Annotated in this window: 104 protein-coding genes (2 of these 104 running past the window's edge); 54 read left to right on the top strand and 50 right to left on the bottom strand. The window is 65.1% G+C overall.

Translation table 11 applies throughout. The features are described from left to right. The 3 genes from QA649_RS42100 to QA649_RS42090 form a co-directional block, all read left to right on the top strand. A protein-coding gene (locus tag QA649_RS42100; RefSeq protein WP_283022291.1) for an efflux RND transporter periplasmic adaptor subunit crosses the window boundary here: on the top strand, positions 1-663 show its 3' portion. It extends 543 nt beyond the left edge of the window; only the last 663 of its 1,206 coding nucleotides appear in the window; the start codon falls outside the window, past its left edge; its stop codon occupies positions 661-663. After that, entirely contained in the window at positions 660-3,824 is a 3,165-nt protein-coding gene (locus QA649_RS42095) for a multidrug efflux RND transporter permease subunit (protein ID WP_283022290.1), read from the top strand. The genes QA649_RS42100 and QA649_RS42095 overlap by 4 nt, the downstream gene beginning before the upstream one ends. A gap of 263 nt (positions 3,825-4,087) precedes the next feature. Continuing rightward, positions 4,088-5,281: an ABC transporter substrate-binding protein gene (locus QA649_RS42090; protein ID WP_283022289.1), complete on the top strand. Its 1,194-nt coding sequence runs from the start codon at positions 4,088-4,090 to the stop codon at positions 5,279-5,281. Between the two features lie 176 nt (positions 5,282-5,457). Here the strand turns inward: QA649_RS42090 and QA649_RS42085 are convergent, their stop codons facing one another. The 4 genes from QA649_RS42085 to QA649_RS42070 form a co-directional block, all read right to left on the bottom strand. Then, positions 5,458-5,844, bottom strand: coding sequence for an MAPEG family protein (locus QA649_RS42085; protein WP_283022288.1), 387 nt, complete (start codon positions 5,842-5,844; stop codon positions 5,458-5,460). Positions 5,845-5,930: 86 nt separating this feature from the next. Further along, positions 5,931-7,013 carry a lipocalin-like domain-containing protein gene (locus tag QA649_RS42080; protein WP_283022287.1) on the bottom strand — a complete coding sequence of 361 codons (1,083 nt, stop codon included), beginning with the start codon at positions 7,011-7,013 and terminating at the stop codon, positions 5,931-5,933. Next, the gene (locus QA649_RS42075; protein ID WP_283022286.1) at positions 7,003-9,465 is read right to left on the bottom strand and encodes an ABC transporter permease; all 2,463 of its coding nucleotides are present in this window, start codon (positions 9,463-9,465) and stop codon (positions 7,003-7,005) included. The genes QA649_RS42080 and QA649_RS42075 overlap by 11 nt, the downstream gene beginning before the upstream one ends. Continuing rightward, the gene (locus tag QA649_RS42070) at positions 9,462-10,115 is read right to left on the bottom strand and encodes an ABC transporter ATP-binding protein (protein WP_283022285.1); all 654 of its coding nucleotides are present in this window, start codon (positions 10,113-10,115) and stop codon (positions 9,462-9,464) included. Before QA649_RS42070 ends, QA649_RS42075 begins: the two co-directional genes overlap by 4 nt. Before the next feature lie 148 nt (positions 10,116-10,263). Between QA649_RS42070 and QA649_RS42065 the strand changes: the two genes are divergently transcribed. Beyond that, complete coding sequence (locus tag QA649_RS42065; protein WP_283022284.1) at positions 10,264-11,610, top strand: MFS transporter; 1,347 nt, start codon at positions 10,264-10,266, stop codon at positions 11,608-11,610. 190 nt (positions 11,611-11,800) lie between these two features. Here QA649_RS42065 and QA649_RS42060 read toward each other — a convergent pair whose 3' ends face one another. From QA649_RS42060 to soxX, 11 genes are all read right to left on the bottom strand, one after another. Continuing rightward, positions 11,801-13,516, bottom strand: a complete 1,716-nt coding sequence (locus QA649_RS42060) for an amidohydrolase family protein (RefSeq protein ID WP_283022283.1) — start codon at positions 13,514-13,516, stop codon at positions 11,801-11,803. Positions 13,517-13,617: 101 nt separating this feature from the next. Then, the gene (locus QA649_RS42055; protein WP_283022282.1) at positions 13,618-14,823 is read right to left on the bottom strand and encodes an MFS transporter; all 1,206 of its coding nucleotides are present in this window, start codon (positions 14,821-14,823) and stop codon (positions 13,618-13,620) included. A 279-nt stretch (positions 14,824-15,102) separates the two neighbouring features. Further along, positions 15,103-15,273, bottom strand: a complete 171-nt coding sequence (locus QA649_RS42050) for a hypothetical protein (protein WP_035666839.1) — start codon at positions 15,271-15,273, stop codon at positions 15,103-15,105. A gap of 88 nt (positions 15,274-15,361) precedes the next feature. Next, complete coding sequence (locus tag QA649_RS42045) at positions 15,362-16,399, bottom strand: MBL fold metallo-hydrolase (RefSeq protein ID WP_283022281.1); 1,038 nt, start codon at positions 16,397-16,399, stop codon at positions 15,362-15,364. 209 nt (positions 16,400-16,608) lie between these two features. Then, positions 16,609-17,064: a hypothetical protein gene (locus QA649_RS42040; RefSeq protein WP_283022280.1), complete on the bottom strand. Its 456-nt coding sequence runs from the start codon at positions 17,062-17,064 to the stop codon at positions 16,609-16,611. Positions 17,065-17,069: 5 nt separating this feature from the next. Then, complete coding sequence (gene soxB, locus QA649_RS42035) at positions 17,070-18,815, bottom strand: thiosulfohydrolase SoxB (RefSeq protein ID WP_283022279.1); 1,746 nt, start codon at positions 18,813-18,815, stop codon at positions 17,070-17,072. Between the two features lie 61 nt (positions 18,816-18,876). Beyond that, the gene (locus tag QA649_RS42030) at positions 18,877-19,182 is read right to left on the bottom strand and encodes a hypothetical protein (RefSeq protein ID WP_018644433.1); all 306 of its coding nucleotides are present in this window, start codon (positions 19,180-19,182) and stop codon (positions 18,877-18,879) included. Next, positions 19,179-20,042 carry a sulfur oxidation c-type cytochrome SoxA gene (soxA, locus tag QA649_RS42025; RefSeq protein WP_283022278.1) on the bottom strand — a complete coding sequence of 288 codons (864 nt, stop codon included), beginning with the start codon at positions 20,040-20,042 and terminating at the stop codon, positions 19,179-19,181. Before soxA ends, QA649_RS42030 begins: the two co-directional genes overlap by 4 nt. Then, entirely contained in the window at positions 20,042-20,353 is a 312-nt protein-coding gene (gene soxZ / locus QA649_RS42020; protein WP_018644435.1) for a thiosulfate oxidation carrier complex protein SoxZ, read from the bottom strand. The genes soxA and soxZ overlap by 1 nt, the downstream gene beginning before the upstream one ends. Before the next feature lie 15 nt (positions 20,354-20,368). Further along, on the bottom strand, positions 20,369-20,860 hold the full coding sequence (gene soxY / locus QA649_RS42015; RefSeq protein ID WP_283022277.1) for a thiosulfate oxidation carrier protein SoxY: 492 nt from the start codon (positions 20,858-20,860) through the stop codon (positions 20,369-20,371). Positions 20,861-20,885: 25 nt separating this feature from the next. Further along, positions 20,886-21,239 carry a sulfur oxidation c-type cytochrome SoxX gene (gene soxX, locus QA649_RS42010; RefSeq protein ID WP_018644437.1) on the bottom strand — a complete coding sequence of 118 codons (354 nt, stop codon included), beginning with the start codon at positions 21,237-21,239 and terminating at the stop codon, positions 20,886-20,888. 271 nt (positions 21,240-21,510) lie between these two features. On the opposite strand from soxX, the gene QA649_RS42005 reads away from it, so the two are divergent. Further along, complete coding sequence (locus QA649_RS42005) at positions 21,511-22,185, top strand: DUF938 domain-containing protein (protein ID WP_283022276.1); 675 nt, start codon at positions 21,511-21,513, stop codon at positions 22,183-22,185. A gap of 125 nt (positions 22,186-22,310) precedes the next feature. Here the strand turns inward: QA649_RS42005 and QA649_RS42000 are convergent, their stop codons facing one another. Continuing rightward, complete coding sequence (locus QA649_RS42000) at positions 22,311-23,132, bottom strand: alpha/beta hydrolase (protein ID WP_283022275.1); 822 nt, start codon at positions 23,130-23,132, stop codon at positions 22,311-22,313. 10 nt (positions 23,133-23,142) lie between these two features. Then, complete coding sequence (locus tag QA649_RS41995; protein ID WP_283022274.1) at positions 23,143-25,212, bottom strand: prolyl oligopeptidase family serine peptidase; 2,070 nt, start codon at positions 25,210-25,212, stop codon at positions 23,143-23,145. Positions 25,213-25,418: 206 nt separating this feature from the next. Here QA649_RS41995 and QA649_RS41990 point away from each other — a divergent pair, with 206 nt between their 5' ends. Then, positions 25,419-26,666 (top strand): MFS transporter, encoded by a 1,248-nt coding sequence (locus QA649_RS41990; RefSeq protein ID WP_283022273.1) that lies wholly within the window; start codon positions 25,419-25,421, stop codon positions 26,664-26,666. Between the two features lie 195 nt (positions 26,667-26,861). After that, complete coding sequence (locus tag QA649_RS41985) at positions 26,862-28,100, top strand: MFS transporter (RefSeq protein WP_283022272.1); 1,239 nt, start codon at positions 26,862-26,864, stop codon at positions 28,098-28,100. A gap of 221 nt (positions 28,101-28,321) precedes the next feature. Here the strand turns inward: QA649_RS41985 and QA649_RS41980 are convergent, their stop codons facing one another. Continuing rightward, the gene (locus QA649_RS41980; protein ID WP_283022271.1) at positions 28,322-28,816 is read right to left on the bottom strand and encodes a VOC family protein; all 495 of its coding nucleotides are present in this window, start codon (positions 28,814-28,816) and stop codon (positions 28,322-28,324) included. A 90-nt stretch (positions 28,817-28,906) separates the two neighbouring features. After that, positions 28,907-29,452 carry a carboxymuconolactone decarboxylase family protein gene (locus tag QA649_RS41975; protein WP_283022270.1) on the bottom strand — a complete coding sequence of 182 codons (546 nt, stop codon included), beginning with the start codon at positions 29,450-29,452 and terminating at the stop codon, positions 28,907-28,909. Between the two features lie 137 nt (positions 29,453-29,589). Here QA649_RS41975 and QA649_RS41970 point away from each other — a divergent pair, with 137 nt between their 5' ends. Then, positions 29,590-30,804 carry an acyl-CoA dehydrogenase family protein gene (locus QA649_RS41970; protein ID WP_283022269.1) on the top strand — a complete coding sequence of 405 codons (1,215 nt, stop codon included), beginning with the start codon at positions 29,590-29,592 and terminating at the stop codon, positions 30,802-30,804. 125 nt (positions 30,805-30,929) lie between these two features. Further along, a complete protein-coding gene (locus QA649_RS41965) occupies positions 30,930-32,069 on the top strand; it encodes an acyl-CoA dehydrogenase family protein (protein WP_283022268.1) in 1,140 nt (379 codons plus the stop codon). Positions 32,070-32,459: 390 nt separating this feature from the next. Here QA649_RS41965 and QA649_RS41960 read toward each other — a convergent pair whose 3' ends face one another. The 10 genes from QA649_RS41960 to QA649_RS41915 form a co-directional block, all read right to left on the bottom strand. After that, on the bottom strand, positions 32,460-33,497 hold the full coding sequence (locus QA649_RS41960) for an amino acid ABC transporter substrate-binding protein (protein WP_283022267.1): 1,038 nt from the start codon (positions 33,495-33,497) through the stop codon (positions 32,460-32,462). Between the two features lie 87 nt (positions 33,498-33,584). Beyond that, complete coding sequence (locus QA649_RS41955) at positions 33,585-34,178, bottom strand: L,D-transpeptidase (RefSeq protein ID WP_283022266.1); 594 nt, start codon at positions 34,176-34,178, stop codon at positions 33,585-33,587. A 389-nt stretch (positions 34,179-34,567) separates the two neighbouring features. Continuing rightward, positions 34,568-35,542: a hypothetical protein gene (locus QA649_RS41950; RefSeq protein ID WP_283022265.1), complete on the bottom strand. Its 975-nt coding sequence runs from the start codon at positions 35,540-35,542 to the stop codon at positions 34,568-34,570. 102 nt (positions 35,543-35,644) lie between these two features. Beyond that, positions 35,645-36,208, bottom strand: a complete 564-nt coding sequence (locus QA649_RS41945) for a thioredoxin family protein (RefSeq protein ID WP_283022264.1) — start codon at positions 36,206-36,208, stop codon at positions 35,645-35,647. A gap of 31 nt (positions 36,209-36,239) precedes the next feature. Further along, complete coding sequence (locus QA649_RS41940; protein ID WP_283022263.1) at positions 36,240-36,938, bottom strand: cytochrome c biogenesis CcdA family protein; 699 nt, start codon at positions 36,936-36,938, stop codon at positions 36,240-36,242. Between the two features lie 519 nt (positions 36,939-37,457). After that, positions 37,458-38,069, bottom strand: coding sequence for a sigma-70 family RNA polymerase sigma factor (locus QA649_RS41935; protein ID WP_018644455.1), 612 nt, complete (start codon positions 38,067-38,069; stop codon positions 37,458-37,460). Between the two features lie 414 nt (positions 38,070-38,483). After that, positions 38,484-39,218 carry a response regulator gene (locus tag QA649_RS41930; protein WP_018644456.1) on the bottom strand — a complete coding sequence of 245 codons (735 nt, stop codon included), beginning with the start codon at positions 39,216-39,218 and terminating at the stop codon, positions 38,484-38,486. Between the two features lie 10 nt (positions 39,219-39,228). Continuing rightward, positions 39,229-40,974 (bottom strand): DUF3369 domain-containing protein, encoded by a 1,746-nt coding sequence (locus QA649_RS41925; RefSeq protein WP_283022262.1) that lies wholly within the window; start codon positions 40,972-40,974, stop codon positions 39,229-39,231. Further along, positions 40,944-42,974: an ATP-binding protein gene (locus tag QA649_RS41920; RefSeq protein WP_283026220.1), complete on the bottom strand. Its 2,031-nt coding sequence runs from the start codon at positions 42,972-42,974 to the stop codon at positions 40,944-40,946. Before QA649_RS41920 ends, QA649_RS41925 begins: the two co-directional genes overlap by 31 nt. A gap of 54 nt (positions 42,975-43,028) precedes the next feature. After that, complete coding sequence (locus QA649_RS41915) at positions 43,029-44,024, bottom strand: TRAP transporter substrate-binding protein (protein WP_283022261.1); 996 nt, start codon at positions 44,022-44,024, stop codon at positions 43,029-43,031. Positions 44,025-44,247: 223 nt separating this feature from the next. Here QA649_RS41915 and ugpB point away from each other — a divergent pair, with 223 nt between their 5' ends. From ugpB to QA649_RS41860, 11 genes are all read left to right on the top strand, one after another. Then, entirely contained in the window at positions 44,248-45,552 is a 1,305-nt protein-coding gene (ugpB, locus tag QA649_RS41910) for a sn-glycerol-3-phosphate ABC transporter substrate-binding protein UgpB (RefSeq protein ID WP_283026219.1), read from the top strand. Positions 45,553-45,776: 224 nt separating this feature from the next. After that, entirely contained in the window at positions 45,777-46,736 is a 960-nt protein-coding gene (locus QA649_RS41905; RefSeq protein WP_283022260.1) for a phosphotransferase, read from the top strand. A 351-nt stretch (positions 46,737-47,087) separates the two neighbouring features. Further along, entirely contained in the window at positions 47,088-48,710 is a 1,623-nt protein-coding gene (locus QA649_RS41900) for an ABC transporter substrate-binding protein (RefSeq protein WP_283022259.1), read from the top strand. A 404-nt stretch (positions 48,711-49,114) separates the two neighbouring features. Further along, positions 49,115-50,128, top strand: coding sequence for an ABC transporter permease (locus QA649_RS41895; protein ID WP_283022258.1), 1,014 nt, complete (start codon positions 49,115-49,117; stop codon positions 50,126-50,128). 9 nt (positions 50,129-50,137) lie between these two features. Then, positions 50,138-51,037: an ABC transporter permease gene (locus tag QA649_RS41890; RefSeq protein ID WP_283022257.1), complete on the top strand. Its 900-nt coding sequence runs from the start codon at positions 50,138-50,140 to the stop codon at positions 51,035-51,037. 289 nt (positions 51,038-51,326) lie between these two features. Further along, the gene (locus tag QA649_RS41885) at positions 51,327-53,063 is read left to right on the top strand and encodes an ABC transporter ATP-binding protein (protein ID WP_283022256.1); all 1,737 of its coding nucleotides are present in this window, start codon (positions 51,327-51,329) and stop codon (positions 53,061-53,063) included. Between the two features lie 26 nt (positions 53,064-53,089). Continuing rightward, positions 53,090-53,269 (top strand): DUF4089 domain-containing protein, encoded by a 180-nt coding sequence (locus tag QA649_RS41880; protein WP_018644466.1) that lies wholly within the window; start codon positions 53,090-53,092, stop codon positions 53,267-53,269. 7 nt (positions 53,270-53,276) lie between these two features. Further along, positions 53,277-54,671 (top strand): AtzE family amidohydrolase, encoded by a 1,395-nt coding sequence (locus QA649_RS41875; protein ID WP_283022255.1) that lies wholly within the window; start codon positions 53,277-53,279, stop codon positions 54,669-54,671. A 1-nt stretch (position 54,672) separates the two neighbouring features. Beyond that, the gene (gene hpxZ / locus QA649_RS41870; protein ID WP_018644468.1) at positions 54,673-55,065 is read left to right on the top strand and encodes an oxalurate catabolism protein HpxZ; all 393 of its coding nucleotides are present in this window, start codon (positions 54,673-54,675) and stop codon (positions 55,063-55,065) included. A 4-nt stretch (positions 55,066-55,069) separates the two neighbouring features. Then, positions 55,070-55,792, top strand: a complete 723-nt coding sequence (locus tag QA649_RS41865) for a GntR family transcriptional regulator (RefSeq protein WP_283022254.1) — start codon at positions 55,070-55,072, stop codon at positions 55,790-55,792. Between the two features lie 197 nt (positions 55,793-55,989). Further along, a complete protein-coding gene (locus QA649_RS41860) occupies positions 55,990-56,205 on the top strand; it encodes a hypothetical protein (RefSeq protein ID WP_200496651.1) in 216 nt (71 codons plus the stop codon). Positions 56,206-56,220: 15 nt separating this feature from the next. Here QA649_RS41860 and atzF read toward each other — a convergent pair whose 3' ends face one another. Both atzF and QA649_RS41850 read right to left on the bottom strand, forming a co-directional pair. After that, positions 56,221-58,026 carry an allophanate hydrolase gene (atzF, locus tag QA649_RS41855; protein ID WP_283022253.1) on the bottom strand — a complete coding sequence of 602 codons (1,806 nt, stop codon included), beginning with the start codon at positions 58,024-58,026 and terminating at the stop codon, positions 56,221-56,223. A 193-nt stretch (positions 58,027-58,219) separates the two neighbouring features. Next, positions 58,220-58,714, bottom strand: coding sequence for a MarR family winged helix-turn-helix transcriptional regulator (locus tag QA649_RS41850; protein ID WP_283022252.1), 495 nt, complete (start codon positions 58,712-58,714; stop codon positions 58,220-58,222). Positions 58,715-58,864: 150 nt separating this feature from the next. On the opposite strand from QA649_RS41850, the gene QA649_RS41845 reads away from it, so the two are divergent. Beyond that, the gene (locus QA649_RS41845) at positions 58,865-60,715 is read left to right on the top strand and encodes a feruloyl-CoA synthase (RefSeq protein ID WP_283022251.1); all 1,851 of its coding nucleotides are present in this window, start codon (positions 58,865-58,867) and stop codon (positions 60,713-60,715) included. 429 nt (positions 60,716-61,144) lie between these two features. Here QA649_RS41845 and QA649_RS41840 read toward each other — a convergent pair whose 3' ends face one another. Then, positions 61,145-61,651, bottom strand: a complete 507-nt coding sequence (locus QA649_RS41840; RefSeq protein WP_283022250.1) for a MarR family winged helix-turn-helix transcriptional regulator — start codon at positions 61,649-61,651, stop codon at positions 61,145-61,147. Positions 61,652-61,734: 83 nt separating this feature from the next. Here QA649_RS41840 and QA649_RS41835 point away from each other — a divergent pair, with 83 nt between their 5' ends. The 3 genes from QA649_RS41835 to QA649_RS41825 are packed head-to-tail and all read left to right on the top strand — an operon-like array spanning position 61,735 to position 64,541. Further along, entirely contained in the window at positions 61,735-62,943 is a 1,209-nt protein-coding gene (locus QA649_RS41835; protein WP_283022249.1) for a cytochrome P450, read from the top strand. A 12-nt stretch (positions 62,944-62,955) separates the two neighbouring features. Then, a complete protein-coding gene (locus tag QA649_RS41830) occupies positions 62,956-63,279 on the top strand; it encodes a 2Fe-2S iron-sulfur cluster-binding protein (protein ID WP_283022248.1) in 324 nt (107 codons plus the stop codon). Positions 63,280-63,329: 50 nt separating this feature from the next. After that, positions 63,330-64,541 carry an ABC transporter substrate-binding protein gene (locus tag QA649_RS41825; protein ID WP_283022247.1) on the top strand — a complete coding sequence of 404 codons (1,212 nt, stop codon included), beginning with the start codon at positions 63,330-63,332 and terminating at the stop codon, positions 64,539-64,541. Between the two features lie 174 nt (positions 64,542-64,715). On the opposite strand, the gene QA649_RS41820 is transcribed toward QA649_RS41825, so the two are convergent. Further along, entirely contained in the window at positions 64,716-65,978 is a 1,263-nt protein-coding gene (locus QA649_RS41820) for an NAD(P)/FAD-dependent oxidoreductase (protein ID WP_283022246.1), read from the bottom strand. Between the two features lie 310 nt (positions 65,979-66,288). Between QA649_RS41820 and QA649_RS41815 the strand changes: the two genes are divergently transcribed. Next, positions 66,289-67,461, top strand: coding sequence for an ABC transporter substrate-binding protein (locus QA649_RS41815; protein WP_283022245.1), 1,173 nt, complete (start codon positions 66,289-66,291; stop codon positions 67,459-67,461). A gap of 207 nt (positions 67,462-67,668) precedes the next feature. On the opposite strand, the gene QA649_RS41810 is transcribed toward QA649_RS41815, so the two are convergent. From QA649_RS41810 to QA649_RS41770, 9 genes are all read right to left on the bottom strand, one after another. Further along, positions 67,669-69,540 (bottom strand): sugar phosphate isomerase/epimerase and 4-hydroxyphenylpyruvate domain-containing protein, encoded by a 1,872-nt coding sequence (locus QA649_RS41810; RefSeq protein WP_283022244.1) that lies wholly within the window; start codon positions 69,538-69,540, stop codon positions 67,669-67,671. Further along, complete coding sequence (locus QA649_RS41805; RefSeq protein ID WP_283022243.1) at positions 69,537-70,274, bottom strand: ABC transporter ATP-binding protein; 738 nt, start codon at positions 70,272-70,274, stop codon at positions 69,537-69,539. The genes QA649_RS41810 and QA649_RS41805 overlap by 4 nt, the downstream gene beginning before the upstream one ends. 10 nt (positions 70,275-70,284) lie before the next feature. Continuing rightward, a complete protein-coding gene (locus QA649_RS41800; RefSeq protein WP_018644482.1) occupies positions 70,285-71,028 on the bottom strand; it encodes an ABC transporter ATP-binding protein in 744 nt (247 codons plus the stop codon). After that, positions 71,025-72,023 carry a branched-chain amino acid ABC transporter permease gene (locus QA649_RS41795; RefSeq protein WP_283022242.1) on the bottom strand — a complete coding sequence of 333 codons (999 nt, stop codon included), beginning with the start codon at positions 72,021-72,023 and terminating at the stop codon, positions 71,025-71,027. Before QA649_RS41795 ends, QA649_RS41800 begins: the two co-directional genes overlap by 4 nt. Beyond that, positions 72,020-72,895 carry a branched-chain amino acid ABC transporter permease gene (locus QA649_RS41790; protein WP_080133568.1) on the bottom strand — a complete coding sequence of 292 codons (876 nt, stop codon included), beginning with the start codon at positions 72,893-72,895 and terminating at the stop codon, positions 72,020-72,022. Before QA649_RS41790 ends, QA649_RS41795 begins: the two co-directional genes overlap by 4 nt. Before the next feature lie 177 nt (positions 72,896-73,072). Further along, positions 73,073-74,203, bottom strand: a complete 1,131-nt coding sequence (locus QA649_RS41785) for an ABC transporter substrate-binding protein (RefSeq protein ID WP_283022241.1) — start codon at positions 74,201-74,203, stop codon at positions 73,073-73,075. A 57-nt stretch (positions 74,204-74,260) separates the two neighbouring features. Beyond that, entirely contained in the window at positions 74,261-75,139 is an 879-nt protein-coding gene (locus QA649_RS41780) for a shikimate dehydrogenase (RefSeq protein WP_283022240.1), read from the bottom strand. A 143-nt stretch (positions 75,140-75,282) separates the two neighbouring features. Beyond that, positions 75,283-76,221, bottom strand: a complete 939-nt coding sequence (locus QA649_RS41775) for a LysR family transcriptional regulator (RefSeq protein ID WP_260387052.1) — start codon at positions 76,219-76,221, stop codon at positions 75,283-75,285. Positions 76,222-76,586: 365 nt separating this feature from the next. Next, on the bottom strand, positions 76,587-76,763 hold the full coding sequence (locus tag QA649_RS41770) for a hypothetical protein (RefSeq protein ID WP_260387051.1): 177 nt from the start codon (positions 76,761-76,763) through the stop codon (positions 76,587-76,589). Positions 76,764-76,930: 167 nt separating this feature from the next. On the opposite strand from QA649_RS41770, the gene QA649_RS41765 reads away from it, so the two are divergent. The 7 genes from QA649_RS41765 (at position 76,931) to QA649_RS41735 (ending at position 82,248) form a co-directional block, all read left to right on the top strand. After that, complete coding sequence (locus QA649_RS41765) at positions 76,931-77,659, top strand: LuxR family transcriptional regulator (protein WP_260387050.1); 729 nt, start codon at positions 76,931-76,933, stop codon at positions 77,657-77,659. An 83-nt stretch (positions 77,660-77,742) separates the two neighbouring features. Continuing rightward, positions 77,743-78,402 carry an acyl-homoserine-lactone synthase gene (locus QA649_RS41760; protein WP_283022239.1) on the top strand — a complete coding sequence of 220 codons (660 nt, stop codon included), beginning with the start codon at positions 77,743-77,745 and terminating at the stop codon, positions 78,400-78,402. 1 nt (position 78,403) lies between these two features. Further along, positions 78,404-78,622: a hypothetical protein gene (locus QA649_RS41755; RefSeq protein ID WP_018644490.1), complete on the top strand. Its 219-nt coding sequence runs from the start codon at positions 78,404-78,406 to the stop codon at positions 78,620-78,622. Positions 78,623-78,923: 301 nt separating this feature from the next. Next, positions 78,924-79,841 (top strand): branched-chain amino acid ABC transporter permease, encoded by a 918-nt coding sequence (locus QA649_RS41750; RefSeq protein WP_018644491.1) that lies wholly within the window; start codon positions 78,924-78,926, stop codon positions 79,839-79,841. Further along, positions 79,838-80,782, top strand: coding sequence for a branched-chain amino acid ABC transporter permease (locus QA649_RS41745; RefSeq protein WP_283022238.1), 945 nt, complete (start codon positions 79,838-79,840; stop codon positions 80,780-80,782). Before QA649_RS41750 ends, QA649_RS41745 begins: the two co-directional genes overlap by 4 nt. Beyond that, positions 80,775-81,542 carry an ABC transporter ATP-binding protein gene (locus QA649_RS41740; protein WP_026312222.1) on the top strand — a complete coding sequence of 256 codons (768 nt, stop codon included), beginning with the start codon at positions 80,775-80,777 and terminating at the stop codon, positions 81,540-81,542. The genes QA649_RS41745 and QA649_RS41740 overlap by 8 nt, the downstream gene beginning before the upstream one ends. Further along, complete coding sequence (locus tag QA649_RS41735; RefSeq protein ID WP_283022237.1) at positions 81,535-82,248, top strand: ABC transporter ATP-binding protein; 714 nt, start codon at positions 81,535-81,537, stop codon at positions 82,246-82,248. The genes QA649_RS41740 and QA649_RS41735 overlap by 8 nt, the downstream gene beginning before the upstream one ends. Positions 82,249-82,366: 118 nt before the next feature. Here QA649_RS41735 and QA649_RS41730 read toward each other — a convergent pair whose 3' ends face one another. Further along, positions 82,367-82,723, bottom strand: coding sequence for a hypothetical protein (locus QA649_RS41730; RefSeq protein ID WP_283022236.1), 357 nt, complete (start codon positions 82,721-82,723; stop codon positions 82,367-82,369). A 460-nt stretch (positions 82,724-83,183) separates the two neighbouring features. Here QA649_RS41730 and QA649_RS41725 point away from each other — a divergent pair, with 460 nt between their 5' ends. Both QA649_RS41725 and QA649_RS41720 read left to right on the top strand, forming a co-directional pair. Beyond that, on the top strand, positions 83,184-83,726 hold the full coding sequence (locus QA649_RS41725) for a hypothetical protein (RefSeq protein ID WP_283022235.1): 543 nt from the start codon (positions 83,184-83,186) through the stop codon (positions 83,724-83,726). Between the two features lie 111 nt (positions 83,727-83,837). After that, positions 83,838-85,169 carry a hypothetical protein gene (locus QA649_RS41720; protein ID WP_283022234.1) on the top strand — a complete coding sequence of 444 codons (1,332 nt, stop codon included), beginning with the start codon at positions 83,838-83,840 and terminating at the stop codon, positions 85,167-85,169. A gap of 18 nt (positions 85,170-85,187) precedes the next feature. Here QA649_RS41720 and QA649_RS41715 read toward each other — a convergent pair whose 3' ends face one another. Next, entirely contained in the window at positions 85,188-86,624 is a 1,437-nt protein-coding gene (locus QA649_RS41715) for a glutamine synthetase family protein (protein WP_283022233.1), read from the bottom strand. A 145-nt stretch (positions 86,625-86,769) separates the two neighbouring features. Then, on the bottom strand, positions 86,770-88,128 hold the full coding sequence (locus QA649_RS41710; protein WP_283022232.1) for an aromatic ring-hydroxylating dioxygenase subunit alpha: 1,359 nt from the start codon (positions 88,126-88,128) through the stop codon (positions 86,770-86,772). A 113-nt stretch (positions 88,129-88,241) separates the two neighbouring features. Here QA649_RS41710 and QA649_RS41705 point away from each other — a divergent pair, with 113 nt between their 5' ends. Together QA649_RS41705 and QA649_RS41700 are read left to right on the top strand one after the other, a co-directional pair. Beyond that, complete coding sequence (locus QA649_RS41705) at positions 88,242-89,027, top strand: IclR family transcriptional regulator C-terminal domain-containing protein (protein WP_283022231.1); 786 nt, start codon at positions 88,242-88,244, stop codon at positions 89,025-89,027. Positions 89,028-89,157: 130 nt separating this feature from the next. Then, complete coding sequence (locus QA649_RS41700) at positions 89,158-89,490, top strand: PRC-barrel domain-containing protein (RefSeq protein ID WP_283022230.1); 333 nt, start codon at positions 89,158-89,160, stop codon at positions 89,488-89,490. A gap of 104 nt (positions 89,491-89,594) precedes the next feature. On the opposite strand, the gene QA649_RS41695 is transcribed toward QA649_RS41700, so the two are convergent. Continuing rightward, positions 89,595-89,987: a group II truncated hemoglobin gene (locus QA649_RS41695; RefSeq protein ID WP_283022229.1), complete on the bottom strand. Its 393-nt coding sequence runs from the start codon at positions 89,985-89,987 to the stop codon at positions 89,595-89,597. 185 nt (positions 89,988-90,172) lie between these two features. Then, positions 90,173-91,081: a helix-turn-helix transcriptional regulator gene (locus QA649_RS41690; protein WP_283022228.1), complete on the bottom strand. Its 909-nt coding sequence runs from the start codon at positions 91,079-91,081 to the stop codon at positions 90,173-90,175. Positions 91,082-91,218: 137 nt separating this feature from the next. Here QA649_RS41690 and QA649_RS41685 point away from each other — a divergent pair, with 137 nt between their 5' ends. The 5 genes from QA649_RS41685 to boxB all read left to right on the top strand — a co-directional run bounded on the left by QA649_RS41685 (position 91,219) and on the right by boxB (position 97,655). Next, the gene (locus QA649_RS41685; RefSeq protein WP_283022227.1) at positions 91,219-92,760 is read left to right on the top strand and encodes a benzoate-CoA ligase family protein; all 1,542 of its coding nucleotides are present in this window, start codon (positions 91,219-91,221) and stop codon (positions 92,758-92,760) included. Positions 92,761-93,019: 259 nt separating this feature from the next. Then, positions 93,020-93,838 (top strand): alpha/beta hydrolase, encoded by an 819-nt coding sequence (locus tag QA649_RS41680; protein WP_283022226.1) that lies wholly within the window; start codon positions 93,020-93,022, stop codon positions 93,836-93,838. Positions 93,839-93,856: 18 nt separating this feature from the next. After that, positions 93,857-94,381, top strand: a complete 525-nt coding sequence (locus tag QA649_RS41675; protein ID WP_349254057.1) for a DUF309 domain-containing protein — start codon at positions 93,857-93,859, stop codon at positions 94,379-94,381. 120 nt (positions 94,382-94,501) lie between these two features. Continuing rightward, positions 94,502-96,190, top strand: coding sequence for a 2,3-epoxybenzoyl-CoA dihydrolase (gene boxC / locus QA649_RS41670; RefSeq protein WP_283022224.1), 1,689 nt, complete (start codon positions 94,502-94,504; stop codon positions 96,188-96,190). 13 nt (positions 96,191-96,203) lie between these two features. After that, a complete protein-coding gene (gene boxB, locus QA649_RS41665) occupies positions 96,204-97,655 on the top strand; it encodes a benzoyl-CoA 2,3-epoxidase subunit BoxB (RefSeq protein ID WP_028172728.1) in 1,452 nt (483 codons plus the stop codon). Between the two features lie 164 nt (positions 97,656-97,819). On the opposite strand, the gene QA649_RS41660 is transcribed toward boxB, so the two are convergent. After that, positions 97,820-98,620, bottom strand: coding sequence for an SDR family NAD(P)-dependent oxidoreductase (locus tag QA649_RS41660; protein WP_283022223.1), 801 nt, complete (start codon positions 98,618-98,620; stop codon positions 97,820-97,822). A 123-nt stretch (positions 98,621-98,743) separates the two neighbouring features. Continuing rightward, entirely contained in the window at positions 98,744-99,802 is a 1,059-nt protein-coding gene (locus tag QA649_RS41655; protein ID WP_283022222.1) for a polysaccharide deacetylase family protein, read from the bottom strand. 166 nt (positions 99,803-99,968) lie between these two features. Here QA649_RS41655 and QA649_RS41650 point away from each other — a divergent pair, with 166 nt between their 5' ends. From QA649_RS41650 to phoB, 12 genes are all read left to right on the top strand, one after another. Beyond that, the gene (locus tag QA649_RS41650; protein WP_283022221.1) at positions 99,969-101,363 is read left to right on the top strand and encodes an OmpA family protein; all 1,395 of its coding nucleotides are present in this window, start codon (positions 99,969-99,971) and stop codon (positions 101,361-101,363) included. 2 nt (positions 101,364-101,365) lie between these two features. After that, on the top strand, positions 101,366-101,662 hold the full coding sequence (locus QA649_RS41645; RefSeq protein WP_283022220.1) for a hypothetical protein: 297 nt from the start codon (positions 101,366-101,368) through the stop codon (positions 101,660-101,662). Positions 101,663-101,779: 117 nt separating this feature from the next. Continuing rightward, positions 101,780-102,370, top strand: a complete 591-nt coding sequence (locus tag QA649_RS41640; RefSeq protein WP_283022219.1) for a TetR/AcrR family transcriptional regulator — start codon at positions 101,780-101,782, stop codon at positions 102,368-102,370. Then, positions 102,367-103,299 carry a haloalkane dehalogenase gene (locus QA649_RS41635; protein WP_283022218.1) on the top strand — a complete coding sequence of 311 codons (933 nt, stop codon included), beginning with the start codon at positions 102,367-102,369 and terminating at the stop codon, positions 103,297-103,299. The genes QA649_RS41640 and QA649_RS41635 overlap by 4 nt, the downstream gene beginning before the upstream one ends. Positions 103,300-103,905: 606 nt before the next feature. Beyond that, entirely contained in the window at positions 103,906-104,961 is a 1,056-nt protein-coding gene (locus QA649_RS41630) for a lysylphosphatidylglycerol synthase domain-containing protein (RefSeq protein ID WP_283022217.1), read from the top strand. 74 nt (positions 104,962-105,035) lie between these two features. Beyond that, positions 105,036-106,334, top strand: a complete 1,299-nt coding sequence (locus QA649_RS41625; protein WP_283022216.1) for an ATP-binding protein — start codon at positions 105,036-105,038, stop codon at positions 106,332-106,334. 144 nt (positions 106,335-106,478) lie between these two features. Further along, entirely contained in the window at positions 106,479-107,492 is a 1,014-nt protein-coding gene (pstS, locus tag QA649_RS41620) for a phosphate ABC transporter substrate-binding protein PstS (protein ID WP_026312226.1), read from the top strand. Positions 107,493-107,628: 136 nt separating this feature from the next. Then, the gene (gene pstC, locus QA649_RS41615; RefSeq protein ID WP_026312227.1) at positions 107,629-108,618 is read left to right on the top strand and encodes a phosphate ABC transporter permease subunit PstC; all 990 of its coding nucleotides are present in this window, start codon (positions 107,629-107,631) and stop codon (positions 108,616-108,618) included. A 1-nt stretch (position 108,619) separates the two neighbouring features. Beyond that, a complete protein-coding gene (pstA, locus tag QA649_RS41610) occupies positions 108,620-109,465 on the top strand; it encodes a phosphate ABC transporter permease PstA (protein WP_283022215.1) in 846 nt (281 codons plus the stop codon). Beyond that, positions 109,462-110,280 carry a phosphate ABC transporter ATP-binding protein PstB gene (gene pstB, locus QA649_RS41605; protein ID WP_283022214.1) on the top strand — a complete coding sequence of 273 codons (819 nt, stop codon included), beginning with the start codon at positions 109,462-109,464 and terminating at the stop codon, positions 110,278-110,280. The genes pstA and pstB overlap by 4 nt, the downstream gene beginning before the upstream one ends. 11 nt (positions 110,281-110,291) lie before the next feature. Next, positions 110,292-111,008 carry a phosphate signaling complex protein PhoU gene (gene phoU / locus QA649_RS41600; protein ID WP_283022213.1) on the top strand — a complete coding sequence of 239 codons (717 nt, stop codon included), beginning with the start codon at positions 110,292-110,294 and terminating at the stop codon, positions 111,006-111,008. Positions 111,009-111,030: 22 nt separating this feature from the next. Beyond that, positions 111,031-111,738 (top strand): phosphate regulon transcriptional regulator PhoB, encoded by a 708-nt coding sequence (gene phoB / locus QA649_RS41595; protein ID WP_008143479.1) that lies wholly within the window; start codon positions 111,031-111,033, stop codon positions 111,736-111,738. 249 nt (positions 111,739-111,987) lie between these two features. On the opposite strand, the gene QA649_RS41590 is transcribed toward phoB, so the two are convergent. Continuing rightward, entirely contained in the window at positions 111,988-112,500 is a 513-nt protein-coding gene (locus QA649_RS41590; protein ID WP_018644522.1) for a GcrA family cell cycle regulator, read from the bottom strand. A 454-nt stretch (positions 112,501-112,954) separates the two neighbouring features. On the opposite strand from QA649_RS41590, the gene QA649_RS41585 reads away from it, so the two are divergent. After that, positions 112,955-113,491: the 5' end (the start) of an aspartate aminotransferase family protein gene (locus QA649_RS41585; RefSeq protein ID WP_283022212.1), read on the top strand. Its footprint extends 672 nt past the window's final position; 537 of the gene's 1,209 nt are visible here — the first part of the coding sequence; the start codon lies at positions 112,955-112,957; its stop codon lies beyond the right edge, outside the window.

Below are 113,491 nucleotides of genomic sequence, written 5' to 3'. Positions count from 1 at the left end.
AACATCGAATTCACCCATGTGACCGCGCCGCTCACCGGGCGCGTCAGCCGCCATCTCGTCAGCCCGGGCAATCTCGTGCAGGGTAGCGATACCGGCACCTCGACGCTGCTCACCTCGATCGTTGCGCTCGATCCGATCTACGTCTATTTCGACATGGATGAGGCGACCTTCATCAAATACAGCAAGCTGTGGTTCGAAGGTAAGCGTCCGAGCTCGCGCGATACGGCAAACCCGGTGCAGGTGTCGCTCGCCGGCGAGACCAAGCCGTCGCATGAAGGTACCATCAACTTCCTCGACAACCGCCTCGACGTCTCCACCGGCACGCTGCGCAGCCGTGCCGTCATCAAGAACACCGATCTGTCGATCCTGCCCGGCCAGTTCGGTCGCGTCCGCCTGATCGGCAGCGCGCCCTACGAGGCGCTGCTGATCCCGGACGTCGCCGTTGCGACCGACCAGTCCCGCAAGATCGTGTTCGTGGTCAAGCCTGATGACACGGTCGAGGCGCGCCCGGTCGTGCTCGGGCCGCTCGACGAAGGCCTGCGCGTGATCCGCGAAGGCCTGAAGGCCGACGACCGCGTCATCGTCAACGGCATCCAGCGTGCCCGCGTCGGCGCCAAGGTCGCTCCGCAGACCGCGCAAGCCCCGGCTGGTGGCAAGTCATGAATCTCGGCCGTCTCTCCATCAACCAGCCCATCCTGGCGATGGTGCTGTCGATCGTGCTCTTGATCGTCGGCGCGCTCGCCTACACCACGCTGCCGGTCTCCGAATATCCGCAAGTGGTGCCGCCCACCGTGGTGGTCACCACGCAATATCCCGGCGCCTCCGCGCAGACCGTGTCCGACACGGTCGCAGCTCCGATCGAGCAGGAGATCAACGGCGTCGAGGACATGCTGTATCTCTACAGCCAGGCGACCTCGAACGGCCAGCTCACCATCACCGTCACCTTCAAGCTCGGCACCGATCTCGACAAGGCCCAGGTGCTGGTGCAGAACCGCGTCGCGATCGCGCAGCCGCGACTGCCCGAAGAAGTCCAGCGCAACGGCGTCACCACGCGCAAGAACTCGCCCGACATCCTGATGGTCGTGTTCATGCTGTCGCCCGACGACACGTTCGACCAGCTCTACATCTCGAACTACGCGCTGCTGCAGGTTCGCGACCAGCTCTTGCGCATCGACGGCGTCGGCGACATCCAGATCTTCGGCGCCCGCGACTATTCGATGCGGCTGTGGCTCGATCCCGACCGCATCGCCAATCTCGGCCTGACCTCCACCGAGGTGCTGGCCGCGATCCGTGCCCAGAACGTGCAGATCGCGGGCGGCCAGATCGCCGAGCCGCCGATCGCCGACCGCGCCTTCCAGCCGAACCTGACATTCACGGGGCGGCTCAAGGACCAGAAGCAGTTCGAGGACATCCTGATCAAGGCCGGCGCCGACGGCCGCACGGTGCGGCTGCGCGACGTTGCCCGCATCGAGCTCGGCGCGCTCGCCTATTCCACCAACAGCTTCCTGCTGCGCAAATCGGCGGTCGCCATGCTGGTGACGCAGCGGCCCGGGTCGAACGCGCTCGCGACCGCGAAGCACATCTCCGACACCATGGCGAAGCTGAAGGAGAGTTTTCCGAAAGGCCTCGACTACAATATCGGCTACAACCCGACCGAGTTCATCGCCCAGTCGGTTCACGAGCTGATCAAGACGATCTACGAGGCGATGCTGCTCGTGGTCATCGTCGTGCTGGTGTTCCTGCAGGGATGGCGGCCCGCGATCATTCCGATCATCGCGATCCCGGTCTCGCTGGTCGGCACTTTTGCGGTAATGGCGGCGCTCGGCTTCTCCATCAACAATCTCACCTTGTTCGGCCTCGTGCTTGCAGTCGGTATCGTCGTCGACGACGCCATCGTCGTGGTCGAGAACGTCGAACGCCATCTCGAGCACGGCCTGAGCCGGCGCGATGCCGCGCTCAAGACCATGGAGGAGGTCGGCGGCGCGCTGGTTTCGATTGCGCTGGTGCTGTGCGCGGTGTTCGTGCCGACCGCATTCCTCGGCGGCATCTCCGGGCAGTTCTTCCAGCAATTCGCCGTCACCATTGCGGTCGCGACCGCGATCTCCTGTTTCTGCTCGCTGACGCTGTCGCCGGCACTGGCCTCGCAAATCCTCACGCCGCACGAGGAGAAACGGCCGCCGGCGAGCTGGAATGTCATCGCGCGCGGCTGGAATGCCTTCACCGGCGTGTTCAACCGCACATTCGACCGTCTCGCCCATGGCTATGCCGGCCTTGCCAATTTCGTGATCCGGCATTCGGTGGTGATGATCCTGATCTATGTCGTGCTGATCGGCAGCGCCGGCTGGCTGATCGTGACGACGCCGCAGGGCTTCATCCCCGCGCAGGATCGCGGCTACGTCATCATCTCAGTGCAATTGCCCGGCGCGGCCTCGCTGGCGCGTACCACCGAGGTCGTGCGCGAGATCGAACGTATATCGCTGGATACGCCGGGCATCGTCCGCGTCGCGGCCTTCGCCGGCTTCTCGGGCGCGACGCGCACGCAGGCCGGCAACGCGGCAGCGCTATTCCCGGTGTTCGATGAGCCCGAGGTTCGGATCAAGAAGGGATTGACCGCCAACGCCATCACAGTCGAGCTGCGCAAGCGCCTGTCTGCGATCCAGGGCGCCTTCATCATCGTGATTCCGCCGCCGGCCGTGCCGGGCATCGGCACCGGCGGCGGGTTCACCATCCGCATCCAGGACCGTCAGGGCCGCGGGCCTGAGCTGCTCGCCGCGGCCACCGACGAGCTTGTCGCCGCGGCGCGCAAATCGCCCTTGCTGCTCGGCCCCACGGTGTTCTCGCCGTTCTCGGCTAACACGCCGCAGCTCTTCGTCGACATCGACCGCACCAAGGCGCAGAAGCTCGGTGTGCCCATCGCCAACATCAACGACACGATTCAGACCTATTTCGGATCGACCTATGTCAACGACTTCAACCTGTTCGGCCGCACCTATCACGTCACCGCGCAGGCGGATTTCCCGTTCCGGAAAGAGCCGAGCGACCTCTCGCGCCTGCGCACCCGCAACGCTTCCGGCGACATGGTGATGCTCGGCAGCGTGGTCGAGTTCAAGGACGTCTCGGGCCCGGACCGCGTCGCGCGCTACAATCTCTATGCGGCGTCCGAGCTGCAGGGCGAGCCGGCGCCGGGCACCAGCTCGACCACCGCGCTCAACACCATCAAGAAGCTCGCGGACGACACCCTGCCGAGCGGCTTCACCTTCGAATGGACGGATCTGTCCTATCAGCAGATCACCGGCGGCAATGCCGGCCTGCTCGTGTTCCCGATCTGCGTGCTGTTCGTCTATCTCGTGCTCGCCGCGCAATACGGAAGCTGGACGCTGCCGTTCGCGGTGATCCTGATCGTGCCGATGTGCCTGCTCGCGGCCACCATCGGCGTCCGCATCATGGGGCAGGACGTCAACATCCTCACCCAGATCGGCTTCGTCGTGCTGGTGGGACTGGCGGCGAAGAACGCGATCCTGATCGTCGAGTTCGCGCGCGATATCGAGAACGAAGGCAAGCCGCGGCTGGAGGCGGTGATCGAAGCCTGCCGCCTGCGCCTGCGGCCGATCCTGATGACCTCCTTCGCTTTCATCCTCGGCGTGCTGCCGCTGGTGATCTCGACCGGCTCCGGCTCCGAGATGCGCCAGGCCGTCGGCGTCGCTGTCTTCTTCGGCATGATCGGCGTCACCCTGTTCGGGCTTCTGTTCACCCCGATCTTCTATGTGGTGGTGCGGAACCTCGCCGAGGGGCGGCGGGACAAGAAGCCGGAGGTCGCGACGTAGCGTTTCCCCAACGTCGTCCTGGCGAAAGCCAGGACCCATTACCCCAGGGAGAAGTTGTAGGGCGAGCAGGTTGTGACCGGTCTTCGCCAAACTCCTCGTTGGGGTAATGGGTCCTGGATCGACGCTGCGCTCGTCCAGGACGACGGCAATTTACAGAGCACGCCCTTCATACTAACGACCAACATGCAATGGGTGGGCACGCGCGGGGTTCTTCCCTAATATCCGCGCGATTTCAAAACAGAACACTGCTGGGAGCTAACAGAATGAAATCACCCCTTTTGGCCGCCGTCGCAACCTCGGCCCTGCTGCTGGCAGCGCCGGCCTCCGCGCAAGGCGTCAAGATCGGCATCCTCAACGACCAGTCCGGCGTCTACGCCGATTACGGCGGCAAATGGTCGGTCGAAGCGGCCAAGATGGCGATCGAGGATTTTGGCGGCGAGGTGCTTGGCCAGAAGATCGAGCTCGTCACCGCCGACCACCAGAACAAGCCTGACCTCGCAAGCTCGATCGCGCGGCGCTGGTACGACGTCGAGAACGTCGACATGATCACGGAGCTGACGACCTCATCGGTCGCGCTCGCGATCCACGAGCTCTCCAAGGAAAAGAAGAAGATCGACATCGTCGTTGGCGCGGCAACCTCGCGACTCACCGGCGATGCCTGCCAGCCCTACGGCTTCCACTGGGCCTATGACACCCGCGCGCTCGGCGTCGGAACCGGCGGCGCGCTGACCAAGGCCGGCGGCGACACCTGGTTCTTCCTCACCGCCGACTACGCCTTCGGCTACGCGCTGGAGAAGGACACCAGCGAGATCGTCACCGCCAATGGCGGCAAGGTGGTCGGCTCGGTGCGCGTGCCGCTCAATTCCTCGGACTTCTCCTCCTTCCTGCTGCAGGCGCAGAGCTCGAAGGCGAAGATCGTCGGCCTCGCCAATGCAGGCCTCGACACCACCAACTCGATCAAGCAGGCGTCCGAATTCGGCATCGTCGCCAGTGGTCAGAAACTCGCCGGCCTCCTGATGACGCTCGCCGAGGTGAACGGCCTCGGCCTGCAGGCCGCGCAGGGCCTAGTGCTGACCGAGGGCTATTACTGGGATCTCAACGACAAGACCCGCAATCTCGGCGAACGCTTCCTCAAGCGCACCGGCCGGATGCCGAGCATGATCCACGCCGGCACCTATTCGGCGACGCTGAGCTATCTCAAGGCCGTCAAGGCCGCCGGCACGAAGGATCCGGAGGCCGTCGCCAAGAAGCTGAAGGAGCTCCCGGTCAACGACGACTTCGCGCAGGGCGGCAAGGTGCTCGAGAACGGCCGCATGGTCCACGACATGTATCTGTTCGAAGTCAAGAAGCCCTCGGAATCGAAGAAGCCCTGGGACTATTACAAGCTGCTCGCCACCGTCCCCGGCGACAAGGCCTTCTTCACCGCCAAGGAAAGCGGCTGTCCGCTGACGAAGTGAAGGGCGAGGGCAGTTCAACAAGGACAATCTCGTCCTGGCGAAAGCCAGGACCCATTACCCCGACTGGATGTTGTTGAAACAAGCCGAGGCTACCATCGTGCCCATAACCACGCCCTGTGGTTATGGGTCCTGGCTTTCGCCAGGACGACACTGAGTGTGTGGCGGCGCAGCCCGCCTCACACCAACCGCAACACCACCGCGCCCAGCGCCCCCGCCCACAGCGCAATCGCGGCCAGCGCCTGGATCGCAAATCCGGGGCCTCGTTTTGCTGCGGCCTGCGAATAGCCGATGAAATAGACGATGCGGCCGACGATCCACACCGCGCCGATCGCCGCTGCGATGGCATCGCTGATGTAGATCGCAAACAGCCAGAGCGCCGGCAGGACAATTGGCATCCATTCCAGCGTGTTCATCTGGATACGGAAGGCGCGCTCGAAATCCGGATGGCCCGACATCGCCGGCACCTTGACGCCGGTCTTGTCGCGCGAGCGTGACACGTTGATGCAGGTGAAGAAGTAGAATGCGATCGCCAGCAGCGTGACGAGGGCGGTGAGATGATACATCGCGAATTTCCCCAGAGCGTTTTCCAGCGAAGTGGATACCGGTTCGCGTAAAGAAAACGCGTCAAAACTAGAATCCAGTCCGCGCTTCAATACCCGGTCAGCTCGAGATAGCCAACGCCGTCATGCGTGCCGGCAAAGCTGATCGGCCCTTCCCAATAGGAGAAGCCGGTCCCCATCCAGGCGTTTGGATTGAGCGGCTTGCACACAATCGAGAACGAGCGCGAGGGAATCGCGATCTGCCACTCCACCGGCAGCTTGCGCCCCGCAACCTCCGCTGTTGCCTTAGGCATCATCCGGATATCGCCACCCGCAATCATCTGCGTCTCGCCCGTGGCGCTGATCCAGTTGCCGAACGGATAGTCCTTGCCGTCCTTCTGTCGCAGCCGGTACAGCATCAGCTTGTCGCCGGATGCAAGATGCAGCGACAGCCAGTCCCAGCCGGTCTGGTCGGCGTCGAGCGGCTGGCTGCTCCATTCGCGGTCCATCCAGGCCTGGCCTGTCACGTCCACCGGGTTGTCGTCGATGCTGAGCGTACCGCGCGCGCGGTAGAACGGCTGGCTGTAATAGTACGACGCCTGCCCGCGCTCGGACTTGCGGCTGAAGCCGCGATCGCCCTGCAGCACCACCGGACGATCGGCCTCCAGCGTCAGCGCGTAGCCGAAGTCCGTGCCTGAGGCTTTCAGCGTCAGCGGTGCCAGCGTGCGATCGTCGGTGCGCTCAATGCCCTTCATCTCCCAATCGTCGATCCAGGCTGCAAACGGCTTTGCCGTGACGCCGGCCTGCCCGATGCCGCCGCGCGAAAACACTTCGCTGAAGCGATGGGTGCCGGCGCGCGTCACCGCGGCATGCGCCATCCAGATCTGTTGATTGGCCCAGCCCTCGCCCTGCGGACCAGGCTGAGTCGCCTGGCGGAACAGCGTCCATTGCAGGCCGCAGGCCGCGCCGCTGCTGTCTGTGAGGTTCGCCGTGAGATACCACCACTCGATGCGAAACTCCGGATGCGGCCCGTGATCCCCGGGAAAGGTGAATGTCTTTCCCGGCGTAACCCTGGCAAAGCCGTCGGCGGTCTCGCCGAGCCCGGCATAGCCTTGCGCGCCGGCGCGGCGTGCCACAGCGAGTGCGGCGATGCCGCCGGCAAAAGCGCGCCGCGAGATCTTGTCAGCGCTCATTGGCAAACACCTTGACGAGGTTCGCCGGCTGCATCCGCGCCAGCCGCAGCATCGGCAGCAGCGCCGCAAGCAGCGAGGCGAGCAGCGCGACCGCGACCAGCTCGATCAGCTGCAGCGGAAACACATGGAACGGCAGCCGCCAGCCGAACGCTTTCACGTTCACGATGGCGATCAGGCACCACGCCACCAGCAGTCCAAGCGGCACGGCCAGCAGCGCCGTGAACAGCGCGACCGACAGCGTCTTGGTCAATTCGATCGCGGCAAGGCGCGGCCGCGTCAGGCCGATCGCCCACAGCGGCGCAAGCTGCGGCAGCCGGGAATTCGCCAGCGTCAACAGGCTGGTGAGCAGCGCGATGCCGGCGACGCCGAGCGTGAACGCATTGAGTGCCGAGGTCACCGCAAAGGTGCGGTTGAAGATGCGGATCGATTCAGCCTTCACAGTCGCCTGGTCCGCGACGCTGCGGTCGTCGAGCGAAAACTGCCTCTGCAAGGCCGCGATCAGGCCGGGGATCTTGTCGCGCGCGACGATCAGGCCGATCCGTGTCTGCGGCGTTTGCGGAAAATGCCGGATCAGCGCCGCGACGTTGACGGCGAGCTGGCCCTTTGGGTTGCCGTAATCGGCATAGATGCCGACGATGTCGAGCTCCCAGGTCCCGCCCGGCGCCGGCACCTCGATCACGTCTCCGACGCGGACGTTGAGGCGGCGGCTCAATTGCTCGCTGATGAAGGCGGCATTGCCCGGTACGAGCTGGGTCCAGCCGCGCGGCGCGGTCTCCAATAGCGGCCAGCGCTCGCGATAGAGCGCGTGATCGGGCAGGCCGAGCAGCTCCACCGGCTGGCCCTGAACTTGAGTCTCAGCGCGTCCGCCCGACAGGATAGCCTGCACCTCGCTGCGCTCTTTGAGCCAGTTGCGGATCGCGACGCCTTGCGCATTGTCGGAGGCGCTGATGTAGACGTCCGCCGCGAGCCGCTCGTTGAGCCAGCCGATGAAGGTGCGGCTGAAGGTTTCCACCATGGTGGACACGCCGACATTGACCGCGAGCGCCAGCAGCAGCGCCATCAGTGCCAGCGACAGGCCGGAGAGCTGCTGCCGGCTGTCCGCCCAGAACCACAGCGCGATCGGCCCGCGCGCGCTGCGCTGGCCGATGAGCAGGATGATGTCTAGGAACGCCGGCAGCAATAGCGCCGCGCCGAGCATCAGTGCGGCCAGCACGCCAAAGCCTGCGATCAGCGATTGACCGTAGTGAAGCAACAGCAGCGCGACCGCGAACACGGCGCAGGCCGCACAGCTCTGCAGCACCAGCCAGCGGCGCTGCCGCTGCTGCCAGGCGTGCGGCTGGGCCGTGGCCAGCACCGGCATCCTGACCGCCTTGATCAGGCTCGTCGCCGCTGCCACGAGCGCGCCGGCAACGCTGATGCCGATGCCGGCGAGCCACCATTCAGGCCGCAAGCTGAGTTGCCCCGGGATTTGCGCGCCATAAAGCCCGCGCAGCGAGGCCGCGACATCGGGCAGCAGTGCCGCCGCGATGAAATAGCCGCAGACGAGCCCGATCAGGCCTGCGACCAGCGCCAGCGCCACGAGCTCGATCACCAGCACCGTGTTGACCAGCCGCGCCGAGGCACCGCAGGCCCGCAAGGTGCGCAGCATCGGCAGCCGCTGCTCGAAGGCGAGGCCGACGGCCGAATTGACGATGAAGAGGCCGACGAAGAACGAGAGCAGGCCGAACGCCGTGAGGTTGAGATGAAAACTGTCGGTGAGGCGCTCCAGCTCCGTCTCCGCGTTCGGCTCGACCCGCTGCAGCTGCTCGCCGACGACGCTTGCGAGCGAGGCCGGCTTGCCCTTCGGCTTGCCGATCAGCAGCCGCGACACCTGGTCCGGCTTGTTCAGCAGCCGCTGCGCCACGCCGATATCGACCACCAGCACATCAGGCACCAGCTGCGGCAGCACGTGCAGCGGCGGCAGTTTTGCGCCGCTGCTGATCGGCGGCGCTGTGCCTTCCGTTTCCTGCAGATCGGTCAGCGTCTCCCTCGCCACCAATGTCTGGCCCGGTGGAGCGACAAAGCTGCTGAGATCCGAGGCACCAAGGCGCGGCGCATTGCCGACATCGACCGGCAGCGTCACCGGCTCGATGCCGAGCAGCCGCACCGAGCGTCCGTTGATCTGCACGCGTCCCTCCAGCACCGGCGACACCGGCCAGCCGGCGCGACGCAGCTTGACGAACAGCTCCTGCGGAAACGTCGCTGCGTTGGGCGCAACCAGCATCGCCGTGCGCACGCCGCCAAAGGTCGGCGCGGCGCGGTCATAGGCGTTGCGGGCCTGCTGGTTGATGGCCTGCACGCCGCTCCACAGCGCGGTCGCCGCGATCAGCCCGATCAGGAGCGTCGCGAACTGCATGCCGTGGCGCCGCCAATGGCTCAGGAGTACCGCGAGCACCCAGAGCGCGCGTCTCATGCGATTCGTCCTGCGTGCAAGGTGAGGTGCCGGTCGAGCGTGCCGGCCAGATGCAGGCTGTGCGTCACCATCAGGAAGCCGCAGCCGGTGCGCGCGACGAGGTCGCGGGTCAGCGCCAGCACGTCCTCGGCGGTGTCCTCATCGAGATTGCCGGTCGGCTCGTCCGCGAGCAGCAGCGACGGCTTCGTCGCCAGCGCCCGGCCGATCGCGACCCGCTGCTGCTGTCCGCCTGACAATTGCTCTGGATAACGCTTCAGCAGGCCGCCGAGCCCGAGCCGCTCGGCCAGCTCCTTGCTCCAGGCCGCATCGTGCCGGCCGGCGATCCGCGCCTGGAAGGCCAGATTGTCGGCGACCGACAGGCTCGGGATCAGGTTGAACTGCTGGAAAACCAGGCCGATCCGGTCGCGCCGGAGTTCTGCGCGTCCCGCGTCCGACAGCTTGGTGACCTCGACGTCCTCCAGCCGGATCGAGCCGCCATCGGCAACATCGAGCCCGGCGATCAGGTGCAGCAGCGTGCTCTTGCCGCTGCCGGATTCCCCGGTCAGCGCGACGCGCTCGCCGGCCCTGAGGTCGAGGTCGACGCCACGCAGCACATGGACCGGCTCGCCGGCCGAGGAGAAGGTCTTTGAGAGGTTTCGGATGCTCAGCAAGATCAATGCGCCGGACGGAATTTAACTCAATGCTGCGTAGCACACCTGCCGTGGAAATGCCGGGGTTGCGTTGGCTTTCAAGCCGTTGTTAGCTCCCAAGACGGCCAAATCAAAAAAGTGCCGACAATAAAGACATATGGGGAGAATGATGAGCGCTCAGGGAACGCCCGAAATGGGCAGGACGGCGGGGGACTCCAAGGGGTTGGCAAAGCAAACGCCAAAGGGCGCCTGGACCGTTACATTTCTCCTCTTTCTCTTCATGGTGGTGAACTTCGCGGACAAGATCGTCGTCGGTCTTGCCGGTGTGCCGATCATGACCGACATGAAGCTCAGCGCCGAGCAATTCGGCCTGCTCGGGTCGTCGTTCTTTTTCCTGTTCTCGATCTCGGCCATCGTGGTCGGCTTCATCGTCAACAAGGTGCCGACGCGCTGGGTGCTGTTGACGCTGGCGGTGATCTGGGCGCTGGCGCAGTTCCCGATGGTCGGCACCGTCTCCTTCACTACGCTCCTGATCTGCCGCATCGTGCTGGGCGCCGGCGAAGGTCCGGCCTTCTCAGTTGCCGCGCACGCGATCTACAAATGGTTCCCCGACGAGAAGCGCACGCTGCCGACCGCGATCCTGTCGCAGGGCTCGGCCTTCGGCGTCATCCTGGCAGTGCCGGCGCTGAACTGGGTCATCGTCAACCACTCCTGGCACTACGCCTTCGGCGCGCTCGGCGTCGTCGGCCTGATCTGGGTCGCGGCCTGGCTCGCGCTCGGCAAGGAAGGCCCGCTGGAGGACACCCAGGCCCTCGCCGTCACCGAGCCGAAGATTCCCTATGTGCAGCTTCTGACCTCGCGCACCTTCCTCGGCTGCGTCATCGCGACCTTCGGCGCCTATTGGGCGCTGTCGCTCGGCCTCACCTGGTTCACGCCCTTCATCGTCAAGGGGCTCGGCTTCTCGCAGAGCCAGGCCGGCTTCATCTCGATTCTGCCCTGGGTGTTCGGCGCCACCATCGTCATCCTCACCGGCTGGATCTCGCAGGTGATGATGGCGCGCGGTTACACCACGCGCATCTCGCGCGGCGTGCTCGGCTCGGTGCCGCTGATCATCGGCGGCCTGATCCTCGCCATGATGGGGCATGTCGAGGGCGCGGGCCTGCAGATCGCATCGCTCGTCGTCGGCTCCGGCCTGTGCGGCGCGATCTATGTCGTCTGCCCGCCGATGCTCGGCGAGTTCACCCCGGCCTCGCAGCGGGGCGCGGTGATCGCCATCTATGGCGCGCTCTACACGCTCTCGGGCATCATCGCGCCCAGCGTGATGGGCACCGTGATCCAGCGCGCCGGCAGCATGCTCGACGGCTACCTGACCGGCTTCACCATCAACGCGGTGGTGATGGTCGGCTCCGGCGTCATCGGCCTGCTGCTGCTCTGGCCGAACACGGAAAAGGCGAGGTTGACGCGTGGTGCGGCCGCGCAGACCGCGCCGTTGAAGAGCGCGGTGTCGCCGACGTAAGGGGGCTGGTCTCACCCTCCCCTGGAGGGGGAGGGTCGATCGCGCGAAGCGCGAGCGGGTGGGGTGATCCCTCCGCTCGGGCACTGTTGGATGGGGAGAAACCGTCACCCCACCCCGTCTCACATTCCGCTTGCGCTCCATGTGAGCCGACCCTCCCCCTCCAGGGGAGGGTAAGCAAGCAACTCCTCGCCTAATTCACCCCCTGCGCACCCCGAATCAACTTCCCAGGCCGCCGTCCCGTCGCCGCGCCGTGCCGCCGCGTCACGACGCCCGACACGATCGTCGCCTCATAGCCGTCGACATCCTGCAGCAACCTGCGACCACCGACCGGCAGGTCGTAATGCACCTTCGGCGGATGCAGGTGCAGCCGGTCGTAGTCGATCACGTTGACGTCGGCCTTGTAGCCGGGCGCGATCAGCCCGCGGTCGACGAGGCCAACCGAGAGCGCGGTCTTGCGCGACTGCGCCGCGACGACGAACGGGATCGACAGCTTCTCGCCGCGCGTGCGGTCGCGCGTCCAGTGCGTCAGCAGATAGGTCGGGAAGCTCGCATCGCAGATGATGCCGCAATGCGCGCCGCCGTCGGACAGGCCCGGCACCGATTGCGGATCGAGCAGCATCTCGCGCGTCGCATCGAGATTGCCGTCGGAATAGTTGAGGAAGGGCACGTAGAGCATGCCGCGGCCCTCGTCGGACAGCATCGCGTCGTAAGCGATCTCCTCCGGCTGCCGGCCCTGCCTGCGCGCTTGCGGGCCCAGCGCGTTCTCCGGCGGCTGCTCATAGTCAGGGGGATCGCCGAGCAAAAACATCTTGTCGTAGTTGGGCCGGAAGAACAGCGGATCGTCGGTCGCGGTCGCCGTTTCCCTGAGGATCGCCTTACGCACCTCCGGCTGGTGCAGCCGTGCCAGCCGCTCCTGCAGCGGCAGATGCGCGATCGCCTTGTAGCTCGGATGGGTCTGGAACGGGTTGCGCGACAGCTCGAGCCCGAGCAGCAGGCCGACGGGCCGTGCCGCAATCTGCGCCGTAATGGAGAGGCCGCGCTGTGCGGCCGCGTTGATCTCGTCCAGCGTCTGGCGCCAGCGGTTTGGCGATCTATCGTTCTGCGTGATCGAGAACGAGATCGGGCATTTCGTTGAGTCCGCGACCCGCAGCATCATCGGCAAATCTTCGTGAATGGTGGAGAGGTCGAGCACGAATTGCAGCACGCTGCGGCCCTGCCGATGCATCGCGCCGGCGATCGCGGTGAGCTCGTCCTCGCCCGCCTTCAAGGTCGGCGTGAAATCGCCGGTCGAGGTGCGATGGTTGAGCGTGCGCGAGGTCGAGAAGCCGAGTGCACCGGAGCGCACCGCTTCGCCCGCGAGCTTGGCCATCGCCGCGTTGTCCTCGGCGGTCGAGGGATCGCGGCGCGCGCCGCGCTCGCCCATGACATAAACCCGTAGCGCCGCATGCGGCAGCTGCGCACCGACGTCGATGTCGAAATCGCGCCTGGAGAGCCAGTCCATGTAATCGGGAAAGCTCTCCCAGGCCCAGGGAATGCCGGCGCTCAAGACCGGCTCGGGAATGTCCTCGACGCCTTCCATCAGCTGGATCAGGCGGGTGTGGTCGGCCGGCTTGCACGGCGCAAAGCCGACGCCGCAATTGCCCATGATCGCCGTGGTGACGCCGTTCTGCGAGGACGGCGTGATGTCCTGGCTCCAGGTGACCTGGCCGTCATAGTGCGTGTGCACGTCGACGAAACCCGGTGTCACCAGTTTGCCGCGCGCGTCGATCTCTTCTTGTCCCTTCGCAGAGATTTTTCCGATGTCACTGATCCTGCCACCGGTGATGGCGACGTCAGCCTCGAACAGCTCGCCGCCACCGCCGTCCGCAACAGTGCCGCCGCGGATCACGAGATCAGGATTGCTCATAGTGTTTCTTCCCGTTTTGTTGTTGTTTCTCGTCGTCCCGGCCTAGTGCGCAATTGCGCACGGGGGCCGGGACGACGATTGAGTTTGAGGCGCGACCTTCGTCAAGCCTTCGCCGCCCGCCGCTCCGTGAACGGCGACAGCACCACCGTTGCCAGCATGAAGATCACGGACGCCCCGAACACCCAATGCGGCGCGCTCTGGTCCATGATCCAGCCGAACAGCAGCGGTGAGACGATGCCGCCGAGATTGAAGCCGGTCGAGACGATGCCGAAGGCGCGCCCCGCTGCACCCGCAGGCGCGGCATTGCGCACCAGCATGTCCCGCGACGGCGCGATCACGCCGGAGAGGAAGCCTGCCGTCGCCATCGCGGCGGTCAGCGCCCAGCCGGGCAACGCGAAGAGCGCGATCAGCAGCACGAGTGCCGCGTTCACGGCAAAGCAGGCGGCGGCGACATAGCCATGGCGCTCGGTGTGGTCGGCGAGGAAGCCGCCGGCGAGCACGCCCGCGGCGCTGCAGCCGAGGAACGCCGTCAGCATGACGTTGGCCGAGGAATAGGAGGCGCCATAGCCGCTCATCAGCGCGACGACGCCGAAATTGTTGATGCCGGCGACCGATAGGCTGAGCAGCATGAACAGCACGGTCAGCATCATCAGCGCCGGCGTGATCACGGCCTGCTTCGGTGCGTTCTCCGCGCCGGGCTTCTTCTTGTGCGCGCCGGCATCGGGGATGTTCATGGCGATCAGCAGCAACGCCACCAGCACGCCGATCGCCCCCGACGCGATCAGCGCGCCGGTGCCGCCTGATATCGTGACGAGCGCTGCGACGATCGCCGGTGCCACCGCGCCGCCGAGAAAGCCCGCAAAGGTATGGACCGAGAAGGCGCGGCCCATCCGCGCCTCGTCCATGTGCTCGGCCAGGATCGCGTAATCGGCGGGGTGATAGACGCTGTTGGCGAGCCCCAGCAGCACCGCGCACGCGATCAGCGAGGCGTAACTCAGATGCAGGCCGAGCAGGATCAGCGCAAAGCCGCCAAGCGCGAGCCCGGCCAGCAGGATCTTCCGCGCGCCAAAATGGTCGACGAGATAGCCCGTCGGCGCCTGCGTCAGGCCCGAGACGACGGCGAACGTGGTCAGCGAGAAGCCGAGCTCGATATAGCCGACGCCGAGCTTGTCCTTCAGGAACGGGAACAGCATCGGCAGGACCAGCAGATGGAAATGGCTGACCCAATGCGCGATCGAGATCCCCGTCAGCGTGCGCAGCGCACTGTCCGCCTTGCCTTGCTGCGGTGCGGCGAGAACGTCGACCATTGCAGTTCCGTTTCACTCCCGATGGACGGGCAAACTATCGGGCAGGGCGGTTATTTGTCCATGAACGCAGGCGCATGGCAGATAGCGCGGGTGGGCGCGGTGCCTCCCGATACTCGCTCAACGGTCCAGCCGGGCACACCGCGCTCCCTCCCCCTTGCGGGGGAAGGGCGGGGGAGAGGGGTACCCAGGAAAAGTTGAGTCCGCGCGCGGCACCCCTCTCCCTAACCCTTCCCCGCAAGGGGGGAGGGAACGCACCATTTGTGAGGCAAGTTTACGCGCTCACAACGGCTCGTCATCCGCCCCATACCGATCCCGCTTCGGCGTTGCGATGTCGCCGTCCTCGTAATCGTCGTCGTCGATGGCGCGCGGCGGCGGTGGCTTCTTCGCCTTGTCATCCGCTGATTTGGGCGGTTCGCCCGGCTTGGCGGTCTTGTTGGCGGTCTTGGCCATGGCTGGTCCCGGATGGTGATGCTGCATCCGAATCTACCCGCACAATATGTGCGGTTCCTGACTTATCTCAAGGGACGCGACGAGACCGTCAATGCATGATCGGCCCGCCGGCCTTCTTCCAGGCATCGATGCCGCCGGCGATATGGGCGGTGTTGAGCAGGCCTGCGTCCTTTGCAGCCGCAACCGCCATCGCCGAGCGTTCGCCGAAGGCGCAGAAGAACACGACGCGGCGGCCCGTCGCGGCCGCGACCTCGCGCAGCATGCCGCCGGGCTTCAGGCTTTCTTCGACCGAGGGATAGGGCGTGTGCAGCGCGCCCTCGAGCATGCCGTGCTTCATCCGCTCATTGGTCTCGCGCAAGTCCACCAGCAGGATGTCGGGTCGGTGGAGCGAGCGGATCGCCTCGACCGCGCTGAGCGCGCGGCCTTCTTTCTCCAGCTCCTCCTGATGCAGGCCGACCCGCATGTTGGCGGGCACGGCCACGTCCATCATCTTCGGGTTGGGCAGCTTCAGATTGGCCATCAGCTCGATATATTCGTCGACCGAGCGCACCTGGAGCCGCGGGTTGTAGCGCTTCTCCTCGCCGATGGTGGAGACGGTGTCGCCCTTGTAGTCATGCGCCGGAAACACCATCGTCTCGTCGGGTAGCTTGAGCAGGCGATTGAAGATCGACTCGTACTGCGCACGCGACGAGCCGTTCTGGAAATCGGTGCGGCCGGTGCCGCGGATCAGCAGCGTGTCGCCGGTGAAGACGCGGTCGCCCATCAAATAGGAATAGGAATCATCGGTGTGGCCCGGCGTGTACATCACGTCGAGCGACAGGCCCTCGATCGTCACCTTGTCGCCGTCGGCGACCCGCATCGCCACCACGTCGGCCTTGGTCTGGTCGCCCATCACGGTCATGCAATGAGTGCGGTCGCGCAACTCGCCGAGCCCGGTGACGTGGTCGGCATGCAGATGCGTGTCGACCGCCTTGACCAGCTTGAGGTCGAGCTCGCGCAGCAGCTGGCAATAGCGATCGACCTTTTCCAGCACCGGATCGAGGATCAGCGCCTCGCCGCCGGGACGGCTGGCGAGGACATAGCTGTAGGTGCCCGAAACGCTGTCGAAGAGCTGGCGGAAGATCATGGCAGGACCCGGCTTGGAACTGATTTCGAGGATTCTACTACGTTGCAGGCCGGAAAGAGAAGTAATTCACTGTGAATGAAAGGTATTTTGGAAGATTTTTATTCAGTGGGCCCTGCTCGTCATTCCGGGGCGATGCGCAGCATCGAACCCGGAATCTCGAGATTCCGGGTTCGGCTCTGCGAGCCGCCCCGGAATGACTGTGGAGTCCCCTACGGCCTTACCAATGTGTACCCGTTCTCCGCCAAAAACAGGATCTGCCCGACCCCCACCTGCACCGGCGTTGTGCCCGGGATGAACTCCGGCCGCTTGCCGGTCTCGCGCTCGAGCGTGTCCACCGTGTTGAGGCAGATGTCGAAGCGGACGCCCTGCGCGATCAGGCTTTCGACCTGCTTGCGGCGCTCGCTGCCGGCGAGCAGCAGGTCGATGCCGGGACCGAACGCCACCACCTCGATCGCGACCTTGTCGGGATCGTAGGCCTTCAGCAGATTGTTGGCGACGCTCAGCACCAGCGCCTGCTTCTTCGCATCGCCATCGGAGAGCTGGAGCACGATCTTGTGCTCGGCGAACGGCTTGTCCTGGAGCGGCACCTGCTGCGCAAAAGCCTGTGGCATCGCCGCCCAGGCCAGCAGCGCCAACAGCATCGCGCGAAACACCTGCAACCGCATCGTCCTTATCCCGCAATGCCCGGGTTGCCGTCGACGCCTTTCAGCGCGATGCCGGAGCCGAGCCGCTCCGGAAGCATCCGGCCCGAGCGCAGATATTTGCCGACGACGTCCCACACCGGTGCGCCCTGCCGGCCGTTGACCGAGGCCCAGCCTGCCACCTTGTAGCGGTGGCTGGCGCTGATCGCCTTGCCATTACCGAGCTGCAGCTCCGAGATACGGCTGCCGATCGCATCCGTCGGCGTGCAGGTGTAGCTGAGCCCGCCGGCGCGCACCATGTCGCCGCCCTGCTGGTAGTAGGGATCGGCGTTGAAGAGATTGTCACAGACATCTTCCAGCACGGTCTTGATCTCGGCGCCGGTCATCTCCTGCACGTAGGTCTCGGGATAGGTGATCGCGGTTTCCGCGAGCAGGTCCTCCATGGTCAGCGCCTGGCCCGACAGCGCGGTGACGCCCCAGCGGAAGCCCGGCGACAGCGCGATCTCGGCATCGAGCTCGGTGCGCAGCGCGGTGCAGATCAGTTCGTCCATGGGACCGGTGAAATTGCCGCGGCGATAGAGCAGGCGGTCGGGGGTCGCGATCTTCTCCGACCAGTCGGAGACATGCGGCGCGCGAACCCGCCCGATCAGCTCGGCCATCGCGGGATCGGGCTTCAGGAGCTCCGAATAGACCGGCAACAGGCGATACCTGACGTCGCTGACCTTGCCCTTGTCGAGCGCGAGATCGAGCACGCCCAAAAATTTTCCGTTCGAGCCGGCATTGGTGACGAGCGTGGTGCCGCCCGCGTTCTTCACCGCAATCGGCTGCGGCACGGCATCATGGGTGTGACCGCCGAGGATGACGTCGATGCCGCTGATGCGGCTGGCGAGCTTGAGGTCGACGTCCATGCCGTTGTGCGACAGCAGGATGACGGCATCGACCTTGTCGGTGCCGCGCAAGGCGTCGACATGCTTCTGCAGCTCCTCCTCGCGGATGCCGAAGGTCCAGTCCGGCGTGAAGCGTTTTGGATGCGCGATCGGCACGTAGGGGAAGGCCTGGCCGACGATCGCGACGCGGTGACCGCCGAGCTCCTTGATGAAAGAGGGCTTGAACACGCGCCCGGTCGCGGGGTCGAAGGCGCGGGCGTCGTTGAACGCGGCTTCCTCGGTCAGGAACACGTTCTGCGCCAGAAACTCGCCCTTGAAGCGCTCGAGATTGTCGCGCAGCACCTGCTCGCCATAGGTGAATTCCCAATGCCCGGTCATCGCCTCGATGCCGAGCAGATTGGCGACCTCGACCATGTCGCGGCCCTGCATGACGTTGGCAAGCCCGGTGCCCTGCCAGAGGTCGCCGCCGTCGACGAGCACGGAATCCTTCTCGCCGACATCGCCGCGCAGGCGGTCGACCAGGGTCTTCAGATGGGCAAAGCCGCCGAGCTTGCCGAAGCGGCCCGCGGACTTCTCGAACTCGAAGCAGGTGAAGGCATAGGCATCGGCGCTGTCGGGCCTGATGCCGAACCGTTCCAGGAAGGCGCGTCCGACCAGATGCGGCGGCCGTCCCGCCATCTCGCCGATGCCGATATTGACGCTCGGCTCGCGGAAATAGACCGGGTTGAGCTGCGCATGCGCGTCGGTGATGTGCAGGATCCGCGCATTGCCGAACCGTTCGAGCTCGTAAATGCTTGCGGTCTCAGTGCCGCGCGCAAGCCGGGGCAGGCTGAGCGATGCGGCGGCAAGACCTGCCCCCTTCAGGAAATCGCGGCGGCGGATGGCCATCTCGAATCTCTAATTCTCCGCGCCCCTTCAACGACGGTCCGACAGCTTCAACAGGCCCAGTCTAGCGGATTTCCATCGCCTTCCAGGCTTCTTTTTCGGACGTCGCCTGGAAGATCGACGCCTTCGCCAGCGCTTCGGCTTCCTTGGCTGCGGCCAGCGCGCGGTCGAAATCGCCGCCGTCGGCCGCCTTCTTGGCGGCTGCCAGCGCAGATACGGTCACGGTCCACTGGTTGCGCATGCCGGCTGCCTCCTTGGAGGCGGCCTCGGCGGCGGCATAGGCCGCCTTGTAGTCCGCCTCATTTGCCGCGCGCGCGGATGGCGCAAGGCTCAGGGCGAGCAGCATGGCGAGGGGAAGTGACAGCTTCATGGCCGCGCTCCCGGTCCCGAAATCGGCAGACCATTGGCGACGTAGGACAGGAAATATTCGACGTCGCGATATTCATCCGCCTGCGGCTCCAGCGGAACCGCGCGGGTCTGGCTGTTGCAGGTGACGAAGCGGCGGCTGGTCGTGCCCATGCCGCTCCATTCGGAGCGGTAGATCGGCATCGCGTTCAAAATGCCGAGCGCCGGCGCCAGGATCTCGGCGCGGATGCGCTCGCCCGGGCTCTGCACATGGCAGCTCGCGCAGGAGAAATTCATCTGGCCGCGGCGTGTGTAGAAATAGCGCTTGCCGTTCTCGAACGCCGCGAGCGCACGGGGATCATCGGGGATCTTGATGTCCATCAGCTTGCCGCGCGAGGTGTAGGCCATGTAGGCGGTCAGTGAGGCCATCTCGTCCTTGACGTAGGAGTAGGGCGCTTCGCCATTGGCCTCGCGGCAGCGGTTGAGCGCGAGCTCCAGCGTGACGACCTTGCCTTCCTTCTCGTCGAAATAGGGATAGTTCTGGCGGATGCCGATGCCGCCGTTCGGGAAGCAGTCGGCATAGGTCTTGCCGTTCTTGAACGGGGTCGAGAACATCTCCTTGCCGGCATCGAGTGCGAACTCGTAAGGCGGGAATTCCTCCTTCTCCTGCCACTGCCGCTTCATGTCCTCGTTCATGGAATAAGGACCGTTGACGAAATCCTCGTGCTTCACGTTCGGAAACTTCTGGAAAAAGAAGTTCTGGAACGCCTTGGCATCGGCAACAGGATCGACCTTGTCGGCCGCAAATACGCCTGGAGAAGTCAGCACGAACGCGACCAGCGCGGCGCTGAGCGAGCCAAGCAGGAGGGGGATGCGGGCCTTCATCACGCGATCTTCGCGGTGGTCGTGTCCGAGCCACCCTTGTTGTCGGTCCAGGAGATCTTGAGCTCGTCGCCCTTCTTCGCGCCCTTGAAGCTGAACTTGACATAGGGGTCCTTGGAGACCGCGGTGCCCCAATCGGCGACGAACACGTCCTTGCCGTTACATTCGAACTTCAGCTGCTGGATGAAATGCGCAGGGATCACCTCGCCCTTGGAATCCTTGACGAGGCCGGTGTCCATGGGGTGCTGGATCAGCGCCTGCACCTCGGTGATGTCGCCGTTGGATGTTGCGCGCACGCGAATGCTGGATGCCATGTCGAACTGCCTCGCTTAACCGCCGCAACCGCCGACGGTGACCTTCACTTCCTTGGTCGCGCTGTAGAGCTTGCCGTCGGCTTCCACGATCGCGGTCACATTGGTGGTCTTGGCCATCTTCAGCCGGTTGGCAACGCTCGGCAACGTGCCGTCGGGAATCTTGTAGGAAGCGGCCAGCGCGAACGGGTTCTCGGCGACGAAGAACGAGATCGAGGACACCTTGTCGAGCGTCGTCGTCACCGAGATCGGCACCACGCCGCCGTTCTCGGCAATCTCGGGCGCGTCGAGCTTGACCTTGTCCGAGGGCTCGGCGGTCTTGCCGTAGAGTGCCTTGATCGCGTCCGCCTCGTTCTTCAGCTTGAACGCCTCGTCCGGATATTTGTCGTTGGCTGCGGCGTGCGCGGGTGCGGCGCCGAACGGCAGATTGCCGAGGCCGAGCAGCGCGACGGAGGCCGCACCTTGAAGGATCAGGCGCCGCGTCGGATGAGGGCCGGTGGTCGTGGTCATCTCGGGTCTCCTGGGCCGCCGGCCGTTACAGGGTCTGCAGGAAATCAACGATCGCGCTGATCTCCTGTTCGGTCAAAATCCGGTTCCGGCCGAACGGCGGCATCATGGTCTGGGGATTGCGCTTGGTCTCGTCGAAGATGATCGCCACCAGCTCGTTGCGATCAGGGTATTTTGATTTGATGTCCTTCAGCTCGGGGCCGATCGTTCCCGGCAGGTCGCCGCCCTTGATGACGTGGCAGGTCAGGCAATTTCCCTTGCCGCGGTCGAAGGCAAGCTTTTGGCCCTCAGTCACGGCGGATTGCGCCCGCGCCGGGCTAGCGAGGCCGGCGGCGATGGCCAGCAGGATGAACAGGACGGGCGTCCGGACAAGAGCGGTCAAGGCGTCATTCCGAGGCTTTATGGCGATGATCTCGATCGCGGAAATAGGAGCGTTCCAAAGCACAAAGGGCCGCCCCTGACAATCAAGACTATGCACGCGGCAAAATGGAGTTAATATCTTCCGCATTGCAACTGAAGAGATTATTTGTTCGGTCGATTTGGCCCCAGGAGTCCCCAGGCGTTAAAGATCGTGGGTGCGGGCCGGCTGTTTCGTGGCGTTTGGGCGCTCATCCTGTTTTCATCGCGTTCTCGTTTTTTCAAGGGGACCTCACTTGGCTGAATATGTCGTCGAATTTGGCAGGGACGGCGGACGGGTCGAGCCCGACGGCCGGCTCGATGCGCCGGCCTTCCATCGCAATCACGAGCCGATCTGGGCGGCGCTGGAGAAGCATCTGGCTGGGCTGACCGGCAATGTGGTCGAGGTCGGCAGCGGAACCGGCCAGCACGTGGTCCATTTCGCCGGGCATACGCCCGGCCTGATCTGGTGGCCCAGCGACCTCAACCAGCGGCACGTGAAGAGCATCGAGGCCTGGCGCGTCCATTCGGCCCTGCCGAACATCCGCTCGCCGTTGCGGATCGACCTCACCGATCCCGACTGGTGTCCGGAGATGAAGAGCGGGCAGGGGCCGAGCAGCCTTGCCGCCGTGTTCTGCGCCAATGTTATCCACATCGCGCCCTGGACCGTGGCCGAAGGCCTGTTCGCCGGCGCCGGCCGCTACTTGCGCGCTGACGGCAAGCTGTTCCTCTATGGCCCGTTCAAGCGCGACGGCAAGCACACCGCGCTCAGCAACGCCGTGTTCGACACGTCGTTGCGCGAAGGCAATCCCGACTGGGGCGTGCGCGACGTCGTCGATGTCGAGAAGCTGGCGAAGGCGGTAGGCCTTCGCCTCGTCGATACGATCGAGATGCCCGCGAACAATCTGACGCTGGTGTTTGCGCGGGGGTGAGGCGCTGCCAGACTTGGGTCTGGGTGCACGCCATAACAGCGGTGCGCTCCCTCCCCCCTTGCGGGGGGGAATGAGAGAGCGGTACCCGCCTCACGTCGTGATGGTGAGAGCGCGAAGCGGTAGCGCTATCGCGCCTCGCCTGCTCCCGCATGTCGTGCGACGAATTCGGAAATGAGAGCCGTAACCTCCGCCGGCCGCTCCAGGCTCGGGAGATGCGCCACGCCCGGCATTTCATGCCTCTCCGCACCCGGCACGACCGCCGCGACGTGGCGGCAACGATCCTGAACATAGGGGAAGTCGAGGTCGCCCCAAGCTACGAGTGTCGGCACCGCGACATCGCCGAGCCGGTCGAAGAAGGGACGAATGTCGACGTCCGTTCCGAACGGCGGCGAGCGGAGTGCGATGCCGTTCATGTCGAGGAACAGATCGCGCGTAGGCCCGGTGACGCGACCTTCGGGCGCCAGCGCTCCATCCAGCAGGAGGCGCGCTTTCAACGCGTTCAACCGATCGACATCGCCGGACACCTCCGCCTCTTTCGACTGCGCCATCAGCCTGGCGATGTCGGGCGTGTAGGTCGGATCGGGCGCGCCGGCGACATTGGGCGCGATCAGGACGAGCGCACGAACGCGCGACTTGTGACGGATGGCGGCATCGAGCGCGATGCGGCCGCCGAGGGAGCAGCCAACGAGAATTGCGGGCTTGCCGCCTGCGGTCGCCTCCAGCACTGCCATCAGGTCCGACAGGGCGGAAAAGTCCTCCGGCTCGGCGCGCGTTTCGCCGAAGCCGCGCCGGTCATAGGCGACCGCCTTGTGGGTGGTGCCGATTGCATCCATCTGGTCGCGCCACATGCGCCGGTCGCACACATTGGCATGAAGAAAGACAATTGCGGTGCCGTCGCCCACGATTTCGGTCGCGAGCCTGGCGCGGCCGGACGCAATGAATTGCATGTTCGCCCCTTCAGCCTTCGCCATCCTTCCAGCCGATCTTCTCCTTCAAGAACCGGAAGCCGAGCACCTCGAAGCCGGCGCGCTCCTTGTTGTCCTTGCCGTAGCCATGGCCGCCTGCGGCCGGCTCGTAGAACCAGGCCTCATAGCCCATCGCCTGGAGCTTGGCCGCCATCTTGCGGGCATGGCCGGGGTGGACGCGGTCGTCACGCCGCGTCGTCGCGATCAGGATCGGTGGATAGGACTGGCCAGTTTTCACGTTGTGATAGGCGGAGTAGGTCTTCAGCCATTCCCACTCCTCCACCTTGTCAGGATCGCCATATTCCGCGATCCAGCTCGCGCCGGCGAGCAGCTTTGTGTAGCGGCGCATGTCGATCAGCGGGATGGTGCAGAACAGCGCGCCGAAGCGCTCGGGATAGCGCACCAGCATGTTGGTGATGAGAATGCCGCCGTTCGAGCCGCCTTGTGCTGCAATCCGCTTCGCGCTCGTCACGCCGCGGCGGACGAGGTCGGCGGCCACGGCCGCGAAATCGTCATGCGACAGCTTCTTGCCGGCGAGGCGCCCGGCATCGTGCCAGCGCGTGCCGAACTCGCCGCCGCCGCGCAAATTCGCCTCCACCGTGGTGCCGCCGCGCTCCAGCCACAGCTTGCCGAGCGAGGCGTTGTAGTACGGCTTCACGGCGACGGCGAAGCCGCCATAGGCGCTCATGAAGACCGGCGCATCGCCGGTCTCCTTGGCGGGGCCGGTCTGCACATAGGGAATGCGCTCGCCGTCAACAGAGATCGCCTCGTGCTGCGTCACCACGAGGCCGTCGGCGGTGAACGTCTTCGGCGCCTGCTTCAGCACGGTCGGACTTGCGACGCCGCGCGCGATCAGCAGCATCGAGGGCGGCGTGAGCGGGTCCTGCACATTGGCGAGGAGATCGCCGTTGCTTTCGGACGGATGCCGATCGAGCGCCCAGACGTCGACGACGCCGATCTGCGGCAGGCCGGGAAGCGTCTCGCGGCTCCAGCCCGTAGCGGCTGGCGTCCAGATCTCGAATTGCGGTTTGAGCTCGTCGAGAATCGACAGCACCAGCTTTCCTGCGACCCAGAAAAGCCCTTGCAAGGCGCGCCGCGGTGCAGGCTCGAACAGGACGACAAAATCGCGGCTGCCGGCGAGGAAGGCGGAGAGCGAGATGCCGAGCACTGTGTCGGTGGCATAGGCGCGGCCTCCGGCCGTCCAGTCCTTGCGCAGCTTGATCGCGAACCAGTCGCCATGCGCCTGCATCCAGACGCCGGTCGGCAGGTCAAGCTTCGTCATCGTGCCGGCGGCATCGCGCAGCCAGATGGCGTGATTGAAGAAGTCGATCTGGTCGATGATCCAGGTGCGCGGCGCAGGTCCCGTGTCATCGACGCCGCCGTAGATCACCATGTGATCTTCCGTGGTCTCCGCGACCGACTCGGCCTGGTCGACAGGCTGGCCGCGCCGCCACAGGCGAACCGTTCGCGCATAGCCCGATGTCGTCGCCATGCCCTCGCCATGGGCGCTCGACAGCAGCAGCGTGTCGGCATCGAGCCAGTCCACGCCGCCCTTGGCCTCCGGCAGCGTAAAGCCGTCCGCAACGAAGCTCCTGGTGGCGAGGTCGAACTCGCGCAGGGTGACGGCGTCGCTGCCGCCGCGCGACAGGCTCAGGATGGCGCGCGAGCTTCCCGGCATCGTGGCGATCCCGCTGAGGAGCCAGTCCTCGCCTTCCTTTGCCGCGAGCTGGTCGATATCCAGCATGGTCTCCCACACCGGTGCGGCTTTGCGAAATTCCGCCAGCGTCGTTCGCCGCCACAGGCCGCGCGGATTGCCGGCGTCCTTCCAGAGGTTATGCAGGTCGGTGCCGCGGCGGCTGACATAGGGAATGTTGTCGGGACGATCATAGATCGCCGCGAGGGTATCGCGATCGCGCGCGAAGGCCGCGCCGCCGAACGCTTGAAGCGTCAGCTCATTCTGCCGCTCGACGAAGTCGAGCGCCTGCCGCCCTTCGATCTCCTCCAGCCACAGCCAGGGATCGTCGTCGGGAGCGCTGAGCGTGGGCCTGTCGTCGACGGACATGAACGAAACTCCGTAAAATTCGCGACGGATAGGATTTGATCGAGCGCAAGCCGTCAAGGCCGCGCGCCGCTATCATCCAACCGATTGCGTCAGAGGCATGGCCCGCGCCCGTTTGCGTCGGTTGCCCGTCCTTCCGCGCCCCTCCATAGTGCCGGGAATCAACAAGGCCCTCGAAAGCCTCAAATGCCCTTGGGGCGGAAGTGCCGATGCTGGACGTGACTGCAGCCAATGAGATCGCCGCCGATGCCCGCGTGCGTGCCAATGTGGTGCGCCTTGCCGCCGCGCAGGCGCTGACCGGCGCCAATTCGGCGGTCATTTTCGCCACCGGCGCGATCGTCGGCGCCACGCTCGCGCCCGACATGTCGTTCGCGACCGTGCCGATCTCGATGTATGTGGTCGGGCTCGCCGCCGGCACGCTACCGACCGGCGCGATCTCGCGCCGCTTCGGCCGCCGCGCCGCTTTCATCACCGGCACGGGTCTCGGCACGCTCACCGGTCTGCTCGGCTCGTTCGCGATCCTGCACGGCTCGTTCGCGCTGTTTTGTCTGGCGACCTTCCTCGGCGGCCTCTACGGCGCGGTGGCGCAATCCTATCGCTTCGCGGCGGCCGATGGCGCCAGCGCGGCGTATCGCCCGAAGGCGGTGTCCTGGGTGATGGCCGGCGGCGTGTTCGCCGGCGTGCTCGGTCCGCAACTCGTGCAATGGACCATGGATGTCTGGCAGCCTTATCTGTTCGCCTTCAGCTTCCTGGTGCAGGCCGCCGTAGCCTTGGTCGCGATGGGCATCGTCGCCGGCGTCGATATGCCGAGGCCCGCTCCGGCCGATCTGCACGGCGGGCGGCCGCTGCTCACGATCGTCAGCCAGCCGCGCTTCATCGCGGCGGCGCTGTGCGGCGTGATCGCCTATCCCATGATGAATCTGGTGATGACCTCGGCGCCGCTCGCCATGAAGATGTGCGGCCTCAGCCTCAGCGATTCCAATTTCGGCATTCAGTGGCACATCGTCGCGATGTACGGTCCGAGCTTCTTCACGGGGACTCTGATCGCGCGCTTCGGCGCTCCGAAAATCGTGGCCGCCGGCCTCCTGCTGGAAGCGGGCGCCGCCACCATCGGCCTCTCCGGCATCACGGCGATGCATTTCTGGGCCACGCTGATCGTGCTCGGCGTCGGCTGGAATTTCTCCTTCATCGGCGCCTCCGCGCTGGTGCTGGAGACGCACCGCCCGCAGGAGCGCAACAAGGTGCAGGCCTTCAACGATTTCCTGGTGTTCGGCATGATGGCGATCGGCTCGTTCTCCTCCGGGCAACTGCTCGCCAATTACGGCTGGTCGGCGGTGAACATGGTGGTGTTCCCGCCGGTCATGCTCGGCCTTGCCGTGCTCTCGCTGGTCTCCTGGGCGAAGCGCCGCAAGGCGCGGCTCGAGGCGGCGATGGGTGAGTTCCCGGACGCGGTGTGACGCATGATCCGGAAAAGTGCGAAGCGGTTTTTCGAAAAGGCTCATGCTCGAAAGGATGGCGGGAGGCTGTCAGCAGCGTTGACACTTCGATCCAGATCGAAGTGATTTTCGGGAGGCCGATTGTTACATGATGCTCGTCATCAACAGACGGGCGTGACGCAAGGCGCCCGCGGGGGATGCGAAGGAGAAGCGCAAATGCTCGACAACCCCCGCCATACGGTTCCCATCGACGAGTCCTCGCTTCGCTACGAAGGCTGGCGCATCGTCGCCGTCTGCTTCCTGCTCGCCACCTTCGGCTGGGGGCTCGGCTTCTACGGCCAGAGCGTCTATGTCGCCGAGCTGCAGCGCGCGCGGGGCTGGCCGGCCTCGCTGATCTCCTCCGGCACGACGTTCTTCTATCTGTTCGGCGCGCTGCTGGTCGTCTTCGTCGGCGAAGCCGTGCGAAAATACGGTCCGCGGCTCAGCCTGATCGCCGGCACGCTGGCGATGGCGGCCGCCGCGGTCGCGATCGGCGCGGTGCGCGAGCCCTGGCAGCTCTATCTCGCCGACGCCGTGCTCGCCTTCGGCTGGGCCGGTACCAGCCTTGCCATGATCACCAACACGATCAGCCTGTGGTTCGACCAAAAGCGCGGCATGGCGATCAGCCTCGCGCTCAACGGCGCCAGCTTCGGCGGCATCGTCGGTGTGCCGCTGCTGGTGACGCTGATCGGCCATGTCGGCTTCGCCAGCGCGATGTACGCCGCCGCCGGCGCCATGCTGGTGCTGCTCGTGCCGGTGATCCTGGTTCTCGTCGGCCGCCCGCCCGATCTTCACGGCTGGCAGGCTGCGACGAAAGCAAAGCCGCAATCGTCGACGCAGATCCGCGCCTGGGCGCTGCGCGACCTCGGCTTCCTCACGGTGACCATTGCATTCGCCCTAGTGCTGTTCGCGCAGGTCGGCTTCATCGTGCACCTGATCTCGTTCCTCGATCCCGTGATCGGCCGCGAGCGCGCCGCGGTTGCCGTCGCAGTGCTGACTGCGATGGCGGTGGTCGGCCGCGTGCTGTTCTCGCTGGTGATCGACCGCCTCAACCAGCGGCTGGCCTCCGCAATCTCGTTCCTGAGCCAGGCTGCCGCGCTCCTCGTCGTCATCAACCTGCACAACGATTATGTGCTGATCGCGGCCTGCGCGGTGTTCGGCTTCTCGGTCGGCAACCTCATCACGCTGCCGTCGCTGATCGTGCAGCAGGAGTTCGACAGCTCCGCGTTCGGCGTGCTGATCAGTCTGAATACCGCGATCAACCAGGTGACCTATGCGTTCGGGCCCGGCGTTGTCGGGGGCCTCCGCGATTGGTCCGGCGGCTATGCGCTACCGTTCTATCTCTGCATCGCGCTGGAGGTGGCCGCCGCGGCGTTGATCATGGTGCGCGGGAAGCCCAAAGCGAAGCTCTCGTAGGGTGGGAAGGCGCAAAGCGCCGTGCCCACCACCTGTTTCTACATCGCGAGATTTGGTGGGCACGCTCCGCTTTGTCCACCCTACGGCATCACGCTTGGGCTATCGCAACGGCGCCTTAACACACTCCGTCATTGCGAGCGCAGAGAAGCAATCCAGGCTGTCTCGGCGGAAAGATTCTGGATTGCTTCGCTGCGCTCGCAATGACGAGGAGAGGGCGGAGTTCACCTCTCGCGCTGCCTCAGCAACGCCTCCACATCCAGCCGCTTGGTGAACATCGCGAGCTTCCCGTCCGGCCCGAACGGCCATTGCTCCCGCGGCTTGTCCCAATACAGCTCCACGCCGTTCTCGTCGGGATCGCGCAAGTACAGCGCCTCGCTGACGCCGTGGTCGCTCGCGCCGTCCAGCGCAATGCCGGCCGAGAGCACCCGGTGCAGCGCATCCGCCAGCGCAGGGCGCGTCGGATAGAGGATCGCGGTGTGGAACAGCCCCGTCGTGCCCGGCGGCGGCGGCGAGCCGCCCTTGCTCTCCCAGGTGTTGAGCCCGATGTGGTGATGATAGCCGCCGGCCGAGATGAAGGCCGCGCCCGAGCCCATGCGCTGCATCAGCTCGAAGCCGAGCACGCCGCAATAAAAGCCGAGCGCGCGATCGAGGTCGGCGACCTTGAGGTGGACGTGGCCGATTCGGGTGCCGGCGGCGACGGCCTGGGTTTGCGACATGGGAATGCTCCGTTGAAACCATGCACATAAGGCCGGCCCCGGGATCGCGCTACGGGCTGATCCCGAAACCCATCGTTTCCGGACGGGAAACTAAGCGAGCTCCGACACCTCGCCCTCGGGCAGGCCGAATTCGAACGTGTTCAGCGTCATCGACACCAGCGTGTAATAGCCGCACAGCCCGATCACCTCGACGACACCGCGTTCGCCGAGCAGCTTCACCGCCTCATCATAGAGCCCCTTCTCGACGCCGTGTCCCTCATGCAGCGACTTCGCGACGTCGTAGATCATCTTCCCCTTGGCATCGTCGAACTCAGGCGTGCGGCGATCGCGGATCGCGTCGATGATCTCCGGCTTCATGCCGCCGGCAAGCGCCAGGCGCTTATGCGCATACCATTCGTAATGCGCGGTCCAGTGCCGCGCCGTCACCAGGATCGCGATCTCCGAGAGTTTTGCCGGGAAGATCGTGTCGAAGCGCAGCACTTCGCCGAGCCGCGTCGCATGCCGCGCCATCTCCGGGCTGCCCAGCCAGGCCATCATCGGAGCCGGCGGCTTGCCGCGCTTGCCGGCAATCGACTCGTCATAGGTCTGCCGCTGGCTCTCGTTCATTTCGCCAGGCGAAAGAAGTTTCAGGCGCATTGTCGTTTCCTCTTTGTTTTCAAGCACCGCCGTGGCGGCGACTATAACGGAATGCGGCCGCGGAAGTGGTTGAATTCCACGGGGCGATGGCCCAGAGTCGCCGCCAACAAGTCGATTTTGAGTGATGGAAACGACCAATGACTGACTCTCAAACCAGCGATTCTGAAACCGCCGATCTCGAAACATTCCGCGTTGAGACGCGCGCCTGGCTCGAAGCCAATTGCCCGCCGGAGATGCGCAAGCCCGCAACCTCCGACGCCGACGTGTTCTGGGGCGGACGCAACGCAAAATTCTCGTCCGAGCCGCAGCGCATCTGGTTCGAGCGCATGCGCGACAAGGGCTGGACCGTGCCGGATTGGCCGAAGCAATATGGCGGCGGTGGCCTCAGCGCCGCCGAGCACAAGGTGCTGCGCGCGGAGATGGCCAAAATGGGCGCGCGTCCGCCGCTGTCGAGCTTCGGCATCTGGATGCTCGGGCCGGCGCTTTTGAAATACGGCAACGACGCCCAGAAGAAGGAGCACCTGCCGAAAATCGCGGCGGGCCTGATCCGCTGGTGCCAGGGCTATTCCGAGCCGAACGCCGGCTCCGATCTTGCCTCGCTGCAGACCCGCGCCGAGAGCGACGGCGACGACTTCGTCATCACGGGCTCGAAGATCTGGACGTCCTACGCCAACTACGCCGACTGGATCTTCTGCCTCGTCCGCACCGATCCCGTTGCGAAGAAGCACGACGGCATCAGCTTCATCCTGTTCGACATGACCTCGAAGGGCGTCTCGACCAAGCCGATCCTGCTGATCTCCGGCTACTCGCCGTTCTGCGAGACCTTCTTCGACGGTGTCCGCGTGCCGAAGTCGCATGTGGTCGGTACCGTCAACCGTGGCTGGGACGTCGCGAAATATCTGCTCCAGCACGAGCGCGCGATGATCTCGGGGATGGGCGAGCGCGGCGTCGGCCGTCCGCTCGGCCAGATCGCGGCGGATTCCGTCGGCTCCGATACGCTGGGGCGGCTCGATGATGCCATGCTGCGCGGCCAGATCGCGAGCTTCGACGTCGACGAGGCCGCGCTCGCGGCCTGCGCCGAGCGCGCGGTCGATCTCGCCAAGGCGGGGCAGGCGCATCCGGCGTTCTCCTCGGCGATGAAATATTACGGCACCGAGCTCAACAAGCGCCGCTACGAGATCCTGATGTCGGCCGGCGGCGTCGATGCGCTGGAATGGGAGAGCGAGCGCTCCAGGCAGGGCGCCCGCCCGCGCGCCTGGCTGCGCACCAAGGCCAACTCGATCGAGGGCGGCACGTCCGAGGTCATGCTCGGCATTGTCGCCAAGCGCATCCTGGATCTGCCGGGGGCTTAACCGTCGTTCCGGGGCGGTCCGCAGGACCGAACCCGGAACCTCGAGATTCCGGGTTCGATGCGGCGCATCGCCCCGGAATGACAGCAACAAATACGCATTCCGCCAGACGTTAGAGACTTTGCACCATGGCCCTCGTCCTCACCGAAGAACAATCGATGCTCCGCGACTCAGCGCGCGGGCTGATCAGCGACAAGGCGCCGGTGTCGCACCTGCGCCATCTGCGCGACTCCAAGGATCCCACCGGCTTCTCCAAGGAGCTGTGGCAATCCTTTGCCGAGATGGGCTTTGCCGGCCTGCTCGTGCCGGAAGAGTTCGGCGGCAGCGGCCTCGGCTTCATGGAAGCCGGTGTGCTCATGGAGGAGATCGGCCGCACCTTGATGCCCTCGCCCTTCCTCGCCACCAGCGTGGTCGCGGCCTCCGCGCTGAATCGCGGCGGCAATGCCGCGCAGAAGTCGGAATATCTGCCGAAGCTCGCGAGCGGCTCGCTGCTCGCAACGCTCGCGATCGACGAGGGGGCCAAGCATCGCCCGCTGCAGACCAGCCTGCAGGCCGTGCGCGCCGGCAACGGTTTCAAGCTTTCCGGCGCCAAGGCACTTGTCGTCGACGGTCATGTCGCCGATCTCTTCATCGTTGCCGCGCGCACTTCTGGCTCGGCCGGCGAGCGTGAAGGGCTGACGTTGTTCCTGGCGAACCCCAAGGCCAAGGGCGTTTCGGTCGAGCGCACCATCATGGTCGACGCGCACAATGCGGCGCGGATCGAGCTTGCCAATGTCGAGGTGACCGCCGACAGCGTGCTCGGCGAGGTCGATCAGGGCGCCGCGCTGCTTGACGGCGTGCTCGATATCGGACGTGGCGCGGTCGCCGCCGAAATGGTCGGCCTCAGCGACGAGGTCTTTGGCCGCACCGTCGAGTATCTCAAGAACAGAAAACAGTTCGGCAAGCTGATCGGCGAATTCCAGGCGCTGCAGCACCGCGCCGCCGAGCTCTATGTCGACATCGAGATCACCCGCGCCGCCACCATGAAGGCGCTGCAGGCGCTGGATACCGATGTCGCCAAGGCCGCCTCAGCCGTGGCCGTGGCCAAGGCGCGCGCCGGCACCACCGCCACCCGCGCGGTGCAGGAAGGCGTGCAGATGCACGGCGGCATGGGCATGACCGACCAGTTCGACATCGGCTTCTTCATGAAGCGCGCGCGGGTGTGCGAGGAATTGTTCGGCGATGCGAACTACCACACCCAGCAGCTGGCGCTGGCGCGGGGGTATTGATCTCGTAGCCCGGATGGAGCGGAGCGAAATCCGGGATTCTCTCCGAGCGGTGAGACGGCCCCGGATTGCGCTGCGCTCCATCCGGGCTACGGACTGGAGCGCTGCCATCGTGCCACACAATAGGTGTCGTCGCCCGGCTCGACCGGGCGACCCAGTACGCCGCGGCCTTTCCATATACGTTTGACGTCTCTGGAATACTGGATCGCCCGCTTTCGCGGGCGATGACAGTTGAGAGTGTGGAGAGCGCTCCGCCCCAAGCTCGTCATTGCGAGGAGCCCGCGACAAAATTGCGAAGCAATTTTGCGCTGGTGCGACGAAGCAATCCAGACTGTCGCCGTGGAAAGATTCTGGATTGCTACGCTTCGTTCGCAATGACGGTGGTTGGAGCCCCTACCGCATCGGCGGCGCGTACTGCACGCCACCGGCATTCCACAGCTGGTTCATCCCGCGCGGGATCTTCAGCTTGGACTTCTCGCCGATGTTGCGCTCGTACATCTCGCCGTAATTGCCGACGCTGCGGATGATGCGGACGACCCAGTCCTTGGTGAGGCCGAGCTGCTCGCCGTAATTGCCCTCGTTGCCGACGAGGCGCATCACTTCAGGCTTCTTCGACTTCAGGGCCTCGTCGATGTTCTCCGAGGAGACGCCAAGCTCTTCGGCGTTGATCATGGCGTAGAGCGTCCACTTCACGATCATCATCCAGTCGTCGTCGCGCTGGCGCACGACGGGGGCGAGCGGCTCCTTGGAGATCATGTCCGGCAGGATCATGTGGTCGCCGGGCTTCGACAGGTTCAGCCTGAGCGCATAGAGCTGCGAGACGTCGGCGGAGAGCGTATCGCACTTGCCGGAATCGTAGGCCTTCACCACGTCGTCGAGCTTGTCGAACTTCACCTCTTCATACTTCATGTTGTTGGCACGGAAGTAGTCGGAGACGTTGAGCGCCGTCGTGGTGCCGGTCTGCACGCAGACCTTGCTGCCGGTCAGGTCCAGCGACGTCTCCTTGTTGCGGGCGCGCGGCAGCATGAAGCCTGCGCCGTCGTAATAGGCGACCGCGGGGAAATAGAGGTCGTAGTCGAGCTCGCGCGCCATGCTCCAGGTCGAGTTGCGCGAGAGGATGTCGACTTTCCGGCTCTGCAGCTCCTTGAAGCGCTCGCTGGCGTCGAGCGCGACGAACTTCGCCTTGTTCGGGTCGTTGAAGATCGCAGCGGCCACCGCGCGGCAGAAATCGACGTCGAAGCCGGTCCAGTTGCCCTTGTCGTCGGGGATCGAGAAGCCCGGCAGGCCCTTGTTGACGCCGCACAGCACCTCACCGCGGCGAACCGTGCGCTTCAGCGTGCGGGTGTCGTAAAACTCGTAGATGACGGCGAGGACGCCGACCAGTACGGCGACCGCGAGCCCGATCAGCAGGCCGCCTCGAAAACTGCGCATGATGTCTCTCTCTCGAAATAATCGGGAAAAGGAAATGGGAGGAGGGGGCAGAGCATGATCGGTGCGATCATGCTCGAACCATGGCCCTTAGAGTTCGGGCTTCTGCCGGATGACCACCTTGGTCCCGACAGGGACGCGATCGTAGAGATCGGCGACGTCGTTGTTGACGAGACGGAAGCAGCCCGAGGACACCTTGGTGCCGATCGTATCCGGCCGGTTGGTGCCGTGGATGCGGTAGACGGTGGTGCCCAGATACATGGCGCGGGCGCCCAGCGGATTGCCGGGGCCGCCGGCCATGAAGCGCGGCAGGTAGGGCTGGCGCTGGATCATCTCCGGCGGCGGCGTCCAGTCCGGCCACTCCTTCTTGTTGGTGATGTTCACCAGACCCTGCCACTGAAAACCGTCGCGGCCGACGCCGATGCCGTAGCGGATCGCGCGCCCGCCCGGCTGCACCAGATAGAGGTGCCGCTCGGCGGTCGAGATGATGATGGTGCCAGGCGTTTCGGTGGTGCGGAAGTACACGACCTGCTTCTGCCATTCCGGCTCGAGCTGGTAGCCGTCGTCGGCGATCAGGCCCGGCTCGTCGCCGCGGTCCGGCTGCTGGGCGGAGGCGTATGAGGTGGTCAGAACCAGGCTCAGGGCCGTGATGAACGCCCCGGTCAGGCGACGATAATCCGTCATTCTAAGTTCTCCCCGCTGCCACAGCGCAAATCATTCGGAACCATCAAATCTCAGGGGCATGTTCATGGCAAGTTGATGGCGCGCTGCCCTGATATGTCACGAGAATGCTTTGGTTTTTTGACGGGGCCGGGGCAATGCCACAAACAGGGGATGGCGCGAAAAGCATAGAATGCTGCCGCGGTGGTAGTGGGCTCCCTCTCCCGCTTGCGGGCGAGGGTTGGGGAGAGGGTGCTTCCGCAATGGGACACTCCCCAAGAGGAAAGAACCCTCACCCGCCGCGCGGGACGATGCTTCGCATCGCCCGGTCGCGGCGACCTCTCCCGCAAGCGGGAGAGGCTCAGACCGGACTCGGCGTGACATGAACTTCGACAATTGGCGCTGTGCGCCGGCTAGATCTTGTTGCTCTCCGGCGCGATCCCGAGCCGCCGCACGATTTCGGTCCCGACGGCGCGGGCCTCGAGCCGCGAGCCGATCCGGGGGCTGCGAAACCGCCGTCCCGAGCGCAGGCGGATCGTGACGATGCAGTGCTCGTCTTCCGACCGGCCGCGGCGGTCGACGGTGATCGTCTTCACCTCGTGCCCCTCGATGCTGTCCGTGCGTGGCGTGCCGTCGCCCCACAGCCGTTCGACGCGGATATCGCCCTGCCGGATGACCCAGAACGCGCCGGTCGCGAGGTTGGCGTATCTGTAGACCGCGAACGCCGCGAGCGCGCCGAGCGGCAGCAGCAGGATATCGACATGGCTGGGCGGCCATCCGCGCCAGAGCTTGTAGGCATAGGGCACGGCGGACAACGCGACGGCGATCAACGCGACGATCCTTATGTCTCGCGCGGAAAACGCCTCGAGCGGCTCGCCGAGATGCATCTCGGGATTGCTGGCATCGAGCGGATTGACGGGCTCCTCGACATTGGGAACGTCGAATTGCTTGGCGATCCGCGCCACGGTGTCGCGCACATGCGTGACATCCGAGATCGGCGGCGACGTCAGGCGCTCGCCCGAGACAAGCGTGAAGACGAGCTGAAAGCGGGCTTTCACCCGCTTGCTGCCGGGAACCTGCAACGCTGTGATGTCGTCTTTCGCGACGATCCGTATGCGCAGCTTTCCGAACGGGCTTTGCCGCCCGATCAGGATCTCGTCAGGCGTGATGATCCACACCACCGCCGGCGCCATCATGATGCCGACGACGAACCCGGCTCCCGCCAGCAGCGCCACCACCGAGATGACGATCTCCAGGGTGTCGTGCGTGAACAGGCCCGGCGTGAAGCACAGCGCAACGGCGGCCGCGAAGCCGGCCATGACCAGCCGCTGCGCGATCGAAGAGCCTTCACGAAGGCGGATGTCGGTGCTGGTGTTCGCGTCGGCCATTGCGGGCGGCTGATTCCGATGGCGCGAAACTCCACGGACGCGTCCGTGGAGTCAAGCAACAAGGGTGTCAGGCGAAACCAGCCGCGTGATGCCCGCCCGGCACTAGCTGCTGGCGTTCAGCAGCCTTGCCACGGTGCGGTCGATCTCGTCGTAGCGGCCTTCGCCGGCGTGCTGGAACACGATCTTGCCGCTCTGGTCGATGATGTATTGCGCTGGCCAATACTGGTTCTGGTAAGCGTTCCAGGTCCTGGAATCGTTATCCTGCGCCACCGGATAGGTGATGCCGTGGCGCTTGAGCGCGGCCTGCACGTTGGAGGCCGAGCGCTCGAACGGGAATTCCGGCGTGTGCACGCCGACCACGACGAGACCCCGGTCCTTGTACTTGGCATAGAGGTCGGTGACGTGCGGCAGCGTGTTGACGCAGTTGACGCAGCCATAGGTCCAGAAGTCGACCAGCACGACCTTGCCGCGGAGATCAGCGAGGCTCAGCGGCTTCGAGTTGAACCAGTTGGTGATGCCGGTGAAATCAGGCGCGGTCTGCTGGCTCGCGGCGGCGACGGTGATCGGCGTCGCGCGCGCGGCCTCGTCGCAGATGCCGGGGATCACGGCGCCGGTGACGGTGATGCCGATCAGTGCAGCAGACATTGCGAGCAGTTTGAGAGTCATGGAAGCGTCCTCCGGTGAAGTTTTGGGATGATCACAGGCCGATCTGGCCGGTGGGATAGAAGCCGGTGAGCCACGCCACGATCAGCGTGTCGTACTGGAAATAGGCGGCGACCGCGAAGGCGATCACGACGACGCCAAAGCCCTGCTGCAGCCGCGGCGAGATGCGCGCGAGGCTGCGCACGCGCGTGGTCGCGGCCTGTCCGCCATAGGCTATTCCCAGCATCGGGATCGCCGCGCCGATGGCGTAGGCGACCAGCAGCGTGCCGGCCCAGGCGAGGTTCTTCGACGTCGCCACCAGCGTCAGGATCGAGCCGAGCACGGGGCCTGCGCAGGGCGTCCAGACCAGGCCCAGCGTGGTGCCGAGCACGAGTCCGCCGAGCGCACCCTCGCGCTGCGTGGCGCTCGAACTGCCGAGGTCGAGCCAGCCATTGAGCCGGATCGACAGCCACTCGAACGGCGCCGGCCACAGCATCAACAGGCCGAAGCCGAGCAGCAGGATCGCCGCTGCCTCGCGCAGCACGTTCGGGTCGAAATCGAACAGGTGCGTGAGCGCACCTAACAGCAGCGCGACCGCGGAGAAGGAGACGACGAAGCCGAGCGCGATCATGGCGGGTCGCAAGTGCCCCGCGCGCCCGATCGAGGCGCCGAGCAGGATCGGCAGCATCGGCAGCGTGCAGGGCGCGGCGATGGTGAGGATGCCGGCCAGGACGGCGAAGAGAAGCTCGAGCATGGCGCACTCGTGATGGAGGTCACGAGGCAGTTCGTGTGCGATGGGGCGGTCGTTACGCGACGTCACGCCTTCGTGACGGGGGCTTGTTTGGTGAGAGGGCTTTGCGAGGCAACCCTGTTCGCCGCAGCGGCAGTGCGCTCCCTCCCCTTGCGGGGAGGGCGGGGGAGAGGGGTAGCCCAGCAAATGGTCCACCCCTCTGCGCTCGTGCCGCCCGCTCATATCGAGAGAGTCCCCGTGTGGACCCCTCTCCCTGCCCCTCCCCCGCAAGGGGGGAGGGAATGAGATAGCCGGGCCGCCTCACTCGCGCGACACCCCCCAAATACAAAACGACCCGGACGGGGGCATCGTCCGGGTCGCTGGAGGTCTTGGGAGGTTTAACGAAACCGTATGGGAGCTTTATAGGGGGGAAGTTTTTCCGCCTGATGTTGTCGTTTGTTTCAATTGTTTCATCGGCGGTAACGCTTCCGTGTCCGGGGACAGGGCCCAAATTGAGGTCCTATCCCTTTGAAATCATTGTCCTTATGCGGCGAAACGGTCGACACCGGCGCCCTTAAGCAAATCGGCGAGTTGCTTGCGGGCATAGAACATCCGGGTCTTCACCGTGCTCTGCGGGATGCCGATGATCTGCCCGACCTCCTCCACCGACTTCTCGTGGTAGTAGACGAGGTTGATGATCTCGCGATGTGCGGGCGACAGCTTGGCCACGCAGGCGCGCAGGATGGCGCTGGTGTCGCTGCGGTCGAGCGAGGTCTCCGGCGTATCGCAATCATCGGGAATCTGGCGCACGTCTTCCTGGTCGATGTCCTCGAAGCGGCGCTGGCGCATCGCGGTCAGCGCCTTGAAGCGGGCGATCGAGAGCAGCCAGGTCGAGACCTGCGAGCGGCCCTGGAATTGGCCGGCGGTCCGCCACACATCGAGGAACACCTGGCTGACCAGATCTTCCGCCGTGGTGGCGTCGCGCACGATGCGCAGGATGAAACGGTAGACCCGCACATTGTGCCGGCAATACAGGATGTGCATCGCGGTCCGGTTGCCGTCGGCAATGCTTTCGAGAAGCATGTCGTCCGAAGTCGCCTGAGCGGCAATGATGCTCTGGCTGGCCTGGGCGTTGATGGCGATGACGTTCGGCATGGACTTGGCTCCCCGTAGCGCCGCAACCGAGCGGCGTTTCCTTGGACCAAAGTGTTAATCAGCCACCGTTTCGGGACGTCTGCGCGAAAAGCGGAAAATGGTTTCGTGCGCCGCCAAATTGTTTCGTCGGAGAGGGCGCGACGAAACATTCGGGGCAAAAAGTCGTGGAATTTCAATATACGGAAAATACGGGGTGGGGGATTTTGACGCGGACGGAGCCGAGGGGAACGTATTTCGGGCCCTTGCGTTTGGCGGCGCCCCACCCATCGCCGTCGTCCTGGATCGATGCCCAGGCGGGACAATCGCAGGGTGGGCAAAGGCGCGGAGCGCCGTGCCCACGTTCTTTCTATAACTGAGAGTGGTGGGCACGCTTCGCTTTGCCCACCCTACGGCACCTGGCGTGCCGCCGCGCCCTTACGCCTTCTCGCCCCCCGGCGAGAACAGATAGCCGCCGCCGCGGATGGTGCGAATCACGGCGGGCTTGGCCGGATCGGGCTCGATCTTGCGGCGGATGCGCATGATGCGCAGATCAACCGCGCGGTCGAAGGCTTCGGCGTCGCGCGCATTGGCGAGCTCCAACAGGCGCTCGCGCGACAGCACGCGCTTGGGATTGGCCGCGAACACCTTGAGCAGCCCGAATTCGGATGCGGTCAGCGGATGCTCGTTGCCCTCGTCGTCGCGCAGCGCCTGCGCTTCGAGGTCGAGCCATTTGGTGCCGAAGCGCACCAGCTGGTCCTTGTCGGATTTCGCCGCTGCCTCTGCCGCGGCGGCCTTCACCGGCGTGCTCCGCCGCAGCACCGAGCGGATGCGCGCCATCAATTCGCGCAGCTCGCAGGGCTTTGCGACGTAGTCGTCGGCGCCGAGCTCGAGGCCGACGACGCGGTCGATCGGGCTCGCGGTCGCCGTCAGCATGATCACGGGCACGTTGATGCGGCTCTTGAGGTCGCGGATGATCGAGAGCCCGTCTTCCTCGGGCATGTTGAGATCGAGCACCACGAGATCGGGCATGCCGCCCTGGATCGCGGCGCGCAAGCTCTTGCCGCCGTCGCACAGCGTCACGGTGAAGCCGTGCATCTTGAGGTAATCGCCGACCATCTCGCGGGCCGGGGCCTCGTCGTCGACGATCATGATGTGCTGGCTTTGGGTCATGGTCTCTAGGTCACGGCATCTCGTTCGCAGGGAGGGTGATGGTGAAGGTCGAGCCCTTGCCGGGGCCGTCGCTGTCGGCGGTCACCTCGCCGCCGTGCATGTCGATGATACGCTTGACGATGGATAACCCAAGCCCCGTCGAGCTCTCGCCGGCGGTCGGCTTGGCGGATAGTCGCTGGAACCGGCCGAACAGGCGGCCGAGATCCTCCGGCGACAGGCCGGCGCCCTCGTCGCTGACGCGGACGATGGTGTCGCTGCCCTCATGGGTGACGGCGACGCCGATCTTGCCGCCGATTGGCGAGTATTTGATGGCGTTGCTGATGAGATTGTCGATCGCCTCGCGGATGCGGTCGGTGTCGCACATGGTGACGATGTTGGGCGGCGCGGTGACGCTGATCGCCTGCTGCTTGTTGACGGCGAGCGGCTGGTTGGCCTCGGCGACCTCCTTCACCAGCGCCGCGACGTCGACCGGCTCGCGGCGGATGGTGATGTCGAAGGCATCCGCCATCGCATCCGAGATCAGGTGGTCGACCATCGTGGTCAGGCGCTTGGTGGCGTCGCGGATGTGATCGACCTGGGCGACCACGCCGCTTGCCGACGCGCCGGTCGAGATCAGCTCCTTCAGCATCTCGGTGCGGCCGAGGATGACGCCGAGCGGGTTCTTCAGGTCGTGCGCGACGGTGCCCAGGATCTCGTTCTTGAAGCCGTTGGCGCGCTGCAGCCGCAGCCATTGCGCCGACAGGCGGCGGTTGGCCTGCATCAGGGCGCGGGTGCGCTGGGCGACGCGGTCTTCCAGCTGGGTGTTGGCGTCCTGCAGCTGCTGATAGAGGATGACGTTGTCGAAGGCGATCGAGAGCCTTGAGGAGAAGATCTCGACCAGCGAGCGGTCGGTCTCCGACAGCTCGCGCTCGGCCTGCAGCAGCACCACCACCTCGCGGCCGGAGCCGGTGCGCAAGTAGATCACGCTGCGATGGTCGGCGAATTCGTTCTTGCGGCGCTGGAACGCGGCCTCCACCATCTCGCGCAGCTCGGGGTCGAGCGCCTTCGACGACGTGGTGCCGATGAAGCGGCTGTAGCAGCCGCTGCCGGCGAGCACCGAAAGCTCGGGGTCGATGCCGCCATTGTCGCGCAGGACCAGTATACCGGCGCAGTCGACATTGAGCAGCGAGGCGAGCTGGGTCAGCACGCCCTCGGCGAGCCGCTGCATCGACTTGAAATCGTACAGCGTGGACGCCGCGTCGATGATGATCTCGAGCCCGCGCCGCGTCTGCACCATGCGCTCGAGCTGCTGATAGGAGCGCAGCGCCGCGGTCAGTGAGGTGAACAGCTTGTCGGCGGTGAGCTCGGTCTTGGCCTTGTAGTCGTTGATGTCGTACTGCACGATCACGCGCCGCTCGGGCGCCTGGCCAGGCTGGCCGGTGCGCAGGATGATGCGCACGGTTTCGTTCCTGATCTCGTTGCGGATGAACTCGACCAGCTCGAGGCCGGCCACATCCGTCTCCATGATGACGTCGAGCAGCACCGCGGCGATGTCGCTGTGCGCGGCCATCAGCTTGCGGCCTTCGGCGGCGGAATAGGCCGAGAGGATCTCCAGGCTCTGGCCGTTGAGGCTGTAGTCGGACAGCGCAAAACGGGTGCCGTCATGCACGGCCGGATCGTCGTCGATGACGGCGATCTTCCATTTCCGTGCGTTCTGGTCCTCCGACGCGGTACCGGTGTCGTCGATCAGGTGGAGGACATCGTCCTGTTCGGCCATTGAGAAGTCCCGTCAATCTCTGTGCTTTGCGCGCCGCCCTTGGCGACCCGGGGCATGATAATGCGAAAAGTGGTGCCTTGTCCCAGCTTGGATTCCAGCATCATGCGACCGCCGAGCTGCTGGGTGACGAGGTTATAGACGATATGAAGCCCGAGTCCCGTGCCACCTTCATTGCGCCGGGTGGTAAAGAATGGGTCAAAGGCCTGGCGCTGCACGTCCGGGGTCATGCCGGCCCCGTCGTCGGTGAAGATGATCTCGATGTCGTCGGCCCCGCGCGGCCGCGCCGAGATCGTGATGGTGCCGGCGCGCCCGTCGGCGAAGGCGTGGTTGGCGGCGTTGAGGAAGAGGTTGGTCAGGATCTGGCCGTAGGAGCCGGGATAGCCGTCCAGCAGCAGCCCCTCGGGCACGTCGACCTCGAGCGTGATCGGCGAGCGCTTCAGTACCGGCCGCAGGCTCGCGATGATCTGGTCGGTGGCTTCGCTGAGTGAGAACTGCCGCCGCTCGGCATGGGAGCGGTCGACCGCGACCTGCTTGAACGACTGGATCAGCTCGCCGGCGCGGGTGAGGTTGGCGACGAGCTGCTGCGAGGCGTCGCGCGAGGACTGTACGAACTCCTCCAGCTGCGAGCGGCGCAGGCCGCCGTCGCCCCTGAGCTGGGCCTCGAAGATCTCGCTACGCCGGGCGAAGCTGGAGGCGACCGTCAGGCTGATGCCGATGGGGTTGTTGACCTCGTGGGCAACGCCGGCGACGAGACCGCCGAGCGCGGCGAGCCGCTCGGCGTCGATCAGGTTCTGCTGTGCGGTATTGAGCTCGAGCAGCGCGCTCTCGGCCTTCTCCTTGGAGGCGCGCAGCTCGTCCTCGGTCTCGCGCTTGGCGATCGCGTTCTCGCGAAACACCTCCACCGCGCGTGCCATGGCGCCGACCTCGTCACGTGCCTTGGTGCCCTGCACCTCGCGGTCGAGATTGCCGAGCGTGATCGCGCGCATCGCCGCCATGATCTGCTGCAGCGGCAGCCGGATCGACAGCGCGATCAGCACGCCGGCGGTGAGGATGATGCCGAGGAAGATCACCGCGATCGACAGCACCCGCCGCGAGATATCCGCCAGCGTGCGGTCGAAAGTCTCCTGCGCCTTCTGCTCGCGCTGGCGCATCTTGGTGGAGAGATCGTCGATGGCGCCGATCGCCTCGGCCTGGCTGGCGTCGATGGAGTTGCGCAAGAGCTCGGTGCGGCTCGTCAGCTGCTCGGAGAGTTTTGCGAAGCCCTCGCGTAAGGACGCGGTGCGGGCCCCCAGCCGTTGCAGCGCCATGCGCTGGAGATCGTTGTCGGCGAGATCGATCATCACGGGAATGGTCTTCTCGATCGTCTCGGTGTGGCGGCGCGCATCGTCGGCGGCGCCCGCCGACTGCGACAGATAGTAGGAGTTGGCCGCGACCAGCATCGCGGTGAAGGCCTCGCGCGACTTGCCGAGCGAGGGCCAGATCAACGCGTCGCGATGGCCGGTGGCGCCCTCGATGATGGAATAGAGCCCCGCCATGTCCCTGGCCGGGCCCTGCACCTGGTCCTCATAGGTCTTCGCGATCGTGGCCTGCACGCTGCGCAGCTCGCCGAAGCCGTTGAGGAAGCGCTCGGTGGTGCGTTCCAGCTCCTCGACCGAGCCCGACAGCATCGGGTCCTTGGCGGCGCGGTTGCTCAGCGTGCCCAGCACCGCCTCGCGCAGCAACAGGATCTCGGCGAACAGGTCCGGGCTCGGCTGGTTGATGTAGCGGTGGATCAGATTGTGCAGCCGTCCGGTCTCGCTCTCGAGCAGCGCCAGGATGCGGTCGGATTCGCGCACCTGGCGCACGTCGTCCCAGGCCGAGCCCAGTACCAGCGAGCCGTTCCAGATCAGCGCCACCAGCACCACCACGACCGCGGAGTTCAGCGCCGCGATCGACAGGATGCGCCAGCGGATCGGGACGGCCCGGAGCGCGCCGACGAGCCGCGCGCGCAGCCGCCCGATCGGGCCGGGCGGTCTGTCTGCGTTCTCGCTGTGTCCAAGCGCGGGCAACAGGCCTCACTCCACCTTGCGAATGCGTTCGAGCAATGCCGCCGCGGCGGGGTCCCGGGCGGCCCTGGTGTAGATCGCGGCCATGGCATCCTCGAACGGCTTGCGGTCGATATCCCTGACGATGCTGACGCCGGCAGCTTGCGCCTTGCGCTGCGACTGCTCCTCGAGGTCGCGCCACTTCTCGCGCATGAACCGGCTGGAGCGCTGCGCGGCCTCCCTGAAGATGGTCTGGTCCTCCGCCGAGAGGCTCCGCCAGGCCTTCAGCGAGATCACCAGCACCTCGGGGCTCATCGTGTGCTCGGTCAGCGTGTAGTGCCCGGCATGTTTGTAATGGTCGGTCGTCACGAAGGATGGCCAGTTGTTCTCGGCGCCGTCGATCAGGTGGTTGGCAAGCCCGGTGAGCACCTGCCCGTAGGGCATCTCGACCGGTTCGGCGCCGAGCGAGCGGATCATCTGGCTCATCAACTCCGACTGCTGCACCCGGATCCGCAGGCCCCGGAGGTCTTCGATGCTCCTGATAGGGCGGACACCGTTGTAGATCGACCGCGCCCCGGAATCGTAGAAGCAGAGCCCGACGAAGCCGTAGGGCTCGAAACTGTTCAGGATCTCGCCGCCGATCGGCCCGTCCAGCACCTTCTGCATGTGCTCGATGGACCGGAACAGGAACGGCATGGCGAGCACGTTCATGGCCGGAACGAAATTGCCGATCAGGGCGACATTGGTCCGGTTGAGGTCGATCGCGCCGGCCCGGGTCTGCTCGATGGTCTCCTTCTCCTCGCCGAGCTGGCGGGAGTGGAACACCTTGACCTCGTGCCGGCCGCCGGTGCGCTCGGCGATCAGGGCGCCCATGTAGCGCAGCGCCTGCACGGTCGGGTAATCCTCGGTCTGGGTGTCGGCGGCGCGGAATTCGCGCGCAATGGCGTCCGTCGCGCAGAGCGCGAGCAAAAGCGCGACGAAAACCACCCCGGTCCGCGAGAGTTCGGCACGGCTCAACACTGGCACACTCAGCCCCTTAGTGGTGGAGTCTATGGCGGGAGCAAAAGGTTCAACGCAATCTAGCAGATGGTTAAGGGAAGGCCATCCCGCGCCGGGCCCGCGGGCTGATTGTGCGGCGCGGCCGCCTCTCATTCCCGGTTGAAACCGCAAATGCCGCGCCTTAAGCAGGAGCAGCCGCCTTTCGTCGTGCGACACGGGAAGAGCCATCGTGACGTCAGCATCGCGCCTTTTGCAGATCCTCGCCGTCTTCGCTTCTGTCGCGCTGGCCGCGCCCGCGCGCGCCGCCACCGACATCGCGCTGTGGCACGCCATGTCCGGCGAGCTCGGCCGGCAACTGGACAAGCTCGCCGCCGACTTCAACGCCTCGCAGCCGGATTACCGCATCGTGCCGGCTTACAAGGGCAGCTACACCGAGACGGTGACGGCCGCGATCTTCGCCTTCCGCTCGCGCAGCCAGCCCGCCATCGTCCAGGTCAACGAGGTGGCCACCGCCACCATGACCGCGGCGAAGGGCGCCATCTATCCGGTGTTCAGCCTGATGCGGGACCAGGGCGAGCCGTTCTCGCTCAACGACTACCTTCCCGCGGTCTCCGGCTACTACACCGACGCGGCCGGCAATCTCTTGTCGTTCCCGTTCAATTCCTCGACGCCGATCCTGTACTACAACAAGACCATGTTCCGCGACGCCGGCCTCGATCCGGAGGCGCCGCCGAAGACCTGGCCCGAGCTCGGCGCCGCCGCCAAACGCCTGCGCGACCGCGGTGCGCCTTGCGGCTTCACCACCTCCTGGCCATCCTGGATCCACGTCGAGAATTTTTCCGCCTTCCACAACCTGCCGCTCGCGACCCGTACCAACGGCTTTGCCGGCCTCGATGCCGAGCTGACCATCAACAATCCCGTTATCGTCAAGCACGTCGCCCAGCTCGCCGAGTGGCAGAAGAGCAAGCTGTTCGACTATGGCGGCCGCGGCCAGTCCGCCGAGCCGCGCTTCCAGAACGGCGAATGCGGCATGTTCATCGGCTCCTCGGCGACGCGCGCCGACATCAAGGCGAATTCGAAATTCGAGATCGGCTACGGCATGATGCCGTACTGGCCGGACGTGAAGGATGCGCCGCAGAACTCGATCATCGGCGGCGCCACGCTGTGGGTGCTGCGCGACCGGCCGCGCGAGGAATACAAGGGCGTGGCGCGATTCTTCGCCTATCTGTCTCAGCCCGGCGTGCAGGCCGCCTGGCACCAGAACACCGGCTATTTGCCTGTTACCCGCGCCGCCTTCGAGCTGACGCGGGCGCAGGGCTTCTACCAGCGCAATCCGGGCTCGGCGATCTCGTTTGAGGAGATCACGCTGCATCCGCCGACGGAGAACTCGAAGGGCATCCGGCTCGGCTCCTTCGTCCTGATCCGCGGCGTGATCGAGGACGAGCTGGAGCAGGCCTTTACCGGCCAGAAGAGCGCGCAGGCCGCGCTCGATTCCGCGGTCGAGCGCGGCAACAAGCTGCTGCGCCAGTTCGAGCGCGCCAGCCCGGAGCGATAGCGGCGTGTTGCGATCAGATATCGCTGCAACCGCGAGCGCGGTGCGCTCCCTCCCCCGCTTGCGGGGGAGGGTTGGGGAGAGGGTGTCTCCGCAACGGGACAATCCCCAAGAGGAGAGAACCCTCACCCGCGCCTTCGGCGCGACCTCTCCCGCAAGCGGGAGAGGTGCACCGCCTGCTCGGTTTGCACTGAATCAATCAAGCTTGTTTCGATGAGCGAGTGCGGATGACCAAAGGTCCGTCGCAGGAGCTGCCGGCTTTCACCGATGCCGAAAGCTTTCGCGTCTTTCGCTCCAATCCTTCGCAATGGCTGGGAATCGCGCTCGACATCGCGCGCGGCCACGGTCTCGACGTCGGCGCGCCGCACGTCTTTGCGACCGGGACCAATCTCGTGGTCGGCCTCGGTGAGCTCCTGATCCTGAAGATCTTCCCGCCGCTGCTCCGCGCCCAATTCCTCTCCGAGCGCGGCTCGCTGACGCAGCTCGCCGGCCGGCTGTCCTTGCGGATCCCCGAGATCGTCGCGGAAGGGGTGCGTGACGGCTGGCCCTATCTCGTCATCACCCGCCTTGCCGGCACGCTCGGCTCGGAAGCCTGGCCACACCTGCCGGAGGAGCAGAAGGAGCGCGTGCTGCGCCAGATCGGCGAGACCATCGCATCGGTGCAGCGCGCCCCGCTCGGACCGCTCGCACATATCGAGCCGCGCTGGGACGACTTCATGCGCGCCCAGATGCGGGGCTGCCGCGCCAGGCACGAGCGCCTCGGCCTTGCGCCGAAATTCCTCGAAGGCCTCGACGATCTCCTGCGCGATGCGGCCGCGCTGATTCCGATGGACGCGCCGCCGGTGATCCTGACCGGCGAATATATCCCTGAGAATTTCCTGCTCGCCTGCGATGACGGCATATGGTCGCTCAAAGGCCTGTTCGACTTCGGCGACGTGCGCGCGGGATGGCGAGACTACGACCTGCTCGGCCCCGGCGCCTTCATGGCGGCGGGCCGGCCGGGGAGGGTGAAGAGCCTGCTCGAAGGTTTCGGCTATGCGACGCTGGACTATGCGCTGAAGCGCCGCCTGATGGCCCTGATGCTGCTTCACCAGGCGAGCGACCTCAATGCGCACATCTGCATCGAGGGCTGGCAGGAGAGGGCGAATGATCTGGTTGAGCTGCAGGACTTGATCTGGGCGGGGTGACGACCCCAGCCGTCATTGCGAGCGCAGCGAAGCAATCCAGACTGTCTCGGCGAAAGATTCTGGATTGCTTCGCTGCGCTCGCAATGACGAGATTGAGGCAGGAGCCTTGATCGTCACGCGCGGCTGGCAAATTGGTGACAAATCAGGCTGCTGAACGCGACAGCCTATTTTATAGTCAAAATCGAATCTTTGTATGCAAAGGCTGGAGCTGCTCGAAAAGTGCCTCGCAAGCAAAGTTCTGTTATATTATTATAAATCAATGGCTTAGACGCGGTGTAAGCTTCCCCTAAGCCTTGGCACGAACCTTGCGAATCCAGTTCCAACCAGAAACTTTTGTGTTGGAGCGATTTCATGAAGCGCCGCGATTTCCTCAAGTCCGTTTCCGGATTGGCCGCTGGCGCGGCGCTTCCGGCCATGCCGTCCGTGATCTCCTCCGCCAGGGCCGATGCGCGCTCGGAGACGCTGCTGATCGTCTCGGAAGGCGGCCCCAACAATCTCGACATCCATGGCGTCGGCACCAACGTGCCCGGCTATGAGGTGTCCTGGAATTGCTACGACCGGCTGATCAGCCACGAGATGAAGAGCGGACCCGGCGGCGTGCCCTATTACGACCGCGACAAGTTCAAGGGCGAACTCGCCGAGGATTTCAAGATCGACGACATGTCGGTCACCTTCAAGCTGAAGAAGAACGCCAAATTCCACGACGGCGCGCCCGTGACCGCCAAGGACGTGAAATGGTCGCTCGACCGCGCCGTCAGCGTCGGCGGCTTCCCGACCTTCCAGATGAGCGCGGGCTCGCTCACGAAACCCGAGCAGTTCGTCGTGGTCGACGATGCCACCGTGCGCGTCGACTTTGCCAAGAAGGACCGCCTGACGATTCCCGATCTTGCCGTGATCGTGCCCTGCATCGTCAATTCCGAGCTGGTGAAGAAGAACGCCAGCGAGAAGGATCCCTGGGGTCTCGAGTTTACAAAACAGCAGACCGCGGGCTCCGGCGCCTACAAGGTGACGAAGTGGACGGCCGGCACCGAAGTGATCATGGAGCGCAACGAGGACTGGGTCGGCGGTCCGCTGCCCAAGATCAAGCGAGTGATCTGGCGCATGGTGCCGCAGGCCGGCAACCGCCGCGCGCTCTTGGAGCGCGGCGATGCCGACATCTCCTATGAGCTGCCGTTCAAGGATTTCCAGGAGATGAAGGCGAACGGCAAGCTCAACGTCGTGTCGCTGCCGTTCTCCAACGGCATCCAGTATATCGGCATGAACGTCACCAAGCCGCCGTTCGACAACGTCAAGGTGCGGCAGGCCATCGCCTATGCGCTGCCGTACCAGAAGATCATGGACGCCGTGCTGTTCGGCCTCGGCAATCCCATGTTCGGCGCGCCTAAGGACAAGGCCACCGAGGTCGCCTGGCCGCAGCCGCACAAGTACAACACCGACATCGAGAAGGCGAAGGCGCTGCTCACTGAAGCCGGCTACGCCAACGGCTTCGAGACCACGATCTCGTTCGACCTCAACTTCGCCGGCGTCAACGAGCCGCTCTGCGTGCTGGTGCAGGAGAGCCTCGCCCAGCTCGGCATCAAGACCACCATCAACAAGGTGCCTGGCGCCAATTGGCGCACCGAGCTCAACAAGAAGGAGATGCCGCTCTTCACCAACGTGTTCTCGGGCTGGCTCGATTACCCCGAGTACTTCTTCTACTGGTGCTATCACGGCAACAATTCCGTCTTCAACACCATGAGCTACAAGTCGGCGGAGATGGACAAGTTCATCGACGGCGCGCGCACCGCCGCGGCCATCGGCGACACCGCGACCTACGACACCGACGTGAAGGGTTTTGTCGACCTCGCCTACGCCGACGTGCCGCGCATCCCGCTCTACCAGCCCTTCGTCAACGTCGCGATGCAGAAGAACATCAGCGGCTACCAATACTGGTTCCACCGCAGGCTCGACTATCGCGCGATGGCGAAGGGGTGATGGGCCATGGGTGAGGTGAGCACACTCTTCAGGCTCCCTCCCCCCTTGTGGGGGAGGGTTGGGGAGAGGGGTAGCCACGAACTCCGACCTCTCCCGGAGCCACCCCTCTCCCTAGCCCTCCCCCACAAGGGGGGAGGGAACGCAGCGGAGCGCGCGGCGACGTCGTTGCCAGAGATTGGCCGTGTAGATCTCGGTGCATTGGTATCTGTTGACGTTGTTGATTTGAGTGAGGCGGCCACCGGCCTCTCGCTCCCTCCCCCCTTGCGGGGGAGGGTTGGGGAGAGGGGTAGCCAAGAACTCCGATCCCGCTTGCGGCCACCCCTCTCCCTAGCCCTCCCCCGCAAGGGGGGAGGGAACATGGCTGCGCGCGCCGAGAGGGTTTTGTCCACGATGGGGAGCACCCCATGCTGACCATGATCGGCAAGCGCCTGATGTTCGCGATTCCCTCGCTGATCGGCGTCGTCATCGTCACCTTCCTGCTGACGCGCGCGCTGCCTGGTGATCCCGCCGCGTACTTCGCCGGCCCTGCGGCGACGAAGGAAGCCGTCGAGCAGATCCGGAAAAAACTCGGTCTCGACCGGCCGCTGATCGAGCAGTTCTTCCGCTACACCAACGACCTCGCCCATGGCGATTTCGGCAACTCGCTGACCACGGGCCAGCCGGTGGCAGCCGAGATCCGCAACCGCCTGCCGGCCTCCGCCGAACTGACACTGCTCGGCCTCATCGTCTCGATCGTCATCGCCATTCCGCTCGGTGTGCTGGCGGCGACACGACCGGGATCATGGATCGATCATCTCTGTCGTGTCACGACGACAGCCGGCGTCTCGCTGCCGGTGTTCTTCACCGGCCTCGTGCTGGTCTATGTCTTTTATTTCCGGCTCGGCTGGTCGCCCGCGCCGCTCGGCCGGCTCGACGTGTTCTACAGCGCGCCGCCGACCGTGACCGGCTTCTATCTGATCGACACCTTGATCGCGCGCGACCTCGAGGCGTTCCGCTCGGCGCTGAGCCAGCTCATCCTGCCGGCGACGACGCTGGCGATCTTCTCCCTGGCGCCGATCGCGCGCATGACGCGCGCCTCGATGCTGGCGGTGCTCGCATCCGAATTCGTCCGCACCGCGCGCGCCAGCGGCCTGTCGCCGGCGACCGTCATCGTCACCTACGCCTTCCGCAACGCGATGCTCCCCGTCATCACCACGCTCAGCATGGTGTTCTCGTTCCTGCTCGGCGCCAACGTGCTGGTCGAGAAAGTATTCGCCTGGCCCGGCATCGGCTCCTACGCGGTGGAAGCGCTGATCTCCTCGGACTTCGCGCCGGTGCAGGGTTTCGTGCTGACCATGGCGGTCATGTACGTGCTGCTCAATCTCGTGATCGATATTTTGTACGGCGTGATCGATCCGCGCGTCAGGTTGGAAGGCTAGGGGGATGAAATGAGCTCCGTTGCGCCTGCTGTTGAACCGGTCGGTCCCGCGCGGACCTCGGGACTCGTCGCAGTCCTTGAGCAGACCCGTTATGTGCTCAGCGAGAACAAGGTCACGGGCTTCGCCTTCGCATTGCTGATCGTGATCCTGATCGCCGCGATCTTCGGCCCCTATGTGGTTCCCTATGATCCGCTGGCCTCCGACACGGCCGCTGCACTGAAACCGCCGTCCGCGGCGCACTGGTTCGGCACCGACCAATTGGGGCGCGACATCTTCAGCCGCGTCGTCGTGGCGACGCGGCTCGATACGTTCATCGCGATCGCTTCGGTCGTGCTCGTGTTCCTGATGGGCGGCCTTGCCGGCATCGCGGCCGGCTATTTCGGCGGCTGGACCGACCGCATCGTCGGCCGCATCGCCGACACCATCATGGCGTTCCCGCTGTTCGTGCTGGCCATGGGCATCGTCGCCGCGCTTGGCAACACCGTGCAGAACATTATCCTCGCCACCGCCATCGTGAATTTCCCGCTTTACGCGCGCGTCGCGCGCGCAGAGGCCAATGTCCGCCGCAATGCCGGCTTCGTGCAGGCCGCGCGGCTGTCAGGCAACGGCGAATTCCGTATCCTGCTGGTGCACATCCTGCCCAACATCATGCCGATCATGATCGTGCAGATGTCGCTGACCATGGGCTACGCCATCCTCAATGCCGCGGGCCTCTCCTTCATCGGCCTCGGCGTCCGCCCGCCGACCGCGGAATGGGGCATCATGGTCGCCGAAGGCGCGGGCTTCATGGTCTCAGGCGAATGGTGGATCGCGCTGTTCCCCGGCCTTGCGCTGATGATCGCCGTGTTCTGCTTCAACCTCCTCGGCGACGGCCTGCGCGACATCGTCGACCCCCAGCGGAGGACGTGATGACTGCATTCGAGTGCGTCGCGAGCTACGCTGGGCTTACATGTGAGGAGGGCGCCGCTCTCTCATTCCCTCCCCCCTTGCGGGGGAGGGGCAGGGAGAGGGGTAGCCACGAACTCCGACCTCTCCCGGGGCCACCCCTCTCCCCAACCCTCCCCCGCAAGGGGGGAGGGAGCGATGGAGCGGTGCCCTCCTCACACTCAAATTTCCGTCGAAAATTCCTCAATGATTCCAATCCCCCTTCTACTGTGCATGGGGTTGTTTTCGACCTTTTGATTGACGGGACGCCCTGATGACCGCCCAGCCCCTGCTCGACGTCCAGGATCTCACGGTCGAATTCACCACCCGCCGCGGCATCGTGAAGGCGGTGCAGCACGTCAACATCTCCGTCGCCAAGGGCGAGACGCTGGCCATCGTCGGCGAATCCGGCTCCGGCAAGTCGGTGACCTCCTACGCGGTGATGCGCATCCTCGACCGGGCGGGGCGGATCGCCGAGGGCTCGGTGATGTTCTCCGGCATCGACGTCAAGGCGGCGACCGAAGACCAGATGCGCGATTTGCGCGGCCGCGAAGTCTCGATGATTTTCCAGAACCCGCGCGCGGCGCTGAACCCGATCCGGAAGGTCGGCGACCAGATCGAGGACGTCTTGCGCACCCATGTGCAGCAGGCCCGGGTCACAGATGGCGGCGAGAAAGCGATCGAGGCGCTGGAGCAGGTCAAGATCGCCCGCCCGCGCGAGCGCTACCACGCCTATCCGTTCGAGCTCTCGGGCGGCATGTGCCAGCGCGTCGTCATCGCGCTCGCGCTCGCCTGCAATCCACAGCTGCTGATCGCGGACGAGCCAACGACGGGATTGGACGTCACCACGCAGAAGGCGGTGATGGACCTGATCGTCGAACTCACAAAACGCCGTGCGATGTCGACCATCCTGATCACGCACGATCTCGGCCTCGCCGCCGCCTATTGCGACCGCGTCGTGGTGATGGAGAAGGGCCGCGTGGTCGAGACCGCCAAGGCCGCCGACATCTTCGCGAACCCGCAGCACCCCTACACCAAGAAGCTGATGCGCGCGACGCCGCGGCTCGGCGTGTCGCTGAGAGATTTGCTGCCGGAGGAGGAGGGCGCAACCTCACCTGCCTCCGTTGCCGCCGAGCCTGACCAGCAAGCTTCTCAAAGCGAAGGGAAGAGCGACCAGCCCCTTCTCCTCATCGACAAGCTCGTCAAGGAATACCCCCGCCAGGGCGCCACCGCCGTGCTCGGAAAATTGTTCAGCCGCAAGCCGCCGGTCGAGCCGGACGTGTTCCGTGCCGTCGACGGCATCAGCTTCTCGATCGGTCATGGCGAGAGCGTCGGCTTGGTCGGCGAATCCGGCTGCGGCAAATCGACCACGTCGATGATGGTGATGCGGCTCTTGGACCAGACCTCCGGCCTGATCCAGTTCGACGGCGAGGACATCAGCGGCATCTTGCCATCAGCTTTTGCCCGGCTGCCGCAGCGTAGCCGCATCCAGATGGTGTTCCAGGATCCGACCGACAGCCTCAACCCGCGCTTCACCGCCGCGCGCGCCATCGCCGACCCGATCATGCAGCTAGGCGACATCAGGGGACGCGACGCGCTGCGCGCCCGCTGCGAGGAACTGGCGACAATGGTCGGCCTGCCGCACAATCTGCTCGACCGCTTCCCGCACCAGCTCTCCGGCGGCCAGAAGGCCCGCGTCGGCATCGCCCGCGCCATTGCCCTGCATCCAAAGCTCGTCATCCTGGACGAGCCGACGGCGGCGCTGGACGTCTCGGTCCAGGCCGTGGTTCTCAACCTGCTGCAGGACCTCAAGGCCTCACTAGGTATGAGCTATCTGTTCGTCTCGCATGATTTGAATGTGGTGCGCTTGTTGTGCGATCGTGTCATTGTGATGCGGACGGGGCGGATCGTCGAGGAAGGCTCTTCCGAGCAGGTCCTCAGCGATCCCCAGGACGACTACACCAAGGAGCTGCTGACGGCGATCCCGCATCCGCCGTTGGCGGTACACTGAAAGTGCATTGATTGTTTGGGAGCGTGATGGCCGAGCCGCTGGACGACTATATCGACGCCGTATCGAAAGCGCTGGCGCTGCCGGTCGAGGAGGCCTTCAGGCCGGCGGTCCGCGCCAATCTCGAAGTGTCGCTGCGGCTCGCCCGCCTCGTCGATGAATTCGCGCTGCCGGACGAGACCGAGCCGGCGCCGATCTTCACCGCCTGACGCCGCCATGACCGCCAAGCCAGAGATGAATGCGGCCGACATCGCGAAAGCGGTGGCCGGCGGCCAATTGTCCGCGCTCGCCGCCACCGAAGCCGCGCTCGCGCGCATCAAGCAGCACGATACCATCCTCAATGCCTTCACCGACGTCACCGCCGAGCGCGCCCGTGCCAAAGCGCGCGCGATCGACGCGGACATCGCCGCGGGCAAGAAGGTTGGGCCCCTCGCCGGCGTGCCCTTCGCGGTGAAGAACCTCTTTGACGTCGCTGGCCTCTCGACGCGCGCAGGCTCGAAGATCAACCGTGACCTCGCGCCGGCCAAGCGCGATGCGACTTTGATTGAACGCATGGAAGCCGCCGGCGCCGTCCTCGTCGGCGCGCTCAACATGGGCGAATACGCCTACGACTTCACCGGCGAGAACATCCATGACGGCTCCTCGCGCAATCCGCATGACACCACGCGGATGAGCGGCGGCTCCTCCGGCGGCTCGGGCAGCGCCGTCGGCGGCGCGCTGGTGCCGATTGCGCTCGGCTCCGACACCAACGGCTCGATCCGCGTGCCGTCCTCCTTCTGCGGCATCTTTGGCCTGAAGCCGACCTATGGCCGGCTGTCGCGGGCGCGCTCGTTTCCGTTCGTGGCGAGCCTCGATCATCTCGGCCCGTTCGCGCGCTCCGTCACCGATCTCGCGCTCGCCTATGACGTGATGCAGGGGCCCGATGCGGATGACGGCGCCTGCACCACGCGCGGGCTGGAGCCAACGCTGCCGCTGCTCGCCAACCCGATCTCGGATTTGCGCATCGCGATCGCCGGCGGTCACTTCCAGAAGAACGTGTTTCCGGAGGCCGTCGAAGCCGTCAGCCGCGTCGCCAAGGCGCTTGGCGCAACGCAAATCGTCGATGTTCCTGAAGCCTCGCGCGCCCGCGCGGCGGCCTATGTCATCACCACCACCGAAGGCGCCTCGCTGCATCTCGACCGCCTGCGCAAGCGCCCGAACGATTTCGATCCGGCCGTGCGCGACCGGTTGATCGCGGGAGCGATGGTGCCGGCGCCGATGGTTGATCGCGCGCAAAAATTCCGCCGCTGGTATCGCGCCCAACTCGCCGAGATATTCAGATCGGTCGATGTTCTGCTCGCACCCGCAACGCCCTGCACCGCGCCAAAACTCGGCCAGGTCAATTTCAATCTCGACGGCGTCGAGTTGCCGGTGCGCGCCAATATCGGCATTCACACCCAGCCGATCTCCTTCATCGGCCTGCCCGTGGTCGCCGTCCCGGTGCCGCTCGAGCCGCTGCCGATCGGTGTGCAGATCATCGCCGCGCCCTGGCGCGAGGACATTGCGCTGCGTGTCGCATACGCCCTGGAACAGATGGGCGTCGTATCCGCGCCCGCGCCGAGAGGATTCTGAAATGGAGATCGATCTCCCCGAGGTGATCGCGGAAGTCAAAGCCGCGTTCGAGCGCTATGAGCAGGCCCTCGTCAGCAACGACGTCGCCGTGCTGGGCGAACTGTTCCGCAACGACCCTCGCACGCTGCGCTACGGCATCGGCGAGAACCTCTATGGCTACGAGGCGATCTCCGGCTTCCGCGCCGGCCGTTCGCCGGTCGGACTGAACCGCCGGACCGCGAAAACCGTCATCACCAGCTATGGCCGCGACGCGGCCGTTGCCTCCACCTTGTTCTATCGCGACACGGCGCCCGGCAAGGTCGGCCGGCAGATGCAGACGTGGATTCGTTTCCCGGAGGGCTGGCGTGTCGTCGCTGCCCATGTCAGCATCATCGACGAGCCGAAAGAGACCTGATCGAATGACGCTTGACGATCTTCCGCCCGGGACACTGCCGGCCGAGCCGGTGGTGCCCCGCGTCGACCGGGCACTGCCGTCGATGCAGAAGGTCACGCGCGCCGAGGAGCTGCGTCTTCAGCTTGCCGACGAGATCGTGCGCGGAACCCTGGCGCCGGGCTCGCCGCTGGACGAGACCGACATCGCGCGGCGCTTCAGCGTGTCGCGCACGCCGGTGCGTGAGGCGCTGCGGCAACTGGTGGCGAGCGGCCTCGTCGAGGCACGGCCGCATCGCGGCGCGGTGGTGGCGCAGCCCTCGATCGAGCGGCTGAAGAGCATGTTCGAGGCGATGGCCGAGCTCGAGGCGCTGTGCGCCGGCCTTGCCGCCGAGCGCATGTCCCCCGCCGAGCGCCATGCGCTCGAGGCCGTCCACGAAGAGCTGCGGCTCTTGAGCTACGCCGGCAATCCCGAGCGCTTCCACGAGGTCAACGAGCGCTTCCACAACACGATCTATGCGGGCTCGCAGAACGGCTACATCGCCGAGATCACGCTGGCCACGCGCGTCCGCGTGCAGCCGTTCCGCCGCGCCCAGTTCCGCAACCTCGGCCGCCTCGCCAAGTCGCAGGCCGAGCACGACCGCGTCGTCGTCGCCATCATGCGCGGCGACAAGCAGGGCGCCGCCGCCGCGATGCGCGCGCACATCGAACTGGTGCGCGGGGAGTACGAGATCTACGCGGTGTCGGTGTAGGGCCGCGCACTCGGTGCCGTAGGGTGGGCAAAGGCGCAAAGCGCCGTGCCCACCATCCATCCGCAATGATGTTGGAAATGGTGGGCACGCTTCGCTTTGCCCACCCTACGGCACCTGCGCCCGGAACACGAGAATCCCGTAGGAACCTGTCGCGCGAGCGATCGTTTCCTCCCATCGATCCGATGAGGAGAAACATCATGGCGTCCTCCGAGAAAGATCCCCGGCATCACACCCAGAAGATGAAGCAGCGTCTCCAGGAGACGGTGACGCATCTGCGCGAAGACATTCGCAAGGTCGACGAGCCGCAACTCGCAGCGATGTTCGAGACCTCGGCCGAAGTCCTGTCCGGGCTCGTCAAGGCATTCGACGACTACGAGAAGAAGAACGAGGCCGCGTGGCGCAAATCGGCGTGAGAGTGCGCTCGACGTCTACGCTGTCGCAGCTTCCGCCACGAACTTCCGCCAGCCGCCATAGCTCGTGATCTCCCGGGCTTCGCCCAGCACTTCTGGCTCGACGAGAAAACCCTTCACGCTGCGGCCGTCGGCGAGCCGGATCGTACCGATCGCCATCGGCGCGGGAATTGCGTTGACGAACTTGCCGAAGGCGGACGACGACAGCGACCAGATCTCCAGCTCGATCGCAGCGCCTTTGCCGGCCTCGACGCGCAGCATGCCCGGCTTCGGCGGCGTGGTCTGAAGCGCGTAGAGCTTGTAGTCTGGCGCAGTTTTCGTCGCCTCGACCAGCCTGCCGCTCAGGGCCTTCAACTCGCCGTTCAGCGCCATGCCGGAGAGATGCGCGCCGACCACTGCGATTGGAATCTCGTCGACGCTGCCTGCAGGGAGCGGGGCGAGCGGTGCTTGCGGAACGCCCTTCGCCCCGACCGTCAGCTTCGTATCCGCGTGGAACACCCGGCCGATGCTGGCGAGCATCGCATCGCGTCCGGCGGGCGCGAGCAGGGTGATGCCGAACGGTACGCCATCGCTGCGCATCGAAGCCGGCACGGCGAGGCCGCAGAGGTCGAGCAAATTCACAAAGTTGGTGTAGGTGCCGAGCCGGCTGTTGAGCTCGATCGGATTGGCGAGCGCCTGCGCGGTCGTATAGGTCGTCGGGGCGGTCGGCAGCAACAGTGCGTCGATGTTCGCAAACGTGCGCTCGGCGATCTTGCGCAGGCCCTGCAGGCGATAGAGCGCGGAGAAGGTATCCGCCGCGGTCAGCCGCGCGCCGGCCGCGGTGATCTCGCGCGTCACGGGATGAATCGAATCAGGCGCGGACGCCAGCAGATTCTTGATCACGAGATAGCGCTCGGCGACCCACGGCCCTTCATACAGCAGCCGCGCCGTCTCGTAGAACGGCTCGAGGTCGAACTCGACCAGATCAGCCCCAAGCGCGGTCCAGCGCTTCAGCGCATCGGCGTAAGCACCTTCCGCCTTCTTGTCGCCGAAGAAGATGAGCTGTCCGTTGCGCGGTACGCCGAGGCGCAGATTCGCAGGGAACGGCGTAAGCGGGCCAAGCGGCCGATCGCGCGAAAACGGATCGGCCTGGTCGGGGCCGGCCATCACCGACAGCGCGAGCGCAGCGTCGTCGACCGTCAAGGCGAACACCGAGATGCAGTCGAGCGTGCGGCAGGCCGGCACCAGCCCCGCGGTCGAGATCATGCCGAGGCTCGGCTTCAGCCCGACGATGTTGTTCAGCATCGCCGGCACGCGCCCTGAGCCGGCAGTGTCCGTGCCCAGCGACAGCGGGACCAGCCCGGCGCCAACGGCGGTCGCCGATCCCGAGCTCGATCCGCCGGGAATGAGGTCTTCGCGAATTGAATTCCTGGGGATGCCATAAGGCGAGCGCACGCCGACGAGGCCGGTTGCGAACTGATCGAGATTGGTCTTGCCGATGATGATGGCGCCCGCCGCGCGCAGGCGCTCCACGGCGGTCGAGTCATGCGTCGGGGTGTAGGAGAAGGCCGGGCAGGCCGCCGTGGTTGGAAAGCCCAGCGCGTCGATATTGTCCTTCACCGCGACCGGCACGCCATAGAGCGGCAGGCTGGCGGCATCCTTCGTAGCGAGCTTTTCGGCCTCCGCGATCGCGTCCTTCTCCTCGCGCAGGCTGATGAAGACGGCGGGATCGTTGTGGTCGCGGATGCGCTGGTAGGTCCGTGCGATCATCTCCGCCGGCGTCATCGTTCCCGCGCGATGCGCGGCCACAATCGCGGCGATCGTTTCAGGCTGCTCAGCCCCCATGGCGTCCAAACTCCGGCAACATGCTTCACCCGGATTGAAGCAAGCGATGTGCCATTGTGTACAGAATCCGGGCAGCGCGCGTGCGCCGGATATTATCGTGGGATCAGTGAGTTGGGGGATATTTTGGCGGCACGGCAGGTGGCCGTGCCAGCGCCCTGTTACGGGCATCTGCATAAATATTGGGCGGGTTGGATCAGGTGAAGCCGGCGAGGATCCGAAGCAGCTGCTCCCGGTTCTCCTTGCCGATCTTGGCCGCGACATTTCGCTCGTGCTCGGCCGCCAGCCGCTTGAACTTCGCCAGCGCGGTGGCGCCCTGCGCGGTGAGGTGCAGCGCATGGGAGCGCCGGTCCGCCTTCGACTTGACCCGCTTCACGTATTTGCGCTGCTCGAGGCTGTCGAGCAGATGCACCAGGCGGGCGCGCTCGATGCCGAGGCGTTTTGCCACCGCCATCTGCGACAGGCCCGGATTGGCGCCGATCACCGTCAGCACCGAATATTGCGTCGGCCGGATGTCGACATCGCCGAGCGTCCTGACGAAGTCCTGGAAGATCCAGAGCTGGAAGCGCCGCACCGCATAGCCGGCGTGGCCGACCAGGGCGTCGAGGCCGATCTCGTCGGCGTCATTGCGTCGCACTCCGCCGTTGCCGGATCGTTTGCGCGGGGACGTCTGGGCTGCACTGGCTGTCACGTGGTGTCTCCTGCCGTGCAATCCTAGCGCCTCGGCAGTCTTAGAGGAAGATTGTTGTTGACGACAACAATTGTCGTGCCCGACATTATGGCCAAAGCGGTCCGGGACGAGGCTGCGGCCGACCCGGCCTTCCGGGCGAGGAGGAAACTCATGACAACCGCCCCACGCGGTGACGCGTCAGATCTGTTCGCTGCGCCGAAAACCGTTGCCGAGCATCGCGCCGACGGCAGCATCGTGTTGCGCTCGCCGGAACCCTTGGGCGAGGGCGCCCGCTGCATCGGCGACTGGCTGGAGCATTTTGCGCGGCAGACACCCGACACAATCTTCCTCGCCGAGCGTGGAGGCATCGACGCGCCATGGACCACCGTCACCTACGCGCAGGCGCTGCGGCAGGTGCGCGGGGCGGCGTCATGGATCCTCGCGCAAGGCCTCAGCGCGGAGCGCCCGCTCGCGATCCTTTCCGACAACAGCATCGACCACGCGCTGCTCGCGCTGGCCGCCCAGCATGTCGGCGTGGCCTCGGCGGCGATCTCGCCGGCCTACTCGCTGATGTCGAAAGATTTCGACAAGCTCAAGAGCATGATCGCGCTGCTCGAGCCGGGCGCGATCTATGTCTCTGCGACCAAGCCGTTTACGGCCGCGCTGGCTGCGATCAAGCCGCTGCACAAGGCGCAGGTCATCAGCGGCAATGCCGATGACGCCGATGTGCTCGCGTTCCGCAGCATCGCGGCAACGCCCGAGACCCCCGACGTCGCAAGGGCCTTCGCCGCAGTGACGCCGGATACGATCGCAAAATTCCTGTTCACCTCGGGTTCGACCGGTACGCCGAAAGCCGTCATCAACACCCAGCGCATGCTGACCTCGAGCCAGCAGGCCAAGGCGCAGACCTGGACCTTCCTCGAGCAGGCGCGCGGCGATCTCATCATCCTCGACTGGCTGCCCTGGAGTCACACGTTCGGCGCCAACCACAATTTCAATCTCGTGCTGCGCAACGGCGGCTCGCTCTATATCGACGGCGGCAAGCCCGCGCCGGGTCTGTTTGCGACATCGCTCGCCAATTTGAAAAGCGTGATGCCGACGGTCTATTTCAACGTGCCGCGCGGTTTCGACATGTTGATCGCGGCGCTGCGCGGTGACGAGGAACTGCGTCGTCGCTTCTTTAGCGAAGTGAAATTCGCCTTCTATGCCGGCGCGGCGCTGCCGCAGAACCTCTGGGATGCGCTCGAGCAGCTGTCCGTCGAGACCGTCGGTCGTGCGCTGCCGATGGTCTCGGCCTGGGGCTCGACCGAGACCTCGCCGCTTGCCACCGACTGTCATTTCCTCGCCGAGCGCTCCGGCAATATCGGCGTGCCGATTCCCGGCACCGAGCTGAAGCTCGTCCCGTCAGGCGACAAGCTGGAGGTGCGCGTGCGCGGTCCCAACGTCACGCCGGGCTATTGGAAGGCGCCCGAGCTGACGAAGCAGGCATTCGACGAGGAGGGGTTTTATCTGATCGGCGATGCGGTGAAGCTTGCCGATAGCGCGCGGCCGGAGCGCGGCCTGTTCTTCGACGGTCGCGTCGCGGAAGACTTCAAGCTCAATTCCGGCACCTGGGTTAGCGTCGGCACGCTGCGCGTTGCCGGCATCGCCGCGCTGGCACCGCTCGCGCAGGATATCGTCGTGTCGGGGCACGGCGGCGACGAGGTGCGCTTCCTGGTGTTTCCGAATATCGCGGCCTGCCGCGCCCATGCCGACCTGCCCGAGACGGCAGCGGTGACCGATGTGCTGGTGCATGCCAAGGTCCGCAGCGCGATCGCGCAGGGTCTCGCAAGGCTGAAGCAGCAGAGCGCAAATTCTTCCGGTCACGCCACGCGCGCATTGCTGCTGGCCGAGCCGCCATCGGTCGACGGCGGCGAGATCACCGACAAGGGCTACATCAACCAGCGCGCGGTGTTGACGCGGCGGGCGGATGCGGTGACGCGGCTGAATGATGATGCGTCGGGTGAGTGGGTTGGGCTGTAGCGGCTAGTAGGCCGCGTCGATAAAAGGCCACGCTCCATCCCCGTCATTGCGAGCGCAGCGAAGCAATCCAGAATCCCACCGCGGAAAGACTCTGGATTGCTTCGCTGCGCTCGCAATGACGGAGAATGGGCGACGGCCCGGTGCCAAGAGGCCGCGCGCCCGCGGAGAGAGGCTCGCTCCACCTCTCCCCGTTACGCGGGAGGGGGAGAAGCAGCCCACAGAATAAGCCAGCCATCCTGTCGGAATATCCTGCCGATTCTTTTGTTGCCTAAGCAACTAATTTATGCGAACCGTTCCAGAGAAGGACGACGGCGGAGGAACTGTCGCGTCCGATCCTCGGAGGAAACAATGCTCGGCAGGAATGGTGCCGCGGGCAAACGCCGGCGCATGCCTGAAGACGCCGGCACGACGCGCCCGCGGCGCGGCGCGTCAGGTGTAGCTGCTGTCGGTCACCGCGCCGAGATTCTCGTGCAGCCGGCGAAGCAGGTCGATCAGCACCTCGCGCTCGTCCTTGTTCAGGCAGGACAGCAGGCGCCGCTCGCGCTCGAACGCTGCCGCGATCACCTTGTCATGCGTGGCGCGGCCCCTTGCCGTCAGCGCGATCGAATGGGTGCGGCCGTCGTTGGGGTCGGTGCGGATCGAGATCAGCCCGCGCTTCTCGAGGCCCGCCAGCGTCCGGCTCACCGGGCCCTTGTCGAAGCCGATGACGTGGCAGATGCGCGAGGCGGGAATTCCGGGCTCGATCGCCAGCAGCGACATGATCCGCCATTCCGTCACGTTGACGCCGAACTGCTTCTGGTAGAACGCGGTCGCGCTGTTCGAGAGCTTGTTGGCGATGAAGGTGATGAACGCCGGCACGTAACGCTCGAGGTCGAGCGTCGGCCCCGCATCCGTGGGCGCGGGCTTCTGGCGGGCTCTGGTCGAAGACGGCGGCATATCGGGTTTCTGACTCGCGGCGTGCCGAAAGACCTAAGGGCAAGCGCCGCCCTTTCACAAGATCAAAATGAGGGAGGACTTCAATGAGCGCACCCGGCTCCGCCGTATCAGGCGTCCCGCATCTCGACGTCGATCCCTTCGATATGACGTTTTTTGCCGACCCCTATCCCACGCATGAGCTGCTGCGGGAGGCGGGTCCGGTGGTCTATCTCGACAAGTGGAAGGTCTACGGCGTGGCGCGCTATGCCGAGGTTCATGCCGTGCTGAACGATCCCGCCACCTTCTGCTCCAGCCGCGGTGTCGGCCTGTCCGACTTCAAGAAGGAGACGCCGTGGCGGCCGCCGAGCCTGATCCTGGAGGCCGATCCCCCGGCGCACACCCGCACCCGCGCCGTGCTCTCAAAAGTGCTGTCGCCGACGGTGATGAAGCAGGTGCGCGACCGCTTCGCCGCCGCGGCGGAGGAACGGGTGGATGCGCTGATCGAAAAGCGCAGCTTTGATGCGATCACCGATCTCGCCGAGGCCTATCCGCTGTCGATCTTTCCTGATGCGCTCGGGCTGAAGCCAGAGGGTCGCGAACACCTGATCCCCTATGCGAGCGTCGTGTTCAACGCGTTCGGCCCGCCCAACCAGCTGCGCCAGGAGGCGATCGAACGTTCGATGCCTCACCAGGCCTATGTCGCCGAGCAATGCCAGCGCGAGAACCTTGCGCCCGGCGGCTTTGGCGCCTGCATCCATGCACAGGTCGACGAGGGCGCCATCTCGGCCGCCGAGGCGCCGCTGCTGGTGCGCTCGCTGCTGTCGGCGGGCCTCGATACCACCGTCAACGGCATCGGCGCGGCGATCTATTGTCTCGCACGCTTTCCCGATCAGTGGCGGCGCCTGCGCAATGATCTCTCGCTGGCGCGCAGTGCCTTCGAGGAGGCGGTGCGGTTCGAGAGCCCGGTGCAGACCTTCTTCCGCACCACCACGCGCGCGGTCGAGCTGTCAGGCGCGCGGATCGGCGAGGGCGAGAAGGTGCTGATGTTCCTTGCCGCGGCCAATCGCGATCCGCGGCGCTGGGACCAGCCGGACAGCTACGACATCACCCGCCGCACCTCCGGCCATGTCGGCTTCGGCTCCGGCATCCACATGTGCGTCGGCCAACTCGTCGCCCGCCTCGAAGGCGAGGTGATGCTGACGGCGCTGGCGCGACGCGTCGCGAAGATCGAGATCACGGGCGAGCCGAAGCGCCGCTTCAACAACACCCTACGCGGGCTCGACAGCCTGCCTGTCACCATCACCCCGGCCTGACGAGGAGTCTTGATGCCCGCCATCACCTTCATTCATCCCGACGGCAAGTCCGACCGCGTCGAGACCGCAGGCGGCGAGAGCGCCATGCAGGCCGCGACCCGTCACGGCCTCGACGGCATCCTGGCCGAATGCGGCGGCAACGCCATGTGCGCGACCTGCCACGTCTATGTCGACGAGAGCTGGCTCGCGCGCCTGCCCGCGGTGGCCGGCGACGAGGACGCGCTGCTCGACGGCACCGCCGCCGAGCGGCTGCCGAACAGCCGGCTGTCCTGCCAGATCAACATCACGCCCGAACTCGACGGGCTCGTGCTGCGTCTGCCGGAACGGCAGGTCTGAATTTCGATATGCCGGCAACGATCGGCAACCAACAAGCAGGGGAGGGAATGATGAAGCATCTGAAGTGGACGCTCGCGCTGGCCGCGAGCCTGGTGACCGGCGCGGCGAATGCCGAGATCTCCGACAACGTCGTGCGCATCGGCGTGCTCAACGATATCTCCGGCATCTTCCAGGACACCAACGGCATGGGTTCGGTCGAAGCCGCGCGCATGGCGGCGGAGGATTTCAACGGCGGGGCTAAGGGCATCAAGGTCGAGATCGTCTATGCCGATCACCAGAACAAGGCCGATGTCGGCAATGCCATTGCGCGCAAATGGCTCGACGTCGAAGGCGTCGACGCCATCGTCGACGTGCCGAATTCGGCCGTCGGCCTCTCCATCAACACGCTGCTGCGCGACAGCCGCATGACCTTCCTGGCCTCGTCCACGGCAAGCTCCGATCTCACCGGCAAGGCCTGCTCGCCCAACACCATCCAGTGGGTCAACGACGCCTGGGCGACCGGCAACACCACGGCAGCCGCAATGATGTCGCGCGGCGGCAAGGACTGGTATTTCCTCACGGTCGACTATGCGCTCGGCAAGGGCATCGAGGCGGAGGCGCAGAAATACATCGAGGGGCATGGCGGCAAGGTGCTGGGCTCCTCGAAGCATCCGCTCGGCACGTCGGACTTCGCGTCCTTCCTGTTGCAGGCGCAGGGCTCGAAGGCGCAGGTGATTGGGCTGGCCAATGCCGGCGGCGACACCATCAATGCGGTGAAGCAGGCCGCCGAGTTCGGCATCCAGCAGAGCGGGCAGAAGCTCGTCGCGTTCCTGCTCTTCATCAACGACGTCCACGGCATGGGCATCAAGGTCGCGCAGGGCCTCCAGCTCATGGAAGCCTTCTACTGGGACATGAACGACGACACCCGCGCGTTCGCCAAGCGTTTTGCCGCACGGCCCGGCATGAACGGCAAGATGCCGAGCGGCAACCAGGCCGGCGTGTATGCCTCCACGCTCGCTTATCTCAATGCGGTTGCGGCCACCGGCAGCGACAATGCCAAGGACGCCGTGCCCGAGATGAAGAAGTTTAGCGGCAAGGACAAGCTGTTCGGCGACACCACAATCCGCCAGGACGGCCGCGTCGTGCATCCGATGTACCTGTTCGAGGTGAAGAAGCCGGAAGAGTCGAAATATCCGTACGACTACTACAAGCTGGTCTCGACGATTCCCGCGGACCAGGCGTTCCGCCCGCTGGCGGAAGGCGGGTGCGAGCTGGTGAAGTAAGGGGAGCTGTTGCGGCGAGCGCCGCTGCACCCTCTCCCCTTGCGGGAGAGGGTGGCTTCGCGGAGCGAAGCCGGGTGAGGGGTTCTCTCCTCACGAACGGTCTTGCGGGTGGAGACATACCCCTCATCCGGCGCTTCGCGCCACCTTCTCCCACAAGGGGAGAAGGAAGAAAGGCTACACCACCTTGCTCGATCCCTGCGTGATCAACCGCGCCGCTCGCTGGTCTCGCGAGTAGATCCAGAGCCAGCTCAGGGCGACGCTGAGGCGGTGGCGGAGGCCGATCAGGAAGTAGATGTGGGCGATGCCCCAGATCCACCATGCGATGGTGCCGCGCAGCTTGACCTTGCCGAAATCGATGATCGCGAGCCGCTTGCCGATCTGCGCGAGGTTGCCGGAATGCTTGTAGCGGAACGGACCCGTCGGAGCGCCGCGCAGGCGCGCCTTGATGGTTTCGGCGACATGTCGTCCCTGCTGCTTGGCGGCCGGTGCGATGCCGGGCACCGGCTTGCCGTCCCAGGCGTTGATCAAGACGGTGTCGCCGATCGCGAAGATCTCGGGATGGCTGGGAATGGTGAGGTCGGCTTCGACCTGCACGCGGCCGGCGCGATCGCTAGGTGCACCGAGCCATTCGGCGGCGGGCGAGGCGCGCACGCCGGCGGCCCAGATTCGTGTCTTCGCCTCGAGCAGCTGACCGCCGAACACGACGCCCTCGCGGTTGATCTCGGTGACGGCCTGTCCCAGCACGACCTCGACGCCGATCTTTTCCAGCGAGGCCTGCGCGTAAGCCGACAGTTCGTCGGGAAAACCGGCGAGTACGCGCGGACCGGCCTCGATCAGCACCACGCGCGCCTTGTGGGTATCGATGTTGCGGAAGTCGGCGGGCAGGGTGTGATGCGCCATCTCGGCGATGGTGCCGGCGAGCTCGACGCCGGTCGGGCCGGCGCCGACGATGACGAAGGTCAATCGCGCGGCGCGCTTTTTCGGATCGGTCTCGCGCTCGGCGCGCTCGAACGCCACCAGGATGTGCCGGCGCAACGTGGTCGCATCCTCCAGCGTCTTCAGCCCCGGCGCCCATGCCTCCCATTCGTCATGGCCGAAATAGGCGTGCCGCGCGCCGGTCGCGAGCACCAGCGTGTCGTAGGGCACTTCGCTGCCGTCGTCGATCAGCACGCAGCGCCGCTCGGCATCGACGCCGCTCACGGTGGCAAACAGCGTCGTCACCTCGCGCCGGTCGCGCATCAGATGCCGGATCGGCCAGGCGATCTCGCTGGTCGCGAGCGAGGCGGTCGCGACCTGGTAGAGCAGCGGCTGAAACAGGTGGTGGTTGCGGCGGTCGATCAGCGTGATCTCGACCGGCGCACCCGCAAGTCGGTAGGTCGCCTCCAGCCCGCCGAAGCCGGCTCCGACGATGACGACGCGATGGGGATTTGTGGCCATGATGCATCCTCGAATCTCGCTGCTGCTCACTCTCATTTAAGTGCGGATCGGGTGCTGCGGTCCAATAGTCGTCATCAATCGCAGCATAGGCGGGGTGTATCGAACTGCCGCGAAAAAGCGCCGCAGGCTTGACCCGGCCTTGGCCGAAGTAAGTAGCATTATATTTCTTGCCATCCTCGATTGGGGCGAAATATGGTGCAGGGGCAGGCGCTGAGCCATTGGCGGCTCGACAGATTTTGCGTTCAATAGAGACAGACCCGGGGCGGCGATCACCCCGTTTCCGGGACCAATAATAAGGAGGGGAGTGGTTATGAGGACGGCATTCTGGCTGGCGGGCGCAGCGGCGCTGGTGCTGGCGAGCCCGGCATTCGCCGGCGACACCATCAAGATCGGTTTCGTCTCGACCTTCAGCGGGCCGACCGCCGTGATCGGCAACGACATGCGCAACTCCTTCGAGTTGGCGCTCGATCATCTCGGCCGCAAGATGGACGGCAAGCCGGTCGAGGTGATCTACGAGGACGATGGCCAGAAGCCCGACGTCGGCAAGCAGAAGACCGAAAAGCTGGTGCAGTCCGACAAGGTCGACTTCATCGTCGGCTACATCTGGTCGAACGTGCTCCTGGCCTCGCTCAAGACCGCGGTGGATTCGAAGACCTTCCTGATCTCGGCCAATGCCGGCCCGTCGCAGCTCGCCGGCGAGCTGTGCTCGCCTTACGTGTTCTCGACCTCGTGGCAGAACGACCAGACGCCGCAGGCCATGGGCCTCTACATGAACCAGAAGGGCGTCAAAAGCGTCTTCCTGATCGGGCCGAACTACGCGGCCGGCAAGGACATGCTCGCGGGCCTCAAGAACACCTTCAAGGGTGAGATCAAGGGCGAGGAATACACGGTTTGGCCGAGCCAGCTCGACTTCTCCGCCGAGCTCTCCAAGGCCCGCGCTTCCGGCGCCGAGTCGATCTTCGTGTTCTATCCCGGTGCCGCCGGCGTGCAGTTCCTCAACCAATATGCGCAAGCCGGGCTGAAGAGCACGATGCCGCTCTACACCGCCTTCACCGTCGACGAGCTGTCGCTGCCGCTGCAGAAGGAGAACGCGTTAGGGGTGCCTGGCGCGCAGGAATGGGTGAACGACCTGCCCAACGAGCAGAACAAGCGCTTTGTCGCCGACTACCGCAAGAAGTACACCGGCCTGCGTCCGACCTATTACGGCGCCCAGACCTATGACGCCGCCCAGCTCATCAACAGCGCTGTGGTTGCGGTGAAGGGCGACACCAGCAAGAAGGACGCGATGAAGGCCGAGATGGAGAAGGCCAACTTCAAGTCGCTGCGCGGCGCGTTCAAATACGGCAACAACCACATCCCGGTGCAGAGCTTCTATCTCCAGGACGTGGTCAAGGACGCCGAAGGCCAGCTCGCGCTGAAGACCGTCGCGACGATCGTCGAGAACGACCAGGATCGTTTTCACGACAAGTGTCAGATGAAGTGAGCTCTCGCTCTTCCCCTCTCCCCGCTTGCGGGGAGAGGGTCAGGGTGAGGGGGCCTCTCCGCGGGGACGGCGAGAGATGAATTCCTCGATCGTCTCCACATCGTCATTGCGAGCGTAGCGAAGCAATCCAGAGCCTTTCCGCGGAGGGATTCTGGATTGCTTCGCTACGCTCGCAATGACGTGTAGACAAGGGAGAGGGGAAGAAAGCTACACCCTTGGCATGCTGACGGGGCGCACTTCGCGGGCCTGCGCCGCGAGCCTGATGCCGGCATTGGCCGCGCCAAAGCCCTGATAATTCCGGCGCTCGACGATCTCGAAGAAGAAGCGCTCGTCGAAGATGTGAGTGTAGACCTGGAAGAATTCGCTGTCGCCCTCGCGGTCGTAGAGGATGTGGTTGGCGCGCAGCTGCGCCATCAGCTCGGGCGCGAGGTCGTATTTGGCTTCGATGTCGTCGTAATAGTTGTCGGGGATATCCAGGAAATCCGCGCCGCGCTTGCGCATCGCGGCGACCGTCGCAAAGATGTCCCGGCACGAGAACGCCACGTGCTGCACGCCTGAGCCGAAGAATTCCGAGATGAAGCGCGCCGGCAGTGTGCGGTTGGCGGAGGAGCCGTTGAGCACGAAGCGCAGGCTCTGGTCGGCGTTGATGATGGCCTGGCTCTGCACGAGGCCTCTGGGGTCGGCGATCTCCATCTGCGGCAGGCGCTTGAGGTCGAGGATGCCGGTGTAGAACAACAGCCAGGACAGCATTTCGTCGTAAGGCATCGACTGCGCGATGTGGTCGACGGCGAGCAGGGCGTCGGCGCTTGCGTCGCTCGGCACAGGTTCGAAATCCGTGTCCCAGTTCTTGCCGGCCTGATCGAGGAAATAGAGCAGGCTGCCGCCGACGCCGTGGATCGCGGGAATCTCGAGCTCGCCCGGCCCGACCGGCTGGTAGAAGGTGCGCGCTTTCAGCGTCTCGGCCCGCTGCATGGCGCGGCCGGCATTGTCGACGTCGAGCGCGATCGCGCAGACGCCGGGGCCATGCGTCACGTAATGCGAATGTGCAAAGCCGTCGGTCTCGCAATTGATGACGAGCTCGATCTTGCCCTGCGACCAGCGCTCCACGGCCTTGCTGCGGTGCTTGCCGGCCTTTCGGAAGCCGAGCTGCGAGAACAGGCGGGCAAGCTCGCCGGCCTTGGTCTCGTTGACCGCAAACTCGATGAACCCGGTGCCGCGGCTCTTCGCCTTCGGCGCCAGCGGCTCGCCGGCAAATTTCGGCCAATCCGGTGCAAGCTGGTCCTCCAGCAGGATCAGCGAGCGCAGGCCGTCGACCGCGGTCTGCGCGGCCGAGCCGGCGCGGAACTGGTCGTTGAAGATCTCCAGCGACAGCGGCCCGGCATAGCCGGTGGCCGCGACCGCTTGCATGAACTCGCCGACCGGAAGGTCGCCCTGCCCGGGGAAGGAGCGGAAGTGCCGGCTCCATGAGAGAATGTCGAGCTCGAGCTTCGGCGCGTCGGCAAGCTGCACCAGGAAGATCTTGTCGCCGGGAATCGAGGCCATGGCGCGGGTCGGAAAGCCCGGCGCGAGCGCATGAAAGCTGTCGAGGATCACGCCGATCGCAGGATGATCGGCGCGGCGCACGATCTCCCAGGCATCGCGATAGTCGTTGACGTGGCGGCCCCAGGCCAGCGCCTCGTAGCCGACGCGCAGGCCACGTTTCGCGGCGCGCTCGCCGAGCTCGCGAAAATCGTCTGCGGCGCGGTCGATGCCGCCGAGCGAGGCGGGCGACACGTTGGAGCAGATCAGCAAGAGATCGGTGCCGAGCTCCTGCATCAGATCAAACTTGCGCTCCGCGCGGGCGAAATTGCGCGTGCGCTGTGGCTCCGGCATGCCCTCGAAATCGCGGAACGGCTGGAACGCGCAGATCTCGAGATTGAGGTCCTTACACAGCTTTGCGATGTCGCGCGGACCCGCGCCGAACGACAGCAGATCGTTCTCGAAGATTTCGACCTCGTCGAAGCCGGCGGCGGCGATGGCGCGAAGCTTTTCGTCCAGCGCCCCCGACAGGGAGACGGTCGCGATCGAGCGTTTGTTCATGCTGCATTGTCCTCCATGGCGCCCCCGAGGAAGAGTTGTCCGATGCGGGGATCGTTCAGGATGCGCTCCGCCTTGTCGACCATGCGGGTCTGGCCGAGCTCGAGCACGATGCCGATGTCGGAGATTTCCAGCGCCGAGCGCGCGTTCTGCTCGATCATCAGGATGGTGACGCCGCGGTCGCGCAAGCTCTTGAGGATGTCAAAGGTCTGCTGCACCATCAGCGGTGACAGGCCGATCGAGGGCTCGTCGATCAGCACGAGCTTCGGTTCGAGCAACAGCGAGCGGGCAATCTCGAGCTGCTTCTGTTCGCCGCCCGAAAGCGTCGAGGCCTGCTGCGCCGATTTGCGGCGCAGCGCCGGAAACAGGTCGAGGGCTGCCTCGATCCGCTTGGGCAGGTCGAGGCCCTTTTCGGCCGAGACTCCGCCAAGCTCGATGTTGCTGCGGACCGAGAGCTCCGGGAAAATGTTGCGGCCCTGCGGCACGTAGCAGATGCCGGCGTTGAGCAGCGCGCGCTGGCTCAAATTGGTGACGTCGCGACCCGCAAAATTGATCTTGCCATCGCGCAGCTTGAGCAGGCCGAAGATCGCCTTGAACACGGTGGACTTGCCGGCCCCGTTGGGGCCGATGATGGTGGTGATGGTCGCCGGCGGCACCGAGAATGTGGTGCCGTTCAAGATCGTCATCTTGCCGTAGCCGCCGACGAGGTTGTGAACCGAGAGGATCGGATCGCTCATGGTGATCTCCTCAATGTCCTAGATAGGCTTCGATCACGGCAGGATTCTTGCGGACTTCATCCGGCCGTCCCATCGCCAGCACCTTGCCTTCCGCCATCACCATCACGCGCGAGCACAGCGACATCACGAACTCCATGTTGTGCTCGATCACGACGAAGGTCGCGTTCTTTTCGCGGTTGATCGCGACCAGGCGCTCCTTGAGATCGGTCAGCATCGACGGGTTGACGCCGCCAGCGGGCTCGTCGAGCAGCACGAGGCGTGGGCCACCCATGAAGGCCATGGCGGCGTCGAGCAGTTTCTGCTGGCCATAGGAGAGGCCGCCGGCGGGTTCGTCGGCGAGATGGTCGAGCTTGAAGAAGCCGATCATCTGGTTGGCGGCTCCGGTCAGCCCCGCATCGGAGCGGCCGACCAGGCGCGAGGCCATGTTGCCCTGGTGCTCCTGCCCGGCAAGGATCAGGTTCTCGCGCACCGATAGTTTTGGGAATACCTGCAACAGCTGGAAGGTGCGGCTGACGCCGAGCTTGTTGAGCTCGGAGGGACGCAGGCCGGTGACGACCTGGCCGTCGAGCTTCACCTCGCCGCCTGACGGCGTGAGCTGGCCGAGGATACAGTTGAACAGCGTGGACTTGCCGCAGCCGTTCGGGCCGATCAGGCCGAGGATCTCGCCTTCGCGCACGTCGAAGCTGACGCCGTTGACCGCGTGGATGCCGCCAAAGCTTTTCTTGATGTCGGTGACTTCGAGGACCGCGCTCATTGCACCGTCTCCAGGCGCGACTTGGCGACGGCGCGCAGCGCAGAGGCCGCCTTGGTGCGCCGCGCCGCCATGGCGCGATCGAGGATTCCCAGAATACCGGTCGGCGACCAGATCAGCAGCAGCATCACGGCCACCGCGTAGAGCATCAGGTAATAGCCTTCGGTGAAGCGCAGCCATTCCGGCAGCAGCACCGCGATCATCGCGCCGAGGAAGGGGCCGAAATAGAAGCCGGCGCCGCCGACGATCACCATCATCAAGAGATCGAGCGAGAGCGACAGGTTGAAGGGAACAGGGTCGATATATTGCGTCAGCGGCGCATAGAGCGCGCCAGCGACGCCGCCGAGCGCCGAGCCGATCGCGAAGGCCATCAGCGTGTAGCGCCGCGTGTCGATGCCGAGTGACTGGGCGCGCAAGGGATTCTCGCGCAGCGCCATGAAGGCGCGGCCCCAGGGCGAGCGGATCAGCCACCACACCGCCAGCGACACGATCGCCAGCGAGCCGAGGCAGACGTAGTAGAACGGCAGCGGTTTGTTGGTGGCAATGCCGAAGAAATGCGGGCGCGGAATGTTGGAGATGCCGTAGATGCCGCCGGTCAGCCAGCTCTCGTTGCGGAACACGAGGAAGGCGAGGGTGGAGAAAGCGAGCGTGACGAAGGCGAGGTAGTGGTGCTGCACGCGCAGCGCGGGGTAGCCGAGCACCCAGCCGACCGCGAAGCTCAACGCAATCGCGACCAGCATCGCCGCCGGCAGCGGCCAGCCATGGGTGGTCATGATCGCGGCGGCATAGGCACCGATGCCGACGAAGGCACCCTGCGCCAGCGAGACCTGGCCGGCATAGCCGAGCGTGAGGTTCAGCCCCATCGCGGCGATGCTCATCACCGCCCATTGGCTCAGGATGAACAGGCCGTAGCGGTTGAAGTTCATGGGGACGACGATCAGCGCGGCGATGACCGCAAGGCCGAGCGCGATCTTCAACGGTCTGGCGAAGCCGCTCATACGGTGCGCTCCTCGGCTCGGCCGAGCAAGCCCTGCGGCCGGAACAGGATGACGGCAATCAGGAAGATCATCGGCACGGCGGCGCGGTACTGCGTCGAGACATAGGCGGCCGCGAGATTGTCGAGCACGCCGATCAACAGGCCGCCGGCGATCGCGCCGCGCACCTGGTTGAAGCCGCCGACGATCGCCGCGATGAAGGCGGCCTGGCCCAGCACCTCGCCGGAGGAGAATTTTGCCAGGTAGATCGGCGTGATCAGCAGCGAGGCCAGCGCGACCAGGAAGGCGTTGATCAGGAAGGTCAGGAGGATCATGCGTTCGACCGGGACGCCGATGATGCGCGCCACCGTCGGGTTCTGCGCCGCGGCCTGCATCTGGTGGCCGAGCGAGGTACGGTTGAGCAGCGTCGTCAGTCCGAGAACGGCGAGGATGGCAACGACGAGGACGCCGATGCTTTGCAGCGACACCGCGTGGCCGAGGATGGAGATGTCACCGGTCGGCACGATCGAGGGGAAGGGTGAAGCCTCGGCGCTGAAGAACTGTTTGACGGCTTCCTTGATGCCGATGGCGAGCGCCATCGTCGCGATCGCCAGCGGAAGCACGCCATGACGCATCATCGGGTCGACCAGCAGCATCTTGAAGGCAAGGCCCAGCAAGATCATTGACAAGAGGATGCCGAGGATGATCGCGAGCCAGAACGGCGCGCCCGCATGCATCGCGGCTAGCATCAGGAACGCCGGCAGCATCACGAACTCGCCTTGCGCGAAATTGATGGTCTGCGAGGTCTGCCACAGCAGCGTGAAGCCGACTGCGACCAGCGCATAGATCGCGCCGGTGGCAAGTCCCGCGACCAGTAGATCGAACAGGTTGGACATGTTCCCCTCGTGTCCCAAGCCCCACTCTCTCGTCTCCCTCGCCCCGCACTTGCGGGGAGAGGGCGGGGTGAGGGGCTATCTCCGCGAATTCAACTGCCACTGCCGTTGCGGAAGCAGCCCCTCACCCCAACCCTCTCCCCGTAAGAACGGGGAGAGGGAGAAGAAAGACGAAGCGCCTCACTTCACCTTGGGCAGCACCTGCTTCACCACCTGCTTGCCTTCGACCACCTCGACCAGGAAGCTCTGGCGGTCGATGTCGCCGGTGTCGCTGAAGGTGACGTCCATCAAAATGCCCGGCTCATCCGCGGCCTTGATGGTCAGGCCGTGCAGCGTGTCGGCGAACTTCTTCGGGTCGACCTTGCCCATCTTCTCGGTGGTGGCCTTCACCATGTAGACGGCGAGGTAGCCCTTCAGGCCGTTATGGTCAGGGACGTAATTGTACTTCTTGGAAAATTTCTCGCGGAACGCCTTGATCAGATCGACCGGCGCGTCGGTGGTGAGACCGACATGGCCGCGCGCGCCGTTGGCGGCATCGCCGGCGAGCTCGATCACCTTCTGGCCGATCAGCGTGGTCTCGCCCATCAGCGGTGCTGTGACGCCCTGGCGCTTCAGCTCCTTCAGGATGCGCGCGCTCTCTTCCTCGTTGAGGTAGACGAACACCGCGTCGGGATTGGCGGCCTTGATCTTGCCGACGTCGGCGGCGAAGTCGGCCTGGCCTGCTTCGGTCGAGAGATCGGCGACCACCTTGGAGCCGAGGCGATCAAGCTCCTTGACCACGACGTCGCGGCCGCCGCGGCCGAAATCGTTGTTGACCCAGACCACCGCGACCGTCTTCGCCTTCATCTCGTCGTGGATGTACTTTGCGACCTTCGGCATCGAGGACTGCTGGCCGAACGAGGTGCGGAACAGGAACTTGTTGCCGGCCTGCGTCAGCTCGGCGGCTTCGCCGCCCATGATCTGCGCGATGCCGGCTTCGGCCGCGAGCGGCGCGGTGACCTTCACCGAGCCGGAATAGCCGGGCCCGAGCAGCACATAGGGCTCGGCGTCGAGCGCCTTCTGCACCTGGGCGCGCGCCACGCCGGGGTTGGATTGCGAGTCGGCGTGGGTGACTTCGAGCTTGCGGCCGAGCACGCCGCCCTTGGCGTTGATCTCCTCGATCGCGAGGTCGATGCCGTTCTTCCAGTTGGTGCCGACGGTGGCGCCGCCGCCCGAGAGCTCGGCGACGTCGGCGAGTTTGATCGCCTGGGCGTGGACGCTGGTTGCAGTCGCGAAGGCAAGCAGGGCGCCTGCCAGCAAAGTCGATTTCATGGTCTCTCCTCCCATTTTCTCTGATGTTGTCCGCGGCCTTGTGTCCGGCCGCTTCCGTTACGCTGCGTGATAGGCTGAGCTTCTTGCCGCCATCACCTCATCGAATGCCTCTCCCATGACTTCGGTCGATGGGGCAAGGCCGGTGAACAGTTCGAACGCATCGGCGGCCTGGTAGATCGCAAGCTCCCGCCCGGTCATGATCCGCGCGCCCTTGGCCCGCGCCGCGGCTAGCAGCGGCGTGATCAGCGGCGAGTACACGGCGTCGGCGACCCACAGATTTTCGCGCAGCAGCGAGGCCGGGACCGGGGTGTCGCGGTTCGGCAGCATGCCGACCGGCGTGCCGTTGACGAGGCCGGTTGCGCCGGCAAGCGCGTCTTCCACGCTCGTAGCCACCCGCGCGCCGCCATGCCTGGCCAGCAGCGCGGCGAGTTTTTCGGCGCGCGCCGGCTCGCTGTCGAAGATCCGGAGGTCAGTCACCTCAAGGCTCGCCAGCGCAAAGGCGATCGCCTTGCCGACGCCGCCGGTGCCGATCACGGCCACCGCATTTCCGGAAGACGCCAGCAGCGGCGCGACGGCGCGGGCAAAGCCGGTCGTGTCGGTGTTGTGGCCGATCAGCCGGCCGTCTCTCACGACGACGGTGTTGACCGCCGCCATGGTCGCAGCAGTCGGCGCCAGCTCGTCGAGCAGCGGCACCACGGCCTCCTTGTAGGGAAAGGTGACGTTGACGCCGGCAAAGCCGAGCCGCCGCACGCCCTCGAGCATCATGGCGAGGCCGGCCGCATCGGCGCCGGCCACCTCAATGAGCTGATAGTGGCCGCGCAGGCCGAGCGCCTCGGCGGCGCGCTCATGCATGGCAGGGGAGGCGGAATGCGCGATCGGCGCCCCGATCAGGCCGGTGAGGAGCTTCTTGCTGGCGGCATATCCGCGCTTCGACATGGTTCGCTATCGTCTCGTTGGGAGCGTTCGGTCCCGGCCATTAGCGGGGAAATCCGCACAATTCCAAGGGGCCTCCGAGGGGGACGATAGACTTTCCCCCGCCTAACACAATTACCCTTTTGTCCTGCAAACCTAACATCATGTTATTTCTTCCGCGCGCGCCCGGCGGCCGCCTTGCCGTTACCGCGGGACGGCTCGACCGCGCGCATCTCGGCGCGGAGGGATTCGATGAAGTACTCGACGTGAAGCGACAGCGGCGCGCCGCGCTTCACCGCGATATAGGTGTCGAACCGCGTCGGCTCGGTGATCTTCAACAGCTCGATGCCGGGATAGCCGCCATGGGCCACGGTGAACTGGTCGATGATGGCGATGCCGAGGCCCGCCTTCACCAGCGCGCAGACCGTGGTGCCGAAGCGGGCGCGGATGGTGATGTTGTAGTCGAGCCGGTTGCGCGCAAAGATCCCGGCCATGATCCGGCCGTAGGGATCGTTTGGATCGATGCCGATCAGCGGATAGCGGGTGATCTCGGCGGCTGAGACCTGCTTGCGGCCGGCAAGCTCGTGGCCCGGCGGCACGATGCAATAGAGTTCGCCCGAGGCGAGCGGCAGGAAGTCGAGCCCGGAATGCTCCAGCCGGTAGCTCATCGCCACGCACTCGCCGCGGCCGAGCAGGAGATAGTCGATGGCCTCCTCGAGCTTGAGGATGTTGATGTCGATGCCGAGATCGGGATAGCGGCGACGGACGCGCTCGATCGCGCGCGGCACCATCACCTGCGAGATGCTCGGCACCGAGCCGATGCGCAATTCCGAGAGGCCGCCGCGGCCGATCTTGGAGATGATCTCGGAGAGATCGTCGACCTTCTTGTAGACGCCGTTGATCTGCTCGAAAATGTTCTCGGCTTCCGGCGTCGGGAAGTAGCGGCCGTTCTGGCGCTGGAAGAAACGGATGCCGAGCGAGCGCTCGGTGTATTTGACGAGGCGGCTGATCCCCGGCGCCGAGACGTTGAGCAGCTTCGCCGCGCCGCCAATGGTGCCCGTCACCATCACGGCACGGATCACTTCAACCTGGCGCAGCGTCATCATGTCCTGGGCATCCGAAAACGATCGTGGAGGCAATCATCTCACGAGAGCTGCGCTGTCATCCAGCGGCAAGTGTATCGATGTGAGCGGAGGCGGCAGCCTCCTTCCCTCTCCCCTTGTTGTGGGAGAGGGTGGCTCGCCGCGTAGCGGCGAGACGGGTGAGGGGTCTCTGTCCGCGACTTCAAATGGAAGTTGGATTCGCGGAGAGAGACCCCTCATCCGGCGCTTCGCGCCACCTTCTCCCACAAGGGGGAAGGGAAGCCCAATTTCCCGGTCAGCGTGTTTCGATTAAAATCTGCGCGTTCAAATGGAAGGACGGCGTCGTCGCGACGATCTGTTGCATCGGCGTCGCTTGCTGCAACTGCGTTTTAGCTCGCAGGGCCCTCGGGCAAAATGTTGCCCGCCAACTTCGCGCGCTCGCTCTGCAGCACCTCGCGCGCGAACTCGATGATCTTCTGCTTGTTTGCCGTTTCGCGCACGGCGAAAAACACGCGGTTCAATTCCAGGCCGAGCACGCTGTTGAGGGCGATGTTCTCGTCGTCCATCGTGATTTTCCCGCTTTGTACGCCTTTAGGTGTAACTTGACGTCACTTCTTCCACAAGTAGATTAAAGCCTTGGAGCAGGTCGCTACCGGTAAACTACGGGACCAGCGAATTGAGGCAGCCCTCGAATACGTGCTATACCGGACAATGTGGGTCAGGGAATGCACCGATGTCCGCCGTAGACTATGGCCGGGAGGCGCTCGACTTCATTGAAGGCCTTGGGGCTTATCGCAAGGTCCCAGACGCCATGAATGCGCTTGAAGTCGCCTTCGGTCGCTTCGGCTTCGAAACCATCATCGTGACGGGGCTGCCGAATCCCGATCAGCGCTTTGCGCAGATGGTGCTCGCCAAGCGCTGGCCCGCGGGCTGGTTCAGCCTGTACACCCAGAAAAATTACGATCGCGTCGACCCGGTGGTGCGGCTGTGCCGGCAATCGGTCAACCCGTTCGAGTGGTCGGAAGCCCCCTATGATGCCGAACTCGAGCCTGACGCGGCCGAGGTGATGAACCGCGCCGGCGATTTTCGCATGTCGCGCGGCTTCATCGTGCCGATCCACGGGCTCACCGGCTATGAAGCCGCGGTGTCGCTCGGCGGCGTTCATCTCGACCTCAATCCCCGCAGCAAGCCGGCGCTGCACCTGATGGCGATGTATGGCTTCGACCACATCCGCCGTCTGCTCGAGCCCGCGCCATATCCCTCGACGCGGCTCACTCCGCGCGAGCGCGAGGTGATCTCGTGGGCCTCGCAGGGCAAGTCGGCCTGGGAGATCGGCGAGATCCTGCACATCACGCAGCGCACGGCCGAGGAGCATCTTGCAACCGCCGCGCGCAAGCTCGGCGCGGTCAACCGCACGCATGCAGTGGCGCTGGCGATTCGCGGCAAAATCATCAATCCGTAAGCGACGTACTGGGAAATTTCCCAATATCGAACCTGCGTCTTTTGGCAGATTCTTTCCCCCATTGAGGCTGAATGGGGGTTTTCATGATTCACGCAATTTCCGCAGTCAATCGCCACCTTTACGAGGACGTGCTCGAACAACATTTCAGGCTGCGCCACGACATCTTCGTCGAGGAGCGGCGCTGGGAGACACTGCGCCGGCCCGATGGCCGCGAGATCGATTCCTATGACGACGAAGATACCGTCTATCTGCTTGCGCTGGAGGGCCGGCGCGTCGTCGGCGGCCACCGGCTCTACCCGACGACCAAGCCTTCGATGATGAGCGAGGTCTTCCCTCATCTGGCCGCGGTGCGCGGTTGTCCCGCAGATCCCTTGATCTGGGAGTGGTCTCGCTACTTCGTCGTCCGCGACCGCCGCGACGGCGCGCTCAACCTGCAACTGATGGCGGCGGTGCAGGAGTTCTGCCTCAATCAGGGAATCGCGCAGGTCAGCGCGATCATGGAAACCTGGTGGTTGCCGCGCTTCCACGAAGCCGGCTTCGTCGTGACGCCGCTCGGCCTGCCGGCCCTGGTGGAGAATGCGTGGACCATGGCGGCCACCATCGACATTCGTCGGCAGACGCTCGATGCCCTGCATGATCGCATCGGCATGGCTTCCGTCGTGCAGCAGGACGGCCCGCGTCTGGACGCCGTCGCCCGTGCCAACCTCTGCGGTCTTGCTGCCGCGCAACGAAAGAGCGCCTGAGATGTCGAACATGATGCGGGACAGCCAGATCATGGCGCAAACCCAGGATGAGAACCTCGGCTACATGTCCGACATGGCGCTCGAGCTGGCGCAGATGGCGGAAGACTCCGGACTGACGACGCTCGCCTATCTGTTCAGGATGGCGGCGCTGGAGGCTTCGACCGTCAACAGCGTGCTCGCCGAGCCGGAGGATTTTCCTCAGCAGATGACGTCGCACTAGACGCATCCTTGCTTCATTCAACGATGCTCGCACCCTCTCCCCGGTCGGGGGGAGGGTGATGTCATTTGGGTGCGGCAGGTTGCCCCATCCTGCGCGGCAGCCTTTTTGCATTGCGAGGCGCGCCCTCGGCCTCATGTGCCGGGATGCAACAAAGTGCATGTTTGGTGGCGAATCGCTCTTGCCTCGGAACGATACTGCCATTACCCATTTTTCCGCCTTGATGAGGCAGGGGGAGCTCTTTCACTGATGGCGACTGTGTTCGAACATCGGCGCGCGTCCGTATGCGCCTGAAAGAGTTTTGATGCTGCTCGTCGTCGAACAGTTTTTGAACGGACTGCAGTTCGGCCTGCTGCTGTTCCTGCTCGCCGCCGGCCTGACGCTGGTGTTCGGGATCATGGATCTCGTCAACCTCGCGCACGGCTCGCTCTACATGATGGGCGCCTATTTCGCCGCGACCTTCGCGGCGTGGACCGGCAGCTTCCTGCTGGGTGCACTGATGGCTCTCGGTGCCACCCTCGTGCTCGGCATCGTGCTCGAGGTGACGGCGCTGCGGCATCTCTACGGGCGAGACCATCTCGACCACGTGCTGGCGACCTTCGGTCTGATCCTGTTCTTCAATGAAGCCGTGCGGCTGATCTGGGGCCCGGCGGGCCTTGCGCTGCCGCTGCCGGCCTGGCTCACCGTGCCGGTGCCGATCCTGCCCGGCATTCACTATCCCGCCTATCGGCTTGCCATCATCGCCGTTGCGCTGCTGGTCGCGCTCTTGCTCTATCTCGGCGTGATGCGCACCCGCATCGGCATGCTGATCCGCGCCGGCGCCTCCAACCGCGAGATGATCGGCGCGCTCGGCATCAACATCAAGCTGCTCTACACGCTGGTGTTCGGCTTGGGGGCCGCGCTCGCCGGCCTTGCCGGCCTGATGCAGGCGCCGATCCTCACCGTGCAGATCGGCATGGGCGAGAACATCCTGATCCTCGCCTTCGTCATCATCGTGATCGGCGGCATCGGCTCGATCCGCGGCGCGTTCCTGGCCGCGATCTTCGTCGGCATGATCGACACGCTCGGCCGCGCCTTCCTGCCGAACCTGCTGCGGCAGGTGCTGAGCGGCGCCGCTGCCTCCACCGCCGCGCCCGCGCTGTCCTCCATGCTGATCTATCTCCTGATGGCGATCGTGCTGGTGGTGCGGCCGGAGGGGCTGTTTCCGGCCAACCGTCGATGAAGAGCTTGAGCGTGAGCAAGGCCGTCACGGCCCTGATGCTGGCGGGCCTCGTGCTGCTGCCGCTCTATTCGTCGTTGTCCGGCAACGTCTTCATCCTGACGCTGTTCACCCGCATCGTCATTCTGGCGCTGGCGGCGGCGAGCCTCAACCTCATCATGGGCTTTGGCGGCATGATGAGCTTTGGTCACGCTGCCTATCTCGGCATCGGCGGCTACGCCGTCGGCATGCTGGCGCAGGAAGGCGTCGGTTCCGGCTTCATCCAGTTCCCGGTCGCGCTCGCGGCGTCCGCGATCTACGCGCTCGTAATCGGCGCGCTCTCCTTGCGCACCCGCGGCGTCTATTTCATCATGATCACGCTGGCCTTCGCGCAAATGGCCTACTACGTCGCCTCGGGTCTGGCGCGCTATGGCGGCGATGACGGCCTCACCGTCTACAAGCGCAGCGATTTCTCCGGGCTGATCAACCTGTCGGATCGCACGCAGTTCTATTATCTCTGCCTCGCCTGCCTCTTTGGCGTGATCTTCCTGATCTGGCGCATCGTCAATTCGCGCTTCGGCCTCGTCGTGCAGGGCCTGCGCTCCAACGAGCAGCGCATGCAGGCGATCGGCTTTCCCGCAAAACGCTACCAGCTGGTCTGCTTCGTCATATCAGGCACGATGTGCGGCCTCGCCGGCGCGCTGCTCGCCAACAACACCGATTTCGTCAGCCCGGCCGTGATGTACTGGACGCGTTCCGGCGATCTCATGGTGATGGTGATCCTGGGCGGCATGGGCACGCTGTTCGGCCCGATCATGGGCGCGGTGGTGTTCCTGCTGCTGGAAGAGTTCCTGTCGCAGATCACCGAATATTGGGCGCTGATCATGGGCCCGCTGCTGCTGCTGATCGTGCTGTTCGGCCGTGGCGGCATCATGGGCATGCTCGGGAGGGCTGGCCGTGGCTGAACCCTTGCTCCGCGTCGAAAAGCTGGTGCGCCGCTTCGGCGGCATCGTCGCGACCGACAACGTCTCGCTCGACGTCGCGGCCGGCGAACTGCATGCCATCATCGGCCCGAACGGCGCCGGCAAGACTACGCTGATCAGCCAGCTCACCGGGCATCTCGAGCCGCATTCCGGCAGCGTCTCGCTGGCGGGGCGCGACATCACCTATTTGCCGGCCTATCGCCGCTGCGCGCTGGGGCTCGCGCGCTCGTTCCAGATCACCTCGCTGCTGCTCGACTTCACCGCCGCCGACAATGTCGCGCTCGCCGCGCAGGCGCATGCCGGCACCTCGTTCCGCTTCTTCGCCAATGCGCGCAAGGAGAAGGGTCTCCGCGATGCCGCGCACGCCGCGCTCGATCGCGTCGGCCTCGGCCATCGTGCCGATGTCGTGGTGAACCGGCTCAGCCATGGCGAGCGGCGCGAGCTCGAGCTTGCGGTCGCGCTCGCGAGCAAACCGAAGCTGCTGCTGCTCGACGAGCCCATGGCCGGCCTTGGTGTGACCGAATCGCAGCGCATGGTGAAACTGCTTCAGGAGCTGCGCAAAGAGGTCTCGATCGTGCTGGTCGAGCACGACATGCCCGCGGTGTTCGCGCTGGCCGACCGCATCTCGGTGCTGGTCTACGGCCGCGTCATCGCCTCCGGCGATCCGGCCGCGATCCGCGCCAATGAAGAGGTGAAGCGCGCCTATCTCGGCGACCAGCATGTGGTGACGCACCATGGCTGACACGCTGCTCGAGGTCGACGGCATCGAGACCTGCTACGGCCTTTCCCAGGTGCTGTTCGGCCTGTCGCTGTCGATCAGCCCGGGCGAGATGGTCTCACTGATGGGCCGCAACGGCATGGGCAAGACCACGACCATCCGCTCCATCATGGGCCTGACCCCGGCGCGATCAGGCGCGATCCGTTTCGCGGGCGCCGAGGTGCGGCAGCTTCCCTCCTACCGAATTGCAAAACTCGGCGTCGGCCTGGTCCCCGAGGGTCGCCAGATCTTCCCGAACCTCACCGTACGTGAAAATCTTGTCGCCGCCGCCGCTGACCGTTTCGGCAGCCCCAATCCATGGACGCTGGCCGCGATCTATTCCCTGTTTCCGCGGCTCGCCGAGCGCGCCGCCAACATGGGCAACCAGCTCTCCGGCGGCGAGCAGCAGATGCTCGCGATCGGCCGCGCACTGATGACCAATCCGAAGCTGCTGATCCTGGATGAGGCGACCGAAGGCCTCGCGCCGCTGATCCGCGAGGAGATCTGGAACTGCCTGTCGCTGCTCAAGAGCCGTGGACAGTCGATCCTGGTCGTCGACAAGAACGTCGACCATCTCGCCCGCATCTGCGACCGCCACTACATCATCGAGCGCGGCAAGACGGTGTGGAGCGGCACGTCCAGCGAGCTGATGGCCGAGCCGGATCTGCAGCACAAGTATTTGGGTATTTGAGCCCCACTCCCGCAGCGTCGTCATTGCGAGCGCAGCGAAGCAATCCAGAGTCTTTCCGCAGAGGGATTCTGGATTGCTTCGCTGCGCTCGCAATGACGGAAGAGATAGACGAGATCTCTCACCAATAAATACCATGCCGATGCAGCTCTCGGATCACCCGTGCCTCTGTGGACGGCTGCCGGCGCTTCGGCTTGGTGGTTTCCATCGTGGTCGCCGCCGGTGTCGCGGCGGGCCGGGCGGTCGGTGTGGCGGCTGGAGTTGCCGTCGATGTCGCAGGAGCGGTCGTCGCCGTCTGTACATTCGTCGTTTGCGGTGCCGGTGGGACCTGGGTGGTCGGTGGCGTCGCCGTCGCGGTGGCCGGCTGCTCCGCCTGCGGGTTCGCATTGCTGGCTGCCAGGCTCAGGCTGCGCGAACCGCCGGCATAGGCCTCTGTTGCGAGCAGCGAGATCGCTGCGATCAGGATCAGCTTGCGCATGGCAAACTCCGTTATCTGGTCAATCCGTCTTACCCAATTCGCGAGCAACCTGTGGCTAGCGCGCGAGGCGATGCATCCCGATCTCGATCAGGGTGGCCCGGCAGGACAGGCGATAGATCAGGCTCACCAATTGACCCCACATGACCGAACTCCGTTGTTGATCACGACGGGACTCTAGCCCCGTCGTCTTTCCGGCGGTTTTCGCCGGGCGACGAAAATGGCTTCGTCGGACGGCCGCGGCATGTCGTCGGAGCAGATGGGACGAAGTCGCCTCACGCGTGCGTGAGGCGGGCGCAGGCCGTATCGAGCGAACCAGACGATGTCCGTTGCGATCAACCCATATCAGAGGTAGTAAGGGCCGGGGGTCTTCGCGGAAGATCATTTGGGAAAATGTCGCCGCGCCAGCATGACATCGCAACCTGACGGGAATTCTCATCGTCTGCGCTGGAGAGCCGGCCTGTTGCTGCTCGTCGTCCTGCCTTTCCTCCCGGAATTGGTGATATTGCTCACCTCTCTCTTCGCCGGTCTGTCGGGATGCCGGCCCGCCAGCGATGCTGGCTGTCCGATCGGCACTTCTGCGGCGGAGATCATCCGTCATGCGCTGGATGCCGGTTTTGTGGTGGGCTCCCGCTTTGGCGACGGCCTCGCCGTGTTGTGGCTCGCGGCCTGCTGCTGGCTGATCACGCTGGGGTGGACCCGGTTATGGTCCCGATTGCTGCTGGCGTTTGCGGTCAGTCTCGTCTGCGCATTCGTCCCCTATTTCGGCCCGATGCTTTCGATCAGCCATCTCGTCAATCCCAAATGCTCACCCAACGAGGGAGGCGTGGGTGACTGCATCGTCTATGGCGGCGACGTCGGCGGCGTGGCGCACCAAGTGGTCGGCCTGGGCTGGAGGATTCTCGAGGGTGCTCCGATCGCGATCGGGATATTCGTTATCTATGCCGTCGTCGCGGTGGTCACCGATCTGCGTGCGAGGAGGCAGGCTCTCCGGTCCCTAGGCTGATTCTCTTGACCGGTCTCCCGCTTAGCCGGTCTTCACGCGATATTGCCAAAAAAGGGACGCTATGGTCTCATGCAGCCATAGATTGTCGTTTATGTATTTGGAGACGTTGCCATGCGGTTTCGTTTCGCAGCATTTCGGGTCATTTTTGCCAGCGCGGGTGCCGCCATCTGGCTTTCGTCGGTTCAGACCGCCGCGGCTCAGTCCAACGATCCCGACATTCTGGCAGCCTATGCCTACAGATATGCGGACTATTACCTGCCTTATGCCATCCAGTCGTCCACGGCCTACAAGCCGGTCGGCACACTGAACACGATGCGTGATGCCGGCCTCGGCGAGGAAGTCGATTACGCGGTCCAGAATGCGATTCCCGCCACGCAGGATGATCTCAGGGGATACGCGCGGAGGATATTCAAGCCGTGGCGCTATCAGTTCGGCAGCGAATCCTACCTCACTTGCCTCGATCCGGCTGACGAAGCCTGCAAGGCAGCTTACGCTAGGCGCGGCTGGGATTTTGGCAGCGGCCCGACATACCAGGTATGGGCTCGGACGCGTGCGGCTGCGCGCAGCTCCTGCAGCGAGGTTAGCATTGCGTTCCGCGGCACCGTCGGGCTTTCCGGAGGCGACTGGTACTCCAATCTCAGCCGGTTCGGTTCGCCCTACGACGACTATTATAAGCAGCTCCAGCGCAACGTGGACACGATCATGAAGCAGATCCAGAATCTGGACTGCTACAAGCGGGCTGCCAGGAAGCCGCAGATCGTTTCGACGGGACACTCGCTTGGTGCAGGCCTCGCGCAGTTCGTCGCGCTTGCGACCAGGTCCGGCGGTCCTCGGATCGCCAAGGTGCTCGCGTTCGATCCATCCCCGGTGACCGGCGCGCACCTCGTCAACAAGGCGCTCCTGACCGAAAACGTCCAGGGCCTCGTCATCGACCGCGTCTATGAGACCGGAGAAGTCCTGTCATATGCCCGCGCCGCCGTTCAGGAATATCCGCAGGCAAGGTCACGCTGCAATCCGCAGGTGCGAACGGTCGAGGTCAAGGCTGCACGTGGTTCGTCCATCGGACTGCATGGAATCGAGCTGCTCGCGACCAACCTTGCGGACCTCACCTACAACGAAGGCAATTCGTTGGGGTACCGCGCGCCGGTCACGCTGGTTGGTGGCTGCGACGTCATCTATCGTCCCGATACGGACGAGCAGTTGATCGCGCGCGGCGGCAACCAGCGAGAAGTCGGGTTGCGACGCGTTTACGCGCGAAGTGCCGGCCGGCTCGTCGCTACGAATCAGGCCAATCCAGCGCTGCGCGCTGGCGTGACACGGGCCGGCTTCCGCCAGCCGAATGGTGAGCCGGGGACCCGCATGGGGTCCGGCCCGGCCGCCAATGCGTTCGCCCTTGCGGCCGGAGGCGTACCCAGCTTCACGCCGCTGTCTCGTGCAGAATGACGGGAGCTGATGGCTGACTCAGAACATCTCGAAATATTCGCGATGTTCCCAGTCGGTGACCTCGGCCAGGAAGCGGTCGATCTCGGCGTTCTTGATGTGGGTGTAGTAGTCGACGAACTCAGCACCGAACTTTTCGCGGAAGAACGGGTCGTCCTTCAGTGCGGCGACAGCATCGCGCAAGCTCTTCGGCAGCAACGGCGCCTTGGTCTCGTAGGGCGTGTCGGCCGAGGGGCCGGGATCGAGCTTGCGGTCGACGCCGTCGAGGCCTGAGAGAATCTGCGAGGCCATGTAGAGATAGGGATTGGCGGCGGGCTCGCCGATCCGGTTCTCAAGGCGCGTCGCGGCATCATTGGCGCCGCCGAGCACGCGGATCATCACGCCGCGATTGTCGCGGCCCCAGATCGCGCGGTCGGGCGCCAGCGAATAGGAGCGGTAGCGCTTGTAGCCGTTGATGGTCGGCGTGGTGAATACGGTGGAGGCGCGGGCGTGGTCGAGCAAGCCCGCGAGGTAGGACTTGCCGAACGTGCTGAGCGGCTCGCCGCCGGCTTTCGCCATGAACTGGTTCTCAGCCGTCGCGCGCGAGACGATCGACTGGTGCAGATGCCAGCCGCTCGCGAACACGTTCGGCAGTTTCGGCCGGCACATGAAGGTGGCGTGATAGCCGTGGCGGCGGGCGATCTGCTTCACGGCAGAGCGGAACAGCACCATGTTGTCGGCGGGCTCCAGGCCCTTCCGCGGCTGAAAGGTGAATTCGCACTGGCTCGGCCCGAACTCGACCTCGACCGAGCGTAGCGGCAACCCCAGCGCGACGACATCGCGTCGAAGAATCTCCAGCACCGGCTCCATCTGATCGAAGCGCTGCTCGGTGAGATATTGATAGCCGTGGCTCAGCAGGCTCACGGACGGCGGCGTGCCGGGCTGGCCCGCGTCTTCCGCGCGCATGTGCGGATCGTCGAGCCGGAAGATGTGGAATTCGACCTCGAGCCCCGCGACGAAATCGTAGCCGCGCGCGCCGAGCTCATCGAGCACGCGCTTGTAGAGCCCGCGGGTCGCGAACGGCACCGGACGGCCGTCGTTGAAATAGAGGTCGCAGAGCACCCAGCCGGTGGTTGGCGCCCAGGGCAGCACGCGAAAGGTGGTGGGATCGGCGACCATCAGCACATCGGCCGCGCCTTCCATCTCCTTCATGCCGAACCCGCCGCCCGATGTGAACACCGGAAACACCGTGCGGTGCGAGGTGTCCTTGGCGAGCATGGTCGTGGTGATCGAGCAGCCGCTCTCCAGCGAGGCGATCGCTTCAGTGGCGACGATGGTCTTGCCGCGCAAAATGCCGTGCTGATCTGGGAAGGCGAGGCGGATGACCTCGAGGTTCTTGTCCTCGACGATGCGGCGCATGCGCGCAGCTGCGTCCTTCTGCTCATCCGACCACAGCGCATGGCGCGCGACGAAAGTCACTTTGCTACTCCTCCAGTCGTGAGGCGCGAAGAATGCGCCACATTCTCCGTCATTGCGAGGAGCCCTTGCGACGAAGCAATCCAGACATGCGTCTGCGGTGACAGACTGGATTGCTTCGCTTCGCTCGCAATGACGAGGATAGACGTCACTCCGCCGCCGTCAGCCGATGCACGTTGTCCGCGATCTCCTTCGGCACAGGCGCCGTCCACGGCGCGCCGCGGCGGCGCTTGACGTCGACCTCCATCCAGTAGGTTTCCCAGCCCCGCGTCGGCCCGATGCCGTCCATGGTCGCGGGGCCCTGGATGCTGCGTGCGTTGCTCTCGTCGAGATGCAGCATCGGCTTCTCGCCGCCCTGGACCTTCTCGATCTCCTGCCGCAGCAGACGGCGGTACTGCACGATCGCCTTGTCGGATTGTCCGAGATGCTCCTTGGTGCGGTCCTGGATCGCGCCCATCGATTCCACCGCCCACTGGTCGTGGACGTTGATGTCGGTGCCCATGCCGGTATAGGTCGCGGTCTGCTGCTCGTGCGGATCGAAACCGTAATCGTTGCTGCGGTTCTTGCGCGAGACGTAGTCGGGCAGCTCATAGAGCTCGAGCCGCTGGTCGCGCATCTTCTGCTTGTCGACCGCGTTCGTATAGCTCGTGAAGATCGCGTACCAGTAGCAGTTCTCGTCATCGACGGGGACGTGCCACTGCGTGATCGTCATCTCCGTGCTCATGGGAATGACGAAGCCGTGCGGGAATAGCTGGTTGGTGACGCGCACATGGGTGCGCTCCTCGTCGATCTCGCGCAGCGCGATCAACCGCAGGCCATATTCGGTGTGCTCGACATTGATGATCGGGCGGTCGTATTCGCGCAGGATCTTCGTCATCGGCAGGTCGCTGCCGGCCGAGGCGCCGCGGAACTGCTTGCCGTAGGCGGTGGAGGTGTCCTCGTCCTCGAAGAAGCGGTGCAGGTAGGAGGCGTGCGCGGGATCGATGCCGACCTCCAGCGCCTGCAGCCAGTTGCAGGCCATGTGCCCCTTGAAGGCAAAAGTGTGCGTGCCGGGCGCGACGAAGCAATCGATCTCCGGGAAGGCGGGCGGCTCGCCTTCGCCGAGATAAGCCCAGAGGATGCCGCTCTTCTCCACCACGGGATAGGAGCGCTGACGGATGTTCTGGCAGAGCTTTGAATCCTTCGGCTCGGCCGGCGTCTCGATGCATTGGCCGGTGGCGTCGAACAGCCAGCCGTGGAAGGCACAGCGCAGGCCGCCATGCTCGAGCCGTCCGAAGGCGAGGTCGGCGCCGCGATGCGCGCAGTGGCGATCGATCAGGCCGTAGCGCCCGGTCTCGTCGCGGAACAGCACCAGGTTCTCGCCGAGCAGTTTGACGGGACGGATCGGCCGCGCGCTCGCGAGCTCGTCAACCAGCGCCGCCGGCTGCCAGTAGCTCCGCATCAGCTTTCCGCACGGATCCTTCGGCCCGGTGCGGGTGATCAGGTCGTTCTGCTCCTGGCTCATCATGACGAGGGCATCCTTTATGGAGTGGCGTTTGTTCGCCTATTGAACGAATGGGCGAATTATGACATGCCTTGGAAAGGCAGCAAGCACTATTTTGCAGGATTGTCCCTGAGACCATGCCCAAGCTGAAGCGGAGCGAGACTGACGAACGGGCGACGGATTTCGTCGAGGCCCTCGACCGCGGCCTGCGCCTGCTTCAGTGCTTCGGCACCAATACGGGCCCGATGACGCTGAGCGATCTTGCCCGCGCTGCCGACCTGCCGCGCGCGACCGCACGGCGCATGTTGTTCACGCTCCAGCGTGGTGGTTTTGTCAGTGGCGACGGAAAACTGTTCTCGCTGACGCCGCATGTGCTGACCCTGGCGGCGTCCTATTTGCGATCCAATCAGCTCGTCACGGTGCTGCAACCGGTGCTCGATCGCGTCGCGACGGCGGCGAATGAAATCTCCTCGCTCGCGGTGCTCGACGGCGACGAGGTCGTGTTCGTCGCCCGCAGCAGTCCGGCGCGCATGTTCTCGGGCGGACTGGAAATCGGCTACCGCCTGCCGGCCTTCTGCACCTCGGTCGGCCGTGCCATGCTCGGCCGGCTCGACGATGCCGATCTCGCCGCGCGCCTGACGGCGATGAAGCGGGAGGCGCTGACGCCGCAGACGGTGACCGACCCGAAGGCGCTGCTCGCGCGCATCGCTGCCGACCGTGCCCAAGGCTATGCGCTGGTCGACCGCGAGGCCGAACCGCATTTCCGCTCGATCTCGGTCCCCGTCCGCCGCTACGACGACGTGATCGTCGCCGCCATCAACATGGGCGCCCATGTCGATCGCGTGCCGGCGCAGGAATTGATCGACCGCTTCCTGCCGTTGCTGCGGGAGGGCGCGGAGGCGGTGCGCTCGCAATTGTTGTAAGCGTAGGGTGGGTTAGCCGAAGGTGTAACCCACCACTTCCGTCTACGCGGAGACTAAAGAGGTGGGTTACGCTTCGCTAACCCACCCTACTCAGCTATAATCCGCTCCACACAAGACCAGGGAGCACGCCATGCAACACACCATGGTTCCCAGTGATCGCGTGCAGCACGTCGCCGTCTATGGTTGTGACGGCACGAAGCTCGGCACGATCGAGCGGTTGATGCTCGACAAGGTGAGCGGAACGGTCGCCTACGCCGTGATCAAGACCGGCGGCCTGCTCGGCACTCATCACCATTATCCGGTGCAGTGGAGCGCGCTGAAATATGATCCGGCCCGTCAGGCCTTCCAGGTCGAGCTGACGCCGGAGCAATTGAGCAGCGGCCCCTGCGAGTTCGATGGCGAGGAGTTCGATTGGGGTGACCGCTCGCGGCCCTACCAGCATCCGAATTACTGGTCGATCTAGCGGTGCGGCAGTTTGTAGCCCGGATGGAGCGCAGCGAAATCCGGGATCTCACGGCAGGTGAGACCTCCCCGGATTGCGCTTCGCTCCATCCGGGCTACGGGCCATTAGCGGTTGCGCATCCAGTCGGCGAGGCCTGATATCGCCTTATCGAGGTCCTGACGCGCAGCAGCATCGGTCACCGTCTCCTCAAGTGCGCCGCGCATGCAAGTCATCCACGCATCGCGCTCGGCATCGCCGATGGCAAAACCAATGTGGCGCTGTCGCAGCCGCGGATGTCCCTTCTCGGGGGTATAGAGCCGCGGGCCGCCGGTCCATTCGGTGAGATAGCGCTTCAGCACGTCCCTGATCAGGCCGAGATCGTCCGCATGCATGGCGCGGATGATTTTCGCATCCGGTAGCGAGTCCATGCGGTCGTAGAAGCGATCAACGAGACGATCGATCGTGGCACCGCCGCCGATCCGCTCGAACATGGAGATTGCGACGTCGCTATCGGTCATCATGGATCCCAAGGATTTCTGTTGGGGCTGGATATAGCGGCATCGCGGCGCGCCTACAAACTCCGCCGTCGTCCCGGCGAAGGCCGGGACCCATAACCACAGGGAGAAGTTTTGCGAAGGCAGCGCGCACAATCGATGGATCACGCGGTATGGGTCCCGGCGTTCGCCGGGTCGACAGCGGAGAGCTACAGCGCCACGCTGCGCAGCCCGAAGCTGCGGGCTTCGTTCTGCAGCACCGGCCGCACCGCATCGATCAGCCGTGCAGCGGCGGCATCGACCGACAGTCCCGCCGTATCCACCACTGCGGTGGCGCGCGAATACAGCGGCTCGCGGCTGAGCAGGATGTTGCGCAGCTCCGTCATTGCCGAGCGATCATCCGCCATCGGGCGCAGGTCGCCCTGGCGGCGCACGCGGGCCATGTGCTCTTCCGGCTCGGCCTTCAGCCAGATCGTGTAGAACGAGGTCAGGATCTGGTCGAAGGTCAGCGGCTCGGAGACGATGCCGCCGCCGGTCGCCAGCACCATCAGCTCGTTGCGCGCGAGCAGCTGTTGCAGCGCCGCCTGCTCCATGCGGCGAAAGCCTTCCTGGCCGTACAGCGCAATGATCTCGGCGACGGAGAGCCCGTTCTGCTGCTCGACCTCCTTGTTGAGCTCGACAAAGCTCCAGCCGATCTTCTTCGCCAGCATCCGCCCAAGCGTGGACTTGCCGGCGCCGCGCAGGCCGATCAGCGCGATGCCGCAGAACGGGGCGCGTCGCGGTGCGGAGGCGCTGCCCCCAGTGAGCAGATCTTTTGCCTGCGCGATCTGCGCCGGCGTCGCCTTGCGCAAGAGGTCGCGAAACATCTGCCAGTCCGGCGTCGGATCGGTTGAGGGAAGCAGGTCTTCGAGATGCGCGCCCATCGCGCCGGAGACGCGGCGCAGCAGCACGATGGAGACGTTGCCCTTGCCGCTCTCGAGCTGCGCGATGTAGCGCTCCGAAATCCCCGATACCTTGGCGAGCACTTTTCGCGACATGCCGCGCAGCGCGCGCATGGTGCGCACACGCTGGCCGAGCTGTTCGAGGAAGCGGGATTCGGCGTCGGGACTGTCGGTCATGTGCCTTCTTTACGGATGCCTCCTTTAGAGAAGCTCCTGCGGCGTGTTTTAATGAAACATAGTGCCTGCTGGCATTGACAGCAAGCCGTCGGAGTGTCTTTCTATGAATTATAATTCTAAATTCGGGAGAGATGTCCGTGAGCGAGGGATCCTATAACGCGGTGACCTGGCTGCTCGACCGTAACGTCGAGGAGGGGCGTGGCAACAAGCTCGTCTTCGACGACACCGTTTCGCGGCTCAGCTATGGCGAGCTCCAGCAACAGACCCGCCGCGCCGCCAACATGCTGCGCCGGCTCGGCGTCCGCCGCGAGGAGCGCGTGGCGATGATCATGCTGGATACGATCGATTTCCCGATCGTGTTCCTCGGCGCGATCCGCGCCGGCATCGTGCCGGTGCCGCTCAACACGCTGCTCACCGCGGACCAGTACGCCTACATCCTCGCCGACTGCCGCGCCCGCGTGCTGTTCGTCTCCGAAGCGCTTTATCCCGTCATCAAGGACGTCGTCGGCCGCATGCCGGATCTCGAGCATGTCGTCGTGTCCGGCGCCAAGCAGAACGGTCACAAGCAGCTTGCGGAGGAGATCGTCGGCGAGAGCGACCAGTTCACCACCGCCGCGACTCACCCCGATGAGCCCGCGTTCTGGCTCTACTCATCAGGCTCGACCGGCATGCCCAAGGGCGTGCGCCATCTGCATTCGAATCTGCAGGCCACCGCCGACACCTACGCCAAGCAGGTGCTCGGCATCCGCGAGAGCGACGTCTGCCTCTCCGCCGCAAAACTGTTCTTCGCCTATGGTCTCGGCAATGCGCTGACCTTCCCGATGTCGGTCGGCGCCACCGTGATCCTCAACAGCGAGCGGCCGACGCCGGCGCGCATGTTCGACCTGATGAACCGCTACAACCCCTCGATCTTCTACGGCGTGCCGACGCTGTTCGCGGCCATGCTCAACGACGAGACCATGAAGGCCGAGCGCGGCGGCGGCGTCTTGCGCATCTGCACCTCGGCCGGCGAAGCGCTACCGGAATCCGTCGGGAACAACTGGAAGGCGCGCTTCGGCGTCGACATTCTCGACGGGGTCGGCTCGACCGAGCTGTTGCACATCTTCCTGTCGAACGCGCCCGGCGACATCAAATACGGCTCGTCCGGCAAGCCGGTGCCCGGCTACGCAGTGCGGCTCGTCAACGAGGCCGGTCAGGACGTCGCCGACGGCGAGGTCGGCGAGCTGCTGGTCGATGCACCCTCCGCCGGCGAGGGCTACTGGAACCAGCGCCACAAGAGCCGCCGCACTTTCGAGGGACCGTGGACCCGCACCGGCGACAAATACATCCGCGACGCGGAGGGCCGCTACACCTTCTGCGGCCGCGCCGACGACATGTTCAAGGTCTCCGGCATCTGGGTCTCGCCGTTCGAGGTCGAGAGCGCGCTGATCACGCATCCGGCGGTGCTGGAAGCCGCCGTCGTGCCCGAGGCCGATCCGGAAGGCCTGTTGAAGCCGAAGGCCTTCGTCGTGCTGCGCCCCGGTGCCAAGACGGCGGAGCTGCAGGAGACGCTGAAGGAGCACGTCAAGCAGAAGATCGGCCCGTGGAAATATCCGCGCTGGATCGACGTGGTGGAGTCCTTGCCGAAGACGGCGACGGGCAAGATCCAGCGGTTCAAGCTGCGGGAAGGGACGAATTGAGCGCGACCGTGCGGCGTATGACTCGCGCTATCACCGCGAACTCCGTTGCGCTCCCTCCCCCCTTGCGGGGGAGGGCGGGGGAGAGGGGTAGCCCAGCAAACGGTCTCATCGTCGCGCGCGAGAATTTCTTCGTCACACTGGAAGTCCCGGTGTGGCACCCCTCTCCCTAGCCCTCCCCCGCAAGGGGGGAGGGAACGACTGAGCGAGTGGCGCGTGATTGCGTCCCATGTTGCATACGACCGAAGATGAGCGACACAGCATGACCAACCTCACCCCCACCGGCTTCCTCAGCATCGATGGCGCCAGCCTCGAATACAAATGGCTGGCGCCGCCGGCTGCCGACGCACCCACCATCGTCATGCTGCATGAAGGCCTCGGCTCGGTCGGCCTCTGGGGCGACTTCCCGGAAAAACTCCAGCAGGCGACCGGCGCCGGCATCTTCGTCTATTCGCGTGCGGGCTACGGCCAGTCGAGCCCGGTCACGCTGCCGCGGCCGCTCGATTACATGCAGCGCGAGGCGCTCGACGTGCTGCCGAAGCTGCTCGATGCGATTCAGTTCAAGCGCGGCCTGCTGCTCGGCCATTCCGACGGTGCCTCGATCGCGACGATCTATGCCGGCGCGCATCAGGATCACCGCCTGAGCGGCCTTGTGCTGGTCGCACCGCATTTCATCGTCGAGGACATCTCGGTGAAATCCATCGCCGCGATCAAGACGGCTTACGAGACGACCGACCTCAAGGCAAAGCTCGCGCGCTGGCACAAGGATGTCGACAACGCCTTCCATGGCTGGAATGGCGCCTGGCTCGATCCAAAATTCCGCGACTGGGACATCTCGGAATATCTCGCTTACATCCGCGTTCCCGTCCTGGTCCTGCAGGGTGTCGACGACCAGTATGGGACACTGCGCCAGGTCGAAATTGCGCGGGAAGAGTGCTATTGTCCGGTCGATTTTAAAGTCATTTCAGACGCGGGCCATTCCCCGCATCGTGAAGCGCCGGGGGCGACGCTTGACGCGATTGAGCAATTTGCAAAAGCGGCCCTGCGCGACGATCAGGGACTTCAGGGACGCGCCGCATGATCCTGCGGGGGCACATCTGTGAATGTGCCTTCACATCCGATCAGCCCGTTGCCGTGGCCGCGATGGGCTTATGTGCCGGGCGAGACAGGCGGCGTTGACGCCGATTATGAGACGCTCGACAGGGCCAAGGCGCTGGTGCCCTCGGCCTTCCGCGGCTATGTGCCCGCGCGGCATCCGGCGCTGCGCTACGGGCTCGCGCTCAACGACCGCGGCTATTTCTGGGAATCGCAGGAGGTGCTGGAGGCCGTGTGGGCCGCAGCGCCGCAAGGCGGCCGCGAGCGCATCCTGCTGCGCGCCTGCATCCACATCGCCAACGCGAATTTGCGGCTGCGGATGCAGAGGCTGCATTCGGCCGCGCGGCTGTTCGGTGACGCGCAGGCCGAGCTTCGGGCGCTGAGCACGCGCAAGGCGGCGGCCGGCGGCGACGGCTTTGTCGAGAGCTTTCCGATTCCGGCGCTGACCGCGCTGCTCCAGGCCAAGCTCGGCCGTCCAGAGCTCTCCAAGGCCGACTGGATTGCGCTTGGCGCTATCGTGCGGTCCTAGCCATCCGCATGAAACAAAGTGCATGCACTGGCGGTTGAGGGCTAGACGCCCTCCAAAAGATGCACTATTGTGCATCTAAAGGTAAACGCCAGAACGCATAATCAAGCACAAGGGTGGCCCATGGCCGGGGAAGATCGGCGCCTCGCAGGCGGCGCGACATTCATCGATTTCCAGACCGAACCGTCCCGCTACAAGCACTGGAAGCTCGCGGTCGACGGCGATGTCGCGACGCTGACCATGGATGTCGACGAGAATGGCGGCTTGTTTGAAGGCTACTTGCTCAAGCTCAATTCCTACGACCTCGGCGTCGACATCGAACTCGCCGACGTGGTCCAGCGGCTGCGCTTCGAGCATCCCGAGGTGAAGGTCGTGGTGATGCGCTCGGCCAAGAACCGCGTGTTCTGCGCCGGCGCCAACATCCGCATGCTCGCGGGCTCGACCCATGCCCACAAGGTCAACTTCTGCAAGTTCACCAACGAGACCCGCAACGGCATGGAGGATTCGTCCGAGAATTCCGGCCAGCGCTTCATCACGGTCGTGAACGGCTCGGCCGCCGGCGGCGGCTATGAGCTTGCGCTCGCCACCGACCACATCATCCTCGCCGACGATGGCGCGTCTGCTGTCGCCTTGCCTGAAGTGCCGCTGCTCGCGGTGCTGCCGGGCACCGGCGGCCTCACCCGCGTCGTCGACAAGCGCAAGGTGCGCCGCGACCACGCCGACTTCTTCTGCACCATCGAGGAAGGCGTGAAGGGCAAGCGCGCCGTGCAGTGGCGTCTCGTCGACGAGATCGCGCCCAACTCGAAGCTCGAAGGCAAGATCGCCGAGCGCGCCAAGGAGTTTGCGGCGGCCTCGAAGCGCAAGGGCAGCGGCAAGGGCATTGCGCTTTCCCCGCTCAAGCGCATCATCGACGACACCAGCATCCGTTACGGCTTCGTCAGCGTCGACATCGACCGCGCCGCGCGTATCGCCACCATCTCGATCAAGGCCCCCGAGGGCGCGCCGCCCGCCGACATCGACGGCATGATGGCGAAGGGCGCTTCGTTCTGGCCGTTGCAAGTGGCGCGCGAGCTCGACGACGCCATCCTTCACTTGCGCATCAACGAGCTCGAGATCGCGATGCTGGTGTTCAAGAGCCATGGCGACCGCGCCCATGTGCTCGCGCACGACGCCTTCCTCGAAGCCAACAAGGCGCACTGGCTGGTCAACGAGATCAGGCATTACTGGAAGCGCGTGCTCAAGCGCATCGACGTCACCTCGCGCACGCTGGTGACGCTGGTCGAGCCCGGCTCCTGCTTTGCCGGCACGCTGGCCGAGCTCGTCTTTGCCGCCGATCGCTCCTACATGCTGATCGGCACGCGCCAGGGCGACAACCGTCCGCCGCCGTCGATCGAGCTCTCCGCCATGAACTTCGGCCCGTACCCGATGAGCCACGGGCTGACGCGGCTGGAATCGCGCTTCCAGGCCGATCCCTCCGATGTGGAGCGCGCCGAAGCCACGCTCGGCACCGCGCTGGATGCCGAGCAGGCGGAAGAACTCGGCCTCGTCACCTTCGCGCTCGACGACATCGACTGGGACGACGAGGTCCGCGTGTTCCTGGAGGAGCGCGCCAGCTTCTCGCCCGACAGTCTCACCGGCATGGAAGCAAGCCTGCGCTTCGTCGGTCCCGAGACGATGGAATCAAAGATCTTCGCGCGCCTCACCGCCTGGCAGAACTGGATCTTCCAGCGCCCCAACGCGGTCGGCGAGGAAGGCGCACTGCGCCGCTATGGCAGCGGCCAGAAGCCGAAATTCGATATGACGCGAGTTTAAGGAGAGCACGGCCATGAACATGAACATCATGAACGTCGACTACTCGACCAAGATTCCCAACAACGTGAATCTCGCCGAAGACCGCCAGGTGCTCAAAGCCCTGGAGGGCTGGCATCCCGGCTACATGGACTGGTGGAGCGACATGGGACCGGAAGGTTTCCAGGAATCGCTGGTCTATCTGCGCACCGCTTACTCCGTCGATCCGCGCGGCTGGGCCAAGTTCGACTATGTCCGCATGCCCGAATATCGCTGGGGCATTCTCCTTGCTCCCCAGGAAGAAAATCGCGTCGTTCCCTTCGGCGAGCATTACGGCGAGCCTGCCTGGCAGGAAGTCCCGGGCGAGCATCGCGCCATGCTGCGCCGCCTCATCGTGATCCAGGGCGACACCGAGCCCGCATCTGTCGAGCAGCAGCGCCATCTCGGCAAGACCGCGCCGTCGCTCTACGACATGCGCAATCTGTTCCAGGTCAATGTCGAGGAAGGCCGGCATCTCTGGGCGATGGTCTACCTGCTGCAGAAATATTTCGGCCGCGACGGACGTGAAGAAGCGGACGATTTGCTGCGTCGCCGCTCCGGCGATGCCGACGCGCCGCGTATGCTGGGCGCCTTCAACGAGGCGACGCCAGACTGGCTGTCCTTCTTCATGTTCACCTACTTCACCGACCGCGACGGCAAGATGCAGCTGCACTCGCTGGCGCAGTCGGGCTTCGATCCGTTGTCGCGCACCTGCCGCTTCATGCTCACGGAAGAAGCGCACCACATGTTCGTCGGCGAGACCGGCATCACCCGCGTCGTGCAGCGCACCTGCGATGCGATGCGGGAAGCCGGCATCACCGATCCCACCGACATCGCGAAGGTTCGTGCGCTCGGGGTGATCGACCTGCCGACCATCCAGAAGAAGCTGAACCTGCACTACACGCTGTCGCTCGACCTGTTCGGCTCGGAGGTCTCGACCAATGCGGCGAACGCCTTCAACGCCGGCATCAAGGGACGCTACCACGAGACCCAGATCGAGGACGATCACCAGCTCAAGAACGCCACCTATCCGGTGCTCAAGTTCATCAACGGCGAGATCAAGCTGGTCGACGAGCCGGCGCTGACCGCGCTCAACATGCGCCTGCGCGACGACTACAGCCAGGACTGCGTCAAGGGCATGCTGCGCTGGAACAAGGTGATCTCGACCGCGGGCTACGACTTCAAGCTGACCTTGCCCAACGTCGCCTTCCACCGCCACATCGGCGAGTTCAAGGACGTCCACGCCACGCCCGACGGCATTTTGATCGACGATGCGACCTGGGCGAAGCGCAAGGACGAGTGGCTGCCCTCGACTGCCGACGGCGACTTCATCACCTCGCTGATGCAGCCCGTCACCGAAACCGGCAAGTTCGCTTCCTGGATCTCGCCGCCGAAGGTCGGCATCGACAACAAGCCGGGCGATTTCGAGTACGTGAAGATCGAGTCGTAACGGCTGCTCGTGAGGCGCGATGAACGCGCCACACACTCACTGTCATCGCCCGGCTTGACCGGGCGATCCAGTATTCCAGAGACTGTCGTGATAGAGCCGTGAGGCCGCAGCGTACTGGATGCCCCGGTCAAGCCGGGGCATGACAGCGGGGTTTGAAGCGGGACCTACCCCGCAATCTCCAGCCCCGCATTCGCATACACCACGCCGCCGTCGACGGCGATGGTGTTGCCGACCACGTAATCGCCCGCGCGCGAGGCGAGATAGATTGCGACGCCCGCCATATCTTCGTCGGCACCGATCCGCCGCGCCGGAATGCGCGTGGCGACTTCGTCCGCATGATCGCGTGCGGCGCGGTTCATGTCGGACTTGAACGCGCCCGGCGCGATCGCGGTGACGTTGATGTTGTCCTTGATCAGCTTCGTCGCCATGCGCCGCGTCAGATGAATCACGGCGGCCTTACTGGCGGCGTAGGAATAGGTCTCGCTCGGATTGACGAAGATGCCGTCGACCGAGGCGATGTTGATCACCTTCGCCGGACGTTCTGCACTGGCTGCGGCGCGGAGCGGCTTTGCCAGCGCCTTGGTCAGGAAGAACAGCGACTTGACGTTGAGGTCCATCACCTTGTCCCAGCCGCTTTCCGGGAATTCGTCGAACTCCGCGCCCCAGGCAGCGCCCGCATTGTTGACGAGGATGTCGAGCTTCGGCTCCAGCTTGACGATTTCGCCGGCGAGCCTGTTGCAGCCTTCGACGGTGGAGATGTCGATCGGCAGCGCGATGCATTCGCCGTCATATTGCGCGGTGAGCTCTTGCGCGGTTGCCTCGCACGGTCCTGCCTTGCGCGCAGTGATGTAGACCTTCGCAGCTCCGGCGCTGAGGTATCCCGCCGCGATCATCTTGCCGATGCCGCGCGAGCCTCCGGTCACGAGCGCGACGCGGCCTTTGAGCGAGAACAGATCGTTGAACATGATGCCTCCCTTGGTTGGCGCCCGTTGTGGGCGGGGCGGGGAGGGGAGTCAAGGAAGGCTCCTCCATCGTCGTCCTGGCTTTCGCCAGGACGACGGCTGAGGGTGTGGCGATAGCGAAGACGATTACGCCGCCGCGATCCGGCGAAAGCCGTTCCACATCGCCGTCGCCGCGCCCGAGGTCAGCACCGGCAGGATCCGCGTGTCCTGGTAGTTGCCGTTGAGCGAGACGCGCGGCAGCGCGGTCATGTGGCCGGCGTTCTCGGCGAACAGCATGCCGGGCCGCGTCGTCACCGCGGTCTTGAAGCCGGCGGAGGCGGCCAATGCGAATTCACGATCGCCCGCGGCGTCGCGGTCGCCATAGGGATAGGCGAAATGCAGCACGGGACGCTCCAGCGCGCGCTCGATCCGCATGCGGCTCACTGTCATCTCCTGCGCGGCGATCTCTTCCGCCTGCTTGGCGAGATTGCAATGGCTGATGGTGTGCGCGCCGATCGTGACCAGCGGATCGGCGGCGAACCTCTTCATCTCGTCCCAGGACAGGCAGAGGCTGCGGCACAGCGCTTCCATGTCGACACCGTGTCTGGTGCAGAGCGCCGCGATCTCGCGGGCCAGATCATGCTCGCCGGGCAGCGCGCGCAGCCAGTCGTGCAGGCGGTCGAACGTCGTCTGCTTCGCCGCCGGCGTCGTCGCATCGAGCCGCAGCGCGGAATGGCCGATCTTGACCTCGATCTGCTCGGCCCTGGCGATCACGGCCTCCAGCGCGGTCCACCACAGCCGCCCGGTCCCTTCCGCAAAATCGCTGGCGACATAGACCGCCAGAGGCGCGTCAAATTCGCGCAGCACCGGCAGCGCATAGTCCAGATTGTCGCGATAGCCATCGTCGAGCGTGAAGGCGGCGAAGCGGCGGTCGAACCGGCCCTGCACCAGCCGCTCATGCAGCTCGTCCATGCTGACGATGTCGATGTCGCGCGTGCGCAGATGGCTCAGCGTGGCGCGCAGGAACTCAGGGGTGACTTCGAGATGCCGGTTCGGCTGGAACGCGTCCTCGCGGGCCGGCCTCACGTGATGCAGCATGAAAATGGCGCCGACGCCCGAGAGCAGCGGACGCAGCAGATGGTGCGCACCACTGAAGTAGAGCGCCCCCAGCCCGGCGCGGATCACGTTGTTGCGGAGTTGTTTCATTGCAGGCTGGCCGACCCCCGGGCATTCCGCCCTCAACTTAGGGGCGGACCCTTGAAGAAAAAGTTATTCCAATTGTCCACGCGGGGCCCTCGGAAGGGCACGATTTCCGGTTTGACAGCCCGCCAAGGGTTTGTTTTGTCTCCGGTTCCAGAGTTCGGGTCGTCGAATGCAGAAGCTTTTCAGGTGGGCCAGCAAATGGTGGCCGGGGTTGATTCCCCTGGCCGTCATGTGGGGATTTGCGGCCTGGAATAATACCTTGCCGGTCGAGGCGGATTTGTCCGCCCGCAGCTCGGCGGCGCTAAAGGATACCGTTCTGGACAAGACCCGGATCGCGGTGGACGGCCGCGACGTCAGCCTGGCCGCGGACGCCTTTTCCGAGGAGGGTCGCCGCGACGCGGTGATGGCGGTCGAGCTCGTCCCGGGCGTGCGCCTGGTCGACGACCGGACCCGCCTCGTTCCCGAGGCAAAACCCTTCGTCTGGAATGCCGAGCGCGACGTGGTGCGGGTGACGCTGTCGGGTTCCGCCCCGCTGCCGTCGATCAAGGCCCGCCTGACCGAGGCGGCGCGCAAGGAGGTCGGCGGCGTCGAGGTGGCCGATCAGATGGGTCTTGCGCGCGGCGCGCCGCCGCGCTTCGAGGCGGCCGCGATGCTGTTGCTCGACCAGATCGGCAAGCTCAAGGACGGCAAGATCACGATATCAGATACCAAGGTCAATCTGTCGGGCATGGCGCGCGAGCTCGGCGGTCGCGAGGCGATTGCCGCCGCGCTGAAGAATCTGCCGGAGGGGTTCTCGATCGCCGCCAACGAGATCAAGGCGCCGCCCTACATCTTCCAGGCCTACAAGGATCCGGTTGCCGCGACCGTGACCCTGACCGGCTACGTCCCCGACAACAATGTCCACGCCGCGATCGCCACCAGCGCGTCGCGGAAGTTCTTCGGCGAGAAGGTCGTCGACAATCTCAAGGCCAGCATCGGAGCGCCCGCCTCGTTCAACCCCGCCGTGGTCGCAGCGCTCGGGGCGCTGTCGCGGCTGTCGACCGGCACGCTCGTGGTGTCCGATCGCGAGGTGAAGCTGTCGGGCGATGCGCTCTATGAAGGGGCCGCCAACGACATCCGCGCCGGCCTCGGCAAGGATTTTCCAAAGACCTGGCAGTACAAGCCGGAGATCACGGTGAAGCCGGCGCCGGGCCCGGTCGACGGTACGGTCTGCCAGCAACTGTTCTCCGAGCTTCTGGGCAAGGGCAAGATCCGCTTCGCGGCCAAGCGCGCCGACATCGATCCGGACTCCGCCGGCATCCTCGATCATCTCATCGAGACGGCACTGCGGTGTCCTAACGCCAATATCGAGGTTGCAGGTCACACCGATGCCGACGGCGAGGATTCCTTCAACCAGGCGCTCTCCGAGAAGCGGGCGCAGGCGGTGATCGACTACCTGGTCAAGGCCGGCCTGCCCGCAAGCCGCTTCAGCGCGGTCGGCTATGGCGCGACGCAGCCCGTCGCCGGCAACGACACCGATGACGGCAAGGCCCAGAACCGCCGCATCGAATTTCTGGTGAGGTGACGATGCCCTATCTCGTCTCGTTCCATATGGGCTGGCTGATCGGTTCGGTGCTGCTGGGCTTCTGCATGGGCTGGATTTCGGTGGTCCAGCGCGGCAACGGCACCTCGAAGGTCACCGCGCGCTGGCTCGCCTTGCTCGCCGCGGGCCTGGTCGCGGCCTCGTTTGCCCATGTCGTTCCCGGCCGCTTCGGCTACTGGCTCGACCTCGGCCTGACCATGTTCGCCTGCTACCTCGTCGGCTGCACCATCGGCGCCTGGCTGCGCGACCGGGTGGTCGCGCGGACCGCGCCGCCGGCCTGAGACGTCGGTTCGCCCGGACAGCCCCCTCGACATCGCGTAAATCGCCCGGCTGGCACGACAATCGTCGAAGCGCGATGCTATGCTTGACAATAATACGTACGTACGTATTATAAACCTATGCCCAAGCCCTCGCTCAAAGACGCCATCCTCGACGCCGGCCTCAAGGTCATGTTCCGCACCGGCTATCACGGCACCAGCGTGCGCGACGTCACCGCTGCCGCGGGCGCGCCGCAGGGGTCCTTCACCAACCATTTCCGCTCCAAGGAGGCGTTCGCCTCGGAGGTGCTCGACCGCTATTTCGACGTCACAAGAGGGCTGGTCGCCGAAGCGCTCGAGGACGCCTCGCTGACGCCGCGCGCGCGGTTGCGGCGCTACCTCGACATCATCACCGGCCGTCTGGAGGCCGATGGCTATGGCCGCGGCTGCCTGATCGGCGATCTCAGCCTGGAGGCATCGGGCAGCAGCGAGTTGCTGCGCGCGCGTCTCGCCGAGATCTTTGCGGAGTGGCGCGCGCCCTTCGCCGCCTGCATCGCCGACGCACAGACACGCGGCGAGATCGCATCCGATTTCGAGCCCGAGGAGCTCGCCGACTTCCTGCTCGCGTCCTGGCAGGGCGCGATCCTGCGCATGAAGGTCGACCGCAATCCCAACGCGCTCGAACGCTTCAAGACCATCGCCTTCAAAACCGTGTTCAAGGAGATGACATGAGCAAGCCGGCCGAGATCGCAATCCGCAACGCATCAGTCCTGGGAAGCAGCATGGCCTATCGCGAGACGGGCGCGAAGGATGCGCCGATCGCGCTATTCCTGCACGGCAATCCGACGTCCTCGCATATCTGGCGCAACATCCTGCCGCTGGTGGCGCCGATCGCGCATTGCGTCGCGCCCGACCTGATCGGCTTCGGTCAATCGGGCAAGCCCGACATCGCCTATCGCTTCTTCGATCACGTCCGCTATCTCGATGCGCTGATCGACGGGCTCGGCATCTCCTCGGCCTATCTCGTCGCGCAGGACTGGGGCACGGCGCTCGCCTTTCATCTCGCCGCGCGCCGGCCGGACTTCGTGCGCGGCCTTGCCTTCATGGAGTTCATCCGGCCGATGCCGACCTGGCAGGACTTTCACCACACCGAGGTCGCGGAGGAGCAGGACCACGCCGAGGCGGCGAGGGCCGCGTTCCGTAAATTCAGGACGCCGGGCGAGGGCGAGGCCATGATCCTCGAGGCCAACGCATTCGTTGAACGCGTGCTGCCCGGTGGCATCGTGCGCAAGCTCAGCGGCGATGAGATGGGGCCCTATCGCGCGCCATTCCCGACGCCGGAGAGTCGCCGTCCCGTTCTCGCCTTTCCCCGCGAGCTGCCGATTGCAGGCGAGCCTGCCGACGTCTACGCGACGCTGCAATCCGCGCATGCCGCGCTCGCCGCATCGTCCTATCCAAAACTGCTGTTCTCGGGCACGCCCGGTGCACTCGTCGCTCCGGAATTCGCCGAGCGGTTCGCTCGCTCGCTGAAGCATTGCGCGCATGTTCATCTCGGAGCCGGGCTGCACTTCCTCCAGGAGGATCACCCCGAGGCGATCGGCCATTCTGTCGCCGGCTGGATTGCCGGCATCGAGGCGGCGCGTCCGCAGCTTGCGGCGTGACGGAAACGACCTTCTGAACCTCTCCCGCTTGCCGGAGAGGTCGGCATTCGGCGGCCATTTGGCCGCCGTTCTGGAACAAGCCGAGGTCTCTCCTCTTGGGGATTCTCGATTGCGGAGGCACCCTCAACCCTCTCCCGCAAGCGGGAGAGGGAGTGCACCTCCGCCGCGGCGTGGGCTAATTTCCGGAATCGGAATGCTGCGCTGCAGTGTACCCGGCAAGCCCCGCGCACAACGCGGCCCTTCGCCCCTCTTTCAACAGGCCGGCGCGGCCCATAGATTGATTTCGGCTTAAGGCGTGACGGAACATTGTGCGGCTGAAATCATCAAAACTTCATGGCGGCTGCGCAGGATTGCCAGGGAGATTCGCGTCAAGCCTTGCCGCCGAAAGCGCCAAACCCTGCACCGGGAGCTCGCAACCTGCCTAAAACATTGAAGGCACGCGTTTTTGTTCGAATTGCCGAATTCCACTCCGCGCCGAAACGCGCTAGTGGAGAGGCGGGGGGCGTGCGCGATGCCGGAGCCGTCGGTGAGGGGCCGTCGAGCGCCTGTGCGTCGTTCGCCTGTTCGCCGGCCGTCCTGGCCGCTGATGTGTTGTTCGAGGTCTAGATGCTGGAAGCCATACGCAGGGCGATGACGTTTCTGCGCCAGAAGCAAATCCTGCATAAGCTTGGCGTTGTGGTCAGCGTCGCGGTCATCGGCATCGCTTGCTATGTGCTCTACCACATGCTGCGCGGCATCGATGTCAACGAGGTCCTCGAGGCGATCAAGAGCACCGAGCCGAGCCAGATTGCGATGGCCGCGCTGTTCGTCGCTGCCGGCTATTTCACCCTGACCTTCTACGACCTGTTCGCCACGCGCGCGATCGGCCACGCCCACGTGCCCTACCGCATCAACGCGCTTGCCGCCTTCACCAGCTATTCGATCGGCCACAATGTCGGCGCCAGCGTCTTCACCGGCGGCGCGGTGCGGTATCGCATCTATTCGGCCTACGGGCTGAACGCGATCGATGTCGCGAAGATCTGTTTTCTCGCCGGCCTGACCTTCTGGCTCGGCAATGCCGCCGTGCTCGGCCTCGGAATCTCCTACCATCCGGAGGCGGCCGCCTCGATCGACCAGCTTCCGCCCTGGCTGAACCGCACGCTGGCGCTGATGATCATCATGGCGCTGGTCGCCTATGTGGTCTGGGTCTGGACCCAGCCGCGCGTGGTCGGCCGCGGGCCCTGGACCGTGGTGCTGCCGGGCGGACCGCTGACGCTGCTCCAAATCGCGATCGGCATCATCGACCTCGGCTTCTGTGCGCTGGCGATGTACGTGCTGGTCCCGGACGAGCCCAATCTCGGCTTCGTCGTGGTCGCGGTGATCTTCGTTTCAGCGACCCTGCTCGGCTTTGCCAGCCACTCGCCCGGCGGGCTCGGCGTGTTCGACGCCGCCATGCTGGTCGGCCTCTGGCAAATGGACCGGGAGGAACTCCTAGGCGGCATGCTCCTGTTCCGCGTGCTCTATTATCTGTCCCCCTTCGTCATATCTGTAATCTTGCTGACGTTTCGCGAAGTTATAATCGGTGCCCGATCGAAGCGCTTGCAACAGGCGGCGCTCAAGCTCGACCCCGGCCCGGCGCCTGAAGCCGCATATGTGAGAGAGCGCAGCGACGGCGGCGTCTGACCGGCGCAAAGCCCTTGAGATAAGGCCCTTAAGACAAGGCCGTTAGGACACGTCCTCCAGGAGAAGCCCGCCCGATGGCGATTGACGCCCCTTCTTCTCCCGCTGCCCAGCCCTGGTCCGACCGGCTGCGGCACTCGACCATCATCCTGATCGCCGCGGCGCTGGCGCTGTCGGTGGTGGTCTCGCTCGGGGAATTGTCGGCGCTGCACGCCATTGCCGTGTTCCTCTGCATCGCCGCCGCGGCGCTGATTCCCTGGCGACTGCACGATACGGCCGCCTCGCGCGACGATGTCAGGCGCATCAACCCGGTCGAGAGCGCCGCGGTGGCCGCGGTCGTCGCCGGCATGCCGGATCCGGCCGTGCTGCTCGACCGCGCCGGCCGCGTCATCCATCTCAATGCCGCGGCCGCCCAGCTCGCGCCGGCGCTGCGGCGGAACGAGCTTGCCCAGTTCGCGCTGCGCTCGCCGGAGATCATCACGGCGCTGCGCGAGTCGATCGCGACCACGGAGCCGCGGCGCGCGACCTATCTAGACCACGTCCCGGTCGATCGCTGGATGGAGCTGATCATCACGCCGGTGCCGGTGCCGACCTCGTTCGGCGGCGCCGACAAGTGCATGCTGATGACGTTCCACGACCAGACGCCGCTGCGCCGGGTCGAGGAGATGCGCGCCGACTTCGTCGCCAATGCCAGCCACGAGCTGCGTACGCCGCTCGCCGCGCTGTCGGGCTTCATCGACACGCTGCAGGGCCAGGCCAAGGACGATCCCAAGGCGCGGGAACGCTTCCTCGGCATCATGCACAACCAGGCCACCCGCATGGCGCGCCTGATCGACGATCTGCTCTCGTTGTCGCGGGTCGAGCTGTCGGCCCATGTCCGGCCCGACACCCTGGTCGACCTGCTGCCGATCATCCGCCAGGTCGCCGACGGGTTGGAGCCGCTGGCGCGCGAGCGCCAGGTCGAGGTCGAGATCCATCTGCCGGAGCCGCCGGTGATGATCGCGGGTGACCGCGAGGAGCTGCTCCGCCTGTTCGAGAACCTGATCGAAAATGCGCTCAAATACGGCGCCTCGGGCGGACGCGTCATCGTGTCGCTGACCCCCAGCGCAGCCGCTGATGGAACTCAGGAAATCCGGGTCATGGTCCGCGATTTCGGCCCCGGGATCGCGCCCGAGCACCTGCCGCGGCTGACCGAGCGGTTCTATCGGGTCGACGTCGGCGACAGCCGCTCGCAGGGCGGCACCGGGCTCGGATTATCGCTGGTGAAACATATTCTTAACCGTCATCGCGGCCGGCTTTTGATCGAAAGCGTGCCCCGGCAGGGGGCTACCTTTACCGCCTGTTTTCCCCAGGCGAAGCCCCCGGTTCAGCTCTGAAACTCAAGCGATTTCAATCGCTTGGTGGTGTCATCCGACTGTCACGAAACCTTCGTAAAAGCACAGCCGACTGCTCTTAAAGGGGCGGCGCGGGGAGCGCGATCGGGCGCGGATGGCGCTTCGCTCCCCTGTATGGAGACCAGCATGAATTTCATCAAAACGATCGTCGCTGCCGGCTTGGTCGCCGCAACGACGACGGCGGCCTTTGCCGCCGATATCACGGGTGCCGGTGCGACCTTCCCGTTCCCGATCTATTCCAAGTGGGCTGACGCCTACAAGAAGGAGACCGGCAACGGTCTGAACTACCAGTCGATCGGCTCGGGCGGCGGCATCAAGCAGATCCAGGCCAAGACCGTGACCTTCGGCGCCAGCGATGCGCCCCTCAAGGCTGAGCAGCTCGAGAAGGACGGCCTCGTCCAGTGGCCGATGGTGATGGGCGCCATCGTTCCCGTCGTCAACATCGAAGGCGTGAAGCCCGGCGAGATGGTGTTCGACGGCGAGACGCTGGCCAGCATCTATCTCGGCAAGATCACCAAGTGGGACGACGCCGCGATCAAGAAGCTGAATCCGAACGTGAAGCTGCCGTCGGAAGCCATCACCGTGGTTCGCCGCTCGGACGGTTCGGGCACCACCTTCAACTTCACCAACTACCTCGCCAAGGCCAGCGCGGACTGGAAGAGCAAGGTCGGCGAGGGAACCGCGGTCGAGTGGCCGGTCGGCGTCGGCGCCAAGGGCAACGAAGGCGTGTCGGGCAACATCAGCCAGACCAAGAACTCGATCGGCTACGTCGAGTACGCCTATGCCAAGCAGAACAAGCTGACCTACACCGGTCTCGTCAACAAGGCCGGCAAGCCGGTGCAGCCGACCGTCGAGGCCTTCCAGGCGGCCGCCTCCAACGCCGACTGGGCCAAGGCGCCCGGCTACTACGTCATCCTGACCGACCAGCCCGGCGACAAGTCCTGGCCGATCACCGCGGCGACCTTCATCCTCATGCACAAGGAAGCCACCGACAAGGCGGCCTCGCAGGAAGCCATCAAGTTCTTCCGCTGGGCCTTCAAGAACGGCGGCAAGGCGGCTGAAGAGCTCGACTACATCCCGATGCCCGAAGGCGTCGTGACCCTGATCGAGAAGACCTGGGCTGCCGAGATCAAGAGCTAAGGCGCTCCTGTCCCGGACATGGTGCCGGAATGATCTCCAAGATCTCCGCTCCGGATCGGCCTGGTGCCGCATCCGGAGCGCGCCACCAACAACAAGCGTATATGAATAACGGGTACAGGGGATCGGCGTGGCTGAGATGGCTGTCGAGAGCAACGTAATTGATGCTGCCGGACCGTATGATCGCGCCAAGGCCTTGAGCGCGTTCAAGCTCGGCGATCTCACCTTCTACTGGATCACGCGGCTGTCCGCGATTTCGGTGCTGCTCATTCTCGGCGGCATCATCATCTCGCTGATCGTCGGCGCCTTCCCGGCGATGAAGGAGTACGGCATCTCCTTCCTGTGGACGCAGCGCTGGGCGCCGTCGGCCGATCCGCCCGTGCTCGGTGCGCTCGGGCCGATGTATGGCACGCTCGTCACCTCCTTCATCGCCATGCTGATCGCCATCCCGGTTGGTCTGGGCATTGCGATCTTCCTCACCGAGCTGTGCCCGCAATGGCTGCGCCGCCCGATCGGCATGGCGGTCGAGCTGCTCGCCGGCATCCCCTCGATCATCTACGGCATGTGGGGCTTCTTCGTGCTCGGCCCGTTCCTGGCCAACACGTTCCAGCCCTTCATGATCAAGATCTTCGACGGCGTTCCTGTGCTCGGCGCGATCTTCGCAGGTCCCCCGTCCTATCTCAGCCTGTTCAATGCGGCGCTGATCCTCGCCATCATGGTGCTGCCCTTCATCACCTCGATCTCGGTCGACGTGTTCAAGACCGTGCCGCCGGTGCTGAAGGAAGCCGCCTACGGCGTCGGCTGCACCACTTGGGAAGTCGTCCGCAGTGTGGTGATCCCCTACACCCGCGTCGGCATCATCGGCGGCGTCATGCTGGCGCTGGGCCGCGCGCTCGGCGAGACCATGGCGGTGACCTTCATCATCGGCAACTCCTTCCGGATCTCGTCGTCGATCTTCGCGCCCGGCACCACGATCTCGGCGGCGATCGCATCCGAGTTCGCCGAGAGCGATGGCCTGCACCAGTCCGGCCTGATCCTGCTCGGCCTCTTGCTGTTCGTGCTGACGTTCTTCGTGCTCGCGGCCGCGCGGCTGATGCTGCTGCGTCTCGAAAAGAAGGCGGGGAAGTAACATGAACCCGATCTACGTACGCCGCCGCCGCAAGGACATCATCGTCCGCGGGCTCTGTATCGGTGCCGCCGCCTTCGGCGTGACCTGGCTCGCGCTGATCCTGATGACGCTGCTCTATAACGGCCTCGCCGGCCTGAACCTCGAGATCTTCGTCGCGGACACGCCGCCTCCGGGCTCGACCGAAGGCGGCCTGCGCAACGCCATCGTCGGCTCGATCATCATGACCGTGATCGGCGTCGGCATCGGCGCGCCGCTCGGCCTGTTCGCCGGCACCTACCTCGCCGAATACGGTCGCAACGACAAGCTGACCTCGGTGATCCGCTTCATCAACGACATCCTGCTCTCGGCGCCCTCGATCATCATCGGCCTGTTCATCTACGGCGCGGTGGTGGTGCCGATGCGCGGCTTCTCGGCGATTGCGGGCGCGCTTGCGCTAGCCGTGATCGTCATCCCGGTGGTGCTGCGCACGACCGAGGACATGCTGCTGCTGGTGCCGAACGCGCTGCGCGAGGCCGCCTCCGCGCTCGGCCTGCCGCGCTCGCTGGTGATCAAGCGCATCGCCTATCGTGCGGCCCGATCGGGTCTCATCACCGGCGTGCTGCTCGCCACCGCCCGCGTCGCCGGCGAGACCGCGCCGCTGCTCTTCACCGCGCTGTCGAACCAGTTCTTCAGCCTCGGCCTGAACAAGACGATGGCGAACCTGCCGGTTACCATCAACAACTTCGTGCAGAGCCCCTACGCCTACTGGAAGCAGCTCGCCTGGAGCGGCGCGCTGCTGATCACGATCACCGTGCTTGCCCTGAACATTGGCGCGCGCATCCTCGGCGCCGAGAGGACTGCAAAATGACCGATCTTTCCGTATCCGTGAGTTCCAACGCCCATCTGGCCTCGCAGCCGTTGCCGGAAGCGCCCGCCAAGGTGACGGTGCGCAACCTCAACTTCTATTACGGCGAGCACCACGCGCTGAAGAACATCAACCTGACGCTCGGCAGCAACCGCGTCACGGCGTTCATCGGCCCGTCGGGCTGCGGCAAGTCGACCCTGCTGCGCATCTTCAACCGGATGTACGACCTCTATCCGGGCCAGCGCGTCACCGGTCAGCTGATGCTCGACCAGACCAACATCCTCGACCCGAAGCTGGACCTGAACCTGCTGCGCGCCCGCGTCGGCATGGTGTTCCAGAAGCCGACGCCGTTCCCGATGACGATCTACGAGAACATCGCCTTCGGCATCCGCCTCTATGAGAAGATCTCGAAGTCCGAGATGGACGACCGGGTCGAGAAGGCGCTGCGCGGCGGCGCGCTGTGGAACGAGGTCAAGGACAAGCTCAACGCCTCGGGCCTGTCGCTCTCCGGCGGCCAGCAGCAGCGCCTCTGCATCGCCCGCACCGTCGCGGTGCGGCCTGAAGTGATTTTGTTCGACGAGCCCTGCTCGGCGCTCGATCCGATCTCGACCGCCAAGGTCGAGGAGCTGATCCAGGAACTGTCCGAGAACTACACGATCGCGATCGTCACCCACAACATGCAGCAGGCGGCGCGCGTCTCCGACAAGACCGCTTTCATGTATCTCGGCGAGCTGATCGAGTTCGACGACACCAGCAAGATCTTCACGTCGCCGACCGATCGGCGCACGCAGGATTACATCACCGGCCGGTTCGGCTGAGGAGACGGGACATGGGTTCTGAACATACCGCAAAGGCTTTCGACACCGACCTCCAGGAGCTCACCCGCCTGGTCGCCGAGATGGGCGGCATCGCCGAGCGCATGATCGTCGATTCCGTCGATGCGCTGATCCGCCGCGACGTCGCGCTCGGCCAGCGCGTCGTCACCATCGACGCCGAGCTCGACGCGCTGCAGAAGAAGATCGAGGAGCGCGCCGTGCTCACCATCGCCCGCCGCCAGCCGATGGCGGTGGATCTGCGCGAGATCGTCGGCGCCATGCGCGTTGCGACCGATCTCGAGCGCATCGGCGACCTCGCCAAGAACATGGGAAAGCGCGTCGCCGCGCTCGATGCCGACTTCCATCCGCTCAAACTGTTCCGCGGCCTGGAGCACATGACCGACCTCGTGCAGCAGCAGGTCAAGTCGGTGCTGGACGCCTATGCCGCGCACGATCTGCCGGCTGCGATGGCGGTGTGGAAGGGCGACGAGGAAGTCGACGCCATCTGCACCTCGCTGTTCCGCGAGCTCCTCACCTACATGATGGAGGATCCGCGCAACATCTCGTTCTGCATCCATCTGATGTTCTGCGCCAAGAACATCGAGCGGATCGGCGATCACGCCACCAACATCGCCGAGACCGTGTTCTACATGATCGAGGGCCAGGCCATCACCGACAAGCGGCCGAAGGGCGACATGACGACCTTCGCCACGACGGTCCCGAATACCTGAAGACTTAAGGAGCGACGACACCATGGGCGCACGCATTATGGTGGTTGAGGACGAGGAAGCTCTCACCGAGCTTCTCCGCTACAACCTCGAAGGCGACGGCTATGACGTCGAGACGGTGATGCGCGGCGACGATGCCGACACCCGCCTCAAGGAGCACATCCCCGACCTGATCGTGCTCGACTGGATGCTGCCGGGCCTCTCGGGCATCGAGCTGTGCCGGCGGCTGCGGACCCGTCCCGAGACCAAGCAGCTTCCCATCATCATGCTCACCGCGCGCGGCGAGGAGAGCGAGCGGGTGCGCGGGCTTGCGACCGGCGCCGACGACTACATCGTCAAGCCGTTCTCGGTGCCGGAGCTGCTGGCGCGCGTGAAGGGCCTCCTGCGGCGCGCGAGCCCTGAGCGGCTCGCCACCGTGCTCGCCTATGGCGACATCGAGCTTGATCGCGACAAGCGCCGCGTCGCGCGCTCGGGCCGGCCGATCGATCTCGGCCCGACCGAATATCGCCTGCTGGAGTTCTTCCTGGAGCATCCCGGCCGCGTGTTCTCGCGTGAGCAGTTGCTCGACAGCGTCTGGGGCCGCGACATCTACATCGACGAGCGCACCGTCGACGTCCATATCGGCCGCCTGCGCAAGCTGCTCAATCTCGGTCGCGAGCAGGACCCGATCCGCACCGTCCGCGGCGCCGGCTATGCGCTCGACGATCGCTTTGCGAAGGCCGAGCAGACGTAAGCTGGTTTGGGGGCTATTGCCGCAGCATGGGTGTCGTCCCGGCCGAGTGCGCAATTGCGCACGGGGGCCGGGACCCATACCGCGTGATCTATCGATGAAGCGCGGTGCAAGTTGCGCGGCGCAGCCGCGTCACAGAGAGTCTTCGCCAAACCGCATTCGGTGGTTATGGGTCCCGGCCTTCGCCGGGACGACAGCGGAGTGTGTTGAGCCGTCATCGTGTGACGGCTGCTTCTTGATCTCAGAACAAGCTCACCGCGTGCCCGGCTTGGCCGGCGCGCGACGGCGGTCCGCCGCCGGCTGATACGCCACGCGCGAGTGCTGGGCGCAGTAGGGCAGGCCCGACAGCGCCTTGCCGCCGCAAAAGAAGAAATCCGGGCTCGAGGGATCGCCGACCGGCCAGTGGCAGGTCGCCTCGTTCAATTCGAGCAGCGACAGCCGCTGGCTCATCGGCACCACGTTGTCGTAGGTCACAGGCTCCGCCTCGACTTCGACCTCGAAGGCCTGTGCCAGCGCGGTGTTGCCGCGTGCGATGGGGCGGCTGACCCGCATCATGTGCTGAGCCGGACGCGCCTTGCGCGGCCGGGGAGCTGCCGATGAGGGGCTCTTGGCGCGGCCGGACAGGCCGAGCCTGTGCACCTTGCCGATCACGGCATTACGGGTCACGTTGCCGAGCTCGGCTGCGATCTGGCTGGCCGACAATCCGGCCTCCCAGAGCTTTTTCAGCTGCTCGACGCGATCGTCGGACCAGGTCAAAACCGTCATTGCACCCTTTCCCTCGCCGTGCGGCTGCCGTCCTGGCGCCTTGCGGCGAATGCCTAAGCCTCGAAAAACCCGTGCCGCCAGAATCCCTTAAGGCTCGCCGGGCGTAACCAGAACGCCCGAACGTTTACGCCGGTACATGAGGACTTAGAGGATCAGAACTGCTGCACGAGATGTCGTATCTGACAAGCCAAACGCTACAATATGGCGTGACTCACGCGCAAGAGTCAGCCGACTCGCTTCCACATGTTCCGTGGCAAAAACCCCGCAAATCCGGCACCGCAAGACTACGGATTCAGCGTTTCGCGGGGCTTTCGGGCGGCATTGACACCCGTTCTACCCGGCATAAGATAGTGTCACGTGCCGCCCTTAAAAGGCGGCACGTTTCGTTTTCCGGGCCGGTCAATGGTGCGCTGCGTGAGCGCGTTGAGGCCGTCCGCAACATCAAGTGATCGTCATGACTAACAGCGCCGCGCCGCATTTGCTCCCCGTTTTCGCCAGGGCCGACCTCGGTTTCGAGCGCGGCGAAGGCTGCTGGCTGATCGCGACCAATGGCGAGCGCTATCTCGATTTCACCTCGGGCGTCGCGGTGAACGCGCTTGGCCACGCCCATCCCGCGCTGGTCAAGGCGCTGCAGGAGCAGGCGACCAAGCTCTGGCACATGTCGAACCTGTTCCAGAGCCCGGACGGCGAGAAACTCGCCGCACGTCTGTGCCAGGAAAGCTTCGCGGACTTCGTGTTCTTCTGCAATTCCGGCGCCGAGGCGCTGGAAGGCGTGATCAAGCTGGTCCGCCATCATCACTTCTCCAAGGGTCATCCGGAGCGCTACCGCATCATCACCTTCGAGGGCGCCTTCCATGGCCGCACGTTGGCGACGCTGGCTGCGACGGGATCTGCAAAATATCTCGAAGGGTTCGGTCCGCCGATGGACGGTTTCGACCAGGTCCCGCACGGTGACATCGAAGCCGTGAAGAAGGCGATCGGTCCGCAGACC

The organism is Bradyrhizobium sp. CB1717, assembly GCF_029714325.1.
GTDB lineage: Bacteria > Pseudomonadota > Alphaproteobacteria > Rhizobiales > Xanthobacteraceae > Bradyrhizobium.
This window is presented reverse-complemented; position numbering and strand designations above follow the sequence as displayed.

What these genes read in the sequence shown, in the direction of transcription:
- QA649_RS42095 (WP_283022290.1), top strand. Translation starts at nt 660, where the DNA reads ATGAATCTCGGCCGTCTCTCCATCAACCAGCCCATCCTGGCGATGGTG.
- QA649_RS42090 (WP_283022289.1), top strand. Translation starts at nt 4,088, where the DNA reads ATGAAATCACCCCTTTTGGCCGCCGTCGCAACCTCGGCCCTGCTGCTG.
- QA649_RS42085 (WP_283022288.1), bottom strand. Translation starts at nt 5,844, where the DNA reads ATGTATCATCTCACCGCCCTCGTCACGCTGCTGGCGATCGCATTCTAC.
- QA649_RS42080 (WP_283022287.1), bottom strand. Translation starts at nt 7,013, where the DNA reads ATGAGCGCTGACAAGATCTCGCGGCGCGCTTTTGCCGGCGGCATCGCC.
- QA649_RS42075 (WP_283022286.1), bottom strand. Translation starts at nt 9,465, where the DNA reads ATGAGACGCGCGCTCTGGGTGCTCGCGGTACTCCTGAGCCATTGGCGG.
- QA649_RS42065 (WP_283022284.1), top strand. Translation starts at nt 10,264, where the DNA reads ATGAGCGCTCAGGGAACGCCCGAAATGGGCAGGACGGCGGGGGACTCC.
- QA649_RS42060 (WP_283022283.1), bottom strand. Translation starts at nt 13,516, where the DNA reads ATGAGCAATCCTGATCTCGTGATCCGCGGCGGCACTGTTGCGGACGGC.
- QA649_RS42055 (WP_283022282.1), bottom strand. Translation starts at nt 14,823, where the DNA reads ATGGTCGACGTTCTCGCCGCACCGCAGCAAGGCAAGGCGGACAGTGCG.
- QA649_RS42050 (WP_035666839.1), bottom strand. Translation starts at nt 15,273, where the DNA reads ATGGCCAAGACCGCCAACAAGACCGCCAAGCCGGGCGAACCGCCCAAA.
- QA649_RS42045 (WP_283022281.1), bottom strand. Translation starts at nt 16,399, where the DNA reads ATGATCTTCCGCCAGCTCTTCGACAGCGTTTCGGGCACCTACAGCTAT.
- QA649_RS42040 (WP_283022280.1), bottom strand. Translation starts at nt 17,064, where the DNA reads ATGCGGTTGCAGGTGTTTCGCGCGATGCTGTTGGCGCTGCTGGCCTGG.
- soxB (WP_283022279.1), bottom strand. Translation starts at nt 18,815, where the DNA reads ATGGCCATCCGCCGCCGCGATTTCCTGAAGGGGGCAGGTCTTGCCGCC.
- QA649_RS42030 (WP_018644433.1), bottom strand. Translation starts at nt 19,182, where the DNA reads ATGAAGCTGTCACTTCCCCTCGCCATGCTGCTCGCCCTGAGCCTTGCG.
- soxA (WP_283022278.1), bottom strand. Translation starts at nt 20,042, where the DNA reads ATGAAGGCCCGCATCCCCCTCCTGCTTGGCTCGCTCAGCGCCGCGCTG.
- soxZ (WP_018644435.1), bottom strand. Translation starts at nt 20,353, where the DNA reads ATGGCATCCAGCATTCGCGTGCGCGCAACATCCAACGGCGACATCACC.
- soxY (WP_283022277.1), bottom strand. Translation starts at nt 20,860, where the DNA reads ATGACCACGACCACCGGCCCTCATCCGACGCGGCGCCTGATCCTTCAA.
- QA649_RS42000 (WP_283022275.1), bottom strand. Translation starts at nt 23,132, where the DNA reads ATGCAATTCATTGCGTCCGGCCGCGCCAGGCTCGCGACCGAAATCGTG.
- QA649_RS41995 (WP_283022274.1), bottom strand. Translation starts at nt 25,212, where the DNA reads ATGTCCGTCGACGACAGGCCCACGCTCAGCGCTCCCGACGACGATCCC.
- QA649_RS41990 (WP_283022273.1), top strand. Translation starts at nt 25,419, where the DNA reads ATGCTGGACGTGACTGCAGCCAATGAGATCGCCGCCGATGCCCGCGTG.
- QA649_RS41985 (WP_283022272.1), top strand. Translation starts at nt 26,862, where the DNA reads ATGCTCGACAACCCCCGCCATACGGTTCCCATCGACGAGTCCTCGCTT.
- QA649_RS41980 (WP_283022271.1), bottom strand. Translation starts at nt 28,816, where the DNA reads ATGTCGCAAACCCAGGCCGTCGCCGCCGGCACCCGAATCGGCCACGTC.
- QA649_RS41975 (WP_283022270.1), bottom strand. Translation starts at nt 29,452, where the DNA reads ATGCGCCTGAAACTTCTTTCGCCTGGCGAAATGAACGAGAGCCAGCGG.
- QA649_RS41970 (WP_283022269.1), top strand. Translation starts at nt 29,590, where the DNA reads ATGACTGACTCTCAAACCAGCGATTCTGAAACCGCCGATCTCGAAACA.
- QA649_RS41965 (WP_283022268.1), top strand. Translation starts at nt 30,930, where the DNA reads ATGGCCCTCGTCCTCACCGAAGAACAATCGATGCTCCGCGACTCAGCG.
- QA649_RS41960 (WP_283022267.1), bottom strand. Translation starts at nt 33,497, where the DNA reads ATGCGCAGTTTTCGAGGCGGCCTGCTGATCGGGCTCGCGGTCGCCGTA.
- QA649_RS41955 (WP_283022266.1), bottom strand. Translation starts at nt 34,178, where the DNA reads ATGACGGATTATCGTCGCCTGACCGGGGCGTTCATCACGGCCCTGAGC.
- QA649_RS41950 (WP_283022265.1), bottom strand. Translation starts at nt 35,542, where the DNA reads ATGGCCGACGCGAACACCAGCACCGACATCCGCCTTCGTGAAGGCTCT.
- QA649_RS41945 (WP_283022264.1), bottom strand. Translation starts at nt 36,208, where the DNA reads ATGACTCTCAAACTGCTCGCAATGTCTGCTGCACTGATCGGCATCACC.
- QA649_RS41940 (WP_283022263.1), bottom strand. Translation starts at nt 36,938, where the DNA reads ATGCTCGAGCTTCTCTTCGCCGTCCTGGCCGGCATCCTCACCATCGCC.
- QA649_RS41935 (WP_018644455.1), bottom strand. Translation starts at nt 38,069, where the DNA reads ATGCCGAACGTCATCGCCATCAACGCCCAGGCCAGCCAGAGCATCATT.
- QA649_RS41930 (WP_018644456.1), bottom strand. Translation starts at nt 39,218, where the DNA reads ATGACCCAAAGCCAGCACATCATGATCGTCGACGACGAGGCCCCGGCC.
- QA649_RS41925 (WP_283022262.1), bottom strand. Translation starts at nt 40,974, where the DNA reads ATGGCCGAACAGGACGATGTCCTCCACCTGATCGACGACACCGGTACC.
- QA649_RS41905 (WP_283022260.1), top strand. Translation starts at nt 45,777, where the DNA reads ATGACCAAAGGTCCGTCGCAGGAGCTGCCGGCTTTCACCGATGCCGAA.
- QA649_RS41900 (WP_283022259.1), top strand. Translation starts at nt 47,088, where the DNA reads ATGAAGCGCCGCGATTTCCTCAAGTCCGTTTCCGGATTGGCCGCTGGC.
- QA649_RS41895 (WP_283022258.1), top strand. Translation starts at nt 49,115, where the DNA reads ATGCTGACCATGATCGGCAAGCGCCTGATGTTCGCGATTCCCTCGCTG.
- QA649_RS41890 (WP_283022257.1), top strand. Translation starts at nt 50,138, where the DNA reads ATGAGCTCCGTTGCGCCTGCTGTTGAACCGGTCGGTCCCGCGCGGACC.
- QA649_RS41885 (WP_283022256.1), top strand. Translation starts at nt 51,327, where the DNA reads ATGACCGCCCAGCCCCTGCTCGACGTCCAGGATCTCACGGTCGAATTC.
- QA649_RS41880 (WP_018644466.1), top strand. Translation starts at nt 53,090, where the DNA reads ATGGCCGAGCCGCTGGACGACTATATCGACGCCGTATCGAAAGCGCTG.
- QA649_RS41875 (WP_283022255.1), top strand. Translation starts at nt 53,277, where the DNA reads ATGACCGCCAAGCCAGAGATGAATGCGGCCGACATCGCGAAAGCGGTG.
- hpxZ (WP_018644468.1), top strand. Translation starts at nt 54,673, where the DNA reads ATGGAGATCGATCTCCCCGAGGTGATCGCGGAAGTCAAAGCCGCGTTC.
- QA649_RS41865 (WP_283022254.1), top strand. Translation starts at nt 55,070, where the DNA reads ATGACGCTTGACGATCTTCCGCCCGGGACACTGCCGGCCGAGCCGGTG.
- QA649_RS41860 (WP_200496651.1), top strand. Translation starts at nt 55,990, where the DNA reads ATGGCGTCCTCCGAGAAAGATCCCCGGCATCACACCCAGAAGATGAAG.
- atzF (WP_283022253.1), bottom strand. Translation starts at nt 58,026, where the DNA reads ATGGGGGCTGAGCAGCCTGAAACGATCGCCGCGATTGTGGCCGCGCAT.
- QA649_RS41845 (WP_283022251.1), top strand. Translation starts at nt 58,865, where the DNA reads ATGACAACCGCCCCACGCGGTGACGCGTCAGATCTGTTCGCTGCGCCG.
- QA649_RS41840 (WP_283022250.1), bottom strand. Translation starts at nt 61,651, where the DNA reads ATGCCGCCGTCTTCGACCAGAGCCCGCCAGAAGCCCGCGCCCACGGAT.
- QA649_RS41835 (WP_283022249.1), top strand. Translation starts at nt 61,735, where the DNA reads ATGAGCGCACCCGGCTCCGCCGTATCAGGCGTCCCGCATCTCGACGTC.
- QA649_RS41830 (WP_283022248.1), top strand. Translation starts at nt 62,956, where the DNA reads ATGCCCGCCATCACCTTCATTCATCCCGACGGCAAGTCCGACCGCGTC.
- QA649_RS41825 (WP_283022247.1), top strand. Translation starts at nt 63,330, where the DNA reads ATGAAGCATCTGAAGTGGACGCTCGCGCTGGCCGCGAGCCTGGTGACC.
- QA649_RS41820 (WP_283022246.1), bottom strand. Translation starts at nt 65,978, where the DNA reads ATGGCCACAAATCCCCATCGCGTCGTCATCGTCGGAGCCGGCTTCGGC.
- QA649_RS41815 (WP_283022245.1), top strand. Translation starts at nt 66,289, where the DNA reads ATGAGGACGGCATTCTGGCTGGCGGGCGCAGCGGCGCTGGTGCTGGCG.
- QA649_RS41810 (WP_283022244.1), bottom strand. Translation starts at nt 69,540, where the DNA reads ATGAACAAACGCTCGATCGCGACCGTCTCCCTGTCGGGGGCGCTGGAC.
- QA649_RS41805 (WP_283022243.1), bottom strand. Translation starts at nt 70,274, where the DNA reads ATGAGCGATCCGATCCTCTCGGTTCACAACCTCGTCGGCGGCTACGGC.
- QA649_RS41800 (WP_018644482.1), bottom strand. Translation starts at nt 71,028, where the DNA reads ATGAGCGCGGTCCTCGAAGTCACCGACATCAAGAAAAGCTTTGGCGGC.
- QA649_RS41795 (WP_283022242.1), bottom strand. Translation starts at nt 72,023, where the DNA reads ATGAGCGGCTTCGCCAGACCGTTGAAGATCGCGCTCGGCCTTGCGGTC.
- QA649_RS41790 (WP_080133568.1), bottom strand. Translation starts at nt 72,895, where the DNA reads ATGTCCAACCTGTTCGATCTACTGGTCGCGGGACTTGCCACCGGCGCG.
- QA649_RS41785 (WP_283022241.1), bottom strand. Translation starts at nt 74,203, where the DNA reads ATGAAATCGACTTTGCTGGCAGGCGCCCTGCTTGCCTTCGCGACTGCA.
- QA649_RS41780 (WP_283022240.1), bottom strand. Translation starts at nt 75,139, where the DNA reads ATGTCGAAGCGCGGATATGCCGCCAGCAAGAAGCTCCTCACCGGCCTG.
- QA649_RS41775 (WP_260387052.1), bottom strand. Translation starts at nt 76,221, where the DNA reads ATGATGACGCTGCGCCAGGTTGAAGTGATCCGTGCCGTGATGGTGACG.
- QA649_RS41770 (WP_260387051.1), bottom strand. Translation starts at nt 76,763, where the DNA reads ATGGACGACGAGAACATCGCCCTCAACAGCGTGCTCGGCCTGGAATTG.
- QA649_RS41765 (WP_260387050.1), top strand. Translation starts at nt 76,931, where the DNA reads ATGTCCGCCGTAGACTATGGCCGGGAGGCGCTCGACTTCATTGAAGGC.
- QA649_RS41760 (WP_283022239.1), top strand. Translation starts at nt 77,743, where the DNA reads ATGATTCACGCAATTTCCGCAGTCAATCGCCACCTTTACGAGGACGTG.
- QA649_RS41755 (WP_018644490.1), top strand. Translation starts at nt 78,404, where the DNA reads ATGTCGAACATGATGCGGGACAGCCAGATCATGGCGCAAACCCAGGAT.
- QA649_RS41750 (WP_018644491.1), top strand. Translation starts at nt 78,924, where the DNA reads ATGCTGCTCGTCGTCGAACAGTTTTTGAACGGACTGCAGTTCGGCCTG.
- QA649_RS41745 (WP_283022238.1), top strand. Translation starts at nt 79,838, where the DNA reads ATGAAGAGCTTGAGCGTGAGCAAGGCCGTCACGGCCCTGATGCTGGCG.
- QA649_RS41735 (WP_283022237.1), top strand. Translation starts at nt 81,535, where the DNA reads ATGGCTGACACGCTGCTCGAGGTCGACGGCATCGAGACCTGCTACGGC.
- QA649_RS41730 (WP_283022236.1), bottom strand. Translation starts at nt 82,723, where the DNA reads ATGCGCAAGCTGATCCTGATCGCAGCGATCTCGCTGCTCGCAACAGAG.
- QA649_RS41720 (WP_283022234.1), top strand. Translation starts at nt 83,838, where the DNA reads ATGCGGTTTCGTTTCGCAGCATTTCGGGTCATTTTTGCCAGCGCGGGT.
- QA649_RS41710 (WP_283022232.1), bottom strand. Translation starts at nt 88,128, where the DNA reads ATGATGAGCCAGGAGCAGAACGACCTGATCACCCGCACCGGGCCGAAG.
- QA649_RS41705 (WP_283022231.1), top strand. Translation starts at nt 88,242, where the DNA reads ATGCCCAAGCTGAAGCGGAGCGAGACTGACGAACGGGCGACGGATTTC.
- QA649_RS41700 (WP_283022230.1), top strand. Translation starts at nt 89,158, where the DNA reads ATGCAACACACCATGGTTCCCAGTGATCGCGTGCAGCACGTCGCCGTC.
- QA649_RS41695 (WP_283022229.1), bottom strand. Translation starts at nt 89,987, where the DNA reads ATGACCGATAGCGACGTCGCAATCTCCATGTTCGAGCGGATCGGCGGC.
- QA649_RS41690 (WP_283022228.1), bottom strand. Translation starts at nt 91,081, where the DNA reads ATGACCGACAGTCCCGACGCCGAATCCCGCTTCCTCGAACAGCTCGGC.
- QA649_RS41680 (WP_283022226.1), top strand. Translation starts at nt 93,020, where the DNA reads ATGACCAACCTCACCCCCACCGGCTTCCTCAGCATCGATGGCGCCAGC.
- boxC (WP_283022224.1), top strand. Translation starts at nt 94,502, where the DNA reads ATGGCCGGGGAAGATCGGCGCCTCGCAGGCGGCGCGACATTCATCGAT.
- boxB (WP_028172728.1), top strand. Translation starts at nt 96,204, where the DNA reads ATGAACATGAACATCATGAACGTCGACTACTCGACCAAGATTCCCAAC.
- QA649_RS41660 (WP_283022223.1), bottom strand. Translation starts at nt 98,620, where the DNA reads ATGTTCAACGATCTGTTCTCGCTCAAAGGCCGCGTCGCGCTCGTGACC.
- QA649_RS41655 (WP_283022222.1), bottom strand. Translation starts at nt 99,802, where the DNA reads ATGAAACAACTCCGCAACAACGTGATCCGCGCCGGGCTGGGGGCGCTC.
- QA649_RS41650 (WP_283022221.1), top strand. Translation starts at nt 99,969, where the DNA reads ATGCAGAAGCTTTTCAGGTGGGCCAGCAAATGGTGGCCGGGGTTGATT.
- QA649_RS41645 (WP_283022220.1), top strand. Translation starts at nt 101,366, where the DNA reads ATGCCCTATCTCGTCTCGTTCCATATGGGCTGGCTGATCGGTTCGGTG.
- QA649_RS41640 (WP_283022219.1), top strand. Translation starts at nt 101,780, where the DNA reads ATGCCCAAGCCCTCGCTCAAAGACGCCATCCTCGACGCCGGCCTCAAG.
- QA649_RS41635 (WP_283022218.1), top strand. Translation starts at nt 102,367, where the DNA reads ATGAGCAAGCCGGCCGAGATCGCAATCCGCAACGCATCAGTCCTGGGA.
- QA649_RS41630 (WP_283022217.1), top strand. Translation starts at nt 103,906, where the DNA reads ATGCTGGAAGCCATACGCAGGGCGATGACGTTTCTGCGCCAGAAGCAA.
- QA649_RS41625 (WP_283022216.1), top strand. Translation starts at nt 105,036, where the DNA reads ATGGCGATTGACGCCCCTTCTTCTCCCGCTGCCCAGCCCTGGTCCGAC.
- pstS (WP_026312226.1), top strand. Translation starts at nt 106,479, where the DNA reads ATGAATTTCATCAAAACGATCGTCGCTGCCGGCTTGGTCGCCGCAACG.
- pstC (WP_026312227.1), top strand. Translation starts at nt 107,629, where the DNA reads ATGGCTGTCGAGAGCAACGTAATTGATGCTGCCGGACCGTATGATCGC.
- pstA (WP_283022215.1), top strand. Translation starts at nt 108,620, where the DNA reads ATGAACCCGATCTACGTACGCCGCCGCCGCAAGGACATCATCGTCCGC.
- pstB (WP_283022214.1), top strand. Translation starts at nt 109,462, where the DNA reads ATGACCGATCTTTCCGTATCCGTGAGTTCCAACGCCCATCTGGCCTCG.
- phoU (WP_283022213.1), top strand. Translation starts at nt 110,292, where the DNA reads ATGGGTTCTGAACATACCGCAAAGGCTTTCGACACCGACCTCCAGGAG.
- phoB (WP_008143479.1), top strand. Translation starts at nt 111,031, where the DNA reads ATGGGCGCACGCATTATGGTGGTTGAGGACGAGGAAGCTCTCACCGAG.
- QA649_RS41590 (WP_018644522.1), bottom strand. Translation starts at nt 112,500, where the DNA reads ATGACGGTTTTGACCTGGTCCGACGATCGCGTCGAGCAGCTGAAAAAG.